Raw genomic sequence first — 115,343 nt, 5'->3', positions numbered from 1 at the left:
GCTCCGGTTGCCGGTATCCCGGCCGCGGACTTCTGGCTGATCGGCTGTAACGACCTGATCGTTCTCTGCGGCGGTAGCGGTTCGATTAACGCGACCGCAGCGACAGACGCGAATGGTATGACGACGATTGCTGGCGACATTTCGGGCAGCGGCTGCGACACGGGTGTGCGCGTGGTCTGCCAGGGTATCGTTCTTGGTAACGGTGCCTGTGCTCCGCTGTGTCTCGCGATCGCCGTTCGTTCCCCCGACCAGAAGAACACCGCTGGCGGTCCGCCGGAGGGTCTCGTGTCGGGTTCGGACTTTGCGTTCTTCGGGACGAGCTATCAGTCGCCCCCGAAGCCGCTCTTTGCTTGCCACGACTTCGTGACGTTCGGAACGATCACGGTCGCGGACTTTGCGAAGTTCGGCGCGCACTATAACCATCAGTGCTAGTCGCAGTAGCGGCGTGAGTGACTCCTAAATTGTTCGCGACCAAGATTTGCATGTAAGGAGTTTGTCGCTATGAAGAAAGCTCTAGCAGGGGTGCTTGTGGCATCGCTCGTCGGTCTGATGGCCGTCGCGGCGACGGCGCAGGTGCCGAATATTCAGACGTATTTCAACGCCAACCTGGCGTACAACTCGTTCAGTGATACCCAGGCGGACTGTCAGTCGCCCGGGACCAACCAGGAGTTGTACGTCGTGATGAACAACTGGAATATGTTCATCCAGGGCGTTGAGTTCAGTGTCGATTACCCAGGCGCGCTGTTTCACACGGGTGAATCCGCTCCGCTGAATACCCTCGTGATTGGTAGCTCGCCCTCCCTTGGTGGGACGGGTGGTATTGCCATCGCGTGGAACCTTCCGCAGAACGGCTTCTCGCCCCTGCTCGCCCTGACGGTGCATACCATCTGGACGAGCGCGTGTGACTGCAACGCCGGACCGCAGGCGATCGTCGTGCGCGGTTACAACTACGCGAATGCCGGCAATGGTGGCAACACCGACCCGGTAGCCGTGCAGTGGCCCTCGTACGCCGAGATCAGCGGTGTGGGTATGACGTCCCTCATCTGCCCGGGCCCGGTGGCCACGGAGCAGAGCACGTGGGGCGGAGTCAAAGCGCTGTACCGGTAGTAAGCGGTTTGTCCGGGCTGGATGAACCACGAGTTTCGGGTTCATCCATGACACGCGATCAGCGGTTCATCCAGCCTCTCGGTTCACAAAGATCCTGAAAAGGAGCGACTAGTAATGAAAAAGGTTCTAATGCTTGCTTTGGCGATCACGATGGTTGCCGGCTACGCGATGGCTGATGACATCGGCATCTTCACCGACCAGGTCGGTGGGACGAACTGCGAATACACGGCGACGGGTATTGGCCCGCTCGATGTGTACGTTGTGCATCGCACCACGGGTACGACGGGTTCGCAGTTCAAGCTGGTGAATAGCTCCAGCTGGAGCTTCAATGCGTCGGTCCTCGGTGGCTACCTGGCCATCGGCGACGCGTTCGTCGATCTGTCGCTGGCCTACGGTGGCTGCCTTGCGGGTCCGTCCCTCGCAGTCGTCAAGCTCAGCGGCTTCACGTTCCCGTTCCCGGCACCGCCGTGCGGCCAGATCTCGGTCGTTGCGGCTCCGAACAAGCCGGGCGTCATCGCGGTGGACTGCGGCTTCGCAGAACTGCCGGCGACCGCTGGCAAGATCGTGTTCGGTAACGACGGGACCTGCCCGTGCATCGAGCCGAACGCCACCGAGGAGAGCACCTGGGGCAAGGTCAAGTCCCTGTATCGCTAATCTCGGATCGCCTTCAGAGTTGTACCGCAGACGCCCGGGTCGTAACGACCCGGGCGTCTGTGTTTTTGGGGTGGAGTGGGAGCAGGGCGCAACGGGCTCCAGTGGTCGCTCCGCAGGGCGTGGTAGAAAACCGGCCGGTGTCGCAAAATGGGCTTCGACGGGCGTGGAGCCATGTCACTTTTTCTGTACGGGGCAAGCAGTTACAGAATCGGCCGGTTGCGGCACATGGGTTGCATCGTCCGTCCCGAAAACCCTTGACAGTCAAACAGGGAGCGGGGGATATTGCCCCCGTTGGGGATAACTGCCGGCCCGACGCGCCTTGATGTGTCTCTTGAATTAGGGAGCCGAATCCGCCGGTCCTGGAAGCCCCGAGGGGCGGTTGTTCGGAGGGTTTTCTAGCCCAGCGGTTTGTGTTCTTGTCAGGTACGAAGGAGCGGTTGACTATGAAAAAGTTTGTGCTAACAGTTGCTATGGTGGCGCTTTTCGCCAGTCCGTCGTTTGCCCAGACCGGCGCGATGGGACTCTTTGCGGACAACCAGGGTCTGTCCTGCAACATCACGGTGCCGGTGTTGGCGCCGTTCAACATCTACGTGGTTCACAAAAGCCCGGGCGGCGCCACGGGCGCCCAGTGGGTCATGAATGCACCGACCGGCCCGACGTTCTTCTTCAACGGTGGCTCGGTTGCCAACGCTAACATCCTGTCGATTGGTGCGGCAGATTCGGATCTGTCGCTCGCGTATGGCGGTTGCATCAGCGGTGACTTCCACACCTACACGCTCGCGTTCTTTGCGACGGCTGCCGTGCCCAATTGCTCGTACATGTCCCTCGTGGCCGCCCCCAACAAGGTTGGCGTCATCTCGGTGGACTGCATCTTCGCGGAGATTCCGGTCATTCCGGGTCAGGGCATCCTGAACGCGGACGGAACCTGTGACTGCAACGTCGCCACCCAGGAGAGCACCTGGGGCAAGGTCAAGTCCCTGTATCGCTAGTCTCGGTTGAATGAGTTTCGAGGGAACGGCCCCCGCAGCGCGGGGGCCGTTTCTGTTTGCGGGGCAGGGCGGCGCGGGCGGTGCTTGACAGGGTGGCGGCGAGCGGCTTATTCTAACTACTGACGCGTCCGCCGGCCCCGTTTCAAGAACCCCCCCTAACGGGCACCACCATTGTTTCTTGAGCTATTGAGAACACCTTCGATCCGCACCCGGGTCCTTCCCGTTCTTGTGCTCGCGGCAGCCGTCGTGAGCGCCGCGCCCGTGGCGGCCGCCGACGGCACTGCGGCGCCGGCCCGCCAGGTGGCCTCCGCCGGGGACCGCGTCGTCTTCCAGATTGACGTCCCCCGCGCCGAGTTCACGCCATCGTCGCTCTCCGGCTTCGAGGCCATCCGCGTGGGCGGTTTTGGCAACGTAGGGAACCCCTCGGAGCCACCCGTGCCCACGCGCACCTTCCTGGTGGCCATTCCGCCCGAGGCGCGCTTCAGCGTGACGGCGCGCGTGCTCTCCTCCGAGTCTTTCGGCCGCCGCCGGCTCGAGCCCTACCCGACCCCGGTTGCCATCCCCGACGAGGACATGGGGCCCGTCCCCGGCGCGTCCATCGTGCTGGACGAAGGGGTCTACCGGGCCTGGCGCCCGGTTGCCATGGTGGCGCCCGAGGAAGCGGTATACGTCCGTCACCAGCGCGCGCTGCCGATCCGCGTCAACCCGATCTCGTACGATCCGGTCACGGGTGACGTGTCCATGGCCACCCGCATCGAGGTGACGGTGCAACTCTCGGGCGACATCCCGCGGGTGACGGCGGCGCCACCGCAGCCGGAGTCGAAGGGCTGGGAAGACACCTTCCGGCGTCTGTTCGTGAACCCGGGGCAGGCGGCGGCGTGGCGCCTTCCGCGGCCCGAGGTTTCGCTGGCGCCGCGCGCGGCGTACCGGGTGGTGCCGGGCGCGGTGAAGCTGCAGGTGCGCGAGACCGCGATGCACAAGGTACGCGCGAGCACGGCCATCGCGGGGGGATTCCCCGCCGGCCAGCCGCTTGCCAACCTCCACTTGTTCCGGCGCGACTACGACGAGGCCACCTTTGCGGGCGGCACCGTGGAAGTGGCGTTCACGGTGATCGAGGACCCGGCGGGGACCGCCGGCGCGTTCGACGGAAACGATCTGCTGATATTCTACGGGCGGCGACTGCGCGACGACGCCGGCCAGGGCGACACGCGTGAACAGTACTCGCAGTACAACGTGTACTGGCTGGAACCCGCGCCGGGGACGACGATGGCCACGCGCAGCCCGGGTGTGGGCACGGTGAGCGCGGACACCGCGTCCGCGGCCTATTCCGCCACGCTGCACTTCGAGACCGACGCCGTGTTCCGCGACCAGCCGCCCCTGGGGTCCACCGACGTCTACTCGCTCAACTTCGGCTTCGAATCCGGCCCCGTGGACATGCCCTTCGCGCTGGGTGCGCTGCTGCCGGGTTCCAACGCGACGCTCTCCAGCGAGTTGTTCGGATACCGCTACGTCAGCCCGCGGCTGCTCAAGGTGTCGCTGGTGAACGCCAATGGCGAAAAGGTTCTGGACACCGCGTTTTCCATTCCCAACAAGCTGCGCCGCGTGTTCTCGGCGGTGCTCCCGGCGTCGGATTTTTCGCTCGGCACCAACCGCTTCCGCATCGACCGGCCCAACGCGTCGCGGACCACCGTCGATGTGCAGCTCAACTACGTGGAAGTGAGCGGGCAGTTCTTGTACCGCGCGCGCGGCAACGCGCTGAACTTCAACACCGCATCGCTCGCCGGCGACACCAGCGTCACCGTCACCGGCATCGCCTCGTCGGCCGGCATGGAGCTCTTCGACATCACCGCGCCGCTCGCACCGGTGCGCCTGACCCTGGGACCGGGGCACTTCCAGTCCGTGGCCGGGGGGCTTGCGCTCTCCTTCCGCGAGAACATCCCTGCGCGGCGTGAGTTCGCCATGGTGCAGCCGTCACGCATGACCGAGATCGCAGCCGCCGACGTGGTGGCGGACCGTTCCAGCGCCATCATCGGCAGCGCCGCCGAGGGCGGGGTGGACGTGCTGGTGGTGTCGCACGCGCTCTTCATCCCGCAGATGCAGGAGTGGGTGGCCTACCGGCGCGCCCAGGGGTACCGCGTGTACATGGTGGACGTGGAGGACGTGTACGATGAGTTCAACGGCGGTGTCCCGTCGCCGCTGGCCGTGTTCCGCGTCACGCGCCACTTCTTCGAGAACGGCAATGCCGGCACGCTGGTCATCGTGGGGGATGGCAGTGAGGATCACAAGCAGGTGCACGACGATTCCGGTCCCAACCTGGTGCCGGCGTATGCGCGCATCGACGCGGTCTCCAGCCTGGCCCTGGACGAAGTCGTTTCCGTGGACAAGCGCTACGTCAAGATGCGCGCGCCCAACGGCACCGTGGATGCGTATCCGGACCTGGTGTTGGGCCGCATCCCGGTGGGAACGCCGGGCGAACTGGGCCTGGTGCTCGCCAAGACGCTCAAATACGAAGCCCCCGCCGCCTCCGACTTCTGGCGCAAGCGCATGATCATCATGTCGGACGACGCCTACTCGGAGGGCGGGTCCCAGTTCGGCGGCTCGGTCTTCCGCTACCAGCCGGGAGAGGTTGCCTTCCAGACCAGCCAGGAGGTGACCGCACAAACCATCGAGAACGCACTCCCGGCCGGCTACGACGTGGTCCGCTTTCACCTGTGGGACTACTCGAGCGGCTTCTATCCGCCCTATCCCGGCCCGGGAGACCCGATTCCGAGTGCGAGCCAGCTGGCGGCCATGAACTACACCCGCCAGAACATCACCGACATCTTCCTGAATCAGCTCAGCCAGGGGGCCACCCTGGTGACCATGCAGGCCCACATGAACCGCTCGCTGGTGACCCACGAGCGGATCATGGCCACGCTGAGTGCGGCGGCGCTGGGAGGATCCACGGGCCGGGACCATCTGCGGGTCGACAACCGTGGCAAGCCGTTCATCATGTTCGGCTTCGGCTGCCACTTCAGCGAGTACGCCATCCACCGCGAACAGGGGGCCATCAAGGTCTCGGAAAACAACCCCAACGGCGATGCCATTGCCGAGCAGTTCCTCTTCCAGAACGACCGCGGTGCGGTGGGTGTCTACGGGAGCAGCGGCTTTGAGTACATCCCGGCGAACTTCTACTATATGGAGACCGCCATCCGCACCTGGTTCTACGAGGCGCCCTACGACACCATGATCAACCAGACGCGCGGCGAGTGGATCTTCGGGGACCTCATGTTCCTGGTGGAGTCGCAGATGGCCGGTTCGCAGTCCAACCCGGTTGAACGCTACATGATCCTGGGCGACCCGCTGTTGCGCATCGACGCGGGCCCGCCCGCCTTCGACGTCACCCTGGACGGCTCGCCCTTCGGCGATGGTGACATCGTCGCCACCGGTGGCGAAGGCGACACCATCCGCGTGGTTGCCACCGTTACCGACGAGAATGCCATTCGCGACTTCAAGCTGGAGATTGCCGGCGCGGACGAGAGCGGTCTCCTGTCCATCACCCCCCTGGTTGACCAGGCGCTGCCGCGGGCGCGCCAGTACACCGTGAGCTTCCAGCACAAGCTGCGCCCGGAGGACTACGACATCGTGTTGCGCGCCTTCCAGGCCCCGGATACGCTGGCCGGGCAGTACCACATGGTGGCGGAATTCACGCTGCGCGTGGAGTCCAGCATCATCGTGTCGGTGAACGGGCGCGAGATCGCCGACGGCGCGTCGGTTCCCGCCACCGGCGACTACCGGGTGGACATCCGTTCCCCGGTGTTCATCCCGCGCGCGGACATCGAACTCGACATCGACGACGATGTGATAACCGACGCGGTGCTCGCCCACCCCTCGCCCGAGGACTCGCTTAGCTGGGTGGCCACCTTCCGGCGCACGCTGGGCGCCGGCCGCCACGTCCTGACCGTTCGCATCGGCACCGTCGAGTCCATCTTCAACCTGGTGGTGAGTGAATCGCCCGGTCTGCACAACGTGATCAACTACCCCAATCCGTTCCGCGGCGAGGGGACGAGTATCGTCTACACCAACGACGTGGAGATCCTCAGCGGCACCATCGACATCTTCACCGTCAGCGGCAAGCGGGTGCGGCGCCTGGATATTCCGGCGCAGGCCCGTTTCCCGGGGCAGAACGCCGTCTACTGGGACGGCCGTGACGGCGCGGGCGGGGAGCTGGCCAACGGCACCTACCTGTACGTGATCAAAATCGATCAGCGGGTGGGATCGAGCACCACCCGCGGCAAGATGGCACGAATCCAGTAGGTTGTGGCCATGAGATTGTCCCTGGCATTGGGTATGCCTGAGCTGGGGCATGGGACCGGGATCGGCGGGGTGGGTTCCTCCCCATTGCCCCAACCCCAAGTGCAAATACTTCAACCCATTGAGCGAGCCGTGGCCGGTCAAACGCAAGGGTTTCTACGTGCGCCAGACACGGCCCCAGTGTATACAGCGGTTTACATGTCGTCACTGCGGTAGGCACTTCAGCACCCAGACTTTCTCCACATCCTACTGGCAGAAGCGTCCCGCTCTCGCCACCCGCACCTTCATGATGGTGGTCGGCTGCATGGGCAACCGCCAGATCGCGCGAGCACTCTGCTGCTCTCCCGCCAGTGTCGCCTACCACATCGCGCGCCTGGGGCGTCACTGCCTGTTGGTGCAGGCCAACGAACTCGCGAAGATCAAGCACCTCGACGAGATCGCCATCGACGGCTTTGAAACCTTCGAGTGGAGCCAGTATTTTCCCTTCCACCACAATGTGGCGCTGGATGTGGCCTCGGGCTACTTTCTGCAGCACACCGACAGCCCGCTGCGCCGCAAGGGGCGCATGACGGCGCACCAGCGTGCGCGCCGCGCGGTTCTCGAGGCCCAGCTGGGTCGGGCGCATCCAAAGGCGGTAGAGAGGGGTACGCGGGAGCTGCTGGAAGTACTGATATTGAAGGGAAGGGCCATCACGATCCGAAGCGACGAGCACCCGGCCTATCCACGGGCGATCGCCTCCATTGGCGGCCAGGTCACCCATCGGACCACCTCCTCGAAAGAGCGCCGGGACAAACACAATCCTCTCTTCAATATCAACGTGCTCGACCTGATGATCCGTCACAGCACGGCGGCGCACAAGCGGGAGACGATTGCGTGGGCGAAGCGGCGCCAGGCGTCGATCGAGAAGCTCGCGATCTTCCAGGTGTGGCACAACTACATGAAGCGTCGGTGGGAGAAGGGAGGTCGGGTGACCTCAGCGATGCTTCTGGGCGTGGCGGACCGGCCGTGGCGGCTTCGGGATCTGTTCAGAGAGCGGCGGTTCTTTGCGAAGACCAGGCTCTCAGAGCGCTGGCAACAGTACTACCGGCGGCAGGTGGAGACCCGGGCGCTTGGGGTCAACCAGAAGCACGAACTGATATACGCCTTCTAGAGCGCGCCTACCGGCAGGATGGCACGGCTCTGCCCCGCTCAGGGACAATCTCCCGGCCACAACCTTTCTCTTTGGTCGCTTTCTGGCCCCTCTGGTAAGCTCCGGTTCGCGCCCTGCGTGGCGCCCGAGGCGAACCGATGACGCAATCCAACGAGCTATTCGAGCAGCTGCGCTCGCTCACCACCGAACAGCGCAACTCCCGCACGCGCGAGATCGACCTTGCGTCCACGCCGCGCATTCTCGAACTCATGAACGACGAGGATCGCGCCGTGGCCGACGTGGTACGGGGCGCCCTCGCCGATATTGCCCGCACCGTCGATCTGGCCACGGAGGCCTTCCGCGGCGGCGGCCGGCTCTTCTACGCCGGCGCCGGCACCAGCGGGCGCCTGGGCATCCTCGACGCCTCGGAGTGCCCGCCGACCTTCGGGGTGGCGCCCACCATGGTGCAGGGCATGATCGCCGGCGGCCCGGACACGGTGTTCCGCTCGCGCGAGGGGGTGGAGGACCACGAGAGTGCCGGCGCGCGCGACGTGGCCTCCCACGGTGTCTCGGCAGGCGACCTCCTGGTGGGGATCACGGCGAGCCGGCGCACGCCTTATGTGATCGGCGCGCTGGCCGAGGCCCGTCGCCGCGGCGCACGCACCACGTTGCTGCGCTGCAACGACGGTCCCGCACCGGAGGTGGACGTGGTGATCACGGTGGTTCCGGGGCCGGAGGCGATCACCGGTTCGACGCGGCTCAAGGCCGGGACGGCCCAGAAGATGGTGCTCAACATGATTACCACCGCCAGCATGGTGAAACTGGGCAAGGTGTACGAGAACCTGATGGTCGACGTGCGCCCCAACAGTGCCAAGCTGATCGAGCGTGGCAAGGGGATCGTCATGATGCTCACCGGACTTTCCTATGAAGATGCGTCTGCAATCTACGAAGCCGCGGGACGGAACGTGAAGGTGGCGGTGGTGATGCAGCGGCGCGGTGCCGATCGTGCGGCGGCGGAGAAGCTGCTGGCGGATGCGGGTGGCTTCATGGCACGCGCGCTGGGGGAGCGCGGATGATGCGCGCCGCCCGGGTTGTGGGTGTGCTGGTGGCGCTCGCGCTGGCCTCCTGTGGGGGCAGGGGGGCATCCGACGCCAACACGGTTCGTTTCTGGCAGTTCTGGGACCTGGCGGTGATCGAACCCATCGTTGCCGAGTTCGAGGCGCAGAACCCGGGTATCAAGGTGGAGGTGGAGCAACTCACCTGGAAGAGCGGCCTCGAGAAGATCCAGGCCGCGGTGGCGTCGGGCACGCAGCCGGACCTGTGCGAACTGGGCAGCACGTGGCTGCCGCGCTTCAGCTACGAAGGCGTCCTGGAGGACGTCACCACGGTCTACCTGGCGGAGCGGGACAGTTTCCTCATGTGGGACAGCGGCCTGTACGACGGACGCAGCTACGGGCTTCCGTGGGTGCAGGGATCGCGCGTCCTGTTCGTCAACCGCGACCTGTTCCGCCGCGCGGGGCTCGACCCGGACCATGCGCCGGAGACGTGGGACGAGTTGCTCGCCGCCGCGCAGGCGGTATCGGGGCTGGGGACGGCCATCTACGGATTCGGGCAGAACATCGGCGAGCGCTACGTTCTCTACAAGAAGTTCATGGCGTTTGCGTGGGGAAACGGCGGGGACGTGTTCGACGAGGAGGGCAACGTCATCGTCAACAGCCCGGAGATGGTGGAGGCGCTGGAGTTCTACCTGAAACTCGCACCGTTCTCGCTGCAGGAGAAGCAGGAAGTGCTGGATCAGTACTTCAAGACCGGACGCCTGGGCATGCAGGTGTCCGGGGCCTGGAACATCAAGAACTACAGGCTCGAGGCACCGGATCTGGACTACGCGGTGGCGCTGGTGCCGAAACCCGCACCCGACCGCGGTGTTCACGCCAGTTTCGCGGGCGCTGAGATGCTGGTGATCTTCAAGGCGTCCCCACGCAAGGAAGCCGCACTCAAGCTCGCGCGCTTCCTGCAGTCCTACCCCCAGGCGCGGGCCCTCTCGCTGGCCGCGGGCAGCGTGTTTCCCGCATCCATCGAGGCGCTCAACGACACCACCTTCACCGCGGATCCGCGCGTGCGCGTTTTCGTCGAGCAGGCCTTTACCAGCCGTACGCCCCCGGCGCATCCGGGCTGGGTGGAGATGGAGGAAGTGATCGACCGCGCGGTGGAGGAGTCGCTGTACGGCCGCCGCGCGCCGCGCTGGTGCCTGGACGACGCCGCGGACCAGATTGCGGCCATCGCCGGACGCTTTAATGAGAAGTGACACGGGCGGTGCGGCGGCGGTACCGCGCGCCCGGGCCCGCATCTCGCCCGTGTTCTGGTTCCTGTTCCCGTGGGCGCTCATCTACGGCGCCTTCTTCGTCTTCCCATTCGTCTTCTCGTTCATTCTGGGCTTTCTGCAGTACAACCCGCTCAACGTGGGGAACACCCACTTCGTGGGCGCGGACAACGTACTCCGCTTGTTCAAAGACCGCGAGTTCCACGGGGCGCTGCGCAACACGCTCGTGTTCGTCCTGGGTACGGTGCCGGTGACCACCGCGCTGGCGCTGGCACTGGCCTTCCTGCTGCGCGGGCGGGCGGGCGCGCGCGTTGGACGGGTGGCACTCGGCGACGCCATCAAGGCGGCCATGTTCCTGCCCTCAATTCTTTCCATGGTGGTGATCGCGCTGGTTTTCAAGCTCTTCTACGCGCCAGGGGGCGCACTGAACGCGGCCCTCGCGCACGCGGGCATCCAGGGGCACGGCTGGCTCACCGACCCGCGCACAGCACTGCCCGCCATCATGGCCATGGACGTATGGGCCGCGGTGGGTTACTACGCGCTCGTCTTGCACGCGGCCTCCACCGCCATCCCGGACTCGCTCTACGAAGCGGCGCAACTCGAAGGCGCAAGCGCGTGGACCACGTTCCGGCACGTGACCTTCCCGCTGCTCAAGCCGGCCATCGGCTTCGTGCTGGTCATCAACAGCATCCGCTCCTTCCAGGTGTTCGTGGAGGTGCTGGTCATGACGCAGGGCGGACCGCTCGGCTCCACCAACACGCTGGTGATGATGCTCTACGACACCGCCTTCCGCCGCCTCGACTATGGCTACGCCAGTGTGATCGCCTACGCGGTGTTCATCCTGTCCGGCGTATTCTCGCTGCTGGCCATGCGGCGCATGCGCTCCGAGACGGCGCCCACCGGACCGCGGGGGGTGGCGGCGTGACGCGCGTTCTCAAGTGGGCGGGCCTGGCCGCGGTGCTGGCCAGCATGACCTATCCGCTGGCGTGGATGATCGAGGTGTCGTTGCGCACCGCCGACGGGTTGAGCCTGCGCTACTACGCGGAGGTGTGGCAGGCGGGGCCGTTCGACCGCTACTTCATCAACAGTACCGTGGTGGCGGTGGTGGTGCTGGTGGGGAACATCGTGTTCTGCACCATGGCCGGCTACGCGTTCGCGCGCTACCGCATCCGCGGGGCGAAGCTGCTCTTCCTGCTGGTGCTCTCCACCATCATGCTGCCCAAGCAGGTGATCCTGGTGCCGTTGTACATCCTGATGCAGAAGATGGGGATGATCGACACCTACTGGGCGCTCACGCTGCCCTTTCTGGTGGACCCCTTCAACATCTTCCTGATCCGGCAGTACCTGCTGGGCATCCCCTCGGACTGCGAAGAGGCGGCCCGTATCGACGGCGCGGGCGAGTTTACCATCCTGTTCCGGGTGGTGTTTCCCATGCTCAAACCGGTGCTCGCCGTGGTTGCCATCCAGACCTGTCTCACGAACTGGAATTCATTCCTGTTCCCGTTTATACTGACCAACAGCACCGACATGCGAACGCTGCCGGTCGGCCTGGCGCTCCTCTCGCAGGGGGCACACAGCGTCGACTGGGGCCACCTCATGGCCGGCGCCGTGATTTCCGCGCTGCCCGTGGTGGCGGCGTTTCTCGTCTTTCAACGTCGCATCATCGGCGGGCTGACCGCCGGCATGTCGAAGTAGTCACCCCGGGAGTGTGAACACGAGCATGTGGCCAACGCTGGGCGGTAGACAGCGCTTTACCGCGGTCGGACTGATGTCCGGCACCTCCATGGATGGCGTGGACGCTGCCCTGGTGGCGATGGACGCCGACCCGGTTCATCCGTCGGTGGAGCTGGTGGACTTCGTGTCCGCCGCCTACCCGGACGAGCTGCGCGAGTCGCTCGCCGACTTTGCCAGCGGTGCGCAGCTCACCGCCGAGGACGTGGCGTTGCTGGAGACGAGTGTGGCGGTGTCGTTCGCGTCGGCCTTCTTCGACGTATGCCGGCGCGCCGGCGCCGACCCGCGTTCGGTGGACTTCATCGGGTCGCACGGCCAGACGGTGGCGCACGTGCCGCCCGGTGCGGGGAGTTCCATCGCCGGCTCGCTGCAACTGGGTCCGCCCTCGATGATCGCCGCACTCACCGGCATCACCACCGTCGGGGACTTTCGCAGCGGAGATGTGGCGCTGGGCGGGCAGGGAGCGCCGCTGGCGCCGTACTGCGACTACATGCTGCGCCGCGGAGACGAGGGGCGCGTGATTCTCAACCTGGGCGGGATCGCCAACCTGACCTACCTGCCGCCCAGCGGCAACCTGGACGACGTGGTGGCGTTCGATGCGGGGCCCGGCAACATGGTTTCGGACGCGCTGTTTCGCGCGCTGTTCCCCGGCCGCGGGGAGTTCGACGAGGACGGTGTGCGCGCCAGCGCGGGAACACCGTCGCAGGAGGTGTGCGACCAGATGCTGCGCCACCCCTTCTTCCAGGCGTCGCCGCCCAAGTCGGCGGGGCACCGGGAATTCGGGGTGCACTTTGCATGGACGCTGAAGAGTGCCGCCGAGGCGCGCAGTCTGTCACGGGAGGACACCATGGCCACCGCCGCCGCGCTGACGGTGCAGGCCGTGGCGGACGCCGTGCGGCGCTACATCCCCGCGGGCGGCGTCCACGAACTCTTCGTCACCGGTGGGGGCGCGCGTAACCGCGCCATCGTCGACGGACTCGAAGGCGCTCTCCCCGAAACGCCACCGCGCCCGATCGACGAACTGGGCGTGCCGGCGGAGGCCAAGGAGGCGGTCGATTTTGCGTTTCTCGCGCGGGAGGCGCTCTTCGGCCGCAGCAACGTGATTCGCTCGGTCACCGGCGCATCGCGGGCGCTGGTACTGGGGTCGATTGCGCGGGGATGAACATGACCCGACGCACGCTCATCATGATCATCGCCGTGCTGGCACTGACCGCCGCCGGCTGCGCGGGGCCGCGTCCCGGCGCCCCGTCGGGGGCGAAGGGCAAGGAGCCCGTGATCCGCGTGCTGGTGCTTGCAACCGGGGCGCAGGCCACCATCGCAACCACGGGAGGTTTCCGGGTGACGTCGCTGGGTGCCACGCTGCTCTCGAGCGAGCAGGGCGGCACGGTGACGGTTCAGCGCAACGGGCGTTCCCTGCAGGTGCGGCTGGATTCGAACGGACAGACCGGCGGGAGCGACGAGGACCTCGTGATCGAACCCTCCGGCGGCGTGTCGGTGGGTGGGGTGTGGTACTCTGGAACCATCCGGGCGCACGTCAATGCGAGCGGCGCCGTCGAGTTGATCAACGAGCTGCCGCTGGAGACCTATCTCGAGGGCGTGGTGCCGCACGAGATCGGGCAGCCCGGCGCCGACGCATACGCTTCCGTGCAGGCCCAGGCGGTTGCCGCGCGCACGTACGCGATCTCGCGCATCCACATGAACCGGGACCGCTCCTTCGACGTGGAGGCCGGGGTGGCGGACCAGGTGTACAAGGGCCGCGACGGACAGAACCGGCTGGCCACGTCGGCGGTGCGCGACACGCGCGGCATCGTTCTCATGTATGATGGCAAGTTGTGCGAAACCTACTACAGTGCCACCTGCGGCGGACACACTTCCGACGTTCGTACCGTGTGGCCGGATCGCAGGAGTGCGCCCTACCTGTACGGCGCGCTCGACCGCGACGCGCGCGGCGGCGATGCCTTCTGCATCGCGGCGCGGAATTTCCGCTGGCGCTACGCGTTCTCGGGCAGGGAACTGGGCGCCATCCTGCGCCAGACCATCCCGGTGGCGCTCGGCGTTTCCGCCGATCGCGTGGGTGACCTGGTGGACGTCCGCGTGGAAGGACGCACTGCCTCGGGGCGTGTGAAACGGCTCGACATCGTGACCTCGCGCGGCACCATCTCCGTGGAAGGGGACCGCATCCGGCGGGTGGTCATGCTCGACGTGCAGCGCGGACGCATCCTGCCCAGCACGCTCTTCGATGTGGAAGTCATCATGAGCGGCGGGCGCGCGGGCCGCGTGAGTTTCGTGGGCGGCGGCAACGGGCACGGCGTGGGCATGTGTCAAAACGGGGCCATTGGCATGGCGCGCCGCGGTTATTCATACTCCATGATTCTGGAACACTATTACCCGGGCGGCAGCGTGCAGGCCACGTATTGACGCCGACACGAGAGAAGATGGAAAAAGAACACGACGTTCTCACGCCCGAGATCCGTTTCCACCTCATTCGCAAGATGGAGCGGCACAAGGTGATCGCACTGGCGGGTCCGCGGCTGCTCGCGCACGAGCGCAAGTACCTCGAATTCCACAGCGTGGCGGGCGTGATTCTGTTCTCGCGCAACATCGAGAGTCTCTCGCAGGTGAACGAACTCATCGGCTCGGTGTGCGAGGAGCTCGCGCGCGACGGGCTCGCACCGCTGGTCATGGCCGATCACGAGGGGGACTTCGTGGCCGAGCTTCGCCAGGTGATCGGCGCGCCGCCTTCCGCCCTGGCCATTGCGGCCTCGGGCGACCTGGACCTGGCCGCCGAGGTGGCGTACGAGACCGGCGTCGCCATGAAGAAAATGGGTGTCAACACGGTGCTGGCGCCGGTGGCTGACTGTTATTTCGAGCGCGGCAGCGCCATCACCGGGCTGCGCTCCTTCGGTGCGAACCCGGAACGGGTGGCGGCCTTCGTCGAGCAGAGCATCGCCGGCTTCCGCGAGGCCGGGGTGCTGTGCTGCGCCAAGCATTTTCCGGGGCACGGCTCCACGGCGGAGGACTCCCACGTCACCCTTCCCGAGGTGCGCAAGTCGCTCGAGGAACTGAGCGCCGCCGATCTGGTGCCGTTTCGCGCGGCCATCGAGTCCGGTACCGACATGATCATGATGTCACACATCGCCTATCCGCTGGACCGCGACGACCTGGTCCCGGCGAGTTTCGACTCCCGCCTCATCCGCACCATGCTGCGGGGTGAACTGGGCTACGACGGCGTCGTGATCACCGACGCGCTGGAGATGGCCGGCGCGCGCTGGTACGCGTCCGAGCGCTCGGGGATGGTGTCGGGGGGCAACGAGCGCTCGCTGCTGGCCGGCTCCGACCTCATGCTGCACACGAAGCCCATTCCGGAACACGTGCAGGTGGAGCGTGGCTCGGAACCGGTGATGTCGATCAACGTCATGGAGACGATTGTCCGCACGCTGGAGAAGATCGTGGACCGCGAGCGTGTCGACGAGAAACTCGCGGAGGCCGCGGCCGGGAACGAGCCGCTCAAGAACATCCTCTCCATCCTCGGCGACTCCGCGACGCGGGTGGCGGCTCTGCGCGCGCGCGCCGCCGACCCGCGTGGTCCGGGACGACCCGCGACCGGTGGCAAGGTGATCGAACTCAACGCGTACCCTTCCGTGCCGGCGGTGTACCGTACCGCCGCCGAGCGCGCCATCACCGCGTGGACGGACTGGAATCGTTTCGAGGCGCTCGACCCGGGGTCTAACTGCCTGGTGATCGCGGTGGAATGGTCGCCGGGCGAGTCGCTCAAACGGCAGGACGTGGCGGGATTCCTGGACGTGATGTGCCGCCACTTCCCGCGCTGGCAGCGCGCACCCCTGATCACCGGCTTCGAAGTAGACGGCGAGGGCAACATGCGGCCGGTGGTCCAGCGCGAACGCGCGACGGTGGTGGACGCGGCGCGTTTCTCGGGCGAGGGCAACGCCTTTGCTCCCGCCGGGGGCGACGACGCGGTGTTCGTATTGTCGGCGCGGGGCGCCCCTCCGGAGGAGTTTGCGCTGGGCCTCACCGCGCTGGCCGACCTGTACCAGCCGGTCGCGGTGGTCCTGACCGGTTGGATCGCGGACGACTGGATTCCCGAGGGGACGCCGGTGATAGCGTCGCTGGGCGCCTCCACGCAGGCGGCGGCCGCGGTGGCGCAGGTGCTGGCCGGCAGCGCGGTTCCCGAAGGTTCTCTGGAAGGACTCCTTCCGCGCTGATCTCCCGGGTGGCGTGCGCGCCGGAGCGGTGCCGCTGAATCAGTTAACGTATTGAAAAAACGGGCGGTAGGGGATTGACACCCCCGGTGGCGCGGTGCTACCGTATGTCGCCACGCGGGCGTCCAACCGGGCGCTCGTTCGCACGTGGGGTCGTAGTTCAGTTTGGTTAGAACGCCTGCCTGTCACGCAGGAGGTCGCCGGTTCGAGTCCGGTCGGCCCCGCCATAATTGCACGAAGGGTCCGTCGCTTTCGCGGCGGACCCTTCGTCATTCGTGCGGTGTTCCTGGTCGTGTCAGCGCGAAGCGCCCGCAGAGGCCCGCCGGACGTGGTATAATCAACCCCAAATCTCCTGGGGCTCTTGACCATGCGACCTCTCATCCTGGCCACCGCCATATTTCTGCTGGTCCCCGCCTCGGCACGGTCCACCAGCGCCGTGCTCGTGGGCGTGCTCGACGTGTCGCCCGCCATGCACTACACCGACGTGTGGGGATGGGTGGACCCGCAGACGCAGCGTTGCTACGCGCTCATCGGCAACAACGCCACGGGGCTCCACATCGTCGACGTCACCGATCCCGCGGCGCCCTACGGCGTGTCCACCGTGAACACGGTGGGGCGCTTCGATATGAAGACATTCGGATCGTACGTCTACACGGTGGATGGCATCGGTGGACCGGGCGGGATCGTCGACATCACGGTTCCGGCGAGCCCGGAGGTGGTGGGGACTTTCCCCGGGGGGCACAACATCTTCATCGACGGGCAGGGCTACCTGTACGTGTGCCTGCCCGGACTCAGGATCTATGATCTGAACCCCGACCCCGCGTTTCCCGAGCTGGTGTGGGAGGATCCGATGTCGGACGGGTTGGACGGCCACGACGCCACCGTCATTGGTGACGTGCTCTACGAGTTTCGCGGGGCGTACGGCATCCGCTTCTGGGACGTCGCCGACCGCACCGCGCCGGTGCCGCTGGGCGGCATCGACGATCCCACCATCGCCTACGCGCACAACGGCTGGCCCAGCGAGGACGGCCGCTATCTGTTCGTGACCGACGAGTTCTCGTACAGTCCCTCGCCGGACATCACCGTGTGGAACATCACCGACCCACTGGCACCGCGCCGCGTGGCGGAGATCGCCGATCCGACATCGTCGGTGCACAACTGCTATGTCGTCGGCAACCTGCTGTACGTGTCGTATTACCTCGCCGGATTCCGCCTCTACGAGATCACCGATCCCAGCCACCCGGTCTTGATCGACACCGAGGACACCTCGCCCGGCCGGAGCGGCGAAGGCGTCTTCGAAGGCGCGTGGGGATGCTACCCGTTCACACCCAACGGGCACGTCTACGTCAATGACCGTCCCAACGGGCTGTACGTATTCCGCATCGACGGCACGCCCTCGGCGGTCGGCGCGTCTCCGTCGCGCCCCCCCGTGCTCGACCTGCTGGGCGGCGCACCCAACCCCTTTGGCGCCGAGACGTCGATCCGCTACTCGCTCGGTGTGGCGGCGGAGGTGTCGGCCGCGGTGTACGACGCGGCCGGGCGCCTGGTGCGCCGGCTGCACGCGGGTGACCAGCCCGCCGGAGAGCACGCCGTTGCCTGGGACGGCCGCAGTGACGCAGGCGTGGCGGTTCCATCCGGTGTGTACTTCTGCCGGGTGAGCGCCGCGGGCGAAGAACGTACCGGGCGGCTGGTCCTGCTGCGCTAGGCGGCGCCGGGCCGGGCGCTGCTTGACCGCCGTAGCCGGTTTGTGTTACCCCTCAACGAGTTATGCGCTTCCTTCGACCCTGTCCGGGCCGTGCAGCCGGGAATGATCCCCGGTGAGCGGGGCCGCCGAACCCGCAGCGGCGGGGACGCTTGTGGTCATGCATTCGGTGCCGGTCTGGCTACCGCAAACCGAGACATGGTTGTTTACGGAGGTGGCGTTTCTCCCGCCATCCATCGAGAGCCACGTGGCCTGCGAGCGCACGCAGAACCTGGACCAGTTTCCCGCCCCGCACCTCCACTGCATGAGCGATCAGCCCGCGTGGCGGACCCTGCGTGATCGCGCGTTGCGAAAGCTCCGCCTGCGCAATCACCTCGGCTATCTGGACGGTGCGGCCAGACGTTCCCGCGCGCGGCTGGTGCACTCGCATTTCGGTTTCACGGGCTGGCGTGATCTCGCGGTGGCGCGGCGGCACCGTATGGCCCATGTCGTCACCTTTTACGGCGCGGACGTGCAGTTCTACCCGCGCCTGCGGCCACAGTGGCGTGGCCGCTACCGGAAGATGTTTGCGCGTGTCGACCGCGTGTTGTGCGAGGGGCCGCACATGGCGGGCGAGGTTGTCGCTCTGGGATGCCCCGGGGAGAAGGTCCGGGTGCACCACCTGGGTATCGATCTGTCGTTGATTCCATTCAAGCCCAGGGTGTGGACGCCGGGCGAACCGCTGCGCGTGCTGCTCTCGGGTTCGTTCCGGGAGAAGAAGGGGCTGCCGCTGGCCATCGAGGCGCTGGGGCACATCCGCGACGAGGTGCGGCTGGAGATCACCATCATTGGTGACGCCACGCGCGAGGAACGATCCATCCGGGAGAAGCAACGCATCCTGGATACCATCGCTCGCCATGGTCTCGGTGGCAGCGTTCGTCTGCTCGGCTTCCGGCCTTACCGAGAGGTCATGGACGAGGCGCTGCGCAACCACGTGTTTCTCTCGCCCAGTGTGACCGCCGCAGATGGCGACACCGAGGGCGGCGCGCCGGTTTCACTCATCGAGATGAGCGCCTCGGGTATGATGATCGCGAGCTCGACGCACTGCGACATCCCCGGTGTCATCCTGGACGGCCGCACCGGCTTCCTGGCTCCCGAAGGTGAACTCGACGGTCTGGTGGCGGGCCTGCGCCGCATCATCGCCGATCCGTCCGCGTGGGGGGCGATGCAGCGTGCGGGGCGCGCGCACGTCGAGGCGGAGTTCGACGCGCGCCGCCAGGGCGAGCGGCTGGCCGCGATCTACCGCGAACTGGCACCGGTGGCGTCGGCGGGGGTGGTGTGATGGCCCGCCGGCCGGCGAACGCGCAGTGGTACAACTGGTACGCCAACGGTCTGCTGGCGGACGGGGTCGAAGCGCTGGCCGCCCCGCTGCGCGGTGAACGTGTGATCGACGTGGGCTGCGGGGTGCAACCGTACCGGGGCATGCTGGGAGGCTTCTCCCACTACGTGGGCTTCGATTCGCCGTCGCGCCCCGACAGCGCCACCAGCGCGGATGCCTTTGGTGACGCGCTTGCGCTGCCCTTCACCGCCGGCTGTACCGACGCGGTGCTGTGTACCGAGGTCATGGAGCACGTGTCCGATCCGGCGGCCATGCTGGCCGAAATCCACCGGGTGCTGCGTCCCGGCGGTCACCTGATCATCACGGTTCCGTTCACCTGGCACATCCACGACGAGCCCCACGATTACTGGCGTTTCACCGAGTTCGGCCTGCGCCTGGTGCTGGAGCGCGGCGGCTTCGAAGTGGAAGTGCTGCGCAGCGTCAACGGCATGCTGGGTGCAATCCTGCAGTCGCGCTGCTATCTGCTGATGCACGCCGCGGGCCGTTTTCGGCCGCTGGTGCGGCCGCTGGTGTGGTTCATGCAGTGGCTGGCCGCCGCGCTGGCGCCCGTCGATCGCAACCGCCGCATGACGAGCAACTACATTGCGCGTGCGAGGAAATCGTGACGCGCGGACCGGTGTTCGTGCTGGGGACGCAGCGTTCGGGAACCACCTGGCTCGCGAACATCTTCGACTCACACCCGGGGTGCCTGCACTACTACGAGCCGTTCGCCCCCGCGTACCGGATATTCCCGTACTTTCCGCACGAGTTTCGTTACCTGGTTCCGCCCCAGCGCGAGCTTGCCGTCCGCCTGCGCGCCGACCTGCCGCGCCTGCTGGAGGTTCGCTCGCGGCTCTTCGACCCGGTGCACGAGACGCGGCGCCAGTTCGAGTCCGAAGCGTGGCTGATGGGGAAACTGGAAAGCCTGGGGCGGCGCGCGTCCACCGGCGCTTTCCGCTTCGCCGCCCAGTTCAACCTGGTGCACCTCAACCGCATCGGACAGCACCCGGTGGCCTGGTTCGCAAAGGGAGACATTCAACTCGTCGCCATCAAGGAGGTTCGCCTCTACTTCAAGGCGGCGTTTCTGGCCTCGGCGCTGCCGGGCGCGTCGTTCGTCCATGTCGTGCGTCACCCGGCCGCGGTGGTGCTCTCCATGGACAGCTTCCTCAAGCGCGGGCGCCTGGTCGAGATCCGCGATCACATCGGGAGCATGGTGGAGACCATGGGGGCCCAGGAGGTGCTGGCGCGGTACGCCCCGGTTCTCGACCGCGTGCGCGCGGGAAACCTGCACGACCGCCTGGCCGCGTACTGGCGGGTCGCCAACGAGGAACTCGCGGCCCAGCTCACAGCGCTGCCGGGGCGCGCGTACCCGCTGGTCTACGAAGACCTCGCCACCGATCCCCTGGCGCGCACCGCGGACATGTTCGCCTGGTGCGGGCTCGAGATGGGGAGGCAGACGGAGGACTACATCCGTGGCTCGTCGACATCCCAGTCCGCCCGCAACACCGCGCTGGACACGAACCGTGTTTCTGCCACCTACTACCGGGACTGGGTGGCGCGCGTGACCCCGCAGGTTCGCGACTCGGTGGAGCGCATCTGCGGCGACAGCCCGCTGATGGCGCAGTTCGAGCCTTTCTACCGGGACGCGTGACCGCCCCACTGCCATGACCAGCGAAGTCGATATCAAGCACCTGCGCCGCCGCGCCACCTCCGGGGCCCGCTGGACGGGGACGTCCACGGCATTGCGCATCGCGACGCAGTTCGTCCAGCTTGCCGTCCTCGCCCGGCTGTTGCGCGTGGAGGACTTCGGGCTGATGGCGATGGTCAACGTGGTGATGGCCTTTGCGCAGACGTTCACCGATGCCGGTGTCAGCAACGCCATCATTCACTACCGCAACGCCAACCGTGAAGAACTCTCGAGCCTCTACTGGCTCAACGTGAGCGCCGGAATCGTGGTGTCCGGGCTGGTGTGGCTCGGGGCACCCCTCTTTGCGCGCATCTATCACCAGCCCGCGCTGGTCGACATGGTGCGCGTGGTGAGCGTGGTGTTCATCATCGGGCCCATGGGACAGCAGTTCCAGTCCCTGATGGAGCGCGACCTCCGCTTCCGCCGCCTGGCGGTAATCGAGACGGCGGCGTTGTTGTTGAGCGCGGCGACGGGCATCTTCCTGGCGCTGCACGGGTATGGCGTGTGGTCGCTGGTGTGGGCAACCGTGCTGCTGACGGCGGTGAAGTCCGTGCTCCTGGCCACCGTGGGCTGGTCCACGTGGCGGCCGCTGCTGCGCTTCGTGCCGCGCGAATGTCGCCGCTTCGTCCACTTCGGCCTCTTTCAGATGGGCGAACGCACGCTGAGCCTGCTGGGCCAGCACCTGGACAAGATCGTGATCGGCATCCTCATGGGGCCCGGCCCGCTGGGCTACTACGAACTCGCGTACCGATTGATCGCGCGGCCCTACCAGATCATCAATCCCATCTTCACGCGCGTGGCCTTCCCGGTCTTCTCCGCCGTGCAGGCGGACCGCAACCGCCTGCGCAACGGCTACCTGGAGTTGATGGAGATGCTGGGCGCGGTGACGATTCCGCTCTACGTCGGCCTCTTCGCGCTGGCTCCGGCGTTCATCCGCGTACAGCTGGGACCGGACTACGAGCCCACCATCCCGCTGCTGCGCATCCTGTGCGTGGTGGGCCTGACCTGGTCGCTCACCAGCCCGGCCGGCAGCCTGCTGCTGGCATGCGGGCGCGCCGACCTGGGCTTCTACATTAATATTCTGCGCACGTCGCTGATCATGGTGGGAATCTGGATCGGATCCCGCTTCGGCCTGGAGGGGATCGCGTGGGCGCTGGTGATCGTCATCACCGTGGTGATGTTCCCGACCCACGTGCTGCTGAGACGCAAGCTGGTGGGGATGACGCTGCGCGAATTCATGAGCCGCCTGTTTCCGTTCCTGTGGCCGTCGCTGGTGGCCTGCGCCATCTGCCTCCTGGCGCACCGGGTGTTGCCCTGGCCCAACGCCGCGGTGGAGCTGGTGGTCATGATGGGCGTGTCCCTGGCGGTCTACCTGGGCTGGCTCGGCTGGCTGGAACGGCCGCGAATCGTGCGCATGCTGGCCGTGGTGCGCTCCTAGGTGGCACGGATTGCCCGGCCGGCGGCTTCCGTGGTAATCTCAGACCCCCACAGCAACCCAAGAGGATAGCGACGAATGCAAGACAAACCCGTCCGCCCCAGGGACCGCTTCCTGGTCTTCGGTGCGCCCCAGATCGAACAGGCAGAAATCGACGAGGTCGTGGATTCCATCCGCAGCGGATGGCTCGGAACCGGACCCAAGGTGGCCCGCTTCGAGGACGACTTCAAGCAGTACAAGGGGGCGCCGCACGCCGCCGCGGTCCACTCGTGCACCGCGGCGCTGCACCTGGCCATGCTGGCGTCCGGGGTGGGTGAGGGCGACGAGGTCATCACCACGCCGCTCACATTCTGCGCCTCGGTCAACGCCATCATTCATACCGGCGCAACGCCGGTGCTCGCCGACGTGGATCCGCGCAGCATGAACATCGATCCCGCGCACATCGAGGAGAAGATCACCCCGCGCACCAAGGCCATCATGCCGGTGCACTTCGCCGGACGGCCGTGCGACATGGACGCCATCATGAAGATCGCGGAAAAGCGCGGCCTCATGGTGATCGAGGACTGCGCCCACGCCATCGAGGCGCGCTACAAGGGGAAGGAAGCGGGGCTGTTCGGCCAGTTCGGCTGTTTCAGTTTCTACGTGACCAAGAACGTCATCACCGGCGAGGGCGGCATGGTGCTGGCGCATGACGAGGCGCTGGCGGCGCGCATCAAGGTGCTCGCGTTGCACGGCATGAGCAAGGATGCGTGGAAGCGTTTCAGCGACTCCGGATGGGTGCACTACCAGGTGGTCGAGGCCGGCTTCAAGTACAACATGATGGACATCCAGGCGGCCATCGGCATCCATCAGCTGCGCCGCGTTGAACCTAACTGGTTGCTTCGTAAAGAGATATGGGATCGTTACAACGAGGCGTTTGCGCACTTCCCCATCGGTGTTCCGTGCGAACCGGACGAGGACACGCGCCACGCTCTGCACCTCTACACCATCATGGTGGCGAAGGGGCGCTCCGGCATCAGCCGTGACGATTTCCTCAGCGCCGTCCAGGCGCAGAACGTCGGCGTGGGCGTGCACTACCTGAGCGTTCCCGAGCATCCCTATTACCAGGCGCGCTTCGGGTGGAAACCGGAGGAGTTTCCCAGTGCCATGCGTATCGGGCGCGAGACCGTCAGTTTGCCGCTCTCACCTAGACTCAGCGATGCCGATGTCGCGGACGTCATCGAAGCCGTGCGGCGCGTCGTCGAGAGGTGACCCTGGTGACCGCGAGTGAACCCCTCGTCAACCTGGCCGACTTCGAACGCGCGGCGGCATCGCGTCTGCCGAAGATGGTCTACGACTACTACGCCGGTGGCGCGCTGGACGAGCTGACCCTGCGCGACATCCGCAGCGCCTACGATCGCATCCCCCTGTGGTTCCACACCCTGGTTGACGTGAGCGGGCGTTCCACAGAGACCACCGTCCTCGGCGAACGCGTTTCCATGCCGGTGCTGGTGGCGCCGACGGCTTTCCACCGCATGGCGCACCCGGAGGGTGAACTGGCCACCGCGCGCGCCGCGCGGGCGGCGGGCACCATCATGATCGTGAGCACGCTTTCCAACACGGACGTGGAGGACATTGCCCGGGCGGCGCCCGGACCGCTGTGGTTCCAGCTCTACATCTACAAGGACCGCGAAGCCACCCGGGACCTGGTTGCGCGCGTCGAAGCCGCCGGTTGCGGCGCCATCCTGCTCACCGTGGACGCGCCGCTGATGGGCCAGCGCGAGCGCGACGTGCGCAACCGCTTCTCGCTGCCCGATAGCCTGAGTGTGAAGAACCTGCTCGCGGCGGGGCAGGGGACGGTTGCGCGGCAATCCGAGGGTTCCGGGCTTTCGGCCTACGTACATGATTTCCTCGACCCCGCCATCTCGTGGCGCGACGTGGAGTGGCTGCGCGGCATCACCAGTCTGCCGCTGATCATCAAGGGGCTCGCGCGTGCCGATGACACCCGCCGCGCGGTTTCGCTGGGTGCGAGCGGCATTGTGGTCTCCAACCACGGCGGCCGCCAACTCGACACCGCCCCGGCCACCATCGACGCGCTGCCGTACGTGGTGGACGCCGCGGGGGGGCGCGCGGAGGTGTACGTGGATGGCGGCGTGCGGCGTGGCATCGACGTGATCAAGGCTGTCGCGCGAGGGGCCCGCGCCGTGTTGCTGGGGCGGCCCGTGCTGTGGGGCCTCGCGGTGGACGGCGAACGCGGCGCCACGCGGGTGCTCGAGATTCTGCGCGCCGAGATCGACAACGCCATGGCGCTGTGTGGCTGCCCGACCATCGATGACATCGGCCCCGACCTTCTTCAACCGGACAAGTCGTGACCCGTTCCACGCCCAGGACACTGCACGCCCTCCTGCACACCATCGTCGACTACGCCGGGTTGTTCCCGCCGGCCACGCTCAACATGGATGCCGCGGTGCGCAACTATGCCGCCTGCCGGCGTGACGCCCACGCGTGGATGCTGGGGCGCTTTGTCGCTCCGGTGGCACGCCTGGACGAACTGCTGGACACCATGCGGGCGGCCGAGGTGCTCGATGCCGAGCACCACTGGCGGGTATCGGCGCTGGCCGGCGCCGACATCGAGGGTGACGTGGCGCGGGTGGGGGCGTTCAATGCGCTGGGCGCCGGTGCGGTGGTGGATGCGGTGGAGGTGAAGGCCGCCGACAGGGCCGCCATCGACCGGGTCGCGGCGGCGGTGCCGCCGGGGCTGCGCGCGTTCGTGGAGATCCCGGCGGGCGAGGATCCGCGCGAACTGATCGGGGTCATCGCGGGGCACAAGCTGCGCGCCAAGATCCGCACCGGCGGTGTGGCCGCGGAGGCGATTCCGTCGCCGGAAGACGTGGCGCGATTCATCCGCGGCTGCTACGCCACCGGCGCTGGATTCAAGGCGACGGCGGGGCTGCACCACCCGCTGCGGGCCATGCAGCCGCTCACCTACGAGGCCGACGCGCCGCGGGCGGTCATGCACGGTTATCTCAACGTTTTCCTGACCGCCGCCTTCCACTACAATGGGATGACCCTGGCCGACGCCAACGCACTGATGCATCGCGGTACGGTCGACGACATCGAATTTGCCGACGACCACGTTGCGTGGCGCGACTATCGCGTCTCGCGCGACGAGATCACCACCATTCGCCGCCGGTTCGCGATCTCGTTTGGATCGTGTTCATTTCGAGAGCCGGTGGATGACCTCATCAAGACTGGATTGCTCACATGACCAACGATACGCATCGCGCCGATCTTCGCTCCTGGGTGGAATCGGCCAACGACGGCAAGACCGACTTTCCCATCCAGAACCTCCCCTTCGGCGTGTTCCGCGACTGGGAGGGCGACGACTCTCCGCGCGTCGGCGTGGCCATCGGCGATCGCGTGCTGGACGTGTCCGCGCTGCGCGCCGCGTTCTTCACCGGACCGGCGCGGCGTGCCGTGGAGGCCTGCGCGGAGCCGGTGCTCAACCCGCTGATGGCGTTGGGACCGGAGTGCTGGAGCGCGCTGCGCGAGCGGCTCTCGCAGCTGCTGTCCACCGATCACGAGGATTCGCTGGCGGCGCGCCGCTCGGTGGAGACCGCGCTGTACGCGATGACCGACGTGGAAATGCTCCTGCCGGCCGAAATTGGCGACTACACGGATTTCTACGCGTCGGTGTTCCACGCCACCAACGTGGGCAGCATGTTCCGTCCCGACAACCCGCTGCTGCCCAATTACAAGCACGTGCCCATCGGCTACCACGGGCGCGCGTCGTCCATCGTGGTTTCGGGTGCGCCGGTCAAACGGCCCTCGGGACAGACGAAGGCCGACGACGCGCAGGCGCCTTCGTTCGGGCCGTCGCGCCTGCTCGACTACGAGGTAGAGGTGGGTGCCTTCGTTGGTCCCGGCAACCCGCGCGGCGAGGCCATCGCGCTCGGCGATGCGCGCGCCCACCTCTTCGGGCTGTGCCTGGTGAACGACTGGAGCGCGCGCGACATTCAGAAGTGGGAGTACCAGCCGCTGGGGCCGTTCCTGGCCAAGAACTTCGCCACCACGGTGTCGCCGTGGATCGTCACCCTGGATGCGCTGGCGCCGTTTCGTACGCCTGCTTTCGCGCGGCCCGACGGTGACCCGGCGCCGTTGCCGTACCTGGCCGACGACGCCGACCAGCGCGAGGGCGGTTTCGATATCACCGTCGAGGCCTTCATCGAGTCGCCGCAGATGCGCTCCGATGGCTTCGAGGGTGTGCGCGTGAGCCGCGCCAACTTCAAGGACATGTACTGGACGCTGGGTCAGATGCTGGCGCACCACGCCAGCAACGGCTGCAACCTGCGGCCGGGAGACCTGCTGGCCAGCGGCACCGTGTCGGGCGAGGCGCGCGACTCGGCCGGGTGCCTCCTGGAGCGCACCTGGCGGGGGACCGAACCCATCGAGCTTCCCTCGGGGGAAACGAGAAAGTTTCTCGAGGACGGGGACACCGTGATCATCCGGGCGTATTGTACGAAAGACGACGCGGTGCGCATCGGCTTCGGCGAATGCCGGGGCACCGTGCTGCCGTAACCGGCGCTGCGCGGCAGCGCCTTTCAAGGAGCAACAACCCATGTCGAATCTGGCCGCAACCAGCCGAGAAGGAAAGCCCATCGAAGTGGACGTCAAGCACGTGGACGCGTTGCGCGCCGCACTGCGCGGATCGCTGCACCTCGCCGGATCTCCAGGCTATGACACCTCGCGCACCCTTTGGAACGGAATGATCGACCGCCACCCGGCGCTGGTGGTGCGCGCCCTGGGCGTGGCGGACGTGGTCACCGTCGTAAACTTCGCGCGCCAGCATGGCATCGCGCTCTCCATGAAGGGCGGCGGACACAACATCGCGGGGCTGGCCTGCTGCGACGGCGGCCTGCTGCTGGACATGGGTGCCATGCGCGGCGTGTGGGTGGACCCGGCCGGGCGCATCGCGCATGCACAGGGCGGGTGCCTCCTCGGCGACGTGGACCGGGAAACCCAGCTGCACGGACTGGCGGCGCCGCTGGGTTTCGTTTCGCTCACCGGTATCGCCGGTCTCACCCTGGGCGGTGGTTTCGGCTACATGTCCCGCCAGTGCGGCTGGACCAGCGACAGCGTTCGTTCCATGACGTTGGTGACGGCGGAGGGGAAGATCGTTCGCGCCAGCGAGAAGGAGAACAAGGACCTGTTCTGGGGGCTGCGCGGTGGCGGCGGAAACTTCGGCGTGGTGACCAATATCGAGTACTCGCTCTATCCCGTGGGCCCCGAGATCGTGGGGGGCGCGGTGGCGTGGCGAGGCGAATCCGCGGTGGAGGTCATGGAGCTGTTCCGCAAGTCGGCCGCGGCCGCGCCCGAGGATCTCACCCTGGTGCTGATCCTGCGCCTGGCGCCGCCCGCGCCGTGGATCGATAAGGATGTGCACGGAAAACCGGTTGCCATCATCATCGGCTGCCACACCGGCAAGGTGGCCGACGGCGAGAAGCTGCTGGCACCCATAAAAGGGTTCGGCAAACCGGTGGGCGACGTGATGCAGCGCCGCCCCTACGTGACCCAACAGAGCCTGCTCGATGCCACCCAGCCCAACGGGCGGCGCTACTACTGGAAGTCGGAGTATGTCTCTGGTTTCGAGCCCGAGGTGTTTGCAAAGCTCAAGGAGCACGGAGACAAGATAGTCTCGCCGCACTCCGCCGCCATCCTGTTCCAGCTGGGCGGTGCCATCGGAAGACTGCCCAACAGCCACTCCGCGGTGGGAAACCGCGGCACCGGCGGGCTGTTCAATATTACCGCGGCCTGGGACAACGCCGCCGACGACGCAAAGAACATCGACTGGGCGCGCAACGCGTGGAAGGATCTCAAGCAGTTCTCCACCGGGGGGACGTACGTGAACTTCCTCAACGCCGACGAGGCGGGGGATCGCATCCAGGACGCGTTCGGCGGTAACATGAAACGCCTGGGCGAGGTCAAGCAGGCGTGGGACCCGGACAACCTGTTCCGGGTGAACAAGAACATCGCGCCGGCGAAGTAGCGCCGCCGCGGGGTTGCCACAGGCCGCAGAAGAGGAGTCCATCATGAAACTCACTTTTCACGGCCACTCGTGCTGGGAGATCCAGGGCGCGAAGCATCGCGTTCTGATCGATCCCTATCTCACGGATAATCCCGCGGCGGACGTCAGGCCGGAGGCGTTCAAGCAGCTCGACGCCATCCTGCTCTCGCACGGCCACGGCGATCACATCGGGGATACCGAGGTGATCGCAAAGAAGACCGGCGCGCTGGTGGTGGCGAACTTCGAGATCGCCAACTACTTCGCTGCGCGCGGCTGCAGGACCCACGGCATGAGCATCGGCGGCGGGTTCGACTTTCCGTTCGGGCGGGTGAAGCTGGTGATCGCGCATCATGGCTCCACCGGTCCGGACGGCGAGGCCCTGGGCAGCCCCGCGGGCATCCTGCTAACTATAGATCATAAAAGACTTTACCACACCGGGGATACGGGGGTGTTTCTGGACATGCAGCTCATCGCCGAGCTCAACGGGCCCTTTGACCTGTGCATGCTGCCCATCGGGGACAACTTCACCATGGGTGTCGACGATGCGGTGAAGGCGTGCGAGCTCATTCGAGCCAAACTCCACGTGCCGATGCACTACAACACCTTTCCGGTGGTGAAAGCGGATGCGGACGGCTTCGTCAGGAAAGTCGAAGCGAAGGGGTTGCGCGCACGCGTCGTGGAACCGGGGGGCGTTCTCGAATTGTGAGAAAGCGCGTGCTTCTCGTTGCCTTGCTGCTCCTGGCCGCACTCGCGCCGGTTGCCTCCGCACAATCGGGCTGGATCGAAGGCCGTGTCACGGACGGCGGGAAGCCGATTCCGTACGCCAATATCCTGCTCCCGGAAACGCGTGTGGGCGTGATGGGGGATTCATCCGGCGTGTTTCGATTTCGGGCGCCGTGCGGTTACTACACGCTCCGGGTAATGGCCATGGGTTACGAAAACGCGGACGAGCACGTCGTTGTCCGGCTGAAGGACACAACGCGGGTTGCGGTTGTCATGAAGCCGGTGGAGGTTCGCCGGGAGGAGATAAGAACGCCTCCGTGGTGGCGCCGGGCTCCGGAGCGGGACGAAAAACAACTCGAAAGCCAGGAAGTTGACGAAGAGCTCGAGGCTATCGCGCGAAGGGCCGGACTTGTGGGTGACTGGCGCTACCGGGCATCGACGGATACGATTCGGTACGACGATGTCGTGTTATCGATGCGTTATGTCCTAACCGAGCAGGGTGACTCGGTGGTTGTGAATGTGATCGCGGAGGGGACGAATGTCTCGGATACGCCGCTGACCGATTCCGGCTGCCTGTCACTCTGGGAGACGCGTTACAACTGGGGACCCGACCACTTCGAGTGCATCGGGCTCGGTGGGCCCGGGAACTTTCCGGACTCGTTGCTCTTTCCATCCCTGGATGTGCCGCCCGCGGAGTGCGAAGGTGCGCGGCTGCCCCGGGCGGCTTCCGTCCTCCATCCCGGCGAGCGCATCGTGCGGGGGATGGCGTTTTCGTTCTTTCCCGATGCCTTCCGGCTTCTGCCCGGCGAGTTGAATATCACCTGCCTGTATTTCCATGGCAAGCCGGGCGCGCGCTGGGAGGACGCCACGTCGATCTTCGTGGGAACCATCAAGATTCCGATCCGCCCCATCGGCATGCCGATTGACGAAACCTGTCCATGGTAGCCGCCCCCAGCAGTCTCTCCGCTTCCAGTCTATTATGATACGCGCACAGCAGTCTTAGATTATCGGCCGTCCCTGGCCCGCCCCGCGCCACCGGCACGATGTGATCGACCTGCAAGGCACGCGTGGATCCGCATCTTCTGCCATTCGCACCCACAAACGTGCAGCGGTTCTTGTCCCTGACAAACACCTCGTCACGGACGGCGACCGGGAGCCTCCTGGCGTTGTCGCCGGATCGCCGCGTGTGCACATCGAGTTGCTGGGTGCCCGCCCGCTTCTCATGAGACGCGCTTGCGCGCGCCTGGACGCGCCTTTCACGCCGCCTCACAGGATCGTTGGCTTCGATGAAGGCATCCAGCGCGAGCTCGAATACCTCCTCCAACGACGCATCCGGAGACAAACGATGCCAGGCCAGTGAGCGCACCTTCGCGAGTTTGGCCATGAACGCCTCGCTGCCGGAGAAGCGCATCAGCATGCGCTTCTCGGTGAGAACGGCCGGACGTTCGTCCGGCTCCACAGAGGTGGTAACATTCTTACCGCCGCTGTGGCGGTAAGCACGCTTTTCACAAGCGTCGGCTGTATCCGCGGCGGCGGCCGCTGTCACGACGGGGGAAGTCGTAGCCGCCACCGGCCGGCGTACCGGGACCACGACCGGCTGCACGATTTCGCGTGGCTTCGGCCGCGGCGCGTACTCGGCCACGATCGCATCGATCTCGCGGAGTGATCTTCCTCGAACGCGCTCCAGCAGCGCATGGCTGTTGGAAACCGAGAGCACGCGCGCGATCCTCGAGAGCGCGCACACGGAGATCTCGTTTGCCTCAAGGAGTGTGAACACCTCCGGAAAGCGCCGCACGCAACGCGCCGCCCGGACCCGCCGCACGGCCGAGGACTCGGAGTATTTCAGCGCAGAGCGGCAGTAGTCGAACAACGACGAGTAGCCCTGCTTGAGGTGCAGGCGCCGGCGTTCTACTTCAATGAGATGCAGCAGGACCCGGAGTGTCAGCCTGCGTTCGCGGCGGGAGATATCGAGCGTGCGGGAGAGAATCTCACGGTCGGAGAGTGTGTGTAGCGACATGACAACTCCTCATTGATACGAGTGCAAAATGGGAGGAGCTTCATGCAACGAACATCGCACATGTTAGCTAAGTAGTCAACATGAAAGTGTTGGATGCAAGAAGTTTTCGCGCGGCACGACGCGTCGCGCGCAATGCGAAATCGCAACAGCCATGCAATGGGATTTGCAAGCGGCCGCAACAGGCAGCCTAGTCGTCCAGCGTGAAGCCCACCTTGATGGTTACCTGCCAGTGGCCCAGCTTCTGATCCGCAATGTGGCCGCGCATGTCGGTCACCTCGAACCAGCGCATGTTGCGCACCGTCTCCGCGGCCTTGGTCAGGGCGACTTGCACCGCGTCTTCGATACTCTTCGTCGACGATCCCGTCAGTTCGATCTGCTTGTAGACATGGTTGCTCATGCGAATCTCCGTTGGAATCGCGGGCGCGGCCCGCGAGGTTACTGCGAGCGAACCCACTCCGAGGTGACGCTGCGCGGCCGCAGGATGGGGCTGCCGATGGCGCGGTTGATGACCAGCTGCGCCAGCATGCCCATCGCGAGCGAGATCGCGAATGGCACCGTGTAGTAGTCCGTCTCGGTGATGCCGAAGTGGTGCCACACCGCGCCCATCCCGAAGTCCACGTTGGGGTAGGGGTTCTTCGCCTTGCCCTGCCGCTTGAGTATCTCGGGCACGATACGCGACATCTTCTCGACCGTTGCAAACACGGGGTCACCCCCGAAGTGCTCCTTGCCGAACGCCAGCATGGCGGTGAAGCGCGGATCCTGGTCGCGCAGTACCGCGTGACCGTGCCCGGGGATCACGCGCCCGTTCTTGAGCGTCTCGGCGGCGTATTCTTCCACCTGAGCGTCGGTGGGAATGCCGCGGTAGCGCGTCACCGCATCCACCACCCAGTCGGTACTTTCCTTGGCCGCGCGCCCGTGCAGCGGTCCGGCCAGTCCGTTGAAGCCCGCGCTCACCGCGAGAAACGCGTTGGAGAGCACCGAGCCCACGGTATGACAGGTGAACGCGCACACGTTGCCGCCCTCGTGGTCGCTCTGCAGGATGGCGGCGCGGCGCATGGCCTCGAAGAACACCGGCTTGCGCACCCCGCACATGGCGCAGTAGTTCTGCGACCAGTCCAGCAGGGGATCGTGCGCAAAGCGCGGCCCCTTCTTGAAGCGCATGCGGTACACACCGCCGCCCAGGGTGGGCAGCGAGCCCAGCACGCGCAGCGCGTCGGTGAGGGTGGCCTTCCAGTAGTCCTCGCGCTTGAGTCCCCGGTCGTAGCCCGAGCTCATCACGGATTCGTTTTCGAGCGCCAGCAGCCCCGTTGCCAGCATTGCCATGGGATTACTGCCGGCCGACATCTCGTCGATCACGCGCCACACCGGCTCGGGCACGCGTTCCTGCGCGGCGATCTCGTCGCGGACCAGCTTGGTTTCCTCGTTGGAGGGCAAACGGCCCATGAGCAGCAGGAAGAATATGTCTTCGGGGAACCGGTCCAGAAGATCGGTGACGGGTATGCCGCGGATGAAGAGGCCCCGCTCGGGGTCCACCGTCGAGGTATCGCAAATGAGCGCGTTGACTCCGCGCAGGCCACCGTGGGCCTGCGCCACCGTGACCCGCGAGATCTCACGCTCACCGCGGCCGGCGAGCAACTGCTCGCGCTCGGCGCGCAACTGTTCCACCTGGCCGGCGAAGAGTTCGTGAAGGGAGGGCATGTCCGGCATCATAGCACGCGATGGCCGCCGGGCAAAGCGCGCGAAAGTGCGCCGGAGGTGTGACGGAGAACCAGCGGGACGGGGCGGGCGCCGCCGAAGGAGGAGAAAGCTCGGCGCCCGGCCCCGTGCCCTGCGAAACCTAGAACTGCTCTTCTTCCGTGGACCCCGCCATGCCCAGCGTGGACGTCATGCCCTGGCTGGCAATCTCGGTGACCGCGTCGAAGTAGCCCGTACCCGCGAACTCCTGGTGCCGCACCGCTTCGTAGCCGAGCTTCTCGGCGGTGAACTCCGCCTGCTGCAGCTCCGAGTATGCCGCCATGCCGCGATCGCGGTACCCGCGCGCCAACTCGTACATGGCGAAGTTGAGCGAGTGGAAACCGGACAGCGTCACGAACTGGTACTTGTAGCCCATGGCGGCGAGGCGCTGCTGGAATTCGCCGATGGTCTTCTGGTCCAGGTTGCTGCGCCAGTTGAACGAGGGCGAGCAGTTGTACGCCAGCATCTTGCCCGGGAAGCGTTCGTGGATGGCGTCCGCGAAGTCCTGCGCCTCCTGCAGGTCCGGGTGCGACGTCTCCATCCACAAGAGATCCGCGTAGGGCGCGTAGGCGAGCCCGCGCGATATGGCCTGCTCGAGGCCGGCGCGCACGCGGAAGAATCCCTCGTGGGTGCGCTCACCGGTGAGGAACTCGTGGTCGTACGGGTCGATGTCGCTGGTGATGAGCCCGCCGCTGCCCGCGTCGGTACGCGCGATCAGGACGGTGGGGACACCCATGACGTCGGCCGCGAGCCGCGCCGAGATCAGCTTGGTGATGAACTCCTGGGTGGGCACGATGACCTTGCCGCCCAGGTGTCCGCACTTCTTCACCGACGCCTGCTGGTCTTCGAAGTGCACGCCCGCCGCGCCCTCGCGGATCATCGCCTTCATGATCTCGAAGGCGTGCAGCGTGCCTCCGAAACCCGCCTCCGCGTCCGCCACGATGGGGGCCAGCCAGTGGGCGCCGTTGCCGTTCTGCCTGCCCTCCTTGTGGTGGTGGATCTGGTCGGCGCGCAGGAGCGCGTTGTTGATGCGCCCCACCAGTTGGGGGACGCTGTCGCACGGGTACAACGAGAGGTCGGGGTACACCGCCGAGGCCGTGTTGGCGTCGGCGGCGGTCTGCCAGCCACTCACGTAGATGGCGTTGAGCCCCGCGCGAACGTGCTGGATGGCCTGGTTGCCGGTGACGGCGCTGAGCGAGTGGACGTAGGGCTCGGAGTGGAGCAGGCTCCACAGCCGGTCCGCGCCCATGCGCGCCAGCGAGTGCTCGATGTGATACGAGCCCCGCAGCTTCCATACGTCTTCCGCGGTGTAGGGCCGGTCGATGCCGGCCCAGCGCGAAGACGTGTCCCATTCCGCCATTGTCTTTCTGATGAACGTGCGCCTTTCCATGTGCAAGTGTCCTCCTGGGTGCGTCTGGCTCACGTCGGTTCGGAGATTTAGGCGAGTTCGTTCATTTGAGGAATTCATACGCCAGCGAGGGCATGAACTCGGCGAACTCCTCGTTTGTCATCATTCCGGCAAACAACTTGGAAGCGGTCTCGAAGCGCCCCGCCGCCCAGGCTTCCTCGCCGGCCTCGGCGCGGATGCGCGCCATCTCTTCGCGCAGGACGGCGTGCACGAGGTCCCGGGTGACAGTGCGGCCGTCGTCCATGCGCGCGTCGTGGCGCACCCACTGCCACACCTGGGCGCGGGAGATCTCGGCGGTGGCGGCGTCTTCCATGAGGTTGTAGAGGGGAACACACCCGGAGCCGCGCAGCCACGATTCCAGGTAGAGCACACCAATATTGATGTTGGTGCGCAGGCCCTGCTCGGTGATGGTGCCGTCCGGCACGGCAATCAGGTCCTCTGCGGTGACGTCGACCTCGGAGCGGGCAATGCGGATCTGGTTGGGCGTCTTCATGTGGGTGTCGAAGATCTCCTTCGCCACCGGCACCAGCCCGGGGTGGGCCACCCAGGTGCCGTCGTGTCCCGCGCGCACCTCGCGCAGCTTGTCGGCGCGCACCTTCTCGATGGCGGCATCGTTGGCCGCGGGGTCGTTCTTGATGGGGATCTGTGCCGCCATGCCGCCCATGGCGTGGATGCCGCGGCGGTGGCAGGTCTTGATGAGCAGGTCCACGTATGACTTCAGGAAGTGACGGTCCATGCCCACGGTGGCGCGGTCCGGAAGCACGAATGCCGCGTGGTTACGAAAGCGCTTGATGAACGAGAAGATGTAGTCCCAGCGCCCGCAGTTGAGACCCGATGAGTGCTCGCGGAGCTCGTACAGGATCTCGTCCATCTCGAACGCCGCCAGGATGGTCTCAATGAGCACGGTGGCGCGGATGGTGCCTTTGGCAATGCCCATGGTTTCCTGCGCGCGCACGAAGACGTCGTTCCACAGCCGCGCCTCCAGGTGGCTTTCCATCTTGGGCAGGTAGAAGTAGGGGCCAGAGCCGCGCGACATCAGCTCCTCCGCGTTGTGGAAGAAGAACAGCCCGAAGTCGAACAGCCCGCCCGGAACCGCGTTGCCGTCCACGCGCATGTGCCGCTCGTCCAGGTGCCACCCGCGCGGGCGCACCAGGAGCGCGGCCGTGGTCTCTCCCAGCGCGTACTGCTTGCCCTCGGGGCTGGTGTACTGGATGGTGCGCCGCACGGCGTCGCGCAGGTTGACCTGCCCCAGCACGCAGTTCTCCCAGGTGGGCGAATTCGAGTCCTCGAAGTCGGCCATGTAGGTGTTGGCGCCGGAGTTCAACGCGTTGATCACCATCTTGCGGTCTACCGGTCCGGTGATCTCGACCCGCCGGTCCTCGAGGTCGCGGGGAATGGGCGCCACCCGCCAGGTGGCCTCGCGGATAGGCCGGGTCTCGGGGAGAAAGTCCGGGAAGTGCCCGGCGTCGATCTCATGCTGGCGGATCGCCCGCAGCTTGAGGAGTTCACCCCGGCGCGCGCTGAAGCGGCGTGCGAGGTCCGCCACGAAGCGCAGCGCATCGGGCGTGAGGACTTCCATGTACGCGGGCTCGATAGCCCCGGTAATGACGATGCCTTCGTCCACGAGCGGATTGAGCGAGGTTCGTAGGGAAGCCATTATGGTCTCCGGGAGAAAAATCTGCGGAACAACCGGACTGAAGCCAGAATGGATTCAGCAACGGATATACCACGCCCGCCCCCCCGGGGGGGGCACAAGACTTAACTCTATATATTTCAACCTATTAGAAGTATGGGTCGCGGCCCGGCGGATCGTCCCGGGGGTGTTCGGGGGCGTCCCCATGGGGCATTTGACCCCCGGGAGCCCGAACAATCGACGGGGATGCCCCGATCCGCGCCGCGCGTAGGACGTTCCGGCAAGCCCGCGGAATGACATCGGCGGCGGGCGCGCCCGATTTCCGTTGACACCGCCGCCGCGCCCCGCTAATTAGCAAATCCGTCCCCCGTTTGCAGGCGCGCCGGGTAGGAGCCGGCGGGTGTGGCCGGGGGACGTCCCAACATCGAGAGGTCGACGGCAATGGAAAACTGTGCTTACTGCGGCGAGAACATCGGGGGCGACGCGCTATACGTCGACGAGGAGGTCTTCTGCTCCGAAGAGTGCATGCGCGACTACGGAGCGGGGAGTTCGTCCTACGGCAGTGACGATGATGACGACTACGAAGATGACAATGATGACGACTACGATGATGATGACGATGATGATGATAACGGCGAGGAGGACGAGGACGACGACTACTGATCAGGAACCGGGTTCCCGGTTCCCCGCGGATGTGAAAAAGCCGCCCGGTTTCCCGGGCGGCTTTTTCGTCTCGCGACCAAGGGGGCGACTGACGGGTCAGGATGCCCTGACCCCTTCCTTGCGCTCCGACATGGGCACGTAGGGAACCTCGTGCTGCCCCTGGTAGACCTGTGTCGGGCGGAAGAGACGGTTATGCCGCATCTGCTCCATCCAGTGCGCCGACCAGCCTGCGACGCGCGACACCGCAAAGATGGGCGTGAACAGGTCGGTCTGGATTGCCAGCCGGTTGTAGACGATGCCGGCGTAGAAATCCACGTTGGGATAGATCCCGCGCGGGCCCAGCTTGGCGATCGCCATCTGCTCCAGTTCGACCGCGATATCGTACAGCGGTGAGCTGCCGAACTTCTCGAACAGGTCGCGGGCGAGGCCCTGGAGGATCGTGGCGCGCGGGTCCTTGGTCTTGTAGACCCGGTGACCCATGCCCATGATCTTCTCATGGCGCTCGAGCTTCTTCTCAAAGTACGGTCCCACCGCACCGGGGGAGCCGATCTCCTCCAGCATGTGCAGGACGGCTTCGTTGGCGCCACCGTGCAGCGGGCCGGACAGGCTGCCGACCGCCGCCGAGATCGCCGCCGCCGGCTGGCACTCCGTGGATGCGGTCACACGCGCGGTGAAGGTGGACGCGTTCATGGTGTGGTCCGCGTGAAGGATGAGACAGATGTCCATCGCGCGGGCCTTGTTGGTGTCCGGCTTCTCACCGCTCAACATATGCAGGAAGTCGGCGGCGATGGTCAGCGACGGATCGGGCTCGACCACCTTCTTTCCGTGACGCACCCGGTAGATGGCGGCGACCAGCGACGGGAACTTCCCGATGAACTCGATCGCACAGTCCTCGCGCGTCTTTTCGTCGTAGACGTTCCGGTGTTCGCCCACCATACCGACGGCGGCCACCGCGGTTTGCAGCGCGGACATCGGGTGTGCGCTTTTCGGAGTACAGGACACGACTTTCTGGAGTTCGGGACTCAAAACACGCGCCTTCGCGACGCGACGGTTGAATTCGGCGAGCTCGTTCTCCGCGGGGAGATGCCCGTTCAGGAGGAGGAATGCAACCTCTTCGAACGTGCTGTGCGCGGCCAGGTCTTCGATCCGGATTCCTCTGTATTCGAGGATACCTTTTTCGCCATCGATAAAGCTGATGGCCGACTCTGCGGCAGGTACTTTTTCGAGGCCGGGAATGTACTCGATCATGGCATGGCTCCTTCGATCCTAAAGTGACACTTACACTTATACTACGAACCCGGCGCGGGCACAAGGGCCAGTTGCGCCCGCCGGGAGCCTGCTCCGCGGCCTCCAGCCGGCTTCAGGGGGTGGTGTCGATGGCCGGCCCGCAGACCTTGAGGAAGTTGCAGCGAAGGCAGGCCTCGCGCCTTTCTACGCGGGCAAAGCGATCTTCGGTGGCCCGGTTGTTCTCCGGGTCGTCCAGGAGCGCGCGCATGTCGGCGATGCTCCCGCGCACGTAGTCCAGGATCTGGTCGAGTTCCCGCTCCGCGATGGTGCGCGTGTGCACCGCGCCCTGCGACAACTCGAAGCGCCGCATGTGTACGCGGTGAATGGGGATTCCATAGGCCTGGTGGAGGTAGAAGGCGTAGCAGGCCAGCTGCAGGCGCGCGTCGGACCCCTCACGGCGCCCGGTCTTCCAGTCCCATACGATGACGTGGTCGGGTTCGCGGATGGCGCAGTCCAGCTTCACGTGCACCTTGACCCCGTCGAGGAGGAAGTGCGACAGGCGCTCGACCTCCAGGAAGTCCGCCGGGGCTGTCCGCTGAAGCTGATCCCAGACCTCGGAATGGTAGAAGTTGAGCAGGCAGCGGTCCACCTGGTCGGCGGTGTCGCGCCACTGCTCGTCGGTGACCGGCCGGCGGTACTCGTGCTCGAAGAGGCCGCAGTCGTGTTTGGGGTTGTCGTGGTAGCGGCCGTCGCGAGACGACACGAAGTCCTCGCGCATGCGGTTGCGCGTGATCTCCAGGATGCGCTCCACCGGGAGCACCGGGATGCCACGGGCGAGATTCTCCAGCGAATGGCGGATGCACTCGTGGACCACCTCGCCCACCCACATGGGCCGCGACTTGAGCTGCTTGAGCACGTAGATCTCGCGCGTGCGCTCGTCCGAACCCCACTCCCAGCCGCTCCAGAAGCCGTAGTGCGAGAACCAGTACTGGCGGGGGCATTCGCGGAAGGTGCGGTCGCGCGACACCGACCACGCGAACGTGTTCTTGAGGACCTGACCCATGGCAGCAATATAGCACGCCGTGCTAGGATAGGCGCATGTTCCGCATCGAGTCTCTCGTGGTGGGCCCGTTCCAGAGCAACTGTCACATCGTGGCGTGCGGCGAAACCGGCGAGGCGGTCATTTTTGACGCCGGCGACGAGGCGCCGCGCATCCTGGCCGCGGTGGAGGAGATGGGTGTCACGGTGAAGGCGGTCGTCAACACCCACGCGCACCTCGACCACGTGGCGGGTCTGGCGGGGGTGGTCGACGCCCTCGGCGTGCCGGTGTTCATGCACCGCGCCGACGAGCCCGTCTACCAGGCTGTGGGGCCGCAGGCGCAGATGTTCGGCCTGCCGGTGCCGCGCACCGTCCCCATCCAGCGCTGGCTGGAGGAGGGGGACACTGTCAATATCGGGAATCTGCGTGGCGAGGTGATGCTGATGCCGGGCCACACCCCGGGTCACATCATCGTGTTGTTTGTCGGCGAGACCCCGCCGCGCGTGGTCGTGGGTGACGTGCTCTTCCAGGGGAGTATCGGACGCACGGACCTCCCTGGCGGCGATCACGAGACCATGATGCGAACCCTCGAGCGCTTCCTCCCCATGGCAGACGATACCGTGGTCCACTGCGGCCACGGCCCCGACACCACCATTGGCGAAGAGAAGCGCTGGAACCCCTTCCTCGCGCCCATTGCTCGTCGCGGCTAGTCTTCACGCAGCTTGGCGAACTCCTTCAGGCCCAGGTGCACCTTGAAGCGGGTGGCGCGGTTGTCCCAGCCCGCCTCCGGGTTGGTGTACTGGAACGCCCACGAGCTGCCGCCGTATCCGCTGCGCCGCTCGTAGCCGATCACGGAGAAGCGGTACAGCATCTCCAGCGCCTCGTCGGTGCCCACCGTGTTGTGCTTGGAGCGCCGCTCCTCGTACTCCTCGGCGAACTCGTCGCGCTGGAAGGTCATGGTGCTGATGGCCGAGCAGGCCTGCAGCGCCTCCTCCCACTGCGGCCAGTGCGCCATGATCTCGTCGTCCAGTTCGGACTTGAGGTAGGCCGAGTACGCCTCGCGCGCGTTGACCACGTCCGGGTTGCTGAGCAGCAACGGGCTCTCGTCGCGCGCGCGTGCCTGGCGCAGCGCCGAGTTGAGGAACTTTATCACGTCGCGCGGGCGCAGGAAGGTGCGGCCCACGATGTAGTTCCACTTGGTATACGAGCCGCGCAGCGTATCCGGCGTGGTGATGGAGTCCCACGACGTGCCCGGGCCCAGCTTGGCGCGCACCCGCGCGCTCACCAGTTCCATGAGGGAATCCGAGTCCCACTCCAGACGCAGTGCGAGCGATTCGCTGATCTTGTTCTTGTCCGAAAACGAGAGCTTGTCCCACAGGTCGGAGCGCAAATAGATGACGGGGTGCACGGGCACGCCGCCGTCGCGGCACGACTGTCGCACGGACCGCGCCGCCAGCACCAGGCCCGCGAGCATGCGCGCACGCTCTTCGGTGAGGGTGGAGATCCCCTGGTCCAGTTCGTCGAAGTGGAGCATGAGCGACGGTGCCCCCGCGGAGCGGGCCAGCTTGAGGGCCGACGCGATGATCATGTCCGAGAGCGCGTCCAGTTCCATCCCCAGCTTGAGGTCGGTCTTGCCGCGGTCCAACGCGATCCCGCCCAGCTTGCAGCCGAACACCATGGGTTCGAAGGACATGCTGGAGAGGCGCAGCTTGGAAGGGCGCAGCACGTCTTCCATGTCGATGGCGTCGCCGTAGTTGTCGGCCAGGAAGTGCTGCAGTGCCTTGGCGTTCTCGTCGGCCGCGCGCGGCGCGCGCGACAGCGCCAGCACCGCCAGCTGCACCGCGATAAGGTAACGCCACGAGGAGACGTAGGCCTCCACATCGGAGGAGCCGCGGTCCATGCGCTGCGCGTGGACCGCCCACGGGTAACCGCCCAGGTTGAGAGAGCGCGATACGCCGTTGCCGTTTCCCTCGGCGAAGTGGCGTACCAGCGCCGTCTTGCCCGCACCCTTGCGCCCCAGCACGAGAAAGACGTCGCCGTTCTTGATGCTGGCGACCGCGTCGGTGGTGAGAAAGTAGTCGAGTACCGCGTCGTCTTCCGCGGCGACGTCGCCGAATGACGTCAGGTCTCGAAGGGATCGTGTCTTCGTAGCCATGGCAATCCTCGCTGGTTGGAGATCATGCCATGGCTGCAATCCGCATGCCGCGGGCGCGGGGTAACGCATGCGCCCCGGTCGCGGCGCATGGGGGCGCGTTGCGCCCCCGGGAGGGGCGGTGTGCTTCGCGCGATACGCCTCGCCGCGGCGCTCAGCGGTACAGCGACTTGACGCGGCCCCAGGTGGTGGACTCCACCGGGGTCGCACAGTCCCAGCAATCCCAGCTGTTGGCCACGAACGAGAAGAACCGGCCGCTGGCCGTCTGCTGGACGTCGTTGCAGTCGACGGCGACGACGTCGTTGCCAGGGTACCCCACCACACGGAGCTGGTAGCAGGTCACACTCTGCAGCGGCTGGGTAGGGAAGAAGTCGAGACGGAAGATCGCCCAGTCCGCGCTGGAACATTGCCGGGATACCGACACCCCCTGGTAGGGATCGCAGTCACCCACGCACAGGAACCCGATCGGAGTGCCCCCCAGGCTGATCATGCCCGCCGGGAACTCCGCGGCCACCCGGAAGCTCAGCGCCTTGGTCCCGGTGGAGAGATGGTGGACGACGTACACGGAAAACGGGATGAACGGCATGGGAACGACTGCGCACGCACCGGGCAGAGGTTCCGTATAAAGACCGACCAGGCTGGCTCCGGCGGGTGCGGCGAGAAAGACAAGGCACAACACCATCGCGATGATTCGCATGGAATGCCTCCTATTGTGCGCGGCAGGAATTCAACTGCTAGTATACACCCCGCGCGCACATGCGGTCAATGCGCCCTAACAGGCCGGCTGGCGCGAGGTGCCTTCCATCTGCTGTCTGGCGTGGTAGGAGCTGCGCACCAGCGGGCCGGACTCGACGTGCCTGAAGCCCATCTTGAGCCCTTCGCTCTTGATGTGCGCGAACTCCTCGGGCGTGTAGTAGCGGTCCAGCGGGAGCGCCGCCTTCTTCGGCGGCAGGTACTGGCCGACCGTCATGATGTCGCAGCCGGTGTTGGCGATGTCGCGCAGGGTGTCGAGGAGCTGCTCCATGGTTTCGCCCAGGCCCGCCATGATGCTGCATTTGACGCGCATCTCGATGCCGTGCCGGTCGCGGTACAGCACCGAGTTCTCGAGCACCTTGAGCGTGTTCTCGTATACCGCAACCGGGCGCACGCGGCGGTAGAGGTGCGACGCGGTCTCGATGTTGTGCGCAAGGCAATCCGGGCGCGCGTCGAGCACCACGTCCAGCAGTTCCTTCTTTCCATTGAAGTCCGGGATCAGCACCTCGACCATGCAGTCCGGCACGCGCCGCCGCACGGCGGCAATGGTTTCGGCAAAGTGTGCCGCGCCCTCGTCGGGGAGGTCGTCGCGGTCCACCGATGTGATCACCGCGTACTTGAGCTTGAGCGACTCGATGGCCACCGCCACGTTCTCCGGCTCCATCGGGTCCGGCGCGTTGGGCTTTCCCTTCATGACCGAGCAGAAGCCGCAGTGGCGCGTACACACGTCGCCCAGGATCATGAACGTCGCCGTGCCCTGGCCCCAGCACTCGTAGATGTTGGGGCAGCGCGCCTCCTGGCAGACGGTGTGCAGGTTGAGGCTGGATACCAGGTGGTTGACCTGCCGGTACTCTTCGTTGGTCTGCAGGCGGATCTTGAACCACCCGGGCCGTTCTGGGCGGGGAGCCACAGGCTTAGTGGACATGAACGATCGACTCCTCCTGCATGTGGCGGCCCATGATGGGGCCGAAGTGGCGCGTAACGGACTCGCGCACCGCATTCATGGAAACCGGCGAGAGCATCTCGCGTTCCAGTGACGTCATGGTGCAGCCCGCGATCCCGCATGGGTTCATGAGCGAAAAGAAGGACAGGTCCGTGCTCACGTTGAGCGCAAACCCGTGGCAGGTGACCCAGCGCGAGATGCGGATGCCCAGCGACGCGATCTTGCGGTTCTGCACCCACACACCGCGGTGCACGGGGTGACGATCCGCGAAGACGCCGAAGTCCGCGAGTGCCGCGATGAGAACCCCTTCCAGATCGTACACGTAGCGGCGGATGTCGCGCCGCGAGCCCTCCAGGCGCAGAATGGGATAGCCCACCAGCTGGCCGGGGCCGTGATAGGTCACGTCGCCGCCGCGATCGGTGGTGACGATTTCGCACCCGCGCGACGCGATCAGGCGCCGGTCGGCGAGGATCGCGGACGCGGTGGCGTTGCGCCCCACCGTGATCACGTGCGGGTGCTGCACATAGAGCAGCACGTCGTCGCCCTCGCCCCGCTGCAGGCGTTCCACTTCGCGCTTCTGCGTGGTGAACGCCGCGGCATAGGGAACCAGCCCCAGGTCCATGGCGCGGCACGCCGGAATGCCGGAGGGAAGCGTCATGCTACGCGCCCGGCTTCTCCAGCTCCCGCTTGACCACGGTCAGGAAACGGGCCGCGTCGGCGCCGTCGATGATGCGGTGGTCGTAGGAGAGCGACAGGTACACGATGGGCCGGATGGCGATGGCGTCGTCGATAACGACCGGGCGCTTGACGATGGTGCCGATGCCCATGATGGCCGCCTGCGGCTGGTTGATGATGGGCAGGCCGTACATGCCGCCGAACACGCCGACGTTGGTGATGGTGAAGGTCCCGCCCTGCACGTCGTCGGGAACGAGCCGCTTGGTGCGTGCGCGCTCGCCCAGGTCGCCGGCGGTCCGCGCCAGGCCGAGCAGGTTCATCTGGTCGGCGCCCTTGATTACCGGCACGATGAGCCCGTTCTCGAGCGCCACCGCGATGCCCACATTGACGTTCTTCTTGTAGACGATGGTCTCGCCGTCCACGCTGCTGTTGATGATGGGGTATTCCTTGATACCGCGGATGCACGCTTCGATGAAGAAGGGCAGGAAGGTGAGTTTGACGCCCTCGCCTGCGAACTCCTTCTTCAGGGCCTCGCGGCGCTTGACCACCTCGTGCATGTCGACTTCGAAGATGGTGTACACGTGCGGCGAGGTATGCTTGCTCACCACCATGTGCTCGGCAATCTTCCTGCGCATGATGCTCATGGGCTCGCGCACCTCGTCCTGGCCCGCGGCGAACACCTGCGGCTTCGGTGCGGGCGCGGGGGCAGTGCGGGCGGCGGGCGCAGGAGCCGGTGTCGCAGGGGCAGGCGCCGAAACGGCGGGCGCCGCGGTGGCGGCGGATTCGATGTAGCCCAGCACGTCCTTCTTGGTGATGCGGCCGCCTTCGCCGGTGCCATCGAGGAGGGAGAGGTCGACGTTGTGCTCGGCGGCGATCTTCTGCACCACCGGGGAGGAGCGTACCACCCGGCTGCCGGATGCGGCCGGCGCGGGAGCGGGGGCGGGAGCCGGCGCGGGCGCCGGTTTCGGTGCCGGTGTTGCCGCCGCGGGCGCGGGAGCCGGCGCCGTCTTCGGTGCCGAAGTCGCAGGCGCCTCGCCGGCCGCGCCGATGCGGCCGACCACGGTGTTGATCTCCACGGTGGTTCCCTCGGTCACCAGCACCTCCAGCAGGGTGCCGGCGGCGGGGGAGGGAATCTCGGCGTCCACCTTGTCGGTGGAAATTTCGAACAGGGGCTCGTCGCGGTCGATCTTGTCGCCGACCTGCTTGAGCCACTTGACGATGGTTCCCTCGGCGATACTCTCGCCCATCTGCGGCATGATCACATCGACACTCATTGTCTAATCCTTTCCTATTGTTGTCGCGCTGCAAGGCCCGCGCGGACCGTCGCTGTTCGAGCGGGTGTCACCGATGCGGCCCCCGCCGCGTCAGGCGGCGGGGAAATCGGTGACAGGACCCGCGAGCCCCCGTCAGTACGCCGCCAGTTTCTTTGCGCGTGCCACGATATCCGGCACCTGGGGGAGAAACGCTTCCTCCAGCGGCGGGCTGTACGGCACCGGGGTATCCGGCGGCGCAATGCGCACGATGGGCCCGTCGAGATACTCGAACGCCTTCTCGGCGATGCGCGCCACCACCTCGCCGCCCGGGCCGCCCGTGAGCGTTGCCTCGTGCAGCACGATCACCTTGCTGGTCTTCTTCGCGGTGGTGAGAATGGCCTCCTCGTCCACCGGCAGGATGGTGCGCAGGTCGAGCACCTCCACGTCGATGCCTTCCTTCTCCAGTTCCGCGGCGGCATCCAGCGCCCGGTATACCATGGCGCCCCAGGTGATGATGGAGAGGTCCTCGCCCTCGCGCCGCAACTGCGCCTTGCCGATGGGCACCACGAAGTCCTCGGTGGGGAGGTCCTCCTTGATGCGCCGGTAGAGGTACTTGTGTTCGAAGTACAGCACCGGATCCGGGTCGCGGATGGCGGCCTTGATGAGGCCCTTGGCGTCGTACGCGGTGGACGGACACACGATCTTCAGGCCGGGAACGTTGAAGAAATACGACTCCACGTTCTGCGAGTGAAACGGCCCGCCGTGCACGCCGCCGCCACACGGCCCACGCACCACGATGGGTACGCCGGCGCCCCAGCGGTAGCGGCACTTGGCGGCGAAGTTGATGATCTGGTCGAAGGCGCAGGAGATGAAGTCGATGAACTGCATCTCGCATACCGGCCGCATCCCCACCAGCGACGCGCCGATGGCGGCGCCGACGATGGCGGACTCGGATATGGGCGTGTCGATGACACGGTTGGGACCAAAGTGGTCCAGCATCCCCTTGGTCACCTTGAAGGCGCCGCCGTAGATGCCCACGTCCTCGCCGAGAATGAAAACATTCTCGTCCTTCTCCATCTCTTCCCAGATGCCTTCCTTGATGGCATCGATGTAGGTCGTGACTGCCATGCACTCTCCTCGCTACCTGTGCGGGTCTATCCCTCGAAGTAAACGTCGCGCGTGACTTCTTCCGGTGCGGGGTAGGGCTGCTTCTCGGCCCACTCCACCGCGTCGTCGATCACCGCCGCGCAGTCGCGCTGCATGTCTTCGATGCGCTGCGGCGTGATGGTGCCTTCGTCGAGCAGATACTTCTCGAAACGAAGGATCGGATCCTTGCTCTTCCACTCCTCGAACATCTCTGGCGGAACGTAGCCCGCGTCGTCGTGCGCGGAGTGGCCGGTCATGCGGAAGGTCTTGTATTCCACGATGGACGGACCCTCGCCGCTGCGCGCGCGGTCGATGGCGCGCCTGGCGGAGTCGTACACCGCCATGATGTCGTTGCCGTCGACCACCTCGCCGGGGATGCCGTATCCGGGCGCGCGCATGGCGACGTCTTTCACCGCCATCTGCAACTCCATGGGGGTGGAATACGCGTAGGCGTTGTTGTTGATGAAGAACACCACCGGGAGCTTATGAACGGACGCAAAGTTGATGCCCTCGTGCCAGTCTCCGCGCGAGGTTGCGCCCTCGCCGTTGTAGCAAAGCGCGACGTACTTCTGGCCGCGCTGCTTGAAGGCCAGCGCCGCCCCCGCCGCCACCGGCACGTTGTCGCCCAGGTGGCTGACGAAGGCGATGACGTTGTGGTCCATGTCGCCCATGTGCATGTTGCCGTCGCGCCCGCGGGTGAGGCCGGTCCTGCGGCCCATGTACTGGGCGATGATGCGGCGCGCGCTGATGCCGCGCATCAGAAACACGCCCATGTCACGGTGGGACGGCGCCACCACGTCGTTCTTCTCCATGTGGATGGCGGTGCCCACGGATATGGCCTCCTGGCCCCGTCCCACGTACACGCCCCCCACGATGCGCCCCTGACGGTAGAGCTTGCGCTCGATACGGTCCTCGATTTCGCGCGTCAGCTTCATGAAATGAAGCATGTCGAGCTTGTCCTTTTCGTCCGGGGTGTGGACAAGACGTGATCTCTTGGCCGACACGGTCTGTCGCTCAACCATAGACATTCTCCCTGGCGATGGATGGATGGGGGAACGGAGCGGCCAGCGCCTCGTTCGCAGCGTCCTCCAGTATAGCAACAATTCTGCTGTCGATGTCCTCGATCTCCGTCGCCGATTCGACCACCGCGTGCGCGATCAGGAAGCGCCGGTAAGCGTCGATCGGATCCTTCTTCTCCCACTCGGCGCGCAGCGCGGCGGGAACGTAGCCGGCGTCGTCGTGCTCCGCGTGTCCCTTGCGCCGGAAGGTCTTGGCCTCGATCATCACCGGTCCGCCGCCGTCCATGCAGCGCCGGCGCGCGCGGCGCACCGTGTCGAGCATGGCGAGCACGTTGTTGCCGTCGACGATTTCGCCGTGGGCGCCGTAGCCGTGCGCGCGCACCGCAAGGTCGGGCACGTTGGCCTGCATCGATGTCGGTGTCGAGTACGCAAACCCGTTGTTTTCCACGATGAGGATGAGCGGCAGGCCGTGCACGCCCGCGAAGTTCATCCCCTCGTGAAAGTCGGTGGTGCTCATGCCGCCGTCGCCGATGTAGGTGAGCGCCACGTTCTTCTTTGCCTTCAGTTTCATTTCCAGGGCGATGCCGGCCATCACCGGGATGAGCGCGCCTACCACGCTGATGGGTGCAATCAACCCCCGCTCGACCCACCCGAAGTGCAGGTTGAGATCCTTGCCCTGCGTGGGTGAGATGGCGCGTGCGCAGTACTGCGCCATCACGTCCCGCGGGCTGACGCCGCGCACCATGAGTGCGCCGAGGTTGCGGATCATCGGCCCCAGAAAGTCGCCGTGCTCCAGGGCGTAGGCGCTTCCCACCGAGCACGCTTCCTGCCCCAGGCTCGAGTACAGCCCCCCCACCACCTTGTTCTGGCGGTAGAGCATGCCCAGCCGCTCCTCCAGCCGGCGGTTGAGCGCCATGAAATAGTACAACTCGAGCATGCCCGTGCGATCCAGCGACAGGCCTTCGGGTGCGGCAACAGAGTACATATCAGACGTGGATGGCTTCGCCATAGACACCGTGTGCCGCCTCCATCATCGCCTCGGCCAGCGTGGGGTGGGCGTGGACCGTGTTTGCGATTTCTTCCACCGTCGTTTCGAGCTTGCGTCCCAGCACGGCCTCCGCAATCAACTCGGTGGCCCGGGGGCCGATGATGTGCACGCCGAGCACCTCGTCATAGCGTTTCTCGGCCACGATCTTCACGAAACCCGACGTGTCCCCGATGATCATGGCCTTGCCCAGGGCGGAGAAGGGAAACTTGCCCACGCGGACGTCGTGGCCCTGCTCGCGGGCGGCGCTCTCGGTGAGCCCCACGCTCGCCACCTCGGGGTGCGAGTACGTGCAGTTGGGCACGGTGAGATAGTCGATGGGCTGCACGTGTTTGCCGGCGATGTGATCCACCGCGAGGATGCCCTCGCGGGACGCAACGTGCGCCAGCGCCGGCGATGCCACCACGTCGCCGATGGCGTAGATGCCGGGCACGCTGGTGCGCATGTACTCGTCGACCGCCACGAAGCGCTTGTCCATCCTCACACCCACCGCTTCATGGTTCAGGCCTTCCAGCACCGGCCTGCGCCCGGTTGCCACCAGCACCACGGCGACGTTGAGCGAGGAAATGCCGTCGCCCTTCTTGAGCGACAGCGCGACGCTTCCCGCGCCCACTCTGGCCTCCGTTACCTCGGTGCCGGCGTAGCACGCCATACCGCGCGCCTTGAGCGCGCGTTCCAGCGCCTGCGAGCACTCCTCGTCCTCGAGAGGCAACAACCGCGGCAGCAACTCGATGAGGTGGACCTTGGATCCGAAGGAGTTGAACACCGACGCGAATTCCGTCCCCACCGCTCCGGAACCGATGACCGCCAGGCTCTCGGGGACTTCCTCCATCTTGAGAATCATGTCGCTGTCGATGATGTGTTTGCCATCCGGCTTCATGTGCGGCAGGTGGGCGGGAACCGAGCCGGTGGCGATGATGACGTTCTTCGCAGCGATTTTCTCTTCGCCCGTCTCGCCGGCGATGCGCAGGGTATGCGCGTCGACGAAGCTGCCAAAGCCGGTGAATACCTCCACCTTGCGCTTCTTGCACAGGTAAGCCACGCCCTTGGCGAGCTTGTCCACGATGGCCTGCTTGCGCGCGTGTACCCGGGCGATGTCGAGGGCGGCGCCCTCCACGATGATGCCGATATCGGCAGCACTGCTGATCTCGTCGTAGACTTCGGCGGTGTGCAGGAGCGCCTTGGTGGGAATACAGCCCCGGTGGAGGCAGGTGCCGCCCAGGAACGGGTCCTTCTCGATGAGGGCGGTTTTGAGCCCCAGCATGCCGGCGCGGATGGCGGCCACGTAGCCGCCGGGGCCGCTGCCAATGATGGCCACGTCGAATTCTTTCAAGAACGAACTCCTCTCGGACGGCCGCCGGGGCCGCGTTTCTCAGAAAAACTTCCGACGGATCTCGGACTTGCGGATGGATTGCGGGACGGATGCGGCCAGGGGCCGTTCGGACAGACAGCATCATACGGTCACGGGCGCTACCGGCGCAAGCGAAACCCCTGCAACGGGTCACGGGCGCGGGGGCTGGCCTGGGGCGGGCGCGACACCGCCAGGAGACTAGCTGTAATGGGACGGCGAGTCGCCGATGGCCATGATGGAGCAGGCGAGGATGGGCTCGAGGCCGAGCTCGCGGGCACGCGCCACGACGGTGTCGTTCTCGCTGCCGGGATTCAGGTAAAGCTGTCTGGTTCCCTTGCGCGCGATGCCCGTGAGGACGGTCAGGGTGACGGCCGGGGGCAGGTAGACCAGGGTCACGTCGATATCGGCCGGGATGTCTTCGATGCTCTTGAACGCCGGCAGCCCTTCGATGGCCGCCTCGCCCGGGTTCACCGGGTAAACGGAATGACCGTGCGCCCGGTACGAGCGCACGGCCTTATTTCCGAACTTGTTGCGATTGCTGGAGGCGCCGATAACGGCGACGTTCACTTCGAGGCACCCGCCTTGGTGGAGGCCAGGAAGGTCGGGCGGTCGAGCTCCTGCCCGTCGGCGAGTCCATATGGGCCGGTGACCACCAGCGTGCGGCGGCCGAAGCTGCGGGCCTGGGAGAGGCTCTCGAACCAGATGTCGGCGCGCTTCCGCCAGCGGCTGTTCATGGAGTCCTCCACCACGAAGTCGCCCACCCCGGAGATGTGGATCACGTCTCCGAACGTGAACGGCGCGTCGGGCGTGTAGCGGCGCAGCAGATCGCGCGAGAGGGCGATGACGCCCGGGCGCGTCTGCGTGTTGGCGGCCGTGATGAACGGCGTGTCATCGGTCTCTTCCGGGCGGCTTGTGTAGCCGGTTACCGTCACCGTCACGGCCACCTCGCGACCGCTGAGCTCGCCCTCCCACTCGCCGGCCTCGCGCTGGCGGTAGTAACGTTCCAGCGAGCCTTCCAGGGAGGCCACCTCGGCCACGGGCCGTCCCTCCGCCAGGCCCGTCCTGGCGGCGATCCGCGACGAGCTGGCGAGGTCGGAAATCCACAGGAGGGCAGGAACTCCGATGGCCACCGCGGCTACCAGAACGAACGCGCGGTTGCGGCGCGCACGCCGGGCGGCCGGCGGCAAAGAGCGCCCGGCGGCAAAGAGCGCCCGCGCCGGGCCGTCGACGTAAAAGCCGAAGGAACCCGTGCGAAGCCTCCACAGGCAGGCCGACCATGCGATGCGTTTCTTCATCGTGTGTCCCGGTCTCCATCCGGGTCCTCACCGCACCCCCTTTTTATAGAATCGGCCCGACGGTAACCGGCGGGCCCATGGGTGGGGAGGTGTTCTGGACCCTTAAAGGCTAGCCCGGCCGGGGAAGGGTGTCAAAGAAAAAACACCGTCCCTGGACCCGGTTTGAGGCGTCCGTACAGTGCAAAACACTTGCGGAGATAGACTTAGGAAGCCGGCCTTGAGCCGGCCGGGAAGGCAAGGGCCCAACCCTATCGTTCCTCATAAGGTAGTCACTCGCCGCCAGGGTCGGCCGGGGGCGGACTGTAGCGAACAGGGGGGGTATCCCCGAAGAAATCGTCGCGGAATATCTCGGTGCGGGTTCCAGGGAAACGCAGGTAGAGCGGAATGCCGGTGGCCGGGTCGACGTGGCTCTCGAACGGCTCTCCGCCGGACATGGCGACTTCCAGCTTGCGGCCGACGACGGACCGGCTGTCGGACTCGATGGCGACCTCGCCGGTGTAACCGATCGCCACATCGGTGGTCAGGAACGAGTTGGCGAACAGTAGCCGGTAGTTGTCCGGGTTTCTGGGTGCGGCTGCCTGGCGCAGGGCGAAAAGGATCTCCAGTTCCATCACCCAGTCCTCCCAGACCACGAAGCCGCCGGGGTTGAACTCGCCGCGGGGCCGCCGCTGGTCGGACATCGTATTCTGCACCCAGCCCGTCGCCGAGTCGCCGCGGACCTCCACGTGGCAGGCCGCGGCCATCCCGCCCTTGGTGCCGCTGAAGGAGAACTCGCGGACAACGAAGGTGGCCGGATCGGCGACCGCCTCGGACTTCAGGTCGATTACGTTGGGCCCCAACTCTACCCGCGTCTGTGACGCCAGGCGTACCGCCTGTTCTTCCCGCGCGATGGTGACCGTGGAGTGTCCCACTCGGACGCCGTCGACATAGATGGTGTAGCCCACGCGGGGCGGCAGTTTCCCGGCCCCGGCGGGGACGGCGATAACGGCGGAAGCGGCGAAGGCCAGGAAAAAGCGGGTGAAGTTGCGCATGGGTGCGGGTGCGGGCCCCGAACGGCCGGACCGACCCTCGATCCGCCGTCCGTGCCCGCGAAGACTACCAGTATACCACAAGCCCTTTTACCCGGCCCCGGCGGGATGTTCCCCGCTTTCTGGCCGGCTGGTCCCGACCTTGCATGTTCTCCAGCGGCACCGTGCTGGACGGACCCCGGGCCCCGCGTTAGTCTGCAGCCGTGAAACGGAACCCGCGCATGAGTCGCTACCCCGTACTGATGTACCACCGGATCCTCTCGGATCGCCATCCGGTCGAGGACCCGGAGGAGCGCCCGTGGTCGGTGACCGCGGACGCGTTCGCGGCGCAGATGGCGCGGCTGGCAGCGGCCGGCCGCATCGGGGTTTCGATGCGGCGGGTTCATGAGACGCTTGCGGCGGGCAACGCCGTCCCCGCGCAGTGGGTGGCTATCACCTTCGACGACGGCAATGCCAGCGACCATGCCCACGCCATGCCCGTACTGGCCTCGCACGGATTCAGCGCCACCTTCTTCATTTGCGGCGGGCGGGTTGACGCCGCCGGCGGGCTGACCCGGACCCAGATCCGCGAGATGCAGACCGCGGGCATGCACATCGGGTCGCACGCCATGACGCACCGCTTTCTCACCACCCTGGATGCGGCGGCCGAACGCGCCGAGCTGGCCCGTTCGCGAGAACTGCTCGAGTCCGTGGCGGGCGCAACGGTGGACCACTTTGCCCCTCCCGGGGGGCGCTGGTCGCCGCGTACCGAGCGCTCCCTGCGCGAGCTGTCGTTCGTCGCCGTCTCGACGTCCACCTTCGGCTACAACGCTTCGGCCGAGGTGCGCTTCGCCTACCGGCGCGTGCCCGTAATGATGACCACCTCCAGCGGCCGCTTCGAAGCCATTGCGGGCGGATCCCGAGCGCGGTTGTTGCCGGCATACCTCCGCGCCGCGGCGCTGGGTGCGGTGCGCGGCGCGTTGGGTGAGGGTGCCTACGCGCGTGTGCGCGCCGCCCGCTCCGGAGGTGCGTCGTGAAGATCCTCTTCTTCGTGAGCGCCGCCGTGGTGCTGTACGCCTATTTCATCTATCCCGCGGTGATCGTGGTGTGGGCCACCCTCTTTCCACGCCGCGTCGAGAAGCGCTACCGGCAGGTTCCGGTGAGCGTGGTCATCGCCGCACGCAACGAGGAGACGAATATCACCGCACGGCTGGAGAACCTGCTGGCGCAGGAGTACCCGCCCGCGTTGCTCGAAATCATCGTCGTGTCCGACGGTTCGAGCGATCGCACCGCGGAACTGGCGCGTCTGTTCACGCCCAGCGGTGTCAAGGTGATCGAGTGTTCGGCGCCGGTGGGGAAGGCGGCTGCGCTCAACATCGGTGTCGCCAGCGCGAGCCACGAGATCATTGTGTTCGGTGACGCCCGGCAGCGTTTCAGCGCCAACGCGATCGCAGAGTTGGTGAGTGCGTTCCACGACGAAGCGGTGGGCGCGGTGAGCGGTGAACTCATCCTGCTCGCGGGCGAAGAGGTGGGCGAGGTCCACGACGGCGTGGGCTTGTACTGGAAGTACGAGAAGCTCATCCGGCGCAGCGAGAGCAGGGTCTCGTCGGTGGTGGGGGCGACGGGCTCCATCTACGCGGTGCGGCGCAACCTCTTCGTGCCGCTTGCGCCGCACACGCTGCTGGACGACTTCCTCGTGCCCATGCGCATCGTGATGGCAGGGTATCGGGTGATCTTCGTTCGCGCGGCGCGTGCCTTCGATCTCACTTCGGCCACCGCGGCGCGCGAGTTCTCGCGCAAGGTGCGAACACTGGCGGGGAACTACCAGGCGATGGCGCTGGAGCCCAGGCTGTTGAGCGTGCGCGACAACCCGGTGTTGTTCCAGTTCGTCTCGCACAAGGTGTTGCGGCTGCTGGTGCCGTACTTCTGCATCAGCGCGTGGGTGGCGAGCGCATTGCTGCCGGGACCGTTCTTTGCCGCGGCGTTCGCGCTGCAGACTCTCTTCTATACGCTGGGGCTCCTGAACCTGACCCCGCTGAAGACCGCGCGCGGCGCGGGGGTCTTTCGCGTGCCGTGGACGTTCATGGTGCTGAACGCGGCCGCGGTGATGGGATTGTGGGTCTTTCTGACCCGCCAGGAAAGCATGGTGTGGCGGAAGACCTGACGCTGCTCAGCGGCCCGCCGCGATCTCCAGAAAACGAACCAGCAGATCCACGCCGAAGCCGGTTGCGCCGCGCGACTGGTAGGACGCGCCACCACCGTCGCACCAGCTGGACCCCGCGATGTCAATGTGCACCCAGGGCGTCGACTCGGCGAAGACCCCCACCAGCGCGCCGCCGGTGATGGGAGACGCCTGGCGGCCGGTGTAGTTCTTGTAGTCCGCAATCTCCCCCCGGACCATGTCGAAGAAGCGCTCGTCCAGCGGAAGCGGCCACACCGGTTCTCCGGCCGCATCGCCCGCCTTGCGCACCTCATCCACGCGCGCGTTGTCGTTTCCCATGATGGGGGCCACGCGTGTTCCGAGCGCGATTACCGCGCCCCCGGTGAGCGTGGCGATGTCCACGATGACATCGGGCTTGTAGTGCGCGCGCGCGTAGGCGACCGCGTCGGCGAGTATCAGGCGCCCCTCGGCATCGGTGGTGTAGACCTCAACCGTCTTGCCCGAACACAGTGTGAGCACATCGCCGGGGCGAAACGCGCCCCCGCCGGGCATGTTCTCCACGCAGGGAACCATCGCCACCACACGTACCGGCAGTTCCAGCGACGCGCACCCGCAGATGGCTGCCACCGTCGCCGCGCCGCCCGCCATGTCGGACTTCATCTCGTTCATCTTCTCCCACGGCTTGATGGAGATTCCACCCGAGTCGAACGTCACTCCCTTTCCGACCAGGCACACCAACGGCAGCCGGGGCTTGTCCATGTTGTAGTGCATCACCATGAAGCGCGGCTCTTCTCGGCTGCCCTCGGCGACGCCGAGCACGCCACCCATGGCGGCTTTCTCGATCTCGCGGCGGCCCCACACGCGGCAGGAAACGCCGTATTGAGCGCACAGCGCCCGCCCCTCGTCCGCAAAGAGCCCCGGAGTCATGGCGTTGGCCGGTGTGTTCACCCAGTCGCGCACGGTGACGATGAGCCCGCTCACCAGGCGGGCGCGGCGGATGGCCACCGCGAAGTCGCGCGCGGGTTGCGCGGTGACGATGGTGAGTCTGGGGAGTCGTGCCTTGCTTCGCTTGCCCACGGCAAACGCGTAGCCCGACAGCAGCATACCCTTGAGAAAGGCGTGGGCCACATCCGGACCTGGTAGTGGCGCGGCGAGGACGGGGTCCAGCAGCACGGCGGCCGATTCGGCGCCGGCCTGGATCAACGCCGTTGCGGCCGATCCGGCAGCGTCCGCGATGTCCTCGGCGTTGGCCGCCGCGGGTTTGCCCAGTCCCACCAGCACCACGTGCAGCAGGCGCTTGCCTCGCACGACCGACGCCACGCGGCACTCCCCGCGTCGTGCCGCAAAGCCGCCCTTGTAGAGCAGCGTGGCCGCGACGGCGGCGGCGCGGTCGCGCGGGAGCGCCTCGCGCGGCAGTGCGCGGGCGCCGGCAAACACGGGAATCACCACCGCGTCTTCGCGCAGCGGTCCCGCGGGGGAGCGGACAGAGACGTTCTTGATGGTGGGGCGCATCGGGGCTCGCTTCCGGGAGGCGCGTGTCAGAACGCCCACGCCACGCCGACCGTCACGAAGAAGCCGGTGTACTTGACCACGAAGCCGACCGTTTCCGGGTCTCCGGTTTCATTGGGTATCTCGATCTGGTCGAAATTGCTCTCCATCAGCTGGACGCGCCCCTCCCCGGAAATGCCAAAACGGTTCGACACGTAGTAGATTGCACCCAGCACCGCGTGCACGCCCGCGCTGAAGTCCCACTCGCTCAGGTCGATCGGTTCTCCGAATGGCTGGCCGTTGTCCGCGCGTACGCGCGTGTCCGTGTATGTCTGGTATGGAAAGCCGAAGCTGAAACCGCCACCCAGGTAGGTCTGAAACTCCTTCACCGACGCATCTGCGAAGTAGTACACCGCCGACGCCTCCAGCACGAAGAGGTCCACCTTGAACTCCCGTGAGAAGTCCAGTTCCGGCGAGATCGTGTCGGGGGGAACCGGGGCCGCGAGCGCCACCATGTTGCCGTTGTCGGTTGCCTTCAGCCCCGAGTAGCTCGCATTGAGCCTGAACCCGAAGCGCGGGTGCGGCTTGTGCTGGTACCCGATATCGAAGGTGAGGGAATTGCCGAAGTCTTCGATGTTGTTCTCGAATGGGGGCTGGGTCCTGCTGTCGAGGAAATCCAGCATCTCCTGGTCGTTGGCGCCTCCCAGCATGCCCACGCGCAGGAACAGGGCGGACTGGGGGATGGGTCCGTAGTACTTGTGGGGCTTCAGAATCGGCTCGGCGCCGGCGAGCGAAGCGGTCGTTATCAGGGCCGCGCAAACTAGCGCGGCTGCCGGTCGAAACATGAATGGCCTCCCGGGGAACAAGCGTGGGGAATTCACCCCTAATTAGTCGGAATCCGTTGCAAAGTCAACTCGTTGTTTGTATCGTTGCCCGCGCTGGAAAGGGCGCAATTCCATGCCGCCTCCCACGTTGCCACCCCCTCCCTGGCGGCGGGCCGCGGGTATGGCGGCTGGGAAGGGACCGTTTGAAGAGAATCCTGTTCGTCTGTTCGGGCAACACGTGCCGGAGCCCGCTCGCGGAGGCGATTGCGAGGCAGGTGCTGGCGGGCATGGGAGTCTCGGTGGCATCCGCCGGCACGTCGGCCATGGATGGCAGCCCGGCCTCTCGGTACTCCATCGAGGTGGCGGGGGAGGACGGACTCGACCTGAACCAGCATCGCTCGCGCATGCTGGACGCCGGGATGGTGCGCGACGCCGACCTCATCGTCACCATGGGTGTGGGGCACCGCCAGACAGTTGGTGCGCTCAATGCGGATGCCCTCGAGTACACGTTCCTCCTGACCAACTTCTCGGACAGCCATCACGGCGATATTCCCGACCCCATCGGGGGTTCACTCGAGGTGTACCGGCGCACCCGCCGTGTCATCCGTGAATGCATCGAGTCCATGGCCGGGCACCTGCCTCGCCTGGACGGATACAAGTCGGGCGCCCGGGAAGGAAAGGAAGGACAGTGAGCCGTTTTGACGAGAGCCTCGTGAAGGTCGACCCCGAGATTGCCGCCGCCATCAAGGGCGAGGCGCAGCGCCAGCACGGAACCCTGGAGATGATCGCCTCGGAGAACTTCGTGAGCCGCGCGGTGCTCGCCGCCATGGGCTCGGTGATGACCAACAAGTACGCCGAAGGTTACCCCGGCAAGCGTTACTACGGTGGTTGTGAGGAAGTGGACAAGGCGGAGGAACTCGCGCGCTCGCGCGCCCGGAAGCTGTTCGGTGCCGAACACGCAAACGTGCAGCCGCACTCCGGCAGTCAGGCCAACATGTCGGCGTACTTTGCCTTCCTGAAGCCGGGTGACAAGATCATGGGGCTGTCGCTTTCGCACGGTGGTCATCTCACCCACGGACACCCGGTGAATTTTTCCGGCATGTTCTTCGACGTGGTGCCCTACGAGGTGGACCGCGAGACGCGCATGCTGGACTACGATGCGCTGCGCGCGCAGGCGCTGTCCGAGCGCCCGAAGATGCTGGTCGCCGGCGCGAGCGCGTACGCGCGCACCTGGGACTTCCCGCGCCTGAGGGCCATTTGCGACGAGTCCGGCTGTCTGCTCATGGTCGACATGGCCCATTTTGCGGGCCTGGTTGCGGCCGGTGTGCACCCGAGTCCGGTGCCCTACGCCGACGTGGTAACCAGCACCACCCACAAGACGCTGCGTGGTCCGCGCGGCGGATTCGTACTCACGCCGGCGGGGAACGCCGAGGCGGTGGACAAGATTACCTTCCCGGGAATGCAGGGTGGTCCCTTCATGCATATCATCGCCGCCAAGGCGGTGTGCTTCCTGGACGCGATGTCCGACGAATTCAAGGTCTACCAGCGCCAGGTGGTTGCGAACGCGCGCGCGCTGGCGGCGCGCTTCATGGGGCTGGGGTTCGACGTGGTCACGGGGGGAACCGACACGCACCTCTTCCTGCTCGACCTGACCGCGCGCAACCTGAGCGGCAAGAAGGCCGAGGCGGCGCTGGAAGCGGCCGGGATCACCGTCAACAAGAACACGGTGCCCTTCGATACGCGCAGTCCCTTCGTTACCAGTGGCGTTCGCATCGGCACGCCCGCGCTGACCACGCGCGGCATGAAGGAAGCGGAGATGGAGCGCATCGCCGATCTCATGGGGCGCGTGCTGGAGAATCCGGCGGATGCCGCGGTGATCGGCGAGGTGCGCCGTGCCACGCGCGATCTGTGCGACGCGTTCCCGTTGTACCCGGAGTTGCGCTGAACCATGAAGTGCCCGCAGTGCGGTTTCGAAGAGGACAAGGTGGTGGATTCGCGCACCACCAAGGAGGGCGAAGCCATTCGCCGCCGCCGCGAATGCCTCAAGTGCAGCGCGCGCTTTACCACCTATGAGTACATCGAGCGTGCGCCGCTGATGGTGGTCAAGAAGGACGGGCGCCGCGAGCACTACAGCCGCGAGAAGCTGCTCGGTGGGCTGGTGAAGGCGTGCGAGAAGCGCCCGGTTTCGCGGGAACAGCTGGAGAAGGTGGTCGACGACATCGAAGCGGTGATGTTTGCGCGGTTTCGCAACGAGGTGAAGAGCACGGAAGTCGGCAACATGGTCATCGACCGGCTGCAGTCATTGGACGAGGTGGCGTATGTGCGTTTTGCCTCGGTGTATCGTCAGTTCAAGGACATCAATCAGTTCATGAGCGAGGTGCGTGCTCTGCTTGATCGGCAGAACCGGGACGATCTGGAATGAGTGGATTGTCCCCCTGGAGGTGCTTGTAATGATCAGGCGCTTGGTTTTCTGTGGTCTCTTCGTGGCCGGGGCGTCTTTTGCCGCCCAGGCGCTCGCGCAGGATGTCATGTTCGCGTACAGCTTCGAGGAGGGTTCCAGCCGGCAGTATCGCGTGAAACTCAGCCAGGAACTCGCCTTCAGCGGCAATACCATGGGGCAGATCGGCGACTTCGAAGTCACCTTGAAGTGCCTGTCGGTCGCCGATGGCGTTGCATCCATGGAGCTCGTGTTCGACAAGGCGGACATGATGCGTGAGATGTTCGGCAATCAGGCCGCGGATCCGCTGGCGGACATGTTGGTCGGCCACGGGATCGTTTTCAAGGTGGACCCCAGCGGCGAAGTGAGCGACATCGCGCAGTCCGGATACTACGATGGCTGGGACAGCGTCCAGCCTTTCGTCGAACCCCTGGTGAAGGGGTGGTTCCCGCGCCTGCCGGGCAGGGCGCACGCCCCCGGGGGGACCTGGGAGAGCAGCGACACGGAGAAGGGGGCCGATGGCACCGACGTCAAGGTGACGGCCCACTACACATACAAGGAGAACAAGAAGCAGGGTGGTGTGGACTGCGCGTCCGTCACCGGTGACCTCGCCACCGAGGTGGCGGGGACGTCGGTCAGCCCCATGGGGACCTTCCAGGTGGAAGGCGGGGGCAAGGGCAAGTTCGAGTTCCTCTTCGATCCAGCCGCCCGCGCGATCGTCAAGCTCAAGTCCAGGATGACCGTCGACATGGACCTGACGCCCCGCGCCGGTGGAGACACCGTCGACACCAGCGTCAACTATCAGATGGAGCGGGAACTGCTCTAATGGAGAGTGATGCGGCCGCTACGCGAGCCGGCGCGCGCCGAGATACTCCGTGAGATGTCCTTCTGGGATCATCTCGGGGAGCTTCGCAGCGTGCTGGTGTCCTCGCTGATACTGCTGCTGGGACTGTCGATCGTTGCCTGGTTCTTCAGCGGCCCCATTATGGAATGGCTGGTGGCCGACGTACCCGTCGAGCATCTGGCATTCCTCGCACCCTCGGAAGCATTCATGACCCGGATGAAGCTCAGCTTCATCCTCGGGGGGCTGGCGGGCTTCCCGTACGTCGGTTACCGGGTGTGGCGCTTCGTATCGCCGGGGCTGTTCCGGCGCGAACGCTCACGCCTCCTGCCGGTGGCGGCCGCGTCGGCGCTGTTGTTCTACGCCGGGGTGGCGTTCTCGTATTTCGCCGTGATTCCGGTGATCATCCAGTTCATGCTGGGCTTTGCTACCGAACGCATCCAGCCCATGATTTCGGTGGGGGCGTACTTCACCACCATTTCGAGGATGTGCCTCGCGTTCGGCCTGGTGTTTCAGCTGCCCATCGTGATCCTGCTGCTGTCCATTCTCGGTGTGGTTTCGCCCCGGCTGTTCCTGCGCCAGTGGCGCTACGCGGTGGTGATCATCTTCGTGGCCGCCGCCGTGTTCACGCCCCCGGACCCGGTGTCACAGGTGCTGATGGCGGTTCCCCTGGTGGTCCTGTATATTGGCAGCGCTCTGGTGGCGATGCTCGTCATGCGCCGCCGCAAGAGCGAATAATCACGGAGGGCAAGTGACGAAGCGATCGATCGAACCAAAGCCGACAGCGCGCCGGCCCGCGGGAAAGAAGCCCTCGCGGGCCACCGTGGCCACCGCGCGCAAGGTTGCCGGTTACGCATACGACAAGAAGGCCGGGGACGTGTTGATCATGGACCTGCGCAAGGTGACGGACCTGACCCGGTTCTTCATCCTGTGCAGCGGAGAGTCGGGTCCCCAGGTCAAGGCCATCGCGGACAACGTCCTGGAACAGGCCCGCAAGGCCGGCATCGAAATCTACAACGTGGAAGGGTATGACGCACTGCGCTGGATCCTGATCGACATGATCGACATCGTCGTCCACATCTTCCAGCCCGAGGTCCGCCGTTACTACCAGCTCGAACGCCTGTGGGGTGACGCGCCCGTCGAGCGAATCGGTGACGGGGAAGCGGAGAGCGGCAGTTGAGCGCACGCGACACCATCGTGGCCGCCGTCGCGGACGCGTTGCGTGGTCTGGGTTACGATGCCGCCGGCGTTCCGGTGGCGATGGAGCGCCCACGCGATGCCGCGCATGGAGACATCGCGACCCCGGTTGCCATGTCCCTGGCCAAGGTCCTCAAGAAGAACCCCATCGAAATCGCGGAGCGCGTGGCGGCTTCGCTGCGCGTCGACCCGGACGTGGTGGCGAGCGTGGAGGCGGTGCGCCCCGGATTCATCAACTTCCGGCTCGCCGGACCCGTGCTGGCCAGCACCGTGCGCGAGGTGCTCGAAGCCGGCAATGCCTACGGCCGTACCGGTGACGGCGCCGGTCAGCGCCTGCAGGTGGAGTATGTCTCCGCCAACCCGACCGGCCCGCTGGTAATCGTTTCCGCGCGCGCCGCGGCGGTGGGCAACGCCATTCTCAACCTGCTCGATTTCGCGGGTTACCAGACGCAGGGCGAATACTACGTGAACGACTTCGGCAAGCAGGTGGAGGCGCTGGGCGCGAGCCTCGGCTTCCGTCTGCGTGAGCGGCTGGGTATGGCGGCGAAGGGTGAGTCGATTGAGCAGTACCAGTACCCCGGGGGTTACCTGGCGGAGATCGCCGCGGAAGCGGAGGAAGAGCGGGCGAAGCGCCTGGCGACTTCGGGGGACGTGGCGGAACTCGGACGGCTGGCCGCCGCGCGTTTGCTGGACCGCATTCGCGACGACCTGCTCCGCTACGGGGTGCGCTTCGATGAGTTCTTCCTGGAGTCTTCGCTGCACCCGGAGGCGGTGGAGGCGGCCTACGACCGTCTCGTCGCCAGCGGACACACCTACCAGCAGGATGGGGCGGTGTATTTTCGCTCCACCGAGTTCGGCGACGACAAGGATCGCGTGCTGAAGAAGAGCGACGGTGTGCCCACCTATTTCGTGGCCGACGTGGCCTATCACGCGGCCAAGCTGGATCGCGGCTTCGACCGTGCCATCGGGCTGCTGGGCCCCGATCACCACGGCTACGTGGCGCGTATGCGGGCGGCCATGACCGCGCTGGGCGCGCCGGCCGACTGGCTGGAGATCATCATTGTCGGCTGGGTGCGTCTGCTGGAGGACGGGAACCCGGTGAGCATGAGCAAACGCGCGGGTGAGTTCATCAGCATGCGCGAGTTGATCGAGGACGTGGGTGTGGATGTGGCCAAGTACTTCTTTCTGATGCGCCGCGCAAACTCGCCGCTCGATTTCGATCTCACCCTGGCGCGCAAACAGTCCGACGAGAACCCGGTGTACTACGTGCAGTACGCGCACGCGCGCATCGCCAGCGTTATTCGCTTTGCCGAGGAGCGCGGCGTGGCCGCAGCCGGCGCCGACCTTTCGCTGTTGACGGCGGCGGAAGAACGCGCGCTGATGCTGCAACTGTTGTACTTTCCGGGTGTAGTGGCGGGGGCGGCGCATGCACGCGAACCGCACCGCATCGCCACCTACGCGCAGGAACTCGCCACCGCGTTTCACCAGTTCTATCATGCGTGCCGCATCGTGGGCGAAGATGCGGCGGTTTCGGCGGCGCGGCTGGATCTTGCACGCGCCACCAAGATTGTCTTGAAGAACGCGCTGCACCTGCTGGGTGTGAGCGCCCCCGAAAGCATGTAGTCTGCAAAGGGCGCACCCCAGAAGGACCCTTGGATTCCGAGGAGCAACACCATGCAAGAGCAGAAGAAGGAGCCGTTGTTGATCGTGGGTTCGGTGGCGTTCGATTCCATCGAGACCCCGCAGGGCCGCGCCGACATGGCGCTGGGCGGATCGGCCAGCTTCGCCTCCATCGCCGCGAGCTACTTCTCGAGTCCCCAGGTGGTGGGGATCGTGGGGGACGACTTCGGGTCGCACCATATGGACAAGATGAGCGACCACGGGGTGGACGTGCGCGGCATCGAATCCGTGGCGGGGAAGACCTTCCACTGGAAGGGCCGCTACCACGAGAACTTCAAGGACCGCGACACACTGGAGACCGCGCTCAACGTGTTCCAGCACTTCAATCCCAGCATCCCCGAGGCATACCGTCAGACGAAATTCGTGCTGCTCGGCAACATCGATCCCGGCCTGCAACTGTCCGTGCTGGATCAGACCCACGACGCCCGTCTCGTGGCCATGGACACCATGAATTTCTGGATCAACACCAAGCGCGACGCGTTGCTGGAAGTGATCAAGCGCGTCGACCTGCTCTTCATCAACGACGAAGAAGCCATGCAACTCGCCGACGAGTGGACGGTGCTGGCCTCGGCCGGAAAGATCCGCCAGTGGGGACCGCGTTATGTGGTGATCAAGCGGGGTGAGCACGGCGCGGTTCTGTTTGGTCCCGACGTGACCCTCTACGTGCCCGCGGTGCTGCTCACGCGCGTGGTGGACCCCACCGGTGCGGGCGACACCTTCGCGGGAGGCTTCCTGGGGCACCTCTCCCGCAGCGGCAGTCTCGACCGCTCCAACCTGGCCGCGGCGCTCACCTGGGGAACCGTCATGGCCAGCTACGCGGTGGAGGCCTTCTCGGTGGATGGCATCTGCGGTCTCTCCGCGCACGATATCGAGGGGCGCCGCCGGCATCTGATCGACCTGGTGAGCTACTGAGGCCTGGCCGCGGCTGGAAGGATTCTTGCAGCCCGCGGTGTGGTATAATGAGTTGCGCGCCCGCCGGGTGTTCCGGCGGCGCGCGGGACTCTTCAAGCCATGGCATCACAACGACTTACATCGGAGGACGTCCGGCGCGCGGAATCCCTCATCGGGCGGATTCAGGGCGTCACCTCGTGCCGGATTCGCCTCGACGGGTCCGGTCAGGTGATCGAGATCCACGTGGTGGCGGGGGCGGGCAAGTCCCCCAAGTTCATCGCGCGCGACGTGGAAGGGGCCCTCAAGGCCGGCATGGGCATCGACGTCGACTACAAGAAGATCGGTGTGGTGATGCTGGACGCCGAAGAGACGCCCGCGTCCGAAGAACCCGTCATCGAAGAGTTTCCCATCATCGAACACGCCTCGCGCTTTGCGTTCTCGCAGGTGAACGTGGTGTCGTCGCGCGAGGGCGTGCGCGCCGAGGTCGAACTGACCCGCGACGGAGCACACGCGTTCGGCGGCAGCCAGAGCGACAACCCCGCCGCCGGCGCGCTCTTCGTGGTTGCCGATGCCACCCTGCGCGCTGTTTCGGAATTCCTTGACGAGCCCACACGCCTGTGCTTAGGTGGCGTCCTGAAGGTGCAGCCGGGTGGCCGCGATGCCGTCTTGGTCTGCGTCGAAGTTGTCGGAGAACGCCATACCAAGACCCTTGTCGGGTGCGCGCTCGTGTCGGGTGACGAACACCGAACCATTGTGTTCGCAACACTGGACGCGGTCAACCGCCTGGTCGGAAAACTGGAATTCAAGAGCTCGGTTGAGTACAAGATCAAGTGACCTCAAAGGGTGAGCTGAGAGACTCGTCGATCGGGTTCAGGGTCTATTACCTTACCTTCATCCTCGCCGGTTTCGCCCTCTTTGCGCTTCTTGTCCGTGATTTCCCGCTGACACGCTTTCCGGAAGTTCTCGTTTTCGCCCTCATGATCGTGGTGGCGGATACCGCGCAGATCACCCTGCCACGGGGTGGCGCGTCCATCTATGCCTCCAGCCCGCTTGACCTGGCCGCCATCGTGCTGCTGGGCCCGCCGGCCGCGGTGCTGGTGGAGGCCATCGCCTCTTTCTTCTCGGAGGTGTTCATCCAGCGGCGCGCGGCGGTGAAGTACGCGTTCAACGTGCCGCTGCTGATCATGACCGTGGGTCTGGCGGGGCTGGCGTACTGGTCTTTCCCGCCGTCGTGGACCAGCCTGGATTCGGCACGCTTCCTGGTGCCACTGGGTGTATGCAGCGTGGTGTACTACCTGGTCAATACCATCGCCATCAGCGTGGTGGTTGCGTTGCGCGGGCGCAAGAGTGCGTTCCAGGTGTGGCGCCACAACTACCTGTGGACCTTCTTCCACATCTTCGCCTTCATACCCATCGGCGCCATCATTGCCCTGGTGTATCGCGCGCACGGAATGTGGACGCTGCTGCTCTTCATCGTACCCATCTTCCTCGCGCGGTATACCTTCAAGCTGTACATCGAGATGAAGGAGGCGCACATTAATACCGTTGCCGCCCTCACCTCCGCCATCGACGCCAACGACCCCTACACCCACGGCCACTCCTACCGGGTGTCGCGCTACGCGCTGCGACTGGGTCGCGGATTGGGACTCTCCGCGCGCGACCTGGAGATCCTCGAATACGGCGCCCTGTTGCACGACATCGGCAAGATCGCCATCGAGCACGAGATCCTGCTCAAGAAGGAGCGCCTGAGTGACCAGGAGTTCCTCACCCTGAAGCAGCACCCCACCATCGGCGCGGACATCGTGGAAAACCTCAAGTTTCTGCGGGAAGCCGCCGTACTGGTGCGCTATCATCACGAGCAGCCCAACGGGCGCGGATATCCGGAGGGGCTCAAGGGAAACGAGATTCCCATCGGTGCGAGGATCATCCTGGTTTCGGATGCGTTCGATGCCATGACCTCGGACCGTCCTTACCGCAAGGGACTGCCGGTTGAGAAGGTGGTCGACCAGTTCCACAAGTACCGCGGCGAGCAGTTTGACCGCGAGATCGCGGATCTGCTGCTGGAGCTGATCGAGCGCGGTGATTTCCCGCTCATCGTGGAGAACGACCCGACCACCGCCATCTACGAGTCCCTGCAGGAACGTCTTTAGCCGGTGGGGCGGTGAGCACCGCGATCCACCCGGCCCATCAGGAGCGTGACGACGAAATGCGATACCGGGATTCCGGGGTCGACATCGACAAGGCCAATGAGGCCACGCGCGCCATTGCGCGCCTGGTAAAGAAGACCTGGGGGGGCGAGGTCCTCTCCGAGATCGGATCCTTCGGCGGGCTGTTTCGCGTCCCCGCCGACATGCGCGAGCCGGTGCTGGTGAGCAGCATGGACGGCGTCGGTACCAAGCTTCTGGTGGCACGCGCCGCACGCCGTTACGACACCGTGGGCCAGGACCTCGTGAACCACTGTGTCAACGACATCCTCGTGCAGGGCGCGCGCCCGCTGTTCTTTCTGGACTACGTCGCGGCGGGAAAGATCGAGCCGGACATGATCGCGTCGGTCGTGTCGGGACTGGCAAAGGCGTGCGCGGAGAACGGCTGCGCGCTGATCGGCGGCGAGACCGCGGAGATGCCCGGGCTCTACCAGGAGGGCGACTTCGACCTGGCCGGAACCATCGTCGGGGTAGTGGAGCGCGATGCGATCATCGACGGGTCGGGCATCGTGCCCGGTGACGTGGTCCTCGCGCTGCCCTCAAACGGCCTGCATACCAACGGCTACTCGCTCGCGCGCCGGGTTGCCTTCGAAACGCTGGGGCTGGCGGTGGATGCGCGCGTGGACGAACTGGGAACCACGGTGGCCGACGAGTTTCTGCGCGTTCACCGCTCCTACCTGACTGCTGTCAACGAGATTGCGGCGCGGGTCAAGATCAAGGGGTTGGCGCACATCACCGGTGGCGGCGTGCTCGAAAACCTGCCGCGCATTCTGCCCAAAGGCTGTGCCGCGCGCCTGGAAAAGGGCGCCTGGCCGGTGCCGCCGGTGTTTACATGGCTGGCGGAGAAGGGTGACGTGGTGGCCGGGGAGATGCACCGCGTGTTCAACATGGGTGCGGGCATGCTGGTGGTGGTGTCGGCGGAGGACGCCGACTACGTTCCCGAGCGCGCCGATGGGCTCGAGGTCTACCGGGCGGGCACCATCGTGCGCGGTGACGGAACCGTGACGGTGGAGTAGCTAGGGCATCACCGCGAGTCCCACACGCTCGCCCTGCGAGCCGTCGGACACCGACCCCGGGTCGCCCATGGGGGCCAGCGTGCCCAGCGCATCGGTTGCGATCTGGTACAGCACGATGACGTTGTTCAGTGTGTCCACGGTGAACAACTGCCGGATGCCCTGATCGATGGCCAGGTCGCTTTGAATTCCGGCCAGAACCCCGGCGCCGCGCCGCGCAAAGAAGTCCACCGCCGTCGTCTTGACGCCGCCCGATGTGACCTTCACGATTCCCTTGGTGTTGGCCGACTCCACCAGGATGAACACGGATCCGTCGTTGTCGTCCACCACCATGCCGGTGGCGCCCCATGCCTCGTCGATCTCCAGCGTTGCCACGTCTTCGACGGGCCCGGTCTGGGTGTAGCCGTCCAGCGGCAGCCGGTTGAGGCGGCGATCCGCGAGGGTGATGAAGTACAGGTCGCCGCTGACCGGATCCACCGCCACCGCGTCGTTGTTGGCGGCGTCCGCTCCTTCGCCCAGGTACATGGCGTCCTCATAGCGCGTCAGCGTGTCGCGGCATCCCACCGTGAAAGGACCGAACTCGTCGCAGCCCCCCAGCACGCCCCCGGGGAGCAGCGTGATCTCGCTGCCGAAGTATGAGGCCAGGGTGGCGAAGTGGGATGAGGAGCCGTCGGGTTCGATCTTCATGACCTCCTGCACACCGGAGCCCTGCGTCCACGCCACGTAGAAGTCGCCGTTGACCGAGAACGCGCAATCGCGAACCACGTTGAGAAGTGATCCCTCGTCGAAGGCCACCAGCGAACTGCCAATCAGGGAGTCGGGGTACTGCGGCGCGATCTGTACCAACCCCACGCGGTTGGTTCCGCCGGAGCGGTTCAGGGTGGATTGCCGCGTGAACTGGAGCAGGTTGCCCGCCGGCGAGAACTTGCGCGCGAACGCCGGATCCTCTTCGGGGCAGTAGTAGTCTGACGATGTCGCCTGGAACTGCGCGCTCAACGCGCTGTTACTCGCCACCGAGGCGATGACGCGCTGCGGGCCGGTGTCGGGGCCGAGCGTCCAGCGCACGCTGGCGTTGCCGCTGCTGTTGCAGGAGGCCTGCTGGCGCGACAGGGTGCCCCCGCCTTCGACCACCCGGAAGTTCACCACCACACCCTCCCCGGGTTCGCCGTCCTCGAGCGTCACCCGGAGTACGAGCGGCGCCTCCAGCTCGGTTCCCTTCCTGGAGTACTGGTCGTCCCCGGAAACGACCGCGACCCGGGATGGCGCCGGTTCCGGAGCCTGGTTGTCCTCGCAGGAGGCGAATGCCGCGGCGCAGACCGCGGCGAGCGCCAATGGCATGAAGCGGCGGCGGATGATTCCTTGCAGGCGCATGCGTCGGTCCTCACGGTTTGGGCAATTGCTTTCATCGCGGGCGGGTGTTCCGGCGGGGTGCGGTCGTGGGGCGACCACGCGGTCCCCGCGCCGGCGCGATAACCGGACGATAACACCCGGCCGCCCCCCGGTCAACATTCGGGGCCGGGGAGAATCGGCGTTCGGGGGGGTGCGCGGCTACTTGAACATCTCCTCCGCCGCCACGATCTTCGACGCTGACTGGTTGATGTTCAGTTTGTAGACCGACACCACGCCGTCTTCCGCGATCACGTCCGCGGCGATGCCCTCCGCTTCGTACGTCATCGGGGACGGTTTGTTGGTGATGAGGTCCTGCAGGAACTGATCCGCGCCGCTGGTGATGACCGCTACGCACAGGTTGCTTGCGTTGAGGTGCCTGCGGATGGCGGCGTTGACCTGCTCCAGCGTCACCTGGTCCAACCGGGCGGGCAGGGTGGCGATGTAGTCCTCCGTCCCGTAGAAGCGAGAGTCCATCAGGTAGCCCAGGCGGCGGTTCTGGTCCTGCGCCCACAGCTTGCTGTAGTGCTTGAGGAATGTGCGCGTGCGCTCGAACTCCTCCTGGGTCATGCCGTCGCGCACCAGCCGCTCCAGCTCGAATATGGCCAGGCGCAGTGCGAACTGGCGGTGCTGGGTCTGCACCGGGCGGATCCAGATGGAGAAGTACTGCTGGCTGCGCGCGAAATTGGTGAGCGGGAAGGTGGAGCCGCCGTCCTGCACGAAATGCTCGATGTAGGAGTAGTCCCCGTAGTTCAGCCCGCGGATCTCGCGCATGCGCATCATCAGGCGCCCGTTGAAGGTGCGGTGCTCGCCCAGGTATGAGTTCGCGATCAGCAGCGCGTAGAAGTCGTCGCTGGCGCGTGTCACGTCGATGGGAAAGCCGATGGAGATGGCGGTGGCCAGACAGTCCTTTTCCACCGCCGTGACCTGGACATTCTGGATGGTGGGAGGCGTGCCCAGCGGAACACGCGCCGGCGCCCCGGCGGGCAGCTTCGCAATGACCTTCGCCATGCGGTCCTGCAGGTCCTCCGGGTATCCGCCCGCCAGACCGATGATCGCGTTGTCGCGCGTGAATACCCGCGAGCACTGGCTCCTGACGTCATCGAGTGTAATCGATTCGAGCGACGAAACCGTGCCGGCGTTGGGTGCGCCGTACGGATGGCCCTCGTACATCATCACACCCAGAGCCTGCTTGCCAAACTCCTCGTCGTTGGTGCCACGCAGAGTCTTGGCGACGTAGTTGATCTGACTGGTCTTGACGCGTTCGAAGTCGCGCGCATCGAAGCGTGGCTCCAGCAGCATCTGGCTGAACAGCTCGAAGTAGCGATCCAGATTGTCGATGTGGGTGGTGCCGTAGAATGTGGTGATCTCCTTGTCGACGGTCACATCAATAGACGCGGCCATCGGGTAGAGCATCTCCACGATCTCGTTGTAGGTATGCGATTTCGTGCCGCCATCGGTCAGCAGCGACGCGGTCAGCCGCGTCAGGCCTTCCTTGCCCGCCGGGTCATCGATGGTTCCCGCGCGGAACTGGACGCGAAACGTCACCAGCGGTGAGGACTGGATGGGGAGCGTGACGGCGGGAGTGGGCGCCGGTTCGGCGTGGGAACGAATTGGACTCATGATCATCATGCCCGCCAGGAACAGGGTGGCGATACCCAGGTTGATCGACATCGGTGTTCTCAATTGGAACCTCCCGTCAGCGTAACCACGGTGCTCCGCGACCGTGTGAGATAGGCGGCCGCCGTGTGCTGCAGATCCTCCGGCGTGACCTCGTCGTAGCGGTTGTACAGTTCGTTGAGCGTCGCCGGGTCGCCGGTGAGCCCGATGACGAAGGTGAGGTGACGCGCCACCGAACGTGCGGTGTCCAGCGACATCGCGAACGAGTAGCGGATGTTCGATTTGACCGCGTCCAGCCGCTCCCCATCGGCGGCGGTGCTCGCCGCGTCCTCGGCGGCCTGGTATATCCGGTCGCGCACCTCGTCGAGATTGGCCGGATCCAGCACGCGCGCGTAGACCAGGAAGAGCCCCGGGTCGCGGCGGGAGGGGACATAGACGCTGAGCTCGTCCACCTTCTGTTCGTCGACTACCAGCGCCTGGTAGAGCGGGCTGGTTGACTCGTAGAGCAACTCGGCTAGGATGTCGATGGCCGCGCTGTCGCGCGTCCCGGCGCCGAACGCCGGGACCTTGAACGCCACCGCGACGTAGGGGAGGGTGGGATTGTCCCAGTCGATATGCGATGAACGCGCCTCCTTCTGCTCCGGCTCCACCGGGATATCCGGCCGGTACGGAGGAACCTTCCACGCACCGTAGTACTTCCCAATCAGGGTGAATGTCCTGTCGACGTCGATGTCACCCACCACCAGCACCACACAATTGGACGGCGTGTAGTAGCGGTGGAAGAACTGCAGGCTGTAGTCGTACTGGTTGGGCATGTCCTTGATGTCGGCCAGGAAGCCCATGGTGGTGTGGCGGTACGTGTGCGTGGTGAACGCAGTTTCGCGCACGCGCTCGTACATCTTGTTCTCGGGGTCGGAGTAGTTCTTGTTGTACTCGCCCAGCACCGCCTTGGCCTCCTGCTTGAAGTCCGACTCCTGATACTGGAGATTCATGAAACGATCCGATTCCACGTCGATCACCGACTCGAGACCGTCGCTGCCGAAGATTGCGTGATACACGGTGACGTCGTCGGAAGTGTAGGCGTTGACGTCGCTGCCCAGGTCGCGAAACAGGGCGTTGTACTGCACGTTCGAGAAGCGCGCGGTGCCGCGGAACATCATGTGCTCGAAGAAATGGGCGAAACCGGATTTGCCCGGCTCCACCTCGTTGCGCGAGCCGGCGCGCACAATGGTGTAGTAGGCGACGATCCCGGGGCTGTCGAAGGGCACCATGACCACGCGCAGCCCGTTGTCCAGCGTCCGGATCACCGGGGAATAGGGAAACAGATCCTTCGCCATCGCGCCTCCCGCGAGCCCGGCGAGCAGCAGGGCCGCAAGTGCCAGCGGCCGGGCCCTCCTTCCGGCAGCCGTCAACCTTTCATGACGCCCCACTGTAAAGTTCATTTGACACTCCTAACTGTTTATTCCGTAACAAGATAGCAGGCGAGGTGGTCATCCGGGCGGCGCCGGCGTGTCAAGCATGCCTGACACTCGGGGGCGGGAACCATGAGCAACATCGCGCCGTGACGGGAAACCCGATGGAATAACTCGTTGTTATAAAACATGTTAAGGATTCTTGCGGAACTTTGTGCCCCGTTGGTACGCCGGTTGCCTTAACAGGATACCGAAAGGCCGACGCTGAAACGATGGGCAAGGACAAGCAGCTAAGGCCCGCAACCAGTAACGTCCAACGGAGGTAAGAAAATGCGTTACACGATCCTCTCGAATCTCGGCCTCATCCTCAGCGTTCTCGCGATTTTCGGCAAGAGCATCTGGGGTGTCATGGGCAACAGCACCTGGGGCAACAGCACCTGGGGCAACAGCACCTGGAATCGTTAGTCACTGTCCCAACGGGGGCATGACCCACGTGTTGATGTTATAGCCCAAACCGGTCGCAACTGCAATGTTGCGGCAGGGGAGGCCCAGCGGTAACTGTGCGAAGCGAATACGTCGTGGGAACCGTCCCTAGCCGGGGAGACCCACGCCGAAAAGAGCCCGCCTCCCGGCGGGCTCTTTGCTTTGCATGTGGCCGGGAAATTGTCCCCGACACACGGTGATCTGTCGGCGGGTTGCCGGGTTGGGCCGTGAGACGCTGCCGGGGCACAGAATGCGCCCGCAACTATTCTTCTAACAAAGCATTACGGTGTCCGGGACCCAATTTCCCGGCCACAACCCTCTGATTCCCGCCGGGCGGGATGTGCTACTATCGTTGCTCGAGCGATGTCCAGCAACCGCCGCAATAACCGGGGAAGAGGGCCCGATCCGCTCCTGGAACTGGGCCGCAGGCGCGCCACCAGGACGCCGGGGCCGGAGAACGCCCCCGCGCCGGACCCCAGCGCCTCGTACGCCATCATCGCCGACATCGCCATCCTGCTCGCCTCCCCCTCCGATCTCACGGGGATACTCAACAAGATCGTCGATGGCATCATCAAGGTGACCGGGTGTGAACGCGGGTTCCTCATGCTGCGCGAACCCGATGGTGGTTTCTCCACCTTCACCGGGCGCTACGCGGACATGGCGAAGTGGGAGGAAAGCGACACGCCCGAGATCAGCCACACGGTCAGGGACCGGGTTGCGGATACCCACGAGCCCTTTGCCGTCTCCGACCTGCGGCTGCTGGACGACTTCAAGACCAGCGACAGCATCCAGGCGGGCGGACTGGTGGCCGCGGTGTGCCTGCCGCTTGTCTACCGGGACGAACTGATCGGCGTGATCTACGCCGACAGCACGCACATGCTCCCGCGTCCGCTGGACGACAACCACCAGGTGTTGAGTGCGTTTGCGACCCAGGCGTCGTTCGCCATCGAGAACGCGCGCAACCACGGTGAACTGGAGAAGGGGACGGGGCGCGACCAGAAGCGCGATTCCCCGTTGGCCCAGAAGTTCACCGGGGATGGCATGGCGACACGCAACAAGGCCATGCACGAGGTCATCGCCACGGTGGAGAAGATCGCCCCGTCACACATCACCGTCCTCATGCACGGCGAGACCGGGACCGGCAAGGAAGTGTACGCGCGGGCCATCCACCGCCTGAGTCCACGCTCGGGCCGTCCCTTCATCCCGGTCAACTGCAGTGGCATGCCCCACGAACTGGTCGAGAGCATCCTGTTTGGCCACGTCAGGGGGGCGTTCTCCGGCGCGGTCGCGGATCGCCCGGGACTGTTCGAGGCGGCCGACGGCGGGACGCTCTTCCTGGACGAAATCGGCGACATGCCTCTGGCGACGCAGCCCAAGTTGCTGCGCGTGCTGGAGACCCGCGAGGTGGCCCGGGTTGGAGACGAGAGCGTGTTCCGGAAGGTCGACGTGCGCATCATCGCCGCCACCCACCGGGACCTCTCCGCGGCGGTGGAATCCAGGGCGTTCCGTGACGATCTGTTCAGCCGTCTCAACGGAGCGCAGATCCACCTGCCGCCCTTGCGCGAACGCCGCGAGGACATCATTCCCCTGGCGGAGTACTTCCTGGCGCGCAGTTCCGCCGAGTCCGGTATTCCCCAGCCGCTGCTCTCCGCGGGTGCGCGCGCGCTCCTGCTGGCGAACCCGTGGGCGGGAAACGTGCGCGGACTCAAGGGCGCCATCGAGTTCGGCGTGCACTTCCGCGACGAGCGCAACGTGATCCAGGCCGGGGCGATTGAACGATTCCTGGGGGCTGCCGGCGCCGCGCCGCCGCCGCGCGACAGCAGCACCCTGAAAGCGCAGATGGAGCGCTACGAAGAGAGCCTGCTCCGCCAGGCGCTGGCCGAGCACGGTGGCAACGTGTCGCGCACGGCCGAGGCGCTCGGTCTGAGCCGCCAGCAGTTGCACGCCAAGATCAACAAGTACGGCATCCTCCCCCCCCGCGAGGCTTGATCAACGCCGCGCGAACCGCCGCGCGGCCACCGTCAACACCAGCAACCCCGCCAGCGCCGTGATCACGGTGGGCCCTGCCGGGAGGTCCCATGCAACCGACGCGATCACCCCGATCAGAGATCCAGCCGTCGCGACCCCCCAGCCCAGCGCGAGGCGCCGGCCGGTGCTGGTGGTCACCAGCAGCGCGCACACCGGCGGGATGACCAGCAGCGAGAACACCAGCAGCACGCCCGCCACCGCCACCGACGACGTCACCACCACCGCGAAGGCCGCGTAGAACAGGAAGTCCCACCACACCAGGTTCCATCCCTTCGCCGCCGCCGCCGCGCGATCGGTACTTATCAGATTGAAGCGGTGGCGGAAGCGATAGAAGAAGGCTCCGATCACCGCGTACAGAATGGTGATCTTGATGAGTTCGTGCGGCGACACCGTGAGCAGCGATCCCGCGATCATGTGGTGCAGCATCTCCGCCCCCTCCGCGTGGTGCGAGAGCAGCAGCAGCGGGAAAGACCCCGCCGCCGCGTACAGGATGCCGATGAAGGCCTCGGGCGGAACGCGGTCGTCGCGGGTACGCGACAGGGATATCAGCAGCGCGCCGGCGAGCGTGAACAACAGGGATATCACATAGGCGGGCACCGGATCGCGAACCCCCAGGCAGAAGGCGATGGTGGCGCCCAGCGCCGAGACCTGCGCGAGAGACAGGTCCACGAAGATCACGTCGCGGCTGACCACGTGATACCCCAGGTAGGCGTGGATTCCCGCCAGGACCAGCACCGTCAACACGGCCAGCTGCACAAAGTGAAAGCCCAGCAGTTCAAGCATGGCTATTCTGCTCCCTCCAGCAGGCGGTCGATGAGGACGTCGAAGAGGCTGAAGTAGTCATCCGCGCCCGGCGCCCCGCCCACCGAAGGCGGGAGCTCGACGATCTCTGCTCCCGTCGCGCGCTCGATGGCCTCGGGCGTGCGGCGCGACTTGTATGGTTCCAGTCCAATGATCTTCACACCCCGCGTCTTGATCAACTCGATCAGCGAGGCGGTGTGGGACGGCGTGGGTTCGATTCCCGGCCACGGCTCGATGAACCCGATCACGTCCACCCCGAATGCCCTGCAGAAATATGGCCATGTGTCGTGGTAGGTGACGATCTCCATGTGCTCGAGCGGTTTTGCCTTCTGCAGCCACGCCGTCCGGTGCACTTCGAGCTCGGTGCGGAATCGCTCCAGCCCGGCCTGGTAGGCATCCGCGTGCTCGGGATCCACGCGGGCGAGCGCGTCCGCGATGGTTGCGGCGATGATCAGCCCGTTGTCGGGGTCGAGCCAGTAGTGGGGATTGCCCTGCGGGTGCACGTCGCCCATGGACGCGTCCACCTTGCCGGTGGGCCGGTTGACCGGCGCGATACTGGCGGAACAATCCACCACCAGCAACGACGCATTGCGCGACCCGTCGATGATGGGAAGCGCCCAGCGGTCCAGGTCCAGGCCGGCACGCAGGTACAGCTTCGCCTTCTTCACCTTGATCATGTAGCTGGGCAGCACCTCCACGAAGTGTGGATCCGCGTTGCCCGCGGCCAGCGAAGTCACTTCCACCAGTTCGCCACCGACGAGCCGGGTGATCGATGCCAGATCGGTGGTCGATGTGACCACTTTGACCCCGGCGGACGCGCTGGAAGCGCCCAGCACGAGGATGAGCAGCGAAACGAGCGTTGTCTTCATCGCATGTCTCCTCATTAGAATGTGTGTGGCTTGTGCGGGCCGAGCGACCACAGGAACTGCAGCGTCAGGCTGTTGTCCGCGAACGCGTACATGTCCGATGTCTGATGCCGGTACACCAGACTGAAGCGTGCCGTCTCCTCGGCGGGGGAGAAGGCGAGGAAGGCGCCCGTGGCGGTCGCCTCCACGCCGGCGATGGTGGCGTTCTGGGACCAGTCGTAGTAGACACCCGCCGACCAGCGGCGGCGCCATTGCAGCTCGGCGGAGGAGAAGATGCCGTTTGCTTCCACGGTGGCAATGGCACCGGTGCTGTCGTCGGGGACCTCCCGGTTGCTGTGCATGAACTCGGCAATCCAATTCAGCGAACGGTAGGCATCGGGTCGCCAGTGCAGCTTGGCGTCCGCATCGGCGATGCGCAGGTCGAGGTTCTCTCCTGCGTCGTAGACGCCACCCAGATACGAGCCGGCCACTTCCAGTGACCAGGTATCGGCGATCTGGCGGAACGCGGAAAGCCGTCCCGAGCCCATGATCTTCACCGTTTCCCCCTCGTGGGTGTCCCCGTCCGCCTCATGTTCGTGCTCATGGAAAGCATCGCCGTTGAAAGCGCTTGCCGAGATGGTTACCGCGGTCTCCCCGACAGCCACCAGCGTTGTGGCGCGCAGCCCCACGGCGCGCAGCCCCTCTTCGCCCAGCATGGTCTGCTGCATGAGCGGACGTTCGATCCACGCCCACTGGTGCGGGTGCTGGGGGTTGATGCGCCCGAAATCGAGCAGGTACGCCCCCGCGCTCAGTTGCAGGGAGAGCGGCAGCCCGCGCAGTACGGTGAGATACGCCTCCTCGATTTCGATGTCGGGGCCGAGCCCATGGATGCCGAGGAAGACGTCCGCGCGCATGAAGGGATTTAGGTACGCGTTGAGGGCGAGCTCGAGCTCGGCGAAGTCGAACTCCAGTTGCTCGCGGCCCAGCGAATCGGCTGCCTCTGACGCGCGCGCGATCACGCGCATGTCGCCGATCGCGCTCAGGTCCGGATTGGTGAGTGTCTGGCTGCGGGCCGTACCCGCGGTTGCGATCAGTATCCCCGCGATCCATGTCGCGGCGTTCCGCCCATGTTTCATGACGGATCCTCCTCACGCTGGGTGGACGTTGTGTCCGGAAGAGAAGTTCGGGAGAACTAGATTGCGAGGTGGCGGGGAGGCGCGCGCGAAGCGTGTTTGCGCGCCGGCGTGGAGGTGACCCGGGTGTCGGGCGAAGGTGCATGCAGGCGGGTGCCGGGACCGGGCCCGGTACCGGTGCCATGGATGCCGCTTTGGCCGGCCGCGGGTGCGTGGAATTGACAGGTTGTGCACGCGGGGTGCGTGGCGGACGCTTCGTCCGCGGCGTGCGCGTGCGTGGCGTGCACCATGCCCATCACCACAAACGCGACGGCGAGGACGACGGCGACGAAACGGGCCGAATTGGAATGCATGCGCGGAGCATGCACCTCCCGATGGCGCGTGTCAAGCGGGCGCTTCACCGGTCCGCCATTCGCTCGGTCAGGCGCTTGAGGCGTGATGCCGCGTGCTGCAGCGAGCGTTTGCGGTAGAGGCTGGCCGCCGCCATGAGCAGAAACACCGCCACGGTCAACATCTTCCATAGCGACACGCCGTCGTGGATGTGGAACGACGGGTCGAACGGCGGCAGTGACAACGAGCCGACCAGGGCGTCGAACGCCACACCCAGCGCGACGCTGGTTACGACGATGGACACGAGGTATGTCACCAGAAAGCGCAGCCCGAATTCCGCGCGCAACACCACCAGGCCGGCCGCGTTGGTCGCCGGTCCCGCCAGCAGGAACACAATGGCGGCGCCGGGGCTGATGCCCCCGGCGATGAAACCGGCCGCGACCGGAGTCGATGCGGTGGCGCACACATACAGGGGGATACCGATGGCCGCCATCACCAGGTACTGCCAGAAGACGCCGCCGCCCAGCGAGCTCGCGTCGATCGACGGAAGCCACATGCCGATGAGTGCCGCGAGGGCAATGCCCAGCATCAGTTGCAGGATCATGTCATCGAAGATCTCGACGAATCCGTAGTGCAACGCGCGCTTCCACCACGGATCGCGCGCCGGCGATTGCACCGTCGAGGCCGTGCCGTTGCCGCAGTGGCAGGAGTCGGCCACCGGCGGCGCTTGTGCTGCGGGCGTCTTGCGGTCCAACAGGGAATCGACCGCGAGACCCGTCCCCAGCGCGGAGAACACGGCGGCGATGGGGCGATAGATGGCCATCACCGGGCCGATGAGCGCGTACGTCAACAGGATGGAAACCACGTCGGTCTCCGGCACGGAGACCAGGAACGACGCCGTGGCGCCCTTGCTGGCGCCGTCGCGGCGCAGGGCCATGGCAGCGGGAAGCACGCTGCACGAACACAGCGGCATGGGAACGCCAATGAGCGCCCCGTACAGCACCGAGCGGCGCCCGGGGCGCGTCAGGCGCGCGGTGATGGCGGGGAAACGCGCCAGCACGACGTGCAACACGCCGGCCAGCGCGAACCCGAGGATGAGGTAGGGCGCGGACTCGCCAAGGATCGAAAGTATGGACGAAACGAACGCGTTCATGACTTTGCAGAGAATCTATGCAGCAAATATACCACCCGGCGGCGATTCGCGCCGGGGGCAATCGGGCTCAAAAAAAGGCGCCGCGCCCCGGATGGGACGCGGCGCCGTGGAAAGCAATGCGGCCTGGTCTAGAGCCCGCGGCCGATGACCGGCGCGAATACCAGCGCCACCACCGCCATGAGCTTGATCAGGATGTTCATCGACGGTCCCGAGGTGTCCTTGAAGGGATCGCCCACGGTGTCGCCGACGACGGCCGCCTTGTGCGCGTCGGAGCCCTTGCCCCCGTGCGCGCCCTCTTCGATGTGCTTCTTGGCGTTGTCCCACGCGCCGCCCGAGTTGGCCATGAAGATGGCCAGCAGCACGCCGGTCGCGGTGGCACCGGCGAGGAAACCGCCCAGTGCTTCCGCCCCGAGGCCGAAGCCGACAATCAGCGGCGCGGTCACGGCCAGCAGGCCGGGCACCACCATCTCCTTGAGGGCGCTCCGGGTGGCGATGGTGATGCACGTCTCCACGTCCGGTTCCGCGGTGCCTTCCAGCAGGCCCTTGATTTCACGGAACTGGCGGCGGATCTCCATCACCATCTTGTTGGCCGCGCGGCCCACCGCTTCCATGGTGAGCGCGGCGATGAGGAACGGCACCATGGCGCCCAGCAACAGCCCGATCACCGTGGTCGCGTTGGTGAGGTTGATGGTCTCGAGCCCCACCGTGTGCTGGTAGGCGGAGAACAGCGCCAGCGCGGTGAGCGCGGCGCTACCGATGGCAAAGCCCTTGCCGATGGCAGCGGTGGTGTTGCCGATGGAGTCGAGCTTGTCGGTCACCTTGCGCACCTCGGGCCCGGCGTGACTCATCTCGGCGATGCCACCCGCGTTGTCAGCGATGGGGCCGTATGAGTCCGTCGACATCACGATACCGATGGTGGACAGCATGCCCACGCCGGCGATGGCGATGCCGTACAGGCCCTTCATCTCGAAGGAGATCCAGATGGCGAGGGCGATGGTGAGCAACGGCGCCACCGTGCTCTTGAAGCCCACGGCGAGGCCGGTGATGATGTTGGTCGCGGCACCACCCTCCGCGCTGGAATTGGCGATCTCCAGGACCGGCTTGCCGGCGGTGTAGTACTCCGTCTCCTTGGCGATGACCAGCCCGCAAATCAGCCCCACGATGACGGACCAGTACACGGTGATATCGCCGGTGACGAAACGGTTGATCACGTACGCGCCCACGATGAAGATCAGACCCGTCGTGTAGGTCGCCCAGTTGAGCGCCGCCATCGGATTCATCTTCTTGTACAGATTCATCGACCAGATGCCGACGACCGACGAAACCAGCCCCACCGCAATCAGCGCGATGGGTGCGACCATGTACGGCAGCGGGTCGGTGAAGGTCGATGCGATGGCCAGCGCGGCAATGACCGACCCCACGTACGACTCGAACAGGTCGGCGCCCATGCCGGCGGTGTCGCCCACGTTGTCGCCCACGTTGTCGGCAATCACGCCGGGGTTGCGCGGGTCGTCCTCGGGAATGCCCGCCTCGACCTTGCCCACCAGGTCACTGCCCACGTCGGCGCTCTTGGTGTAGATACCGCCCCCAACGCGCGCGAAGAGTGCGATGCTGGACGCGCCCATCGCGAAGCCATTGATGGTGATGGGCATGTTTGCCGGGTCGCTCTTGAGCAGCAGGAAGGCCACGCCCAGGCCGATCAAGCCCAGCGATGCCACCGTCAAGCCCATCACCGAACCGCCCAGGAACGCGATGACGAGTGCCGCCGGTGCGCCACCCTCCTTCGCACCCCAGCACGTGCGCGGCGCGCAACGGGTGGATGCCTCCATGCCGTACCAGCCCGCCGCCATCGAGCACAGCGCGCCGCCCAGGTAGGCGATGCCCGTCTTGATACCGAGGACGAATGTGAGCGCGATGAACACGACCGCCATGAAGCCGGCGATGATGGTGTACTCGCGCTTGAGGAACGTCATCGCCCCGAGGTGGATGCGCCCCCCGATCTTCTGCATGGTCTCGTTGCCGGCGGAATGGCGGGTCATCGCCACGAAGTTCACCGTGGCCATCGCCATCCCGAACACCCCCAGCCAGGGGATGACGAGCAGCAAGGTGTCGAGCATGAAATCGGCCTCCTTGAACAGGTGTAGCCCTCAAGCGTTCCGCAGCGCGGACCGCGGGCCGTGATTCAAACCGTTTCCGTGAGCGTTATTGACGCGAGAGGTGTGACGTGGCGTCGATGTGAACGCGTCGGATCCCTTGACCGGCGCAACAATCGGCGCTGCGGCGCGCCCGAGGCCGGACTTGTCGGGGGAGTGTATCGGACGGGGTGGGCGGGGTCAAGCGGGAAGCGGCCCCGCAACGCGTTGTCTATGAACGCGTTGCGGGGTACGCCGCGATCGCCCGTCTACGACGACTGCTTTTGCGCTTCGGCGCCGATCTCGATGTAGACGGTCTCGTCCACCAGCACGCCGCCGGCCTCCAGCGCCTTGTTCCAGTTGGCCCCGTAGTCGGTGCGGTTGATCTGGAAGGCGGCGTCGATGCCGATCACCTGCTGGCCCCACGGGTTGGTGGCGGGACCGCTCAGCGTGAAGGGCAGTTCGACCTCCTTGGTGACGCCGCGGATGGTGAGGTCGCCGAGCGCGACCCACTGCTCGCCCTTCTTCGTGATCTTCTTGCTCTTGAACGTCAGCATGGGATGGGTCTCGACGTCCAGGAAGTCGGCGCTCTTGAGGTGCGCGTCACGCTTTTCGTTGTTGGTGTCGATGCTCGCCGCTTCGATGCTGACCTCAACCGTCGAATTCTCGACATTGGGCGCGAGCTTGATGGTGCCGGACACGGTGCCGAACGAGCCCTTCACGTTGGTCACCATCATGTGACGAACCTTGAAGCCAACCGACGTGTGCGCCGGATCGAGCGTGTAGATGTCCTGGGCGTGCGCGGCGGGTGCCGCTACCAGTGCGGCCATCGCCAGCACGCCGGTGAAGTTTCGGATGTGCATTTGGTCATTTCCTCCGTGCGTGAGAATCTTTCGCCGGCAGGGTGCCGGTCCAGTTCAGGATCCAAAATAGGCAGCGGGGTGACCCGCGTCAAATTCCATCGCGCCGGCGGCGTGGCGCTGCCCGTCGCCCGCCACGGCGTTCCGGGCCAAGCGCCCGCTCCCGCAACGTCTTGATGAACTTGTGGTTCGCCCTGGGGAAGGCGTAGTGGGCGGTTTCCTCGAGGAGGATCCAGCGGTGGTCGGTGGGCCCGTCCAGCCGCACCCGGCCGCCGGCGTAGCGGCACTCGAACACGTCGATCTCCACCTTGAGGTGGGTGTAGGCGTGCTTCACCCGCGCCACGCGTTCTCCCACCTCCACGTCGAGATTGACCTCTTCGCGAATCTCGCGGCGACACGCCTGCTCGGCGGACTCGTCCGGCCCGATCTTGCCGCCGGGGAATTCCCACAGCCCGCCCAGCATACCCGATTCGGCGCGCCGCGTGATGAGGACCCGGCCGTTGCGCCGTACCACGCCTACCGCGATGCGCTGCACGGGGACCGCACGCCTCGGGTCGCGGCGCGGAAACGCCTCCGGGGTTCCGGCGGCCAGCGCCGCACACGCGCCGGCAACCGGGCACGCTCCGCAGGACGGCCCCGTGGGCCGGCACACCGTGGCGCCCAGCTCCATAAGCGCCTGGTTGAAGTCGCCGGGGTGTGCGTGGTCGAGGAGTGAGTCCGCGCGGCGGCGGATCTCGCGCGCACCCGCCGGGCGGTCGACCGACTCCGCGGTGGCAAACAGCCGCGCGATGACGCGCTTCACGTTGCCGTCCACCACCACGGTGGGAACGCCGAAGGCGATGCTGGGCACCGCGGCGCCGATGTACTCGCCCACACCGGGCAGTGTGCGGAAGGCGTCTGCGTCGCCGGGCACCGAACCCCCGAAACGATTCACCACCTCGCGCGCGGCCGCGTGCAGGTTGCGCGCGCGGGCGTAGTAACCGAGCCCCTCCCACTGCTTGAGCACGTCGTCGAGCGGCGCGCGGGCCAGGGATGCGACATCCGGGAAGCGCGCGACGAAGCGCTCGTAGAAGGGAACCACGGTGGCCACCTGGGTCTGCTGCAGCATGACCTCGGAAACCCAGATGTGATAGGCGTCCCGGGTCCGCCGCCAGGGCAGGTCGCGGCGCGAACGCCGGTACCAGGCGAGGAGCTTTTTGGTTATCTTGATGTTATGGGGTTTCCCGGTTGAGCTCATCGTACGCGTTTCGGGCACTCGGTTCTGCTGCCGCGAGCGTCGTGCTCGCGGCGCTTGCGGGTTGCGAATTCTCCGGCACCAGCGTGGTGGAGACGCGGGTGGAACGCGTGGTGATCACCGACCAGGACGGGCGCGGCTGGGACGTCACCCAGGCGGTCGTCCGCTACGGTTTCGAGCCCCGCCGCTTCCTCTTCGGGCTGGGGGCGTCCAGGATCACGCCCTTCGTGCTCCCGATGATGGCCGCCCCGGCCGATTCCGGATACCCGGCGCCGGACGATACCCTCGCCGTGATCGGTGTGGACGGCTCGCCGGCGCGCGCCTATCGAATCGCCGATCTGCTGGACGTCGAGGTCGCCGACGATACGCTCGCCGGGACGCCGTTCGCGGTGGTGGTGCGTCCGCTCTTCACGGACAACGATCCAGCCGTGTATGTGCGTGTCCTCGACGGTGACACACTCACCCTCAGCGCCTCCGGCTGGGTTTACGATTCGCAGTCCGTCCTCTTCGACATCGAGAGCGGCAGCATGTGGTATCGCCTGGCGGGCGAGAGCCACCTCACCTGTATCGCGGGATCTCATTTCACCGGCCGTCTCCCGCCGCGCCCGTTCACGGTCCAGTCCTGGCAGCAGTGGCACGGCGCGCACCCCGGAAGCCTGTTCATGCTGCGTCCGCCACAGGCGCCGCAACCCGCCGGGTTCATGAACGGAAGATGGTCGACTCGCGCCGGAACCACCACGCCGAACCGTACAGGCTCGCCACCGCCAGCAGGGTGAGCGACGCATACACCAGGATCAGGTGCGGCGCCTTGATGGTGCCGGCCAGGATTTCCTTGGTTGCGAGCGATACATTGAGAACCGGAATCAACGCGGTACCGTAGCTCATGGTGATGCCCGGAATGAGACCGATGGCGGCGGGCAGGATCACGGCGATATTCAGGGGCGAGATCAGGCTCTGCGCCTCCTTGAAGGAACGCGCGGTCAGCGACACCGACAGCAGGATGCCCGCGAAGAATATGGTGAGCGGCAACAGCAGGCTGAAGAGCAGCGCAATGGTGTGCCAGCCGAAGATTTTCACGATGAGATCCAGGAACTCGGGGGGTATCTCCGGCGCCTGCTTGACTCCGATGTAGAGCCCCGCCATGGACACCAGCGCCGAAACCAGGCCGGACACCACCACCACGCCGAACTTGCCCAGCAGGATGTGGAAGCGGTTCACGGGTGCGGTGAGCAGCGTCTCCATGGTGCCGCGCTCCTTTTCCCCCGCGCCCAGATCGATGGCCGGATACATCGCGCCCATGAAACAGAAGATGATGAACATGTACGGCAGCATCCCGCCCACCGACTTGCCCACGCGCTCTTCCATGCTGGCCACGTTGTGGCTCTTCATTTCCACCGCGTCCACAATGGATGCGTCCATCTCCAGCCGCTCGAAGCGATCATCCAGCAGCTCGCGCTCGTACTCCTCCAGTGTCTCCTGCAGCCGGTTGCGCACGATGGTGCGGTCGTCGGTGGACTTGTAGTAGAAGTCCACGCGCCCCGGCTTCAGCTCCGCCACCTCGTCGTCGAACTCGGGCGCAACCACGAAGACGCCGTCCAGGCTGTCGCTGCGCACCAGCGCCAGCAGGCTGTCGAGCGGCAGGCCGTCCTCCAGTTCGATGTCGTCGCGGGCTTCGAGCATGGCGACGAAGCGCGCCGCCGCGCCGTTGTCCACGCACGCCACCTTCAGCACGCGGTTACGCGCCTTGTCCGACTGGGATTTCTCCACCGAGAACATCACCCGGAACAGAACCGGGAAGAGCAGCAACGGGATGACCACCATGAAGACCAGCGTGCGCCGGTCGCGCAGCGTGTCCACCATCTCCTTGCGAAACACCGTGATGATGGTTCTCATGCCCCCGCCTCGACCCAGCGGATGAACTCGTCCTCGAGAGACGGGGCCTTCATGTCCTTGACGAACTCGTCGTAGGTGCCGTTGAACAGCAGCCGGCCGCGGTGAATCAGCGCGAGGTCGTCGGAGAGCTGGCCCACCTCGCCCATGCGGTGGGTGGAGAACAGCACCGTCTTGCCGCGCTCGCGCGCCTGCCGCACCAGGTTCACGATGGATCGCGACGCTATCACGTCGAGGCCCGCGGTGGCCTCGTCGAGCACCAGCACGTCGGGGTCGTGGATGAGCGTGCGCGCGATGGACACCTTCTGTTTCATGCCGGTGGAGAGCTTGTTGATGCGCCGGTCGGCGTAGGAGCCCATGTCGAGGGTGGCGAAGATCTCATCCCGCCGCCGGGTGAACACATTGCCCGGGACGTCGTGCAGGTCGGCGACGTACTTCACCAGCTCGCGCGGGGTGAGGCGGTCGTACAGTTGCGTGGACCCGGTCAGGAAGCCCAGCGCGGCGCGCACCGACTTGGGGTCCTTCACGCAGTCGTGCTTGTCCACCAGGATCGTGCCCGCGGTGGGGCGCAGCATGGTGGCGATCAGGCGCAGCGTGGTGGTCTTGCCGGCGCCGTTGGGACCGAGCAGCGAGAATATCCGCCCCGGCTTGCAGGTGAAGGAAATGTCGGAAACCGCGTCCACGGTGTCGCCCTTGAACGCGCTGCCCATCTCCCGGCGTTGCTGGCGGGAGAGGCGAAAGGTCTTGGAGACGTTGCGAACTTCAATCATGGCCGCACAGGATAGCAGCGGCGAGCACGCGCGTGCAAGCGCGACCGCTACGGCTACGGATCCCACTGAAAACGGCTCATGTCCACCCGCTGGCCGCGAAACTGCACGCCCTCGGCCTCCAGCAGCCGGCGCTGGTCGCGTTCGCTGGATGGCGAATTGCGCTCGCTGATGGAACCGGCGTGATTGACCACGCGGTGCCAGGGCAGGTCCATGTCGTCGGAGACTTCGCGCAACGCGCGTCCCACCAGGCGCGCGTGGCGCGGCAACCCGGCCAGGGCGGCGATCTGGCCGTAGGTGGCCACGCGCCCGCGCGGAATGGACGCGATGAGCGAGTGGATGAGATCGAGTGTTTGTGCGGAGGTCACGGCATGCGGGCTACTTGAGCAGCAGCATGCGCCGTGTCTCCGACCGCCCCGAAGCGCGCATGCGGTAGAAGTACACCCCGGAAGCCACCTCCCGCCCGGCGCCGTCGCGGCCGTCCCAGCCCGCCTGGTGCAGGCCGGCGGGGAGCGCGTCGTCCACCAGCGTGCGCACGCGGCGGCCGGCCACGTCGAACACCTCCAGCAGCACGTGCCCGCCGCGCGTGACCTCGAAGGGGATGACGGTCGCCGGATTGAACGGGTTGGGCGCGTTCTGCGCCAGGCTGAAATCCGCCGCCCCGGGGACGCCGGCCGCAGGCGCGTCGGTCACCGAAAACGCAAACAGGCCGTTCTCGATGTCGCACACGTAGATGTTGCCGTCCGGCGAGTACGCGTAGCAGCCGATGGCACCCACGAAACCTTCGCCGGTGCGGCGCGAGGTATCGTACTGGCCGGCCAGCACGGGACGCGTGGGATCGGCGAGATCGAACACCTTCAATCCGGCGGAGTAATACGCCACGTACGCAAGATCGCCGACGACGTAGATGTTGTGCACGGTGGCGTCCGCGTCCGCAATCTGTCCCACGCGCACCGGGAAGGCGGGATCGGCGATGTCCCAGATGCTGATGTCGGCTCCGGGGTGGGTGATCAGTTCGTCGCAGAGGTACAGGTAGCGCTCGTCCGCGGTGACGTCGCCGCTGTGGTGGAAGCGGATCTGGGGGTCGTTGATGACGCCCAGCGTGTCCGGCGCGGCGGGGTCGCTTACGTCCCAGATCACCGTGCCGTTGGAACCGTGAAAGTCGTACAGGCGGTTTCCGCGCGGGGTGGAGTCGTGGCCCTCGCCGCCGGTCTGGTAGAGCAGGGCGGGCGCGGTGGGGTCGGCGAGGTCGAAGATGCGCAGCCCCGGAAACTCGGTGTACATCACGCCGGTGGCGGAAATCTGGATGGTGTGCGACGAGGGGAACCCGTTGGGCAGCACCACCGGATGGGCGGGGTCGGCGATATCGATGATGCGGCTGTCCAGCCCGCTCTGGTTGCCGTCGCAGGTGTAGAGGTAATGATCCCAGGTGCGCACGTCGAAACCGGGGATGGCGCCGATCTGTGCGGCGATGCGCATGTCGGTGGGGTCGGTGACGTCCACGATGAACACCTTCTCGTAGTCGTCGCCGAGGATCGCGTACAGCCGCGACGAGAACGGGTCGTCGTAGATGATCACATTGGTGAGAAACACGCTGTTGGGCAGGTTCATCCGCCCCACCAGGGTGATGTCCACCGCGGACCAGACCGAAGCAGCCGCGCACACGCAGGCCGCGGCGACGGCGGGCAGTATCAGGCGGCGCGCCAGCATGCGGCAACTCTACGCCAGCGCGCCTACTTGAGCAACACCATCCGCCGCGTGTCGGACCGTCTGTTGACCTCGAGGCGCGCGAAGTATACGCCCGACGCGGCCCCCGCGCCGGATGCATCCCGGCCGTTCCAGGCCGTGTCGTGCTGGCCGGCCGCTTCGCGGCCGTCGACCAGCACGCGCACCAGCCGCCCGCGTGCGTCGTAGACGGCGAGTCGGACGTTCAGCGGCTGATCGAGCTGGTAGCGGATGGTGGTCGCCGGGTTGAACGGATTGGGGAAGTTGCCCAGCAGGCGCGCGGCGGCGGGCCGCGGCGTATCGCCGCCGACACCGGTGGCGGGGCCGCCGTAACCTTCCACCGAGAACAGGAACAGTCCGTTGTCGAAGTCCGACGCGTAGACTACACCGTTGTCCGCGAACGGGTACACACCGAAGCATCCTTCGTAGTTCTCGCCCGTGAATCCCGATGTATCGTGGGTATCCAGCAGCACCGGGCTGATGGGATTGGTGGTGTCGTATACGCGGAACCCCGCCGAATAGTGCGACACGAACGCGAAGTCGTCCACGATGTACAGATTGTGAATGGTCGACGTCGGGTCGCCAAACGAGTTCATCCGCGCGGGAGACTGCGGGTTGGATATGTCCCATATACTCACATCGGGCCGCGGGTTGGTGGCCAGCTCGTCACAGATGTAGAGGTAGCGGCCATCCGGCGTGGGGCATCCGCTGTGGTGGTACACGATGTTCGGATCCGTGATGCTGCCGAGCAGTACCGGGCTCAGGCGGTTGCTGATGTCATAGAAGCGCGTGCCGGAGTAGCCGTGAAAATCGTAGAGCATGTCGCCCACCGCGTACGAGTCGTGCCCGTCGCTCAGGTCTGTGGTCCACTTGAGAATCGGCGCCATGGGGTTGGTTGCAATGTCGTACGCCCACAGTCCCGGCGACTCCGCGTACAGGTAGCCGTCGGGATGGACCGAGAAGTTGTGGTGCGACGGAAACACCAGCGAAGTAACCGGGTTCTGGATGTCGGAGATGTCGTACACGCGGCTGGTCGAGGTGGAGCCGCCGCCGTTGCAGGCGTACACGTAGTGCTGCCACACCTTGACGTCGAAACCGAAGCGCTGGTTGCCGATGATTGCCTTGGTCAGGAACGGATTGGCCGGGTCTTCCACGTTGATGATGTACACGCCGCCGCCAAGGTGGTTTCCCCAGTCGCCCATGATGGCGTAGTGGACGCCGTTGGGGTCGACGTATCCCCACACGTCGCAGATCTCGTCCATGCCCGCCGGGAGCAACTGCCCCAGCAGGGTGATGTCCCCCCTGGCCGCGCGCGCGGCACCTCCCATGCCTGCCATGATGAACAACGCACCGAGGGCGATGCGAACGAGCTTGCCGAATTTCATTGGCTCCCTTTCGTTACTTGAGCAGGACCATGCGCTTCGCGTCGCGGGTGGTTCCGGCTTCCAGCCGGCTGTAGTACACGCCGGACGCCACCGCGCGACCCGCGTCGTCCCGGCCGTCCCAGCTGACGCGGTGCGCGCCGGCCGGCTGTCTGGCGTCCACCAGTGTTCGCACGCAACCGCCCGAGACGTCGTACACGCGCAACACCACGCGCGTGGGAGACAGGGTCTCGTATTCTATCGTCGTCGCGGGGTTGAACGGGTTGGGGTAGTTCTGACCGAGTCGCGCGACCACCGGTCCACCGCCGTCAACGCCGGTTGCCTGGCCGGTGTGACCATCGACGGAAAAAATAAACAGACCCGAGGGATGATCCGCAACATAAACCGAGCCGGAGTGCGTGTAGGGGTACGCGTTGTAGGCGCCGTTGTATACATCCGGACCCGTCTCGGTCTGATACGGAGACGTGTCGTAAACATCCGCCAGGACCGGAGCCGCGGGGTTGGCGATGTCGAAGACCTTGAATCCGGCGGTGTAGTAGCCCACGAACATCAGGTCGCCGTCGACATACAACTGGTGCACGCGCGACGCGGGGTCGTTGATGCCGCCGATTCGCACCGGCAGTGACGGATCGTTGATATCGTAGATCACGATGTCCGGGGTCGGGGTCACCGCGTACTCGTCGCACACGTACAGATAGTTGTGGTTCTTCGATTCGTCCCCGCTGTGGTAGTAGAGCACGCCGGGGTCGTCGTCGCTGCCGATCAGCGCCGGTTGCGACGGGTTGCTCACGTCCCAGATGTTCATCTGGACCGCGTTGAAATCGTAGAGCCGGTTGCCGCGCGGGGTGGAATCGTGCCCCAGGTTGTCGATGTAGTAGAGCGAGTCGGGATTCTGCGGGTCGGCGTTGAGATCGAAGATGCGCACACCCACGTACTCCATGTACATCACGCCCTGGGTCGAAATCGAGATGGTGTGGCAGGAGGGCAGCAGCGCCGGCAGCACCACCGGCGTGATGGGGTTGGCCAGGCTGGTGATGCGCGTGTCGTTGCCGGCGGAGTTGCCGTCGCACGAATAGACGAAGTGATCCCACACCTTGAGGTCGAAGCCGGACACCCCGGTCACCTTGACCACCAGGATTGGGTTGGTGGGGTCGGTGGCGTCAACGATGTAGAAGCCGCCGAACCAGTCGCCCACCAGGGCGTACTCGCGGCCGGTGGCCTCGTCGTAGTACCCCCACACGTTGGTGATGCGGGTGGTGCCGGTGAGCGGCAGGAAGCCCTGCAGGGTGATGTCTCCGAACTCGGCGCGGGCGGGTGACACACCTGCGGCGCAAAGCAGGATGATTGCGAAGGTGAGTGGGCGGCCAAGCGGCATGACAGGCTCCTGGGCCGGACGGGGAGCGCTGGGGAAACGTCGCTCCGGGTCCGGCGGATGGCTTCAATGATACCGCCTTGCCGCAGGCAAGTCAAGACGCGATAAGGGATTACGTTCTGCGCCTCACTCGCCGCCACCGGCCGCGGAGGCTTTTCGTTCCACCGCTCGCACCAGTTCGTCGGCGGTGTCGCGAAGCGCGGCGGACGCGACGGGCCCGGCGGAATCATCCAGCGCAACCCACGCTACTGGCGCTGGAACGGTGGTGGTGAAGGTGGCGGCGGTGTCGTACAGCAGCAGGACGTCGCGAGCGGGCATCCCGGTGAGGCCGTCGCTGGCGGCAATCGCAGCGGTGGTGGTGGCGTCTGGGTCCCACAGGTAGACGATGCGCCGGTCGATGTGGCGCGCGGCGAGGTTGAGCGCTCGCACCCGCGTGTCGGTGCTGTCGGTCTGCGAAATGATGACGAAGGCGCGCAGCCGCTTGCTGGGGATGTCCCGCAGCAACGACGCGACCGCATCCATGCCCGCCTCGGCACCCGGGGCGGAGGGAGAGACCACGGCGACCAGGCGTACCGCTCCGCGCGCGAGATTCAGAACGGTGGCGAGTGCGGCGAAGTTCGTCAGGCGCGGGACGACGTTCTGCACAACCGCGGTATCCGGCGCCGCCACGGGTCCCTGGGCGCGGGCGTCGCGTGCGAGGCCCGCCAGCAGGATGAGGAATGCGAGTGAGGTACTGCGACGCATGACGACTGCCGGCTTCAAGGGGTGGGGGACCGCACAATTATACAACATTTCGGCCCGCTCCGGGGATGCAGGATCCCCGGAGCGAGCCGGATGCGTCACCATCCCACCGGATGGTCGGTGCCCATTCCCGGGCCCAGGAGCAGCGCGTTGAGCAGGAGCCGTTCGGTGCCGCGGTAGTAGCCGCGGAAGTTCGGGATCGACGTGAACAGGATGGCCTGGCCGGAGCCGACGCCATCCCGCGTCGCGTAGGCCGTCTCCGCCCAGCGCGTGCGCGCCTCCTCCCACAGGAGGCCGGAGAGTCGCAGCCGGTCCGCGGGCGCGAGCCGTGCGGGGACACGCACCGTGCGGGTGACGAAGGCACGGTTCCCGATCAGGAGTGCGGGCATGGTGGGTGCGCACCCGTACGCGAGCCAGTGCTCGGTATCCAGATCGATGGCGACGATGGTTCCGCGCGGGGCCAGCTTGCGCGCGATTTCGTCCTCGCGCTCGATGGCGTCATCGTCGGGAGCCGACTTCTTGCCCTCGGCGGTGGCTTCGGTCGGTCTGGCGGTCTTGACGGGTTTCGCTTCCCACAGGGAAAGGCTGTCGATCACGGGGCTCGACGCCATCTTCGACGTTTCCAGGGCGGCGCGGTACTCGGGCAGCTTCTTGAGAACCTGCCGGCGCATGCGCGTGGGGGAGATTGCAACCGAGGTGTCGGCCATGAACGCGGCGCCCGCCCCCTCCGCCACCACCGTGCCGCCGGCCTCGATCCACGACTTCAGGCGGTCGACGCCATCGTCGCCCAGTTGGCCCTGGTAGCCCTGCACGCCGCGGTAGTTGTCGGGGAGGAACAGAACGTTGTACCTGGAGAGGTCGGCGCGGCCCAGGTTGGCGATATCGATGGTGGAGGTGCGCATGCGCAGCCGGCTGTCCAGCAGGTGCCACACGGCGCCCAGGTTGTACTGGTTGATTCCGTTGCCGCCCACCAGTGCGATGCGCGGCTGCTTGAGCAGCGTGAACTCGTTGCCGCCCAGGTCCGCAAAGCGGCCCGACCCGATTCCCTCGTTGACGCCGACCAGGGTGACGCCCGCCGCTTCCGCCAGTTCGCGCAACCTGGCCGTATCCAGCCCGGGGTTGCCGGCGCGCCGGATAAGGTAACTCCCGCGCGGCATCTCGAGCGCCCCGGCACGGAACGGCTTGTTGGCGCACCATACCTTGATATCCGTCTCGAATAACCGTGCGAGCAGTTCGAACGCGCGGTCGTCGCTGCCATCGAACGCAAACCCGACGCGTGCCTCGGTGATGTCGAGCGATCCCGCGCGCGGCACAATGATGTAGGGCTCGCTGGCGACCCCGGGCACACCCGCCACGCGGTACGACACCAGTCCGTAGGCGAGCGGCAGGCTCCAGCCGGTGGTGTCGTACAGCCGCGAGTCGTCGCGTTCGAGTATCTCCTTCTTCTCCGTCTCGAGGAAGCTGGTGGGGATGCGCGTGTCGAAGTCGAGAATGGCCTCGATCAACTGGCGCAGGGGCTGATCGGTGCGGACCAGCGCGCTGCCGGCGGGGATGGCGACGTCGCGCACATCGCGGCCGTCCCAGGCGCGCGCGCGCGGCAGCTTGAAGTCCTTGTTCGCGCGCAGCACCTCGATCTTCTGGTGCTGGAGTGTTGCCACCAGCTGGTCGAGGCGGCTCTGGTTTCCGCCCGCGGTGAAGACGTAGGTGTCCGGCTTCGAACGCAGGTTGTCCGCCTTCTGCTTCTGGTAGTCCGCGAGCAGTTCCGCGCGCCCGGCGGCCACGGGGATGAGATTGGCCATGGAGCCGACGAACTGGTGGTGCACCGTCTCGCGGAAGGTCATCACCGTTCCATCCTGTCGCTTCACCTGCGAGCCATCCACGCCCGCCTGCTCGAAGAGGAACCCGACCGCGCCTATGTAGATGGCCCACGAGCTCCCGTAGCCCGGATACATCTCTTCGTTCCACTCGCGCGTGTAGTAGCTCCATCCCATGTTGTCGAACTGCTCCGCGTGCTCGGAGGCCACGCGCGCCCACCACTTGTGGATGTAGTTGACCATGTGCGGGTTGAACGGTTCGCGCGGCGGCGAGAAGAGATAGGTGTCGAGTGGCCCCATTTCGTGACAGTCGAGCAGGTACTGCGGCATCCACTCGAGGATTGCCTGCGTGCGCGCGCGCGATTCGGGGTGCACGAGCGAGAACCAGTCCCGGTTCATGTCGAACAGGTAGTGGTTGGTCCTGCCGTACGGCCACATGCCGGTGTGGCTGATGCTCTGTATGTCGTGGCTGGGAATCACCGAGTTCCACTGCGCGAGCTGGGTGAGCCAGCGCGTGCGCCCGTCCGGGTTCTCCACCGGATCGATGATGACCACGCAGTCCTTGAGAATGGCGCGGGTGGCGGTGTCGGTTCCGGCCACCAGCTGGTAGGCGAGCTGCATGCCCGCGTCGCAGCTGGAGAGTTCGTCGCCGTGAATGCCGTAGGCCATCCACGCCACCGCCGGCGTGCGCGCGATGACGTCCTGGACGCTGTCTCCCTTCGCCAGCAGGCGCGGGTCGGCCAGCTTGGCGCAACTCTCGCGGATCTCGCCGAGCCGCGCAGCGTTCTCCTCGGAGGACACCACCAGGTACACCAGGCTGCGTCCCTCGTAGGTTTCGCCCATGGTATGCAGCTCGGCGGTGGGCAGGCCGTCCAGGTACTCGAAATAGCGCAGGATCTCCTCGTGCTGCGCCGGCCGCGAACCCAGCTCAAAGCCGAGGAAATCGCCCGGCGAGCGCACCTCGGGCCGGTAGTTGGACCCGGGCCAGAATTCACGGTCGTAGTCGCCGAGGCCCGGCGTCTGGGAGGTGCGCATGGCCTGGAGGTCGGCGGAGGCGGGTGTGGCGGGCAGAATGGCCAGCAGCGCGACAATGACGAGACGGAGCAGGGTTGTCATCGTGAGCCTCGTTGGACTCGGGTGGCCGAGTCATCTTGTTACAGGCTATTGTCTTGGACGTTTGGCGGGGCGGCGGATCGCCCTCCCGCGGGCCGGACGGGATGTCGGCCACGATATCCAATCTGTCCCCCGGATGTCAATTCGGCCCCCGGGTGTAAACTTCGGGCCGCCCCGATCCGTCTGATCACTAGCGAACAGGGGCGCGGCGGGGTGCCGCGACGCGGGTGAACCCGGTAGCTGGATCCACGGGGTCCGAGGAGGGCATGATGCGCAGATTCACGATGGCGGCGTTGGCGTTGGCGGTGGTGCTGGCGGTGGCGCTGGCCGCACCGGCCGCAGTGGCGAAGAAGTGGAACAAGGTCAAGGAGGAGAGCCACCAGAGTTTCGACGCGGGCAAGAAGGGCAGCCTGTCACTCTCCAACATCAACGGTGACGTCACCGTCACCGGCTACGACGGCACAACCATCGAAGTGGATGCCATCAAGTATGCGAGCAGCCAGGAGCGGCTCGACGAGACCACCATCGAGTCGTCCATGAAGAACGGCCATGTGGTCATCAAGGTGGACATCGACGATCACGACGACTGGGATCACGACGGTAACGCCGGCGTCGAGTTCACCATCCGCGTGCCGCGCGGGACGCGTATCGACGAGGTCGAACTGGTCAACGGCGACCTGCAACTGGACGGCATCGAGGGGGAAGTGGACGCGTCGTCGGTGAACGGCGATGTGACCGCGACGCACCTTTCCGGCGCGGTGGCACTGTCGGCGGTGAACGGCGATGTCGAGCTGGACGTGACCGGCGCGGTGGATTCCATCCGCCTGCAGTCAGTCAACGGAACCGTGGAGCTCACGCTGCCGCGCAATGCCAGCGCGCGTGTGAGCGCCAGCACGGTGCACGGAAGCATTCGCGGGACCGGCGAGATCAAGGCCGACCGTGGCATCGTGGGCAGCTCCCTGAGCAGCGTACTCGGCAAGGGCGAGGGCACAATCAAGCTCGACACGGTCAACGGCAACATTCGCATCTATCAAGAGGGCGAGAAGGACAAGGGCTGATCCGCGCGTCGTCGGCGTTGTTCGAGCGGGTGTCGCCGATGGGGACCCCGCCGCGCCAGGCGGCGGGGAAATCGGCGACAGGACCCGCGAGCCGTGACGAAAGAAAGAACCTGAACGGATGCATGACGAGCGCGAACTGGTGCGGCGGATGCAGGCGGGTGACCGCGGTGCGTTCCGTGACCTCGTCGAGCGGTACAAGCGGGATGTGTTTGCTCTGGCCTATGACCTGTGTGGAAACCACCACGACGCCGAGGATCTGTCGCAGGAAGTATTCATCAAGGCCTATCGCGCGATCGGCGGTTTTCGCGCCGACGCAAAACTCGGAAGCTGGCTGTACAGGATCACCATGAACGCACACATCGACAGCAAGCGCAGAAAGCCGGTGCAGATTGTCAGCATCGACGCGCCCGTCGCGGGTTCGGGGCAGGACGACATGCCCGTCGTCCTGCCACCCGCGCGCGGCGCGGCCCCGGACGCGCTGGCGGGGGCGTCCCGCTTCCAGCAGGACGTCGAGCGCGCGCTGGACGTGCTCTCGGCCCAGGAGCGGAGCGTGTTCGTGCTGCGCCACTACCACGACATGCGCATCATGGAGATTTCCGCGTCGTTGTCGATCGCGGAGGGAACCGTGAAGAGCCTGCTGTTTCGCTCCGTGCGCAAGTTGCGCGACCGGTTGTCCGACTACCGGGACGAAGTGGGTGATCTGGCGTGAGTACCTGCAGGACCTATCAGGAATGGATGCCCGAGGCGCTGTACGACGAGCTCGAACAACCGCGCGCGGAGGAACTCGCCCGGCATCTCGATGAATGCGCGGCCTGTGCGGCGCTCTGCGGCGAACTTCGCACCACCCTGGAGACGATGAGCGCTCGTCGCCGGCCGGATCCGGGACAGGTGTTCTGGGACGGGTACTGGCGGCGGCTTGAGGAGCGGGTTGCGCGCGACACTGCTGCAGCGGACGCGTCCCGGTTCGGGCGGTGGCGGCCGGCTGGATCGTGGGGATTCCGCGTGGCCGCCGCCGTCGCCGTGCTGGCAGGCGGGGTGTGGATCGGCCGCACGATTCTCGCACCGCAACCGAACGGCGCCGCACACGACCCGGCCAGCGTCGTGGTCGCGCCGCCGGAACAGGCCGAACCGCAACCCCAACAGCTCGCGCTGGATTCCCAGGGCGGGCCGCCCGCGGGAAGCGAAGGGCGGCCCATCGACGCGCCGGCCGGTGAGGTGCGCGGCGATACCGGAGACAGCCACGACGCGGGCGCGGGTGTGGTTACCGCCGCGAGCTACACCAGCGAGGCGCAGCGTTACATCGGCCGCTCGCAGGTGGTGCTGTTCGCACTCCTCAACGGCGGGACGGACGAGGGCGAGGGCGCGGGTTTCGGCAGCGAGCGTGCGCAGGCGCGCGTGCTAGTGGCGGAGGGTCAGCGGATTCAGGACGACCTTACGCGCCCCGAGGATCGCCGTCTGCGCGACCTCGTCGGTCAGCTGGAGATGATCCTGCGCGAGATCGCCAACCTGGAAGCGGACAGCGACCTCGCCGCGGTGGAGATGATTCGCAACCGGGTTGACCGCGAGGGCGTCTTACTTCGTATAGACCTGCAACAGATGCGCGAGGCATCCGGGACGGACCGGAAGCAAGGCGGCCAGGGGAAGGCATTCGACTAGGCTCTGAGGAGGAGCTCTCACCATGAGACATCGCACGCACTTCATGACGACGATTCTGGCCGCGCTGCTTGCGTTGGGTGCGCTGGCGCCGATGACGGCACGCGCCGGAAACGAGGATGCCGCCGAGGCCTACGACAGGCTCAAGGACCTCATCTACGACGAACGCTACTCCCAGGCGTACGACGCCTCGCGGAAGTTCCTCGCCGATTACGGCGACAGCCGCTACGCGGAGGGCGCCGAGTTCTTTCGCTGCTATTCGCTGCAGCGTTCCACGCGTGACTACCAGCAGGCGTTCGACTGCTACGCGAAATTCCTGGAGGCCCACCCCGACGGGAAGTGGTCGGACGATGCGCGCTCCGAATACTTCAAGCTGGCCAAGCGCCTCTCCGATGCCGGTGATCCGCGCGGCAAGGCGGCGCTCGAATCCATGGCCGCGCGGCGCGTCGACGAGGACAGCGAGTTCAAGATGTCGGTGATATGGGAGATCATGGACCAGGACGGGGATGTTCCCTTCGACGTGGTGGCCGACCTGCTCACCAAGTCGAAGGACGCGGACGTGCGCCGCCACGTCGTGTACATGATCGCGGAGGTGGACGATCCGCGCGTGGTCGACCTGCTCATCCAGGTGGCCGAGACCGACCCGGATCCGGACATCCGCCGCCACGCCGTGTACGCGCTGAGTGAGTACGCCGACGAGGAGCGGGTGGTCAGCGCGATGGTGCAGATCATGAAGACAGAGAAGGACGCCGACATCCGCCGCCACATCCTCTACGCCATCGCCGAGACCGAGAGTGACGAGGTGACCGGCATTCTGATCAACGTGGCCCGGACCGACCCCGACCCGGACGCGCGCCGCGCCGCCACCTTCGCGCTGGCCGAAGTGGACGACGCCGCCGCCACCGCGGCGCTGGAGTCCATCGTGGAGACTTCCGACGACGAGGAACTGCAGCGGGCCGCGCTCTACGCGTTGATCGAGCGCGACGACGTGAACATCATTCCCACCCTCAAGAAGATCGCTCTGAGCAAGTCCGACTCGCGCGACGGGAGGGAGCTGCGCCGCGCCGCCGTGTACGCGCTGGCGGAGACGGACGACCCGTCGGTGGTGCCGGTGCTGACCGAGATCGTCAAGACATCCGGCGACAGCGAGGTGCGCAAGGCGGCGTTCTACGCGCTCGCCGAGCACGGCGGGCCCGAGGCGGAGGCGCTGTTGCGCACCGCGGCCATGGATACGAAGGACCAGGAACTGGCGCAGGCGGCGGTGTGGGCGCTCGCGGATGTACTGGACGACGCGGACGCCACCGAGTTCTTCATGGCGGTCTACCGCCAGTCGCCCTTCGAGGAGGTGCGGCGCGCGGCGCTGTACGCGGCCATGTCGGGTGCGGGCGAGGCCTCGGCGCCGGCGCTGGGGCAGATGCTGGAGGCGCAGGAGGATCCCGAGCAGCGCAAGGCCATCGTGTGGGCGCTGTCCGAGATCGACTCCGATGAGTCGGTGGCAATCCTGGCGCGGGTGGCCCGCACCGACCCCAACCGCGAGGTGCGCCGTGCCGCGGTGCAGGCGCTGGGCGCCATCGGAACCCCGGCCGCCAAGCAGGCGCTGCGCGATCTGCTCAACGAGCGTTGACGGCGGGTCGCGCGCGGCTCACCGGGCCGCGCGCAGCCGCACCACACGCATCTCCAGGTTGGGTGAGTGCGAGTACGCCGCCCACACCTCCCCCGTATCCGGATCGATGTCCATGTGGCGAATGAACGCGTTGCGCGTGGGGAGTTCGAACTCCGTCCACGTCCCCGAGCGGATGTCGAAGCGCGCGATGGCATCCGCCGCGCACTGCGAGACCCACACCAGACCCCGGCCCGCATCCACGCGCGCGCAGTAGGGAAGACTGTCGCGCACCGGGAGGTCGAACTCTTCGAAGCGTTCGGTGGCGGGGTCGAAGCACGCCAGCTTCCCGCCCGCGTACTCCGGAATCCACACGCGCCCGTCGGGACCGACATCGCAGCGCCGCGGCCCGCTGTTTTTCACCGGCAGTTCGAAGGCGGTCGTGGCGCCGCTCTCCGGCACGTGTCTTATGAGGCGGTTTCCGGCGAGCTCGGTAATCCATATCGTATTGTCCGGCCCGACCCGCAACTCGTAGGGGATCGGACCGCCCTGTTCCACCGGCATGGGGGTGGGAGGCGCCTCCAGGGTGCGGGTCTCGCCGCTGGCGGCGTCCACGTAACCAAACACAATCGGGTCGCGCGTGAAGTGTCCGTTGAACCAGGCGCGCTTCTTCGCATCCACACCCACGCTGTGCCCGTAGACGCCGATGTCAAAGGTGTCCCATTCCTTCGCATCCACGCGGTAGCGCGCGAGTTTGCGCGGGAATCCGAGCAGGATCCACCAGTCGCCGTCGTCGTCGATATCCAGCGCGCGCGGATTTGCGCCCGGCACTGGAATCGCCACCGTGGAGAAGTCGCCGCTCTTCGGGTCCAGCAGGTACATGCTGCCGCTGAACATCCCGGTGACGAGCACGTTGCCGCGCCCGTCGCGCATGAGGTCGTGCGGGAAGTCGCGCTGTTCCGGGAGATCCCACTCGGTCACTTCGTACGCGGTGCCCGGCGCGGGCAGCGGGGGAGTGCCGGCCACGGCGCGTTCGATGGCGCCGGCGGTCACGTGGCGCGCAAGATAGGCCGCGGTCGGCCCGGCGGTGCGGTCCGGCGGCAGGATGGGAAAGCCGGTGTCGTGCCCGGCGAAGGCGAGCATCTGGTCGACCGCCTCAGCCCATGCGGATTCGTCGCGCGGGGTGCCGTCCACGTCGAGGACGTTGGTGGCGCGCATGGAGTGGCAGCCCATGCAATCCACTATGAAACGGCGCTTCTCGTCGCCATCGGGGAGGATGCTGATGAAGGCGCGAGGCGGCGCGTCGGTGATGGCGTCCACCGCCGTGTTGACGTCGAGATCGGCACCTGCGCCGGGGGCCACCGCAACCGCGGCGGAGACGGCACCGCGAACGCGCGCCGTCAGAGTGTAGCTTCCCGCTGGAACCTCGAGCTGGTAGCGCCCGTCGCTGTCGCTGCGCACCGAGACGGCCAGGCCGGCCGACGAATCGCGCGCGGTCACGAAGGCGCCGGCCAGTGGCTTGCCATCACGGGTGACGCTGCCGGACAGGCTGCCGGCGGAGACGGACGAGGTACACAGAAGTGCGGCCAGTGCCGCGGCGAGCACGATACGCATGGGATCCTCCTGGACGGGAGTCGGGACGGTCCGGCGTACTACGTGACCCGGTGGCCGGCGGTTGCAGACGGTCGCCTCAGCGGTAGATCTTCGCGCCGCCGTCCTTGAACTCACGGGCCTTGTCCGCCATCCCCTCGGCGAGCACGCTCTCTTCGGAGATTCCCTTCTCGCGCGCATAGGCGCGCACGTCCTCGGTGATCTTCATCGAACAGAAGTGTGGTCCGCACATGGAGCAGAAATGCGCCGTCTTCATGTTGTCCTTGGGCAGCGTCTCGTCGTGGAAGGCGCGCGCCGTCTCCGGGTCCATGGCCAGGTTGAACTGGTCCTCCCAGCGGAACTCAAAGCGAGCCCGCGACAGCGCGTTGTCCCACTCCTGTGCGCCGGGGAAGCCCTTGGCCAGGTCGGCGGCGTGGGCCGCGATCTTGTAGGCGATCACGCCCGCCTTCACGTCGTCGCGGTCGGGCAGGCCGAGGTGCTCCTTGGGTGTCACGTAACACAACAGCGCGCAGCCGTGCCAGCCGATCATGGCGGCGCCGATGGCGCTGGTGATGTGGTCGTACCCGGGGGCCACGTCGGTGGTGAGCGGCCCCAGCGTGTAGAACGGCGCCTCGTGGCAGTGCTGCAGCTCCAGTTCCATGTTCTCCTGGATCAGGTGCATGGGCACGTGTCCGGGGCCTTCGATCATCACCTGACAGTCGTTCTCCCACGCCATCTTCGTTAGCTCGCCGATGGTTTGCAGCTCGGCGAGCTGCGCGCGGTCGTTGGCGTCGGCGATGGAGCCGGGGCGCAGCCCGTCTCCCAGCGAGAAGGACACGTCGTAGGCGGCCATGATTTGGCAGATCTCGCCGAAGTTTGTGTACAGGAAACTCTCGCGGTGGTGGGCGAGGCACCATGCCGCCATGATGGACCCGCCCCGCGAAACGATTCCGGTGGCGCGGTTCGCGGTCCAGGGAACGAAGCGCAGCAGCACGCCGGCGTGGATGGTGAAATAGTCCACACCCTGCTCGGCCTGCTCGATCAGCGTCTCGCGGAACACCTCCCAGGTGAGCTCCTCCGGCTTGCCGCCCACTTTCTGCAGGGCCTGGTAGATGGGGACCGTCCCGATGGGGACGGGCGAATTGCGCACGATCCACTCGCGTGTGTCGTGGATGTTCTTGCCGGTGGAAAGATCCATTACCGTGTCGGCGCCCCAGAGTGTCGCCCAGCGCATCTTCTCCACTTCCTCCTCTATGGAAGAAGCCACCGCGCTGTTGCCGATGTTGGCGTTGATCTTCACGCGGAAGTTGCGCCCGATGATCATGGGCTCCAGCTCGGGATGGTTGATGTTCGCCGGAATGATGGCGCGGCCGGCGGCCAGCTCGTCGCGCACGAACTCGGGCGTGATGTGGCGCGGGATGCGTGCTCCCATGGGCATCCCCGGGTGCTGGTGGTTTAGAACGTCGGAACGGCCCACCTGTGCGTGGGCCAGCGCGCCCTCCGCGCCGTTGCGTCGCGCGAACTCCGCCTCGTAGGCCTCGGGGCGGCCCAGGTTCTCGCGGATGGCGGCGTACTCCATCTCCGGAGTGACGACGCCGCGGCGCGCGTAGTGCATCTGCGTCACGTTGGCGCCGACGCGCGCACGGCGGCGCTCACGGTGCAGCCCGGGAAACGGGACCGGCCGGCCGTCGCGTTCGTAGTGGCCGTCGCGGCCGGCGTAGAACTCCACGTCTCCGCGCCCGTCGATCCACGCGGCGCGCACCGCGGGCAGACCCGCGCGCACGTCGATGCGCACGTCCGGGTCGGTCCAGGGGCCGCTGGTATCGTAGAGACGCAGGCGCGCGTTGCCGGGGGCGGAGCCGTCGGCGCGGCGGGCGCTCGCCAGGGCGACCTCGCGCAGGGGAACGCGCATGCCCTCGCGCGGGCCCGGCGCGTACACCTTGCGCGACGCGGGAAAGTGGTCTCCGTATCCTGTTCCGTGTTCCTTGATTCCGGCCATGTGTGACAACTCCTCGGCGCTTCGCAGCACGAAGCGGGTGTGCAGAGTCAGGTGCGGGAAATGAGGGCGGATGTTCAAGCAGTTCGCCCCGCGCCGCTGCCGGTGATGATACGGGCAGCGGACACGGGGCGCAACCAGGGATCGTCGCGGGGCGCCGGCGGGGCTACATTTCCACGCCGTGGGACCGGCGCAGGAAGCTTCCCTCGTCGTCGATGTTCTCGAGCGCCTCCGCCATGAGGCGCTCCAGGTGGCCCTTGACCCGCACCAGCACGAGCTCTTCGTCGTCCATCACCACCACGAACATCTCGCGCACGGAGTCGCCGTCGATGCGGTACAGAAGCCACACCATCTCGTCTTCGTCGCGCACGCGCACCGCCATTTCCCAGCCGTCGTCAATCATCTCCTGCAGGCGCGCCGGTGTTTCGATGGTAGCCGCGTGGACGTTGCCCTCGGTCTCGTATATGGCCACCTGCACCTTGCTCACGCCGCGAAGATAGGGGCGCGCCTCGCTCGCGTCCGGAATGAACCCGGTGACGGTCCGCGCCAGCAACATGGTCAACGGGCCGAGTGAGAGGGTGAGGTTCTTGCGAAAGGTGACATCGGGGAGTTGTCCCGCGATGTCGCGCTTCACTTCGGTGAGTTCCGGCGCCCACATGCACCCGTTGGAGAGTGCCAGCAGGGACAGGGTTGCCGCCAGGAACAGCGGGCTCGTCTTTCGTGTGTTCATGGAGCTCCTCCGTTCCGCGCGCTAGTTCTTGATCTTCTTCTCGATGTGGACCTTGTCCATTCCGTTCACGTCGAAATGCTCGCCAAGTTTTGCAACGTCCTCGGGGCGGATGGTGCCGACGATGTTGACAAACGCGGCTTCATTGTCGTCGCCCAGCGCGATCACCAGCACGCCTTCGATCCACTCCGCGTTGCTCGATGGCTTGAAGTAGACGTCGACGTGCTCTTCGCCGTCGCGTACGCGCACGATGCGCTCCCAGCCGTCCTTGTCCAGCCTGGTGGCGGTCTCCGACCCGGCGGCGAGCAGGCGCTCCACCGTGGTGGGGGTGATCTCGTACACGCGCACCCGCACCAGCTTGAGGCTGGATATGAGGTCGCGCAGCTCCTCGTCCTCGTCCGAGATGAACTTGCCCACCAGGCCCAGCATCGGGTCGCGCAGGTTGACCTCGACCTTGGCGTCCTGGCCCATCTTGTCCAGCATGGAGAAGTCGACATAGCCGGGCTGGGAACGCAGGGCGGCTTCCTTGTCCGTGCCCTTGGCGTTCTTGTCCTGCGCGTTGGCCGCGATGGTCGCACCGCCCAGCAGCAGTGACGCGATTATGATGGTCATGAGATGTCGCATTGATAATGCCTCCGTTGTTTGTCGTGCACCCTTAAGAGCGTTCGTGTTCCGGTTTGGTTTCAACAAAACCAGATTTTTCCAGCGCGCGGCGCAGGGAAGAGTTCCGGCGCGGGGCGATGACCCCGGTGTCGATGGCGCGCTCCACACTTCCCACCACGCCCCGCTCCAGCACCTCGTCGGTCACGATCTGGCCGGTCATGCGCGCGTAGCGGTTTACATAGGAAAGCGCGAGCACGGCCTCGCGGGTGGCGCGCTCCACGCGTGCCTCGGCGAAACCGCTGCTTACGGTTACGACCGGGTCCGACCAGCGTGCCGTAGCCACCACCACGACGATGCCCGCGGCTGCCGCCAGCGCGGGGAGCCAGCGCACCGCACCGCGCTGGCGTGCCCGCGGATGCGGTACCGGCACCGCGCGGTCGGCGGACGCAATGGCCGCCTCCGCGGCGGCCACCACCGACGCGGGGACCTCGTGGACGGGCAGGGCGCGCAGCGCATTGAGCAGCACGTGCGCCGCTTCGATCTCGGCCCGGCATGGAGCACAGCCCTTCGCGTGATCCTCGACAGCCGCGCGTTCGCCGGGTCCGAGTCCGCCCTCGGCGCCGTCGGAGAACTCGTCGATGCGCGCGCGCACCCACGCGCAGGTCACCAGGTCGCTATGGTGCTGCATGTCCCAGTTCCTTCCTGACGCGTTCGCGGAGCTGGCGGCGCGCGCGGTGCAGGTAGACCTTGATGGTTCCGAGCGGCATTTCCATGGCCGCGGCAATTTCGTTATAAGAGAGATCCTGTATTTCCCGCATGATCACGATGCTGCGATAGGGCTCTTCCAGATCCGCGACGGCGGCTTCCAGCACGCCGCGCAACTCGCTGCGCTCGGCGCTGTCGTTCCGGGGCGCGCGTGCTGCCGCCAGGCCGGCGACTGCCTCGGCGTCGGTGCCGTCGGCAAACACCGAGGCACGCATGCGCCGGCGCCGGCTCGAATCGATCACCAGATTGCGCGCCACCCGCATCACCCACGCGTGCAGGCGTGCGGGGTCCACGGTTTCGCGATGGCGCCACAAACGGATCAGCACCTCCTGCGTCACGTCCTCGGCGTCCTCCTGGTTACGGAGCGCGTGCAGCGCGAAGGTGTAGATTCGACCGCCGTGCTCCCGGGCCAGCCTGTGGAATTCGCGGTTCATGACGCATCAAGAGGACGTTCGGGGCCTCGGAAAGGTTACACATGTGTGCTACCATGATGCCCGCGCCGGCGCGCCGCCGCGGCTTGCGTCGTAATATGTTGATTTACAGGGGGTTATGATCCTGGCGTGATGCACGTCACCTACCTGGGCTGCGAGGGCGTGCTGGTCCGGTCGGACGCAGGCACGGTCCTGATCGACGGGCTCTTTGGAGCCGAGGCGATTCCGTTTGCGGTGCCGGCGCCGTCGGCACTCGAGGATCTGCGCCATGCGCGCACACCCTTCGACGGCGCGGACGCCGTCATCGCCACCCACTACCACGGTGATCATTTCGATCCGGGTGCGGTGGCCGACTATCTGCGCGCCAGCCCGCGGACCCGCTTCGTGTCGACCCCGCAGGCGGTGGGGCGCTTCATCGACCACGCCGGGGCCGCGTTCGTGGATCGGGTGCACGCGCTGCCCGCGGTGGACGGGGTGCGCGAGGTGGTCGAGGTGAACGGGGTGGGGATCGAAGGTTTCGGTCTGAGTCACGGTCGCGTGAACTACGCCGACGTCGAGCAACTCGGCATCGTCGTGCGGTTGGGCGGGCGCACGGTCCTGCACCTCGGCGACGGTATAATCGACGAGAAGTCACTGCGGGCGGCGGGTGTCGTGGATGAGACCGCCGATGTGGGGTTCTTTCCGTTCTGGTTCCTGACCTATCCGTTCGGGAAGCGCCTGCTGCAACGCGGTCTGCGACCGCGTGCCTTGTTTGCGGTGCACATCCGCGTCAGCGAGCGCGAACAATTGATAAACGAGATCCTGGCCGCGGGTGATGCGCTGCCGCTGACCGAGCCGCTGTCGCGCTTCCGCGTCACCGGCGACGGGCAGATATCCAGGGAGGAATGATCCATGAGCAAGCGAGGGTTGATCGGGTTGGGTGGGTTGCTGGTGGCCGCGTTGGCGATGGCGGGTGAGAATCCACCGGCGGAAGGCTTCGACAGCGCCGGATCCGGCGCGCGCGCGGTGGCCATCGCCGACCGCACCATGGACGCCATGGGCGGTCGCGCCAACTGGGATGCGGTGCAATGCATCGGCTGGACCATCTTCGGCCGGACCCATCTGTGGAACAAGTGGACCGGTGATTATCGCCTGCAGTCCGATACGCTCCTGGTGATCATGAACGTGAACAGTGGTGTGGGGCGCGCATGGAATCGCGGCCGGGAGATGGCCGACGACGACGACCGGGTTGCGGTCCTGCAGCGTGCGCGCTCGATATGGATCAACGACTCCTACTGGCTGATCATGCCTTTCAAGCTCAAGGATACCGGGGTGACGCTCACCTACGCCGGGGAGCGCGCCACCGAGGACGGCCGCCCCGCCGACGTGCTCACGCTGACGTTCACAGACGTTGGGGACACGCCGCACAACCGCTACGAGGTCTACGTGGATCGGGAAACCGCGCTGGTGTCGCAGTGGAGCTATTTTGCGGACGCGGGTGACGAGAAGCCACGCTTCACGCTGCCGTGGAACCAGTGGACGGACTTCGGCGCCATCAAGATCTCAACCGGCCGCGGTCGCACCGAGGTCACCGGTGTGCGCGTTTCCCTGGACGACGAGCACGCGGCGTTCGCAGGCCCCTGAGGGGCGTCTCAGCGGATGTACACGATGCCCTCGGGGCTCTCGCCCGCGGGGAAGGTCGACACCTGCTCGCGGGTCGCGGCGTCCACCACCGAGACACTGCCGGCGTGGTTGTTGGTCACGAACCAGCGCTTGCCGTCGGGTGATATCTCGACCACGAGCGGAAAGTCGCCCACCACCACGCGCCCGGTTTCCTTGCGCTGTTCGCGATCGAACAGGGCGAGCTGGTTGGTCAGCGCGCAGGTCACGATGGCGGTCGATCCGTCGTGGGTGAATCGTATGCGGATGGGATTGCCCACCGCGCTCATGGTCGTATCCCGCCGGGTTGCGTTGAACTTGATCACCGAAATTGTCTGCGACAGGCGATTGACCGACCATATCTCGCTGCCATCCGGGGCGGCGGCGATTCCCTCGCAGCCCTGTCCGCTCATCACCGTGCGGTCGAGTTCTCCGGTTTCCAGGTTGATGAAGGATACCGTGCCGGCGATGATGCTCGACGCGTAGATCCACTTCTCGTCCGGCGACAGGGTGAGCAAGTGCGCGCCGTAGTCGCGCATCGCGAACGTGCGCCTCACCGAGCGCGCGGCCGGGTCCAGTTCCACCACCGCGCGTGAGGCCTCGCAGGTCACGTACAGGCGCGTGCCGTCCCGGGTGATGCCGAATCCATGCGGTTTGTAGCTCGGCTTGACGTTCACATCCGCCACGCGCTGCTGCTTCTCGAGGTCGATGATCGACACGGTGTTGTCGAGCCCCAGATAGTCCGCCGTGTACGCAAAGCGCCCGTCGGGAGACACCGCCACTTCGTGGGGTTCGCCGGGCAGCTTGACCGAGAAGAGGGGCTGGTAGCTGGTGGCGTCGAACGCCTTCAGGGTGGCGTCGCCCCGGCAGACGACCAGGATGCGCGGCGCCGCGGCCGCCGCGGACGCGAGCAGGCTGCAGGCCACGGCGGCGATGATGGAGCGGGTGAGTCTCATTCGATGGATCCTCCGGGTTGAGCGAATCGAGCGTACCATTATACGACCCGCGCGCGAAAGCGATCCGCACCAAAACGGGTCTTTTGCCTCAGCGCGTGAGCACCAGTCCCACGGCGGCGGTGGTGCCGGCGGGGGCGTTCTTCGCCTGCAGGACGTGATACACCTCCGCGACGATCGCCGCCTCCGTGTTCAACTGCCAGCCCAGCGAGGCGATCAGCTTGAGCACGTCCTGGTTGGGAACGGCCACGGTGGACGACACGTCCAGTGGCTCCGGGTCCACGGTGGAATACCAGCCCTCCAGCAGCGCCTGCGCCGAAAAACCCCCGCCCGATCCGCCCAGCTGGGCCGCAAAGCCGACGTCGTCGGCCAGCGGGCCCCCGCGCACGCGGTATGCGGCCGACGCGGTGGCGTATATGCCGCGAGCACTCCTGCCGGCGAGCAGCGCGCCGGAGAGGTCGGCGTACCCGGTGCCGAGGGCGGGGGCGCCGTTGTCCGGGGTCGCATCGTACCCGAGCGGGACTTTGCCGGTCACCTCCACCGACACCGGCCAGCGGCCGGTGACGAGTGCCTGCCGCGCGCCGATCGAGAGGTCGCTCAGTCCCGCGTTGGTGGCATCGATCTCCCGGATCAGGTCCGCGATGTCGCTGATCTCGGTGCGCCGCGAGGTGAGGATCTTGAAGGGCAGGGTTCCCACCAGCGAGATGCGGTCGGTGATCCCGTACTCCACGTAGGCGGAGAGGTCGACCTCCCGGTAGGCCGCGGACTGCACCAGCGGGTTCGAGGTGAGCAGCGGGACCTCGTTGCCCTGGTAGTCGTACTCGGTGTCGGTGTAGAGGTAGCTCGCCGAAAACTTGGCGTAGTGCCCCCCCTTCGCGCGCGTCCAGGGCCCCCCGGCGGCGGGCCCGGCCAGGCCCAGCAACAGCAGCCCGGCCGCCACGCAGCGCCGCAAACAGGCGCTAAGCGCATGTCGATCTGATGGTTTGACCGGGCACACCCCGATGATTATAATGACTGGGAACCTGCGGCGCATGCCCCAATTCGGCCCGCCGCAAGAACGTGAACCAGGAACGCCGATTTCGCGAGGATTCGTCCGCAATGATTACCGTCACCGAAAACGCCGTACAGGCCATCCGCGACTGCATCGTCGCCGAGAAGAAGAGCCCGGATACCGCCTTCCTGCGGGTCGCGGTCAAGGGTGGCGGCTGTTCGGGGCTCATGTACAACCTGTCCATCGATGACAGCGCCGCGGACAGCGACGTCGTCATTGCCAGTGGCGACGTGCGCATCGTGGTCGACAAGAAGAGCAAACTCTTTCTGCACGGGCTCACGCTCGACTACACCACGGGCTTGAACGGTAAGGGCTTCGTCTTCTCGAACCCCAACGCGAAGGCCACGTGCGGTTGCGGCGAATCGTTCACGGTCTAGCCATTTTTTCTCGATCCGTTCTCGGATCCATCATTCCAGACTGAAAGAAGGAGGCACGCCATGCCATTTACGCTTCCCGATCTCCCATATCCCAAGAACTCCCTGGAGCCGCACATCGACGCGCGCACCATGGAGATTCATCACGGCAAGCACCACCAGGCCTACATCAACAACGCCAACGCCGCCCTCGAAAAGCACCCCGAACTGGGGTCGAAGTCGGCCGAGGAACTGCTCGGCAATCTCAACGCGGTTCCCGAGGACATCCGCGGCGCCATCCGCAACAACGCCGGTGGTCACGCCAACCATTCGCTGTTCTGGACCGTCATGAAGCCCAATGGTGGCGGCGCGCCGTCCGGTGAGCTCGCCGCGGCGATGGAGAAGGCGTTCAAGAGCTTCGACGCGTTCAAGCAGGAGTTCGAGACCGCGGCCAAGACGCGTTTCGGCAGTGGCTGGGCGTGGCTCTCGGTCAAGAAGGACGGCACCCTGGCCGTGTCCTCGACGCCCAACCAGGACTCGCCGCTCTCCGAGGGAATGACGCCCATCCTGGGCCTCGACGTGTGGGAGCACGCGTACTATCTCAACTACCAGAACCGGCGCCCGGATTACGTGACCGCATTCTGGAACGTGGTCAACTGGGACGAAGTCGGGAAGCGGTTCAAGGCGGCGCGCTAGCGCCGCGGGGCCGGGGTTGCCATGGGTGAACTGTCCTCGAAGCACTGCGTGCCGTGCCGTGGCGGCGTGCCCCCCATCAAGGGGGATCTGCTGCGCGTGCTTGCGCAGAAGCTCGGTGGCGGCTGGCAGGTGGTGGACGAACATCACCTCGAGAAGGCATACACCTTCGACGATTTCAAGCAGGCCCTCGACTTCACCAACCGCGTCGGTGAGATCGCCGAGCGGGAGGGCCACCACCCGGACATCCACCTGGCGTGGGGCCGCGTGGGGCTGACCATCTGGACGCACAAGATCGACGGCCTCACCGAGAGCGATTTCATTCTCGCGGCCAAGGCGGACGACGCCTACGGCGCATGACCTTCAGCGCGGAGTTCGATGTCCGCTTCGGTGAGATCGACCAGGCCGGCGTGGTCTACTACCCGCGCTTCTTCCACTACTTCCATCAGGCGTTCGAGGAGTGGTTCGGGCGCGCGCTGGGCGTGCCGTATCCGGACCTCGTCCTCAAGGAGCGGGTGGGATATCCGAGCGTGCGGGTGGAGACGGAATTTCTGAAGCCGCTCCGCTACGGCGACCGCATTCGCGTGGATCTGGAACTGCTGGACGTGGGGCGGACGTCGATCACGGTGGGGTATACCATCGTGCGCCTGGCCGACGGCGAGGTGAGCGCGCGTGCAACCATCAAGAACGTTGCTATCGACGACACCTTCAAGCCGGTTCCCATCTCGGACGCGTGGCGTGCGCGGTTCGAGCGGTTTCGCAAGTCATGACGGAGGATCCGTTTGAAAGCGATCTACTACGAGCGGCACGGCGGACCCGACGTGCTCCAGTACGGTGAGCAGCCGGCCCCGGCCATCGGGCCTGGCCGGGTCCGTATCGACATTCACGCCAGCTCCCTCAATCACATCGACATATTTCTGCGGCGCGGCATGCCCGGCATCAAGATTCCGTTTCCGCACATTCCCGGCTGTGACGCGGCCGGCGTGGTCAGCGAGACCGGCGCCGGGGTCGGTAACGTCAAGGTGGGCGACCGCGTGCTCATGGACCCGTCGATTTGTTGCGGTCAGTGCGAGTTCTGCGTGCGCGGCGATGCCAGTCTGTGCGTGAAGTACATCCTCATTGGAGAGCACGCCAGCGGCACCACCTGCGAGCAGATCGTGGTGCCCGCGCCCAACGCTATCTCCATTCCGGACTCGATGTCGTTCGAGGAGGCGGCGTCGATCCCGCTGGTCTTCGTGACCGCCTGGCGCATGCTCATCACGCGGGGCCGGCTGCGCGCCGGCGAGGACGTGCTGGTGCTGGGGGCGTCGGCCGGGGTGGGTATTGCCTGCATCCAGATTGCAAGAGTGGCCGGTGCGCGCGTGTTCGCGGCCGCCAGCAGCCCCGAGAAGCTGGAGCTGTGCCGCGAGCTCGGCGCCGACGTGCTCATCGACACCTCGCGCGAAGACTTTGCGCGCCGGGTGCGCGAGGTGACGGCCAAGCGGGGGGTGGACGTGGTGGTGGACTACGTGGGGCGGGACACCTGGCTGGGCAGCCTCAAGAGCCTGGCCCGGGGCGGGCGGCTGGTGACGTGCGGCGCAACCACGGGCTATAATCCCGAGGAAGACCTGCGCCACATCTTCTATCGGCAGCTGGAGATCATCGGGTCGACGACGGGATCGCGGGGAGAGCTCATGGCCGCGCTGAAGCTCATCTTCCAGGGCCGGATGCGGCCGGTGGTGGGTGCGGTGTATGACATGAAGGATATTGCCGCGGCGCATGCCGCAATGGAAGAACGGCGCGCGATCGGGAAGATCGCCATTCGCATCAAGGAATAGAAAATGAAGGAAACGCAGACAGGAATCGAGCGGGTTCCCTTTGGCACCCACCCCTCGCGTTACAAGCACTGGAAGCTGAAGATCGAGGGGCCGGTGGCGTGGCTGATGATGAACGTGTCCGAGGACGAGGGGCTGCGGCACGACTACAAGCTCAAGATGAACTCGTACGACCTCGCGGTCGACATCGAACTCGACGACGCGGTCACCCGGCTGCGCTTCGAGCATCCCGAGGTGTCGGTGGTGTGCATCGAGAGCCTCAACGACCGCATCTTCTGCGCCGGTGCCAACATCTTCATGCTGAGCACGTCGACCCATCCCCACAAGGTGAACTTCTGCAAGTTCACCAACGAGACGCGCATCAACATCGAGGAGGCCACCGCGAAGAGCGGCCAGAAGTACGTCGCCTCGCTCAACGGCGCCGCCGCCGGTGGTGGCTACGAGCTGGCGCTGGCCTGCGACGAGATCCACCTGGTGGACGACCGCAGTTCCGCGGTGAGCCTGCCCGAGGTTCCGCTGCTGGGCGTGCTGCCGGGCACCGGTGGACTCACCCGCCTGGTGGACAAGCGCAAGGTGCGCCGCGACCTCGCCGACGCGTTCTGCACCATCGCCGAGGGCGCCAAGGCCCGCAAGGCGCTCGACTGGGGTCTGGTGGATTTCACTCATCCCAAGTCGGCCTACGCGGACGCGGTTCGCAAGCGCCTGGCGGATCTCGCGGACAAGGGTCACAGCGTGAAGGGGCTCGAACTGGAGGACGTCGAACCGCAGATGGACGGCGATGTGCTGCGTTTCCGCCATGTCACCCTGGACGTGAACCGCGCCGAGCGCATGGCCCGCCTCACCATCGCCGGGCCGAAGGCGGAAGACGCCGCCATTCCCGACGATCCTGCAGCACGGGGCGCCGGCTGGTACGCGCTGCGCATGTGGCGCGAATTGCGCCGCGCAATTCTTGAACTGCGCTTCAACTATCCCGAGATCGGGCTGGTGACGTTCCACACCGAGGGCGATCCCGCCGCGGTGCTTGCGCTGGACGAAGCGCTCGCGGCGCGCAAGGATCACTGGTTCGTGCGTGAGACGCTGCTGCAGCAGGGGCGCACGCTCAAGATGATCGACGTGACGGCCCGCACCTTCTTCGCTATAATCACGCCCGGTTCGTGTTTCGCGGGCAGTCTCATGGAAGTGGCGCTGGCGGCGGATCGCGCGTACATGCTCGACGATCCCGATCGTGACAATACAATTGCACTCAGTGTGATGAACGCCGGGACGTTCCCGATGGCGCACGGACTCACCCGCCTGGAGAACCGCTTCTACGGTTCGCCGGAGTCGGTGGGGCACGTGCTAGAGCGCTGCGGTCAGGCGCTTGCGCCGGAAACGGCCATGGAACTCGGTCTCGTCACCGACAGCATCGACGATATTGACTGGGAAGACGAGATCCGGATGATTCTGGAAGAACGGCGCTCGCTCTCGCCGGATGCGTTGACGGGGATGGAGGCCAACCTCCGCTTCGTCGGCCCGGAAACCATGGAAAGCCGGATCTACGCGCGGCTCTCCGCGTGGCAGAACTGGATCTTCACGCGGCCCAACGCGGTGGGTGAGCGAGGTGCGCTCACTTCCTACGGCAAGCCGCATTCACCTGAATTCGACTGGAGCAGGGTCTAGGATGGACTACAAGGAGCTCATTCCCAACAACGTCGACCTCAAAGAGAACGTCAAGCTGTTGCGCGCGCTGGAACGCTGGCACCCGCAGTTCATGGAGTGGTGGCGGGACCAGGGTCCGGTGGCGTACCAGGAGAACGAGATCTATCTGCGCACCGCGGTGAGCGTGGATTCATCGGGCTGGGCCGTGTACGACTACGTGCGCATGCCCGAGTACCGCTGGGGCATCTTCCTCGCGCCGGTCAAGGGGGAGCGCAACATCCATTTCGGCGACAACATCGGCGCCGATTGCTGGGAGGACGTGCCGGGCGAGTATCGCAACGAGTTGCGCCGGCTCATCGTCACCCAGGGCGACACCGAGCCCGGTTCGGTGGAGCAGCAGCGCCGCCTCGCGCTTACCGCGCCGTCGCTGTACGACATGCGCAACCTCTTCCAGGTGAACGTGGAGGAAGCGCGCCACCTGTGGGCGATGGTGTATCTGCTGCACTCGTACTTCGGCAAGGACGGCCGCAACGAGGCGGAGGAGATGCTGGAGCGTCGTTCCGGCGACGAAGACTCGCCGCGCCTGCTTTCGACCTTCAACGATCCCATCGACGACTGGCTCGATTTCTTCTGCTTTGCCACCTACACCGACCGTGATGGCAAGTACCAGCTGGGTTCGCTGGCGGAGAGCGCCTTCACGCCGTTGTCGCGCACCACGCGCTTCATGCTCACCGAGGAGGCGCACCACCTGTTCGTGGGCGAGACCGGCATCGCGCGAACCATCCGGCGCACCGCGCAGCTGATGCGCGAGAACGAGAGCGAGGACGTGCGTCCCTTCGGCGGTATTCCGCTGGACATCGTGCAGAGGTACATTAACTACTGGTTCTCGGTGTCACTCGACCTGTTTGGCAACGAGGATTCCAGCAACGCCGCAAACTACTTCGCCCACGGGCTCAAGGGCCGCTTCAACGAGGCCAATCGCAAGCTCTACCCCGATCCGACCGGACGCGATGGCGCATACCGCTACGCGGTCTACGACGAGGAGCAGGCGCGGCTCAAGGAGCACGAGATCCCCATGCGCCGCGCCATGAATGCGGTGCTGCGCGACGCCTACATAGAAGACTGCGGCCGTGCGGTAGCCCGCTGGAACAAGATCCTCGACAATGAGGAGTGCCGCCAGCGCATCATGCTGCCTTCGGACCGCTTCCACCGCATGGTCGGCACATACTCCCGCGCGTCCTTCGATCCGGATGGGAACATGCTGTCCAAAGACGAGTTCGAGGCGCGGCGCGCGGAATTTCTGCCCACTCGCGCCGATCGCGACTATGTCAAGAGCGTGCAGTTCCTGGTGACGGACCGCGGCAAGTTCGCCAACTGGATCGCACCGCCGCAGCACGGCATCCACGGCCGCCCGCTGGACTTCGAGTACGTGCGACTTTAAGGAGAACAATGAAGATCCAGTGCACGAAGCTGCTCATCAACGGCGAGTGGATGGACGCGTCCGACGGCGCCACCCACACCGTCATCAATCCCGCCACCGAGGAGAAGCTGTGCGAGGTGGCCTCCGCCACGCCGGAGGACATGCACGCGGCGGTGGTGTCGTCGCGGGCGGCATTCGACTCCGGGCCGTGGCGCAAGCTGGACGGCGCGTCGCGCGGCAGGCTGATGTGGCGGCTGGCGGATCTGGTGGAGCGTGACGCGGACGAGATCGCGCGCCTGGAAACCATGAACCAGGGCAAACCCGTCTTCGAGTCGTCGAAGATCGAGGTGCCGTTCGTGGTGGAACTGCTGCGCTACTACGCCGGCTGGGCCGACAAGATCGAGGGCGAAACCATCCCCGCGCGCCCCGGGCTCCTGTGCTACACGTTGCGCGAGCCGGTGGGCGTGGTGGGGATGATCGTGCCGTGGAACTTTCCGCTGCTGCTCACCATGTGGAAGCTCGCGCCGGCGCTCGCCGCGGGCTGCGTGGCCGTCATCAAGCCGGCCGAACTCACGCCGCTGACCGCGCTGAAACTCGGCGCGCTGTGCCTGGAGGCCGGGATACCCGCCGGTGTTGTCAATGTTGTGCCCGGCAAGGGCTCGGTGGCGGGCCAGGCGCTGCTGGATTCGCCCGGCGTGGACAAGATTGCCTTCACCGGATCGACCGAAGTGGGGCGCACGGTCATGCGCTCCGCAGCGGGAACCATCAAGCGCCTGTCACTCGAACTGGGCGGAAAGTCTCCCAACATCGTGTTCGCCGACGCAAAACTGGAAGCGGCGGCGCAGGGCGCGTGTGGAGGCATCTTCTACAACAAGGGCGAGGTGTGCGCCGCGGGTTCACGCCTGTTCGTCGAGAATTCGGTGCACGACGCGTTCGTGGAACTGATCAAGGCCAAGATGGCCCGTTACACGGCGGGTGATCCCATGGACGAGAAGACGCGCCTGGGACCCCAGGTGTCGAAGTCGCACCGCGACGGCATCCTCGATCGCATCAAGGCGGGTGTGAAGGAGGGCGCCGCGGTCGCGGCGGGAGGCAAGGCTACCGCTGTGGGCGGCAAGGGGTTCTACCTTGAGCCCACCGTGCTCACCGGTGTGAACAACGACATGACGGTGGCGCGCGAGGAGATCTTCGGTCCGGTGCTGTGCGTGATTCCCTTCGAGAACGAGGAGGATGCGGTGCGCATGGCCAACGACAGCTGCTACGGCCTCGCGTCGGGCGTGTGGACGCAGGACCCCGGCAAGGCGCACCGCGTGGCCGCGGGGTTGCGCGCGGGCACGGTGTGGATCAACACCTACAACGTGTATTCGCCCTCGGTTCCGTTCGGCGGCTATCGCGAGAGCGGCTTCGGCCGCGAACTCGGCGCGGCTGCGCTGGATTTGTACCTGGAGCAGAAGTCGGTCTGGATCAGCCTGCGCTGAGGGTCGCGGGTTCGACTCGCGCGCGCCCCCCGCGCTACTCCGTCAGTTCCTTGAAGAGCCACGTGCGGGCGAATGACCAGCGGCGGCGCACGGTGCGTTCGCTGATGCCGAGCAGGGATGCGATCTCCGCCTCGGTCAGCCCGCCGAAGTATTTCAGTTCCACAATCTGACGGTCCTCGGTCGACTGCGCGTCGAGCCGTTCGAGGGCGTCGTTGAGTGCCATGAGGTCGAACGACGGCTGCGTCCCGTCGGTCACGTCGCTCAGCGTCACTCGCACCAGGTCGCCGCCGCGTTTGTTCCGGTTGCGGCGTCGCGCGTGGTCGACGAGCACACGCCGGATTTGCGCGGCCGCAATATGGATGAAGTGAATGCGGTTCTCCCAGTTGAGGCCGCTCTGCTGTGCGAGGCGCACGAAGGCTTCGTGCACCAGCTCGGTGGGCTGCAGCGAGTGACCGGCACGCTCGCGGCGCAGGTAGCCGGCGGCCACCGCGCGTAGCTGGTCGTAGACCATCGCCACCGCCTCCTCCACCGAACCGCTCCCGCCGGCCGACGTCTCCCTCAGAATCCTCTCCGCGCGTTCCCGGTTCATTCCCGCATTATATCAGGGTTGCTCGTCCTCGGCGGCCTCCACCGCCGCGAGCTCCTGGCGGTACTGCGCCGCCTGGGCCTCCTTGCCCTGCGCCTCGTACAGCTGCGCGAGTGACTCCGCCGCCCACTTCTTGCGCGAGTGACTCGCGTCCTCGGCGGTCCACAGCGTCGCGTGCAGGTCGAGAAGGAGCGACTCGGACTCGCCGTACTTTCCGTTGGCGGTGAGGACGTCGGCGAGGTGCAGCACCGCGCGGGTGCGGTGCTCGTGCAACTCGGAGAAGGCCTCCAGCGCGATCCGGTGGGCGTCGCGCAGCGGCGGTTCCGCGCTCCTCGTGTCGCCCATGGCGATGTACAGCTGGCCGATGAACACCAGCGTCCACGAAATGGTGTAGTGGTCGGGGCCGTGCGCGCCGCGCCGGATCTCCAGCGCGCGCGTGTAGTATTCCAGGGACCTGTCGTATTGCTGCAACGACTTGTAGAGGTGCCCCAGGTTCTGGTACGGGTACGAAAGGTGCGAGTGCCCGGGGCCAACGCTGTTCTCGTACGCCTTGATTGCGCGCTCGAAGTAGGGAACGGCTTCGTCGTAT

General features: G+C 66.0%; 107 protein-coding genes and 1 tRNA gene (1 of these 108 running past the window's edge). 58 read left to right on the top strand and 50 right to left on the bottom strand.

All coding sequences use genetic code 11. The features are described from left to right. From OEX18_07515 to OEX18_07390, 26 genes are all read left to right on the top strand, one after another. Positions 1–432: the 3' portion of a hypothetical protein gene (locus OEX18_07515; GenBank protein ID MDH4337116.1), read on the top strand. It extends 219 nt beyond the left edge of the window; only the last 432 of its 651 coding nucleotides appear in the window; its start codon lies beyond the left edge, outside the window; the stop codon is at positions 430–432. A 69-nt stretch (positions 433–501) separates the two neighbouring features. Beyond that, positions 502–1,107 carry a hypothetical protein gene (locus OEX18_07510; GenBank protein ID MDH4337115.1) on the top strand — a complete coding sequence of 202 codons (606 nt, stop codon included), beginning with the start codon at positions 502–504 and terminating at the stop codon, positions 1,105–1,107. Positions 1,108–1,221: 114 nt separating this feature from the next. Further along, positions 1,222–1,761, top strand: a complete 540-nt coding sequence (locus OEX18_07505; GenBank protein ID MDH4337114.1) for a hypothetical protein — start codon at positions 1,222–1,224, stop codon at positions 1,759–1,761. 443 nt (positions 1,762–2,204) lie between these two features. Then, positions 2,205–2,750 (top strand): hypothetical protein, encoded by a 546-nt coding sequence (locus OEX18_07500; protein ID MDH4337113.1) that lies wholly within the window; start codon positions 2,205–2,207, stop codon positions 2,748–2,750. A gap of 246 nt (positions 2,751–2,996) precedes the next feature. Then, positions 2,997–7,046 carry a C25 family cysteine peptidase gene (locus tag OEX18_07495; GenBank protein ID MDH4337112.1) on the top strand — a complete coding sequence of 1,350 codons (4,050 nt, stop codon included), beginning with the start codon at positions 2,997–2,999 and terminating at the stop codon, positions 7,044–7,046. A gap of 301 nt (positions 7,047–7,347) precedes the next feature. After that, positions 7,348–8,193 carry a hypothetical protein gene (locus OEX18_07490; protein ID MDH4337111.1) on the top strand — a complete coding sequence of 282 codons (846 nt, stop codon included), beginning with the start codon at positions 7,348–7,350 and terminating at the stop codon, positions 8,191–8,193. Positions 8,194–8,330: 137 nt separating this feature from the next. Next, positions 8,331–9,248 carry an N-acetylmuramic acid 6-phosphate etherase gene (gene murQ / locus OEX18_07485; protein ID MDH4337110.1) on the top strand — a complete coding sequence of 306 codons (918 nt, stop codon included), beginning with the start codon at positions 8,331–8,333 and terminating at the stop codon, positions 9,246–9,248. Continuing rightward, positions 9,245–10,477, top strand: coding sequence for an extracellular solute-binding protein (locus OEX18_07480; GenBank protein MDH4337109.1), 1,233 nt, complete (start codon positions 9,245–9,247; stop codon positions 10,475–10,477). Before murQ ends, OEX18_07480 begins: the two co-directional genes overlap by 4 nt. Further along, positions 10,467–11,417: a sugar ABC transporter permease gene (locus tag OEX18_07475; GenBank protein ID MDH4337108.1), complete on the top strand. Its 951-nt coding sequence runs from the start codon at positions 10,467–10,469 to the stop codon at positions 11,415–11,417. Before OEX18_07480 ends, OEX18_07475 begins: the two co-directional genes overlap by 11 nt. Next, positions 11,414–12,187 carry a carbohydrate ABC transporter permease gene (locus OEX18_07470; GenBank protein MDH4337107.1) on the top strand — a complete coding sequence of 258 codons (774 nt, stop codon included), beginning with the start codon at positions 11,414–11,416 and terminating at the stop codon, positions 12,185–12,187. The genes OEX18_07475 and OEX18_07470 overlap by 4 nt, the downstream gene beginning before the upstream one ends. A gap of 25 nt (positions 12,188–12,212) precedes the next feature. Continuing rightward, positions 12,213–13,385 (top strand): anhydro-N-acetylmuramic acid kinase, encoded by a 1,173-nt coding sequence (locus OEX18_07465; GenBank protein MDH4337106.1) that lies wholly within the window; start codon positions 12,213–12,215, stop codon positions 13,383–13,385. Between the two features lie 2 nt (positions 13,386–13,387). Then, positions 13,388–14,641 (top strand): SpoIID/LytB domain-containing protein, encoded by a 1,254-nt coding sequence (locus tag OEX18_07460; GenBank protein MDH4337105.1) that lies wholly within the window; start codon positions 13,388–13,390, stop codon positions 14,639–14,641. A gap of 17 nt (positions 14,642–14,658) precedes the next feature. Next, entirely contained in the window at positions 14,659–16,446 is a 1,788-nt protein-coding gene (locus tag OEX18_07455; protein ID MDH4337104.1) for a hypothetical protein, read from the top strand. A 146-nt stretch (positions 16,447–16,592) separates the two neighbouring features. Continuing rightward, positions 16,593–16,670 (top strand) — tRNA-Asp (locus tag OEX18_07450). 140 nt (positions 16,671–16,810) lie between these two features. Further along, positions 16,811–18,148, top strand: a complete 1,338-nt coding sequence (locus tag OEX18_07445; GenBank protein MDH4337103.1) for a choice-of-anchor B family protein — start codon at positions 16,811–16,813, stop codon at positions 18,146–18,148. A 157-nt stretch (positions 18,149–18,305) separates the two neighbouring features. Then, complete coding sequence (locus tag OEX18_07440; protein ID MDH4337102.1) at positions 18,306–19,466, top strand: glycosyltransferase; 1,161 nt, start codon at positions 18,306–18,308, stop codon at positions 19,464–19,466. After that, entirely contained in the window at positions 19,466–20,128 is a 663-nt protein-coding gene (locus tag OEX18_07435) for a methyltransferase domain-containing protein (protein ID MDH4337101.1), read from the top strand. Before OEX18_07440 ends, OEX18_07435 begins: the two co-directional genes overlap by 1 nt. Continuing rightward, a complete protein-coding gene (locus OEX18_07430) occupies positions 20,125–21,153 on the top strand; it encodes a sulfotransferase (GenBank protein ID MDH4337100.1) in 1,029 nt (342 codons plus the stop codon). The genes OEX18_07435 and OEX18_07430 overlap by 4 nt, the downstream gene beginning before the upstream one ends. 13 nt (positions 21,154–21,166) lie before the next feature. Beyond that, positions 21,167–22,627 carry an MOP flippase family protein gene (locus OEX18_07425; GenBank protein MDH4337099.1) on the top strand — a complete coding sequence of 487 codons (1,461 nt, stop codon included), beginning with the start codon at positions 21,167–21,169 and terminating at the stop codon, positions 22,625–22,627. Between the two features lie 75 nt (positions 22,628–22,702). Beyond that, positions 22,703–23,875, top strand: coding sequence for a DegT/DnrJ/EryC1/StrS family aminotransferase (locus OEX18_07420; protein ID MDH4337098.1), 1,173 nt, complete (start codon positions 22,703–22,705; stop codon positions 23,873–23,875). Positions 23,876–23,880: 5 nt separating this feature from the next. After that, positions 23,881–24,975 carry an alpha-hydroxy-acid oxidizing protein gene (locus OEX18_07415; protein MDH4337097.1) on the top strand — a complete coding sequence of 365 codons (1,095 nt, stop codon included), beginning with the start codon at positions 23,881–23,883 and terminating at the stop codon, positions 24,973–24,975. Then, positions 24,972–25,871: a hypothetical protein gene (locus tag OEX18_07410; protein ID MDH4337096.1), complete on the top strand. Its 900-nt coding sequence runs from the start codon at positions 24,972–24,974 to the stop codon at positions 25,869–25,871. Before OEX18_07415 ends, OEX18_07410 begins: the two co-directional genes overlap by 4 nt. Next, the gene (fahA, locus tag OEX18_07405) at positions 25,868–27,181 is read left to right on the top strand and encodes a fumarylacetoacetase (protein MDH4337095.1); all 1,314 of its coding nucleotides are present in this window, start codon (positions 25,868–25,870) and stop codon (positions 27,179–27,181) included. Before OEX18_07410 ends, fahA begins: the two co-directional genes overlap by 4 nt. A 40-nt stretch (positions 27,182–27,221) precedes the next feature. Continuing rightward, positions 27,222–28,649: an FAD-binding oxidoreductase gene (locus OEX18_07400; protein ID MDH4337094.1), complete on the top strand. Its 1,428-nt coding sequence runs from the start codon at positions 27,222–27,224 to the stop codon at positions 28,647–28,649. 43 nt (positions 28,650–28,692) lie between these two features. After that, positions 28,693–29,373, top strand: a complete 681-nt coding sequence (locus OEX18_07395) for a metal-dependent hydrolase (GenBank protein MDH4337093.1) — start codon at positions 28,693–28,695, stop codon at positions 29,371–29,373. Positions 29,374–29,381: 8 nt separating this feature from the next. Continuing rightward, positions 29,382–30,335: a carboxypeptidase-like regulatory domain-containing protein gene (locus OEX18_07390; GenBank protein MDH4337092.1), complete on the top strand. Its 954-nt coding sequence runs from the start codon at positions 29,382–29,384 to the stop codon at positions 30,333–30,335. Here OEX18_07390 and OEX18_07385 read toward each other — a convergent pair. From OEX18_07385 to aceB, 5 genes are all read right to left on the bottom strand, one after another. Next, positions 30,280–31,407 carry an HNH endonuclease gene (locus OEX18_07385; protein MDH4337091.1) on the bottom strand — a complete coding sequence of 376 codons (1,128 nt, stop codon included), beginning with the start codon at positions 31,405–31,407 and terminating at the stop codon, positions 30,280–30,282. The genes OEX18_07390 and OEX18_07385 overlap by 56 nt on opposite strands. 187 nt (positions 31,408–31,594) lie before the next feature. After that, the gene (locus OEX18_07380) at positions 31,595–31,804 is read right to left on the bottom strand and encodes a dodecin family protein (GenBank protein MDH4337090.1); all 210 of its coding nucleotides are present in this window, start codon (positions 31,802–31,804) and stop codon (positions 31,595–31,597) included. 38 nt (positions 31,805–31,842) lie between these two features. Beyond that, positions 31,843–33,105 carry a citrate (Si)-synthase gene (locus OEX18_07375; protein ID MDH4337089.1) on the bottom strand — a complete coding sequence of 421 codons (1,263 nt, stop codon included), beginning with the start codon at positions 33,103–33,105 and terminating at the stop codon, positions 31,843–31,845. Positions 33,106–33,244: 139 nt separating this feature from the next. After that, a complete protein-coding gene (aceA, locus tag OEX18_07370; GenBank protein ID MDH4337088.1) occupies positions 33,245–34,531 on the bottom strand; it encodes an isocitrate lyase in 1,287 nt (428 codons plus the stop codon). A gap of 61 nt (positions 34,532–34,592) precedes the next feature. Then, positions 34,593–36,206 (bottom strand): malate synthase A, encoded by a 1,614-nt coding sequence (aceB, locus tag OEX18_07365; GenBank protein MDH4337087.1) that lies wholly within the window; start codon positions 36,204–36,206, stop codon positions 34,593–34,595. A 417-nt stretch (positions 36,207–36,623) separates the two neighbouring features. Here aceB and OEX18_07360 point away from each other — a divergent pair, with 417 nt between their 5' ends. Beyond that, entirely contained in the window at positions 36,624–36,845 is a 222-nt protein-coding gene (locus tag OEX18_07360) for a hypothetical protein (protein MDH4337086.1), read from the top strand. 96 nt (positions 36,846–36,941) lie between these two features. On the opposite strand, the gene OEX18_07355 is transcribed toward OEX18_07360, so the two are convergent. Both OEX18_07355 and OEX18_07350 read right to left on the bottom strand, forming a co-directional pair. Beyond that, positions 36,942–38,093 carry a citrate synthase gene (locus tag OEX18_07355; protein ID MDH4337085.1) on the bottom strand — a complete coding sequence of 384 codons (1,152 nt, stop codon included), beginning with the start codon at positions 38,091–38,093 and terminating at the stop codon, positions 36,942–36,944. Between the two features lie 112 nt (positions 38,094–38,205). Then, positions 38,206–39,135: a PD-(D/E)XK nuclease family protein gene (locus OEX18_07350; GenBank protein MDH4337084.1), complete on the bottom strand. Its 930-nt coding sequence runs from the start codon at positions 39,133–39,135 to the stop codon at positions 38,206–38,208. Positions 39,136–39,170: 35 nt separating this feature from the next. Between OEX18_07350 and OEX18_07345 the strand changes: the two genes are divergently transcribed. After that, complete coding sequence (locus tag OEX18_07345; GenBank protein MDH4337083.1) at positions 39,171–39,821, top strand: MBL fold metallo-hydrolase; 651 nt, start codon at positions 39,171–39,173, stop codon at positions 39,819–39,821. Here the strand turns inward: OEX18_07345 and OEX18_07340 are convergent. From OEX18_07340 to OEX18_07285, 12 genes are all read right to left on the bottom strand, one after another. Then, positions 39,818–41,266 (bottom strand): hypothetical protein, encoded by a 1,449-nt coding sequence (locus OEX18_07340; protein MDH4337082.1) that lies wholly within the window; start codon positions 41,264–41,266, stop codon positions 39,818–39,820. The two genes, OEX18_07345 and OEX18_07340, sit on opposite strands and share 4 nt — an antisense overlap. A 151-nt stretch (positions 41,267–41,417) precedes the next feature. Then, positions 41,418–41,960, bottom strand: coding sequence for a hypothetical protein (locus OEX18_07335; protein ID MDH4337081.1), 543 nt, complete (start codon positions 41,958–41,960; stop codon positions 41,418–41,420). Between the two features lie 75 nt (positions 41,961–42,035). Next, positions 42,036–42,941: a lipoyl synthase gene (gene lipA, locus OEX18_07330; protein MDH4337080.1), complete on the bottom strand. Its 906-nt coding sequence runs from the start codon at positions 42,939–42,941 to the stop codon at positions 42,036–42,038. Then, on the bottom strand, positions 42,931–43,617 hold the full coding sequence (gene lipB, locus OEX18_07325; GenBank protein ID MDH4337079.1) for a lipoyl(octanoyl) transferase LipB: 687 nt from the start codon (positions 43,615–43,617) through the stop codon (positions 42,931–42,933). Before lipB ends, lipA begins: the two co-directional genes overlap by 11 nt. A 1-nt stretch (position 43,618) precedes the next feature. Then, a complete protein-coding gene (gene sucB, locus OEX18_07320) occupies positions 43,619–44,908 on the bottom strand; it encodes a 2-oxoglutarate dehydrogenase, E2 component, dihydrolipoamide succinyltransferase (protein MDH4337078.1) in 1,290 nt (429 codons plus the stop codon). 132 nt (positions 44,909–45,040) lie between these two features. Further along, complete coding sequence (locus tag OEX18_07315) at positions 45,041–46,015, bottom strand: alpha-ketoacid dehydrogenase subunit beta (protein ID MDH4337077.1); 975 nt, start codon at positions 46,013–46,015, stop codon at positions 45,041–45,043. Between the two features lie 26 nt (positions 46,016–46,041). Next, on the bottom strand, positions 46,042–47,055 hold the full coding sequence (locus OEX18_07310) for a thiamine pyrophosphate-dependent dehydrogenase E1 component subunit alpha (protein MDH4337076.1): 1,014 nt from the start codon (positions 47,053–47,055) through the stop codon (positions 46,042–46,044). Beyond that, on the bottom strand, positions 47,048–48,061 hold the full coding sequence (locus tag OEX18_07305) for a thiamine pyrophosphate-dependent dehydrogenase E1 component subunit alpha (GenBank protein ID MDH4337075.1): 1,014 nt from the start codon (positions 48,059–48,061) through the stop codon (positions 47,048–47,050). Before OEX18_07305 ends, OEX18_07310 begins: the two co-directional genes overlap by 8 nt. Continuing rightward, positions 48,039–49,430, bottom strand: a complete 1,392-nt coding sequence (gene lpdA, locus OEX18_07300; GenBank protein ID MDH4337074.1) for a dihydrolipoyl dehydrogenase — start codon at positions 49,428–49,430, stop codon at positions 48,039–48,041. Before lpdA ends, OEX18_07305 begins: the two co-directional genes overlap by 23 nt. Positions 49,431–49,646: 216 nt before the next feature. Continuing rightward, positions 49,647–50,015, bottom strand: coding sequence for a CoA-binding protein (locus OEX18_07295; protein MDH4337073.1), 369 nt, complete (start codon positions 50,013–50,015; stop codon positions 49,647–49,649). Continuing rightward, a complete protein-coding gene (locus tag OEX18_07290; protein MDH4337072.1) occupies positions 50,012–50,743 on the bottom strand; it encodes a 3D domain-containing protein in 732 nt (243 codons plus the stop codon). The genes OEX18_07295 and OEX18_07290 overlap by 4 nt, the downstream gene beginning before the upstream one ends. Positions 50,744–51,012: 269 nt before the next feature. Next, positions 51,013–51,774 carry a hypothetical protein gene (locus tag OEX18_07285; GenBank protein ID MDH4337071.1) on the bottom strand — a complete coding sequence of 254 codons (762 nt, stop codon included), beginning with the start codon at positions 51,772–51,774 and terminating at the stop codon, positions 51,013–51,015. A 218-nt stretch (positions 51,775–51,992) separates the two neighbouring features. On the opposite strand from OEX18_07285, the gene OEX18_07280 reads away from it, so the two are divergent. Together OEX18_07280 and OEX18_07275 are read left to right on the top strand one after the other, a co-directional pair. Then, positions 51,993–52,787, top strand: a complete 795-nt coding sequence (locus OEX18_07280; GenBank protein ID MDH4337070.1) for a polysaccharide deacetylase family protein — start codon at positions 51,993–51,995, stop codon at positions 52,785–52,787. Continuing rightward, on the top strand, positions 52,784–53,914 hold the full coding sequence (locus tag OEX18_07275) for a glycosyltransferase family 2 protein (GenBank protein MDH4337069.1): 1,131 nt from the start codon (positions 52,784–52,786) through the stop codon (positions 53,912–53,914). Before OEX18_07280 ends, OEX18_07275 begins: the two co-directional genes overlap by 4 nt. A 6-nt stretch (positions 53,915–53,920) precedes the next feature. On the opposite strand, the gene OEX18_07270 is transcribed toward OEX18_07275, so the two are convergent. Next, the gene (locus tag OEX18_07270) at positions 53,921–55,423 is read right to left on the bottom strand and encodes a leucyl aminopeptidase (GenBank protein ID MDH4337068.1); all 1,503 of its coding nucleotides are present in this window, start codon (positions 55,421–55,423) and stop codon (positions 53,921–53,923) included. 26 nt (positions 55,424–55,449) lie between these two features. Beyond that, entirely contained in the window at positions 55,450–56,244 is a 795-nt protein-coding gene (locus OEX18_07265) for a hypothetical protein (GenBank protein ID MDH4337067.1), read from the bottom strand. Between the two features lie 182 nt (positions 56,245–56,426). Here OEX18_07265 and OEX18_07260 point away from each other — a divergent pair, with 182 nt between their 5' ends. The 11 genes from OEX18_07260 to purM all read left to right on the top strand — a co-directional run bounded on the left by OEX18_07260 (position 56,427) and on the right by purM (position 66,489). Then, the gene (locus tag OEX18_07260) at positions 56,427–56,915 is read left to right on the top strand and encodes a low molecular weight protein arginine phosphatase (protein ID MDH4337066.1); all 489 of its coding nucleotides are present in this window, start codon (positions 56,427–56,429) and stop codon (positions 56,913–56,915) included. Further along, positions 56,912–58,168, top strand: coding sequence for a serine hydroxymethyltransferase (locus OEX18_07255; GenBank protein ID MDH4337065.1), 1,257 nt, complete (start codon positions 56,912–56,914; stop codon positions 58,166–58,168). Before OEX18_07260 ends, OEX18_07255 begins: the two co-directional genes overlap by 4 nt. A 3-nt stretch (positions 58,169–58,171) precedes the next feature. Continuing rightward, positions 58,172–58,645 (top strand): transcriptional regulator NrdR, encoded by a 474-nt coding sequence (gene nrdR, locus OEX18_07250; GenBank protein MDH4337064.1) that lies wholly within the window; start codon positions 58,172–58,174, stop codon positions 58,643–58,645. Between the two features lie 28 nt (positions 58,646–58,673). Next, complete coding sequence (locus tag OEX18_07245) at positions 58,674–59,486, top strand: hypothetical protein (protein MDH4337063.1); 813 nt, start codon at positions 58,674–58,676, stop codon at positions 59,484–59,486. A gap of 9 nt (positions 59,487–59,495) precedes the next feature. Next, the gene (gene tatC, locus OEX18_07240; GenBank protein ID MDH4337062.1) at positions 59,496–60,239 is read left to right on the top strand and encodes a twin-arginine translocase subunit TatC; all 744 of its coding nucleotides are present in this window, start codon (positions 59,496–59,498) and stop codon (positions 60,237–60,239) included. A 13-nt stretch (positions 60,240–60,252) separates the two neighbouring features. Continuing rightward, the gene (rsfS, locus tag OEX18_07235) at positions 60,253–60,681 is read left to right on the top strand and encodes a ribosome silencing factor (GenBank protein ID MDH4337061.1); all 429 of its coding nucleotides are present in this window, start codon (positions 60,253–60,255) and stop codon (positions 60,679–60,681) included. Next, on the top strand, positions 60,678–62,321 hold the full coding sequence (argS, locus tag OEX18_07230; protein MDH4337060.1) for an arginine--tRNA ligase: 1,644 nt from the start codon (positions 60,678–60,680) through the stop codon (positions 62,319–62,321). The genes rsfS and argS overlap by 4 nt, the downstream gene beginning before the upstream one ends. Before the next feature lie 51 nt (positions 62,322–62,372). Further along, positions 62,373–63,290, top strand: coding sequence for a PfkB family carbohydrate kinase (locus tag OEX18_07225; GenBank protein MDH4337059.1), 918 nt, complete (start codon positions 62,373–62,375; stop codon positions 63,288–63,290). A gap of 99 nt (positions 63,291–63,389) precedes the next feature. Beyond that, the gene (locus OEX18_07220) at positions 63,390–64,103 is read left to right on the top strand and encodes a hypothetical protein (GenBank protein ID MDH4337058.1); all 714 of its coding nucleotides are present in this window, start codon (positions 63,390–63,392) and stop codon (positions 64,101–64,103) included. Further along, complete coding sequence (locus OEX18_07215; GenBank protein MDH4337057.1) at positions 64,100–65,419, top strand: HD-GYP domain-containing protein; 1,320 nt, start codon at positions 64,100–64,102, stop codon at positions 65,417–65,419. Before OEX18_07220 ends, OEX18_07215 begins: the two co-directional genes overlap by 4 nt. A gap of 11 nt (positions 65,420–65,430) precedes the next feature. Beyond that, a complete protein-coding gene (purM, locus tag OEX18_07210) occupies positions 65,431–66,489 on the top strand; it encodes a phosphoribosylformylglycinamidine cyclo-ligase (GenBank protein ID MDH4337056.1) in 1,059 nt (352 codons plus the stop codon). Here purM and OEX18_07205 read toward each other — a convergent pair whose 3' ends face one another. From OEX18_07205 to OEX18_07195, 3 genes are all read right to left on the bottom strand, one after another. Continuing rightward, on the bottom strand, positions 66,490–67,857 hold the full coding sequence (locus tag OEX18_07205) for a hypothetical protein (protein ID MDH4337055.1): 1,368 nt from the start codon (positions 67,855–67,857) through the stop codon (positions 66,490–66,492). A 177-nt stretch (positions 67,858–68,034) separates the two neighbouring features. Further along, the gene (locus OEX18_07200) at positions 68,035–69,558 is read right to left on the bottom strand and encodes an insulinase family protein (protein ID MDH4337054.1); all 1,524 of its coding nucleotides are present in this window, start codon (positions 69,556–69,558) and stop codon (positions 68,035–68,037) included. Beyond that, positions 69,555–70,934: an insulinase family protein gene (locus OEX18_07195; protein MDH4337053.1), complete on the bottom strand. Its 1,380-nt coding sequence runs from the start codon at positions 70,932–70,934 to the stop codon at positions 69,555–69,557. Before OEX18_07195 ends, OEX18_07200 begins: the two co-directional genes overlap by 4 nt. A gap of 300 nt (positions 70,935–71,234) precedes the next feature. On the opposite strand from OEX18_07195, the gene OEX18_07190 reads away from it, so the two are divergent. Both OEX18_07190 and OEX18_07185 read left to right on the top strand, forming a co-directional pair. Then, positions 71,235–71,369, top strand: a complete 135-nt coding sequence (locus OEX18_07190; protein MDH4337052.1) for a hypothetical protein — start codon at positions 71,235–71,237, stop codon at positions 71,367–71,369. Positions 71,370–71,750: 381 nt separating this feature from the next. Continuing rightward, entirely contained in the window at positions 71,751–73,376 is a 1,626-nt protein-coding gene (locus tag OEX18_07185) for a sigma 54-interacting transcriptional regulator (protein ID MDH4337051.1), read from the top strand. Here the strand turns inward: OEX18_07185 and OEX18_07180 are convergent, their stop codons facing one another. The 8 genes from OEX18_07180 to mutY all read right to left on the bottom strand — a co-directional run bounded on the left by OEX18_07180 (position 73,377) and on the right by mutY (position 81,906). Then, positions 73,377–74,198 (bottom strand): metal ABC transporter permease, encoded by an 822-nt coding sequence (locus OEX18_07180; GenBank protein ID MDH4337050.1) that lies wholly within the window; start codon positions 74,196–74,198, stop codon positions 73,377–73,379. It abuts the gene before it with no gap. Between the two features lie 2 nt (positions 74,199–74,200). Continuing rightward, positions 74,201–75,085 carry a metal ABC transporter substrate-binding protein gene (locus tag OEX18_07175; GenBank protein ID MDH4337049.1) on the bottom strand — a complete coding sequence of 295 codons (885 nt, stop codon included), beginning with the start codon at positions 75,083–75,085 and terminating at the stop codon, positions 74,201–74,203. Positions 75,086–75,099: 14 nt separating this feature from the next. Continuing rightward, positions 75,100–76,197 (bottom strand): hypothetical protein, encoded by a 1,098-nt coding sequence (locus OEX18_07170; GenBank protein MDH4337048.1) that lies wholly within the window; start codon positions 76,195–76,197, stop codon positions 75,100–75,102. 56 nt (positions 76,198–76,253) lie between these two features. Then, positions 76,254–76,547, bottom strand: a complete 294-nt coding sequence (locus OEX18_07165) for a hypothetical protein (GenBank protein MDH4337047.1) — start codon at positions 76,545–76,547, stop codon at positions 76,254–76,256. A 44-nt stretch (positions 76,548–76,591) separates the two neighbouring features. Continuing rightward, a complete protein-coding gene (locus tag OEX18_07160; protein ID MDH4337046.1) occupies positions 76,592–77,677 on the bottom strand; it encodes an SO_0444 family Cu/Zn efflux transporter in 1,086 nt (361 codons plus the stop codon). Positions 77,678–77,805: 128 nt separating this feature from the next. Next, positions 77,806–79,794, bottom strand: a complete 1,989-nt coding sequence (locus OEX18_07155; GenBank protein MDH4337045.1) for a sodium-translocating pyrophosphatase — start codon at positions 79,792–79,794, stop codon at positions 77,806–77,808. 284 nt (positions 79,795–80,078) lie between these two features. Continuing rightward, positions 80,079–80,672 carry a YceI family protein gene (locus OEX18_07150; protein MDH4337044.1) on the bottom strand — a complete coding sequence of 198 codons (594 nt, stop codon included), beginning with the start codon at positions 80,670–80,672 and terminating at the stop codon, positions 80,079–80,081. Between the two features lie 88 nt (positions 80,673–80,760). Beyond that, positions 80,761–81,906, bottom strand: a complete 1,146-nt coding sequence (gene mutY, locus OEX18_07145) for an A/G-specific adenine glycosylase (GenBank protein ID MDH4337043.1) — start codon at positions 81,904–81,906, stop codon at positions 80,761–80,763. Between mutY and OEX18_07140 the strand changes: the two genes are divergently transcribed. Beyond that, positions 81,897–82,679 carry a DUF3179 domain-containing protein gene (locus OEX18_07140; protein MDH4337042.1) on the top strand — a complete coding sequence of 261 codons (783 nt, stop codon included), beginning with the start codon at positions 81,897–81,899 and terminating at the stop codon, positions 82,677–82,679. The two genes, mutY and OEX18_07140, sit on opposite strands and share 10 nt — an antisense overlap. On the opposite strand, the gene OEX18_07135 is transcribed toward OEX18_07140, so the two are convergent. From OEX18_07135 to OEX18_07100, 8 genes are all read right to left on the bottom strand, one after another. Beyond that, the gene (locus tag OEX18_07135) at positions 82,603–83,796 is read right to left on the bottom strand and encodes an ABC transporter permease subunit (protein MDH4337041.1); all 1,194 of its coding nucleotides are present in this window, start codon (positions 83,794–83,796) and stop codon (positions 82,603–82,605) included. The two genes, OEX18_07140 and OEX18_07135, sit on opposite strands and share 77 nt — an antisense overlap. Beyond that, positions 83,793–84,563 (bottom strand): ATP-binding cassette domain-containing protein, encoded by a 771-nt coding sequence (locus OEX18_07130; GenBank protein ID MDH4337040.1) that lies wholly within the window; start codon positions 84,561–84,563, stop codon positions 83,793–83,795. The genes OEX18_07135 and OEX18_07130 overlap by 4 nt, the downstream gene beginning before the upstream one ends. A 53-nt stretch (positions 84,564–84,616) precedes the next feature. After that, the gene (locus OEX18_07125; GenBank protein MDH4337039.1) at positions 84,617–84,928 is read right to left on the bottom strand and encodes an MGMT family protein; all 312 of its coding nucleotides are present in this window, start codon (positions 84,926–84,928) and stop codon (positions 84,617–84,619) included. 10 nt (positions 84,929–84,938) lie between these two features. After that, on the bottom strand, positions 84,939–86,270 hold the full coding sequence (locus OEX18_07120; GenBank protein ID MDH4337038.1) for a T9SS type A sorting domain-containing protein: 1,332 nt from the start codon (positions 86,268–86,270) through the stop codon (positions 84,939–84,941). Positions 86,271–86,293: 23 nt separating this feature from the next. Beyond that, the gene (locus OEX18_07115; GenBank protein MDH4337037.1) at positions 86,294–87,670 is read right to left on the bottom strand and encodes a T9SS type A sorting domain-containing protein; all 1,377 of its coding nucleotides are present in this window, start codon (positions 87,668–87,670) and stop codon (positions 86,294–86,296) included. Between the two features lie 13 nt (positions 87,671–87,683). Beyond that, the gene (locus OEX18_07110) at positions 87,684–89,042 is read right to left on the bottom strand and encodes a choice-of-anchor B family protein (protein MDH4337036.1); all 1,359 of its coding nucleotides are present in this window, start codon (positions 89,040–89,042) and stop codon (positions 87,684–87,686) included. A gap of 123 nt (positions 89,043–89,165) precedes the next feature. Beyond that, entirely contained in the window at positions 89,166–89,783 is a 618-nt protein-coding gene (locus OEX18_07105) for a hypothetical protein (protein MDH4337035.1), read from the bottom strand. Between the two features lie 95 nt (positions 89,784–89,878). Next, complete coding sequence (locus OEX18_07100) at positions 89,879–92,710, bottom strand: M14 family metallopeptidase (GenBank protein ID MDH4337034.1); 2,832 nt, start codon at positions 92,708–92,710, stop codon at positions 89,879–89,881. A gap of 266 nt (positions 92,711–92,976) precedes the next feature. On the opposite strand from OEX18_07100, the gene OEX18_07095 reads away from it, so the two are divergent. From OEX18_07095 to OEX18_07080, 4 genes are all read left to right on the top strand, one after another. Continuing rightward, the gene (locus OEX18_07095; protein MDH4337033.1) at positions 92,977–93,765 is read left to right on the top strand and encodes a DUF4097 domain-containing protein; all 789 of its coding nucleotides are present in this window, start codon (positions 92,977–92,979) and stop codon (positions 93,763–93,765) included. Positions 93,766–93,883: 118 nt separating this feature from the next. Next, a complete protein-coding gene (locus tag OEX18_07090; GenBank protein MDH4337032.1) occupies positions 93,884–94,474 on the top strand; it encodes a sigma-70 family RNA polymerase sigma factor in 591 nt (196 codons plus the stop codon). Further along, positions 94,471–95,421: a zf-HC2 domain-containing protein gene (locus OEX18_07085; protein MDH4337031.1), complete on the top strand. Its 951-nt coding sequence runs from the start codon at positions 94,471–94,473 to the stop codon at positions 95,419–95,421. Before OEX18_07090 ends, OEX18_07085 begins: the two co-directional genes overlap by 4 nt. Positions 95,422–95,443: 22 nt before the next feature. Further along, positions 95,444–97,042, top strand: a complete 1,599-nt coding sequence (locus OEX18_07080) for a HEAT repeat domain-containing protein (GenBank protein MDH4337030.1) — start codon at positions 95,444–95,446, stop codon at positions 97,040–97,042. A gap of 18 nt (positions 97,043–97,060) precedes the next feature. Here the strand turns inward: OEX18_07080 and OEX18_07075 are convergent, their stop codons facing one another. The 6 genes from OEX18_07075 to OEX18_07050 form a co-directional block, all read right to left on the bottom strand. Further along, the gene (locus tag OEX18_07075) at positions 97,061–98,632 is read right to left on the bottom strand and encodes a carboxypeptidase regulatory-like domain-containing protein (protein ID MDH4337029.1); all 1,572 of its coding nucleotides are present in this window, start codon (positions 98,630–98,632) and stop codon (positions 97,061–97,063) included. 76 nt (positions 98,633–98,708) lie between these two features. Next, positions 98,709–100,607: a phosphomethylpyrimidine synthase ThiC gene (thiC, locus tag OEX18_07070; GenBank protein ID MDH4337028.1), complete on the bottom strand. Its 1,899-nt coding sequence runs from the start codon at positions 100,605–100,607 to the stop codon at positions 98,709–98,711. Positions 100,608–100,770: 163 nt separating this feature from the next. Continuing rightward, positions 100,771–101,334 carry a DUF4252 domain-containing protein gene (locus tag OEX18_07065; protein ID MDH4337027.1) on the bottom strand — a complete coding sequence of 188 codons (564 nt, stop codon included), beginning with the start codon at positions 101,332–101,334 and terminating at the stop codon, positions 100,771–100,773. A gap of 21 nt (positions 101,335–101,355) precedes the next feature. Further along, entirely contained in the window at positions 101,356–101,943 is a 588-nt protein-coding gene (locus OEX18_07060) for a DUF4252 domain-containing protein (GenBank protein MDH4337026.1), read from the bottom strand. A 43-nt stretch (positions 101,944–101,986) separates the two neighbouring features. Then, positions 101,987–102,622, bottom strand: a complete 636-nt coding sequence (locus tag OEX18_07055) for a zf-HC2 domain-containing protein (GenBank protein ID MDH4337025.1) — start codon at positions 102,620–102,622, stop codon at positions 101,987–101,989. After that, positions 102,609–103,133, bottom strand: coding sequence for a sigma-70 family RNA polymerase sigma factor (locus OEX18_07050; GenBank protein MDH4337024.1), 525 nt, complete (start codon positions 103,131–103,133; stop codon positions 102,609–102,611). Before OEX18_07050 ends, OEX18_07055 begins: the two co-directional genes overlap by 14 nt. Positions 103,134–103,262: 129 nt before the next feature. Here OEX18_07050 and OEX18_07045 point away from each other — a divergent pair, with 129 nt between their 5' ends. Further along, positions 103,263–104,018, top strand: a complete 756-nt coding sequence (locus OEX18_07045) for an MBL fold metallo-hydrolase (GenBank protein ID MDH4337023.1) — start codon at positions 103,263–103,265, stop codon at positions 104,016–104,018. Positions 104,019–104,021: 3 nt separating this feature from the next. Beyond that, positions 104,022–104,753, top strand: a complete 732-nt coding sequence (locus OEX18_07040; GenBank protein MDH4337022.1) for a hypothetical protein — start codon at positions 104,022–104,024, stop codon at positions 104,751–104,753. Positions 104,754–104,761: 8 nt separating this feature from the next. Here the strand turns inward: OEX18_07040 and OEX18_07035 are convergent, their stop codons facing one another. Then, a complete protein-coding gene (locus OEX18_07035; GenBank protein ID MDH4337021.1) occupies positions 104,762–105,724 on the bottom strand; it encodes a YncE family protein in 963 nt (320 codons plus the stop codon). Positions 105,725–105,812: 88 nt separating this feature from the next. Next, positions 105,813–106,661: a hypothetical protein gene (locus tag OEX18_07030; protein ID MDH4337020.1), complete on the bottom strand. Its 849-nt coding sequence runs from the start codon at positions 106,659–106,661 to the stop codon at positions 105,813–105,815. Between the two features lie 158 nt (positions 106,662–106,819). On the opposite strand from OEX18_07030, the gene OEX18_07025 reads away from it, so the two are divergent. The 8 genes from OEX18_07025 to OEX18_06990 are packed head-to-tail and all read left to right on the top strand — an operon-like array spanning position 106,820 to position 114,168. Continuing rightward, positions 106,820–107,149: an iron-sulfur cluster assembly accessory protein gene (locus OEX18_07025; protein ID MDH4337019.1), complete on the top strand. Its 330-nt coding sequence runs from the start codon at positions 106,820–106,822 to the stop codon at positions 107,147–107,149. A 60-nt stretch (positions 107,150–107,209) separates the two neighbouring features. Further along, on the top strand, positions 107,210–107,821 hold the full coding sequence (locus tag OEX18_07020) for a superoxide dismutase (protein ID MDH4337018.1): 612 nt from the start codon (positions 107,210–107,212) through the stop codon (positions 107,819–107,821). 21 nt (positions 107,822–107,842) lie between these two features. Then, the gene (locus tag OEX18_07015; GenBank protein ID MDH4337017.1) at positions 107,843–108,178 is read left to right on the top strand and encodes a 4a-hydroxytetrahydrobiopterin dehydratase; all 336 of its coding nucleotides are present in this window, start codon (positions 107,843–107,845) and stop codon (positions 108,176–108,178) included. Beyond that, positions 108,175–108,588 carry an acyl-CoA thioesterase gene (locus tag OEX18_07010; GenBank protein ID MDH4337016.1) on the top strand — a complete coding sequence of 138 codons (414 nt, stop codon included), beginning with the start codon at positions 108,175–108,177 and terminating at the stop codon, positions 108,586–108,588. Before OEX18_07015 ends, OEX18_07010 begins: the two co-directional genes overlap by 4 nt. A gap of 12 nt (positions 108,589–108,600) precedes the next feature. Next, the gene (locus OEX18_07005) at positions 108,601–109,635 is read left to right on the top strand and encodes a zinc-binding dehydrogenase (GenBank protein ID MDH4337015.1); all 1,035 of its coding nucleotides are present in this window, start codon (positions 108,601–108,603) and stop codon (positions 109,633–109,635) included. A gap of 3 nt (positions 109,636–109,638) precedes the next feature. After that, complete coding sequence (gene boxC, locus OEX18_07000) at positions 109,639–111,291, top strand: 2,3-epoxybenzoyl-CoA dihydrolase (protein MDH4337014.1); 1,653 nt, start codon at positions 109,639–109,641, stop codon at positions 111,289–111,291. A 1-nt stretch (position 111,292) separates the two neighbouring features. Beyond that, on the top strand, positions 111,293–112,711 hold the full coding sequence (boxB, locus tag OEX18_06995; GenBank protein ID MDH4337013.1) for a benzoyl-CoA 2,3-epoxidase subunit BoxB: 1,419 nt from the start codon (positions 111,293–111,295) through the stop codon (positions 112,709–112,711). Between the two features lie 8 nt (positions 112,712–112,719). After that, complete coding sequence (locus OEX18_06990; GenBank protein ID MDH4337012.1) at positions 112,720–114,168, top strand: aldehyde dehydrogenase family protein; 1,449 nt, start codon at positions 112,720–112,722, stop codon at positions 114,166–114,168. 34 nt (positions 114,169–114,202) lie between these two features. Here the strand turns inward: OEX18_06990 and OEX18_06985 are convergent, their stop codons facing one another. Next, positions 114,203–114,757: an ECF-type sigma factor gene (locus tag OEX18_06985; protein MDH4337011.1), complete on the bottom strand. Its 555-nt coding sequence runs from the start codon at positions 114,755–114,757 to the stop codon at positions 114,203–114,205. 12 nt (positions 114,758–114,769) lie between these two features. Continuing rightward, positions 114,770–115,343 (bottom strand): tetratricopeptide repeat protein (locus OEX18_06980; protein ID MDH4337010.1); only part of this gene is annotated, 574 nt, incomplete at its 5' end.

It is taken from the genome of Candidatus Krumholzibacteriia bacterium, from assembly GCA_029865265.1.
Classification (GTDB): Bacteria; Krumholzibacteriota; Krumholzibacteriia; order WVZY01; family JAKEHA01; genus JAKEHA01.
The sequence above is the reverse complement of the archived record's forward strand: the minus strand, read 5'-3'. Positions and strand labels throughout refer to the sequence as shown.

What these genes read in the sequence shown, in the direction of transcription:
- OEX18_07510 (MDH4337115.1), top strand. Translation starts at nt 502, where the DNA reads ATGAAGAAAGCTCTAGCAGGGGTGCTTGTGGCATCGCTCGTCGGTCTG.
- OEX18_07505 (MDH4337114.1), top strand. Translation starts at nt 1,222, where the DNA reads ATGAAAAAGGTTCTAATGCTTGCTTTGGCGATCACGATGGTTGCCGGC.
- OEX18_07500 (MDH4337113.1), top strand. Translation starts at nt 2,205, where the DNA reads ATGAAAAAGTTTGTGCTAACAGTTGCTATGGTGGCGCTTTTCGCCAGT.
- OEX18_07490 (MDH4337111.1), top strand. Translation starts at nt 7,348, where the DNA reads ATGGGCAACCGCCAGATCGCGCGAGCACTCTGCTGCTCTCCCGCCAGT.
- murQ (MDH4337110.1), top strand. Translation starts at nt 8,331, where the DNA reads ATGACGCAATCCAACGAGCTATTCGAGCAGCTGCGCTCGCTCACCACC.
- OEX18_07480 (MDH4337109.1), top strand. Translation starts at nt 9,245, where the DNA reads ATGATGCGCGCCGCCCGGGTTGTGGGTGTGCTGGTGGCGCTCGCGCTG.
- OEX18_07475 (MDH4337108.1), top strand. Translation starts at nt 10,467, where the DNA reads ATGAGAAGTGACACGGGCGGTGCGGCGGCGGTACCGCGCGCCCGGGCC.
- OEX18_07465 (MDH4337106.1), top strand. Translation starts at nt 12,213, where the DNA reads ATGTGGCCAACGCTGGGCGGTAGACAGCGCTTTACCGCGGTCGGACTG.
- OEX18_07460 (MDH4337105.1), top strand. Translation starts at nt 13,388, where the DNA reads ATGACCCGACGCACGCTCATCATGATCATCGCCGTGCTGGCACTGACC.
- OEX18_07455 (MDH4337104.1), top strand. Translation starts at nt 14,659, where the DNA reads ATGGAAAAAGAACACGACGTTCTCACGCCCGAGATCCGTTTCCACCTC.
- OEX18_07445 (MDH4337103.1), top strand. Translation starts at nt 16,811, where the DNA reads ATGCGACCTCTCATCCTGGCCACCGCCATATTTCTGCTGGTCCCCGCC.
- OEX18_07440 (MDH4337102.1), top strand. Translation starts at nt 18,306, where the DNA reads ATGCATTCGGTGCCGGTCTGGCTACCGCAAACCGAGACATGGTTGTTT.
- OEX18_07435 (MDH4337101.1), top strand. Translation starts at nt 19,466, where the DNA reads ATGGCCCGCCGGCCGGCGAACGCGCAGTGGTACAACTGGTACGCCAAC.
- OEX18_07425 (MDH4337099.1), top strand. Translation starts at nt 21,167, where the DNA reads ATGACCAGCGAAGTCGATATCAAGCACCTGCGCCGCCGCGCCACCTCC.
- OEX18_07420 (MDH4337098.1), top strand. Translation starts at nt 22,703, where the DNA reads ATGCAAGACAAACCCGTCCGCCCCAGGGACCGCTTCCTGGTCTTCGGT.
- fahA (MDH4337095.1), top strand. Translation starts at nt 25,868, where the DNA reads ATGACCAACGATACGCATCGCGCCGATCTTCGCTCCTGGGTGGAATCG.
- OEX18_07400 (MDH4337094.1), top strand. Translation starts at nt 27,222, where the DNA reads ATGTCGAATCTGGCCGCAACCAGCCGAGAAGGAAAGCCCATCGAAGTG.
- OEX18_07395 (MDH4337093.1), top strand. Translation starts at nt 28,693, where the DNA reads ATGAAACTCACTTTTCACGGCCACTCGTGCTGGGAGATCCAGGGCGCG.
- OEX18_07385 (MDH4337091.1), bottom strand. Translation starts at nt 31,407, where the DNA reads ATGTCGCTACACACACTCTCCGACCGTGAGATTCTCTCCCGCACGCTC.
- OEX18_07380 (MDH4337090.1), bottom strand. Translation starts at nt 31,804, where the DNA reads ATGAGCAACCATGTCTACAAGCAGATCGAACTGACGGGATCGTCGACG.
- OEX18_07375 (MDH4337089.1), bottom strand. Translation starts at nt 33,105, where the DNA reads ATGCCCTCCCTTCACGAACTCTTCGCCGGCCAGGTGGAACAGTTGCGC.
- aceA (MDH4337088.1), bottom strand. Translation starts at nt 34,531, where the DNA reads ATGGAAAGGCGCACGTTCATCAGAAAGACAATGGCGGAATGGGACACG.
- aceB (MDH4337087.1), bottom strand. Translation starts at nt 36,206, where the DNA reads ATGGCTTCCCTACGAACCTCGCTCAATCCGCTCGTGGACGAAGGCATC.
- OEX18_07360 (MDH4337086.1), top strand. Translation starts at nt 36,624, where the DNA reads ATGGAAAACTGTGCTTACTGCGGCGAGAACATCGGGGGCGACGCGCTA.
- OEX18_07355 (MDH4337085.1), bottom strand. Translation starts at nt 38,093, where the DNA reads ATGATCGAGTACATTCCCGGCCTCGAAAAAGTACCTGCCGCAGAGTCG.
- OEX18_07350 (MDH4337084.1), bottom strand. Translation starts at nt 39,135, where the DNA reads ATGGGTCAGGTCCTCAAGAACACGTTCGCGTGGTCGGTGTCGCGCGAC.
- OEX18_07345 (MDH4337083.1), top strand. Translation starts at nt 39,171, where the DNA reads ATGTTCCGCATCGAGTCTCTCGTGGTGGGCCCGTTCCAGAGCAACTGT.
- OEX18_07340 (MDH4337082.1), bottom strand. Translation starts at nt 41,266, where the DNA reads ATGGCTACGAAGACACGATCCCTTCGAGACCTGACGTCATTCGGCGAC.
- OEX18_07335 (MDH4337081.1), bottom strand. Translation starts at nt 41,960, where the DNA reads ATGCGAATCATCGCGATGGTGTTGTGCCTTGTCTTTCTCGCCGCACCC.
- lipA (MDH4337080.1), bottom strand. Translation starts at nt 42,941, where the DNA reads ATGTCCACTAAGCCTGTGGCTCCCCGCCCAGAACGGCCCGGGTGGTTC.
- lipB (MDH4337079.1), bottom strand. Translation starts at nt 43,617, where the DNA reads ATGACGCTTCCCTCCGGCATTCCGGCGTGCCGCGCCATGGACCTGGGG.
- sucB (MDH4337078.1), bottom strand. Translation starts at nt 44,908, where the DNA reads ATGAGTGTCGATGTGATCATGCCGCAGATGGGCGAGAGTATCGCCGAG.
- OEX18_07315 (MDH4337077.1), bottom strand. Translation starts at nt 46,015, where the DNA reads ATGGCAGTCACGACCTACATCGATGCCATCAAGGAAGGCATCTGGGAA.
- OEX18_07310 (MDH4337076.1), bottom strand. Translation starts at nt 47,055, where the DNA reads ATGGTTGAGCGACAGACCGTGTCGGCCAAGAGATCACGTCTTGTCCAC.
- OEX18_07305 (MDH4337075.1), bottom strand. Translation starts at nt 48,061, where the DNA reads ATGGCGAAGCCATCCACGTCTGATATGTACTCTGTTGCCGCACCCGAA.
- OEX18_07290 (MDH4337072.1), bottom strand. Translation starts at nt 50,743, where the DNA reads ATGAAGAAACGCATCGCATGGTCGGCCTGCCTGTGGAGGCTTCGCACG.
- OEX18_07285 (MDH4337071.1), bottom strand. Translation starts at nt 51,774, where the DNA reads ATGCGCAACTTCACCCGCTTTTTCCTGGCCTTCGCCGCTTCCGCCGTT.
- OEX18_07280 (MDH4337070.1), top strand. Translation starts at nt 51,993, where the DNA reads ATGAGTCGCTACCCCGTACTGATGTACCACCGGATCCTCTCGGATCGC.
- OEX18_07270 (MDH4337068.1), bottom strand. Translation starts at nt 55,423, where the DNA reads ATGCGCCCCACCATCAAGAACGTCTCTGTCCGCTCCCCCGCGGGACCG.
- OEX18_07265 (MDH4337067.1), bottom strand. Translation starts at nt 56,244, where the DNA reads ATGTTTCGACCGGCAGCCGCGCTAGTTTGCGCGGCCCTGATAACGACC.
- nrdR (MDH4337064.1), top strand. Translation starts at nt 58,172, where the DNA reads ATGAAGTGCCCGCAGTGCGGTTTCGAAGAGGACAAGGTGGTGGATTCG.
- OEX18_07245 (MDH4337063.1), top strand. Translation starts at nt 58,674, where the DNA reads ATGATCAGGCGCTTGGTTTTCTGTGGTCTCTTCGTGGCCGGGGCGTCT.
- tatC (MDH4337062.1), top strand. Translation starts at nt 59,496, where the DNA reads ATGCGGCCGCTACGCGAGCCGGCGCGCGCCGAGATACTCCGTGAGATG.
- OEX18_07225 (MDH4337059.1), top strand. Translation starts at nt 62,373, where the DNA reads ATGCAAGAGCAGAAGAAGGAGCCGTTGTTGATCGTGGGTTCGGTGGCG.
- OEX18_07220 (MDH4337058.1), top strand. Translation starts at nt 63,390, where the DNA reads ATGGCATCACAACGACTTACATCGGAGGACGTCCGGCGCGCGGAATCC.
- OEX18_07205 (MDH4337055.1), bottom strand. Translation starts at nt 67,857, where the DNA reads ATGCGCCTGCAAGGAATCATCCGCCGCCGCTTCATGCCATTGGCGCTC.
- OEX18_07195 (MDH4337053.1), bottom strand. Translation starts at nt 70,934, where the DNA reads ATGAACTTTACAGTGGGGCGTCATGAAAGGTTGACGGCTGCCGGAAGG.
- OEX18_07190 (MDH4337052.1), top strand. Translation starts at nt 71,235, where the DNA reads ATGCGTTACACGATCCTCTCGAATCTCGGCCTCATCCTCAGCGTTCTC.
- OEX18_07185 (MDH4337051.1), top strand. Translation starts at nt 71,751, where the DNA reads ATGTCCAGCAACCGCCGCAATAACCGGGGAAGAGGGCCCGATCCGCTC.
- OEX18_07180 (MDH4337050.1), bottom strand. Translation starts at nt 74,198, where the DNA reads ATGCTTGAACTGCTGGGCTTTCACTTTGTGCAGCTGGCCGTGTTGACG.
- OEX18_07175 (MDH4337049.1), bottom strand. Translation starts at nt 75,085, where the DNA reads ATGAAGACAACGCTCGTTTCGCTGCTCATCCTCGTGCTGGGCGCTTCC.
- OEX18_07170 (MDH4337048.1), bottom strand. Translation starts at nt 76,197, where the DNA reads ATGAAACATGGGCGGAACGCCGCGACATGGATCGCGGGGATACTGATC.
- OEX18_07165 (MDH4337047.1), bottom strand. Translation starts at nt 76,547, where the DNA reads ATGCATTCCAATTCGGCCCGTTTCGTCGCCGTCGTCCTCGCCGTCGCG.
- OEX18_07160 (MDH4337046.1), bottom strand. Translation starts at nt 77,677, where the DNA reads ATGAACGCGTTCGTTTCGTCCATACTTTCGATCCTTGGCGAGTCCGCG.
- OEX18_07155 (MDH4337045.1), bottom strand. Translation starts at nt 79,794, where the DNA reads ATGCTCGACACCTTGCTGCTCGTCATCCCCTGGCTGGGGGTGTTCGGG.
- OEX18_07150 (MDH4337044.1), bottom strand. Translation starts at nt 80,672, where the DNA reads ATGCACATCCGAAACTTCACCGGCGTGCTGGCGATGGCCGCACTGGTA.
- mutY (MDH4337043.1), bottom strand. Translation starts at nt 81,906, where the DNA reads ATGAGCTCAACCGGGAAACCCCATAACATCAAGATAACCAAAAAGCTC.
- OEX18_07135 (MDH4337041.1), bottom strand. Translation starts at nt 83,796, where the DNA reads ATGAGAACCATCATCACGGTGTTTCGCAAGGAGATGGTGGACACGCTG.
- OEX18_07130 (MDH4337040.1), bottom strand. Translation starts at nt 84,563, where the DNA reads ATGATTGAAGTTCGCAACGTCTCCAAGACCTTTCGCCTCTCCCGCCAG.
- OEX18_07120 (MDH4337038.1), bottom strand. Translation starts at nt 86,270, where the DNA reads ATGCTGGCGCGCCGCCTGATACTGCCCGCCGTCGCCGCGGCCTGCGTG.
- OEX18_07115 (MDH4337037.1), bottom strand. Translation starts at nt 87,670, where the DNA reads ATGAAATTCGGCAAGCTCGTTCGCATCGCCCTCGGTGCGTTGTTCATC.
- OEX18_07110 (MDH4337036.1), bottom strand. Translation starts at nt 89,042, where the DNA reads ATGCCGCTTGGCCGCCCACTCACCTTCGCAATCATCCTGCTTTGCGCC.
- OEX18_07105 (MDH4337035.1), bottom strand. Translation starts at nt 89,783, where the DNA reads ATGCGTCGCAGTACCTCACTCGCATTCCTCATCCTGCTGGCGGGCCTC.
- OEX18_07100 (MDH4337034.1), bottom strand. Translation starts at nt 92,710, where the DNA reads ATGACAACCCTGCTCCGTCTCGTCATTGTCGCGCTGCTGGCCATTCTG.
- OEX18_07095 (MDH4337033.1), top strand. Translation starts at nt 92,977, where the DNA reads ATGCGCAGATTCACGATGGCGGCGTTGGCGTTGGCGGTGGTGCTGGCG.
- OEX18_07090 (MDH4337032.1), top strand. Translation starts at nt 93,884, where the DNA reads ATGCATGACGAGCGCGAACTGGTGCGGCGGATGCAGGCGGGTGACCGC.
- OEX18_07080 (MDH4337030.1), top strand. Translation starts at nt 95,444, where the DNA reads ATGAGACATCGCACGCACTTCATGACGACGATTCTGGCCGCGCTGCTT.
- OEX18_07075 (MDH4337029.1), bottom strand. Translation starts at nt 98,632, where the DNA reads ATGCGTATCGTGCTCGCCGCGGCACTGGCCGCACTTCTGTGTACCTCG.
- thiC (MDH4337028.1), bottom strand. Translation starts at nt 100,607, where the DNA reads ATGGCCGGAATCAAGGAACACGGAACAGGATACGGAGACCACTTTCCC.
- OEX18_07065 (MDH4337027.1), bottom strand. Translation starts at nt 101,334, where the DNA reads ATGAACACACGAAAGACGAGCCCGCTGTTCCTGGCGGCAACCCTGTCC.
- OEX18_07060 (MDH4337026.1), bottom strand. Translation starts at nt 101,943, where the DNA reads ATGACCATCATAATCGCGTCACTGCTGCTGGGCGGTGCGACCATCGCG.
- OEX18_07055 (MDH4337025.1), bottom strand. Translation starts at nt 102,622, where the DNA reads ATGCAGCACCATAGCGACCTGGTGACCTGCGCGTGGGTGCGCGCGCGC.
- OEX18_07050 (MDH4337024.1), bottom strand. Translation starts at nt 103,133, where the DNA reads ATGAACCGCGAATTCCACAGGCTGGCCCGGGAGCACGGCGGTCGAATC.
- OEX18_07045 (MDH4337023.1), top strand. Translation starts at nt 103,263, where the DNA reads ATGCACGTCACCTACCTGGGCTGCGAGGGCGTGCTGGTCCGGTCGGAC.
- OEX18_07040 (MDH4337022.1), top strand. Translation starts at nt 104,022, where the DNA reads ATGAGCAAGCGAGGGTTGATCGGGTTGGGTGGGTTGCTGGTGGCCGCG.
- OEX18_07035 (MDH4337021.1), bottom strand. Translation starts at nt 105,724, where the DNA reads ATGAGACTCACCCGCTCCATCATCGCCGCCGTGGCCTGCAGCCTGCTC.
- OEX18_07025 (MDH4337019.1), top strand. Translation starts at nt 106,820, where the DNA reads ATGATTACCGTCACCGAAAACGCCGTACAGGCCATCCGCGACTGCATC.
- OEX18_07020 (MDH4337018.1), top strand. Translation starts at nt 107,210, where the DNA reads ATGCCATTTACGCTTCCCGATCTCCCATATCCCAAGAACTCCCTGGAG.
- OEX18_07015 (MDH4337017.1), top strand. Translation starts at nt 107,843, where the DNA reads ATGGGTGAACTGTCCTCGAAGCACTGCGTGCCGTGCCGTGGCGGCGTG.
- OEX18_07010 (MDH4337016.1), top strand. Translation starts at nt 108,175, where the DNA reads ATGACCTTCAGCGCGGAGTTCGATGTCCGCTTCGGTGAGATCGACCAG.
- boxC (MDH4337014.1), top strand. Translation starts at nt 109,639, where the DNA reads ATGAAGGAAACGCAGACAGGAATCGAGCGGGTTCCCTTTGGCACCCAC.
- boxB (MDH4337013.1), top strand. Translation starts at nt 111,293, where the DNA reads ATGGACTACAAGGAGCTCATTCCCAACAACGTCGACCTCAAAGAGAAC.
- OEX18_06990 (MDH4337012.1), top strand. Translation starts at nt 112,720, where the DNA reads ATGAAGATCCAGTGCACGAAGCTGCTCATCAACGGCGAGTGGATGGAC.
- OEX18_06985 (MDH4337011.1), bottom strand. Translation starts at nt 114,757, where the DNA reads ATGAACCGGGAACGCGCGGAGAGGATTCTGAGGGAGACGTCGGCCGGC.